This is a genomic window from Azospirillum sp. 11R-A (assembly GCF_049472615.1).
GTDB classification, from domain to species: domain Bacteria; phylum Pseudomonadota; class Alphaproteobacteria; order Azospirillales; family Azospirillaceae; genus Azospirillum; species Azospirillum palustre.
Genome location: NZ_JBCEBL010000005.1, coordinates 1 through 112571, shown reverse-complemented (window position 1 = coordinate 112571; position 112571 = coordinate 1). Strand labels below are relative to the sequence as shown.

At 67.1% G+C, this 112571-nt stretch carries 107 protein-coding genes (1 of these 107 running past the window's edge); 63 read left to right on the top strand and 44 right to left on the bottom strand.

Going from position 1 to position 112571, the window contains the following annotated elements; translation table 11 throughout:
• On the top strand, positions 1-1169 hold the 3' portion of the coding sequence (locus tag VH569_RS09800) for a putative bifunctional diguanylate cyclase/phosphodiesterase (protein WP_423315176.1). Its footprint begins 1003 nt before the window's first position; the window shows 1169 of its 2172 coding nt (coding positions 1004-2172); its start codon lies off the left edge, out of view; the stop codon is at positions 1167-1169.
• A 308-nt stretch (positions 1170-1477) separates the two neighbouring features.
• Here VH569_RS09800 and VH569_RS09795 read toward each other — a convergent pair whose 3' ends face one another.
• The 3 genes from VH569_RS09795 to map are packed head-to-tail and all read right to left on the bottom strand — an operon-like array spanning position 1478 to position 3350.
• The gene (locus VH569_RS09795; protein ID WP_423315175.1) at positions 1478-1930 is read right to left on the bottom strand and encodes a cupin domain-containing protein; all 453 of its coding nucleotides are present in this window, start codon (positions 1928-1930) and stop codon (positions 1478-1480) included.
• Complete coding sequence (locus VH569_RS09790; protein WP_423315174.1) at positions 1927-2544, bottom strand: NUDIX domain-containing protein; 618 nt, start codon at positions 2542-2544, stop codon at positions 1927-1929. The genes VH569_RS09795 and VH569_RS09790 overlap by 4 nt, the downstream gene beginning before the upstream one ends.
• On the bottom strand, positions 2541-3350 hold the full coding sequence (map, locus tag VH569_RS09785) for a type I methionyl aminopeptidase (protein WP_423315173.1): 810 nt from the start codon (positions 3348-3350) through the stop codon (positions 2541-2543). The genes VH569_RS09790 and map overlap by 4 nt, the downstream gene beginning before the upstream one ends.
• Positions 3351-3538: 188 nt before the next feature.
• Here map and radA point away from each other — a divergent pair, with 188 nt between their 5' ends.
• The 4 genes from radA (at position 3539) to VH569_RS09765 (ending at position 8080) form a co-directional block, all read left to right on the top strand.
• Positions 3539-4987, top strand: coding sequence for a DNA repair protein RadA (radA, locus tag VH569_RS09780; RefSeq protein WP_423315172.1), 1449 nt, complete (start codon positions 3539-3541; stop codon positions 4985-4987).
• Positions 4988-5047: 60 nt separating this feature from the next.
• Positions 5048-5737, top strand: a complete 690-nt coding sequence (locus tag VH569_RS09775) for a CvpA family protein (RefSeq protein ID WP_423315171.1) — start codon at positions 5048-5050, stop codon at positions 5735-5737.
• Between the two features lie 108 nt (positions 5738-5845).
• Positions 5846-7294, top strand: coding sequence for an amidophosphoribosyltransferase (purF, locus tag VH569_RS09770; protein WP_423315170.1), 1449 nt, complete (start codon positions 5846-5848; stop codon positions 7292-7294).
• A 78-nt stretch (positions 7295-7372) separates the two neighbouring features.
• Complete coding sequence (locus VH569_RS09765; protein WP_423315169.1) at positions 7373-8080, top strand: SDR family NAD(P)-dependent oxidoreductase; 708 nt, start codon at positions 7373-7375, stop codon at positions 8078-8080.
• A 141-nt stretch (positions 8081-8221) separates the two neighbouring features.
• On the opposite strand, the gene mutS is transcribed toward VH569_RS09765, so the two are convergent.
• Positions 8222-10858, bottom strand: coding sequence for a DNA mismatch repair protein MutS (mutS, locus tag VH569_RS09760; RefSeq protein ID WP_423315340.1), 2637 nt, complete (start codon positions 10856-10858; stop codon positions 8222-8224).
• Positions 10859-11106: 248 nt separating this feature from the next.
• On the opposite strand from mutS, the gene VH569_RS09755 reads away from it, so the two are divergent.
• Positions 11107-11637 carry a hypothetical protein gene (locus VH569_RS09755; protein ID WP_423315168.1) on the top strand — a complete coding sequence of 177 codons (531 nt, stop codon included), beginning with the start codon at positions 11107-11109 and terminating at the stop codon, positions 11635-11637.
• 47 nt (positions 11638-11684) lie between these two features.
• On the opposite strand, the gene VH569_RS09750 is transcribed toward VH569_RS09755, so the two are convergent.
• Positions 11685-12077 carry a hypothetical protein gene (locus VH569_RS09750; protein WP_423315167.1) on the bottom strand — a complete coding sequence of 131 codons (393 nt, stop codon included), beginning with the start codon at positions 12075-12077 and terminating at the stop codon, positions 11685-11687.
• A gap of 133 nt (positions 12078-12210) precedes the next feature.
• Positions 12211-12573, bottom strand: a complete 363-nt coding sequence (locus VH569_RS09745; protein WP_376959008.1) for a hypothetical protein — start codon at positions 12571-12573, stop codon at positions 12211-12213.
• 216 nt (positions 12574-12789) lie between these two features.
• Between VH569_RS09745 and VH569_RS09740 the strand changes: the two genes are divergently transcribed.
• Positions 12790-15633, top strand: a complete 2844-nt coding sequence (locus VH569_RS09740) for a [protein-PII] uridylyltransferase (protein WP_423315166.1) — start codon at positions 12790-12792, stop codon at positions 15631-15633.
• Between the two features lie 67 nt (positions 15634-15700).
• On the opposite strand, the gene ccoG is transcribed toward VH569_RS09740, so the two are convergent.
• Positions 15701-17218 (bottom strand): cytochrome c oxidase accessory protein CcoG, encoded by a 1518-nt coding sequence (gene ccoG, locus VH569_RS09735; protein WP_423315165.1) that lies wholly within the window; start codon positions 17216-17218, stop codon positions 15701-15703.
• A gap of 133 nt (positions 17219-17351) precedes the next feature.
• On the bottom strand, positions 17352-17930 hold the full coding sequence (locus VH569_RS09730; RefSeq protein ID WP_423315164.1) for an HD domain-containing protein: 579 nt from the start codon (positions 17928-17930) through the stop codon (positions 17352-17354).
• Between the two features lie 73 nt (positions 17931-18003).
• On the opposite strand from VH569_RS09730, the gene VH569_RS09725 reads away from it, so the two are divergent.
• The 3 genes from VH569_RS09725 to VH569_RS09715 all read left to right on the top strand — a co-directional run bounded on the left by VH569_RS09725 (position 18004) and on the right by VH569_RS09715 (position 20414).
• A complete protein-coding gene (locus tag VH569_RS09725; protein WP_423315163.1) occupies positions 18004-19194 on the top strand; it encodes a vWA domain-containing protein in 1191 nt (396 codons plus the stop codon).
• A 174-nt stretch (positions 19195-19368) separates the two neighbouring features.
• Complete coding sequence (locus tag VH569_RS09720; protein ID WP_423315162.1) at positions 19369-19950, top strand: hypothetical protein; 582 nt, start codon at positions 19369-19371, stop codon at positions 19948-19950.
• A complete protein-coding gene (locus VH569_RS09715) occupies positions 19947-20414 on the top strand; it encodes a glycine zipper 2TM domain-containing protein (RefSeq protein ID WP_423315161.1) in 468 nt (155 codons plus the stop codon). Before VH569_RS09720 ends, VH569_RS09715 begins: the two co-directional genes overlap by 4 nt.
• A 504-nt stretch (positions 20415-20918) precedes the next feature.
• Here VH569_RS09715 and VH569_RS09710 read toward each other — a convergent pair.
• Positions 20919-21269 carry a hypothetical protein gene (locus VH569_RS09710; protein ID WP_423315160.1) on the bottom strand — a complete coding sequence of 117 codons (351 nt, stop codon included), beginning with the start codon at positions 21267-21269 and terminating at the stop codon, positions 20919-20921.
• 503 nt (positions 21270-21772) lie between these two features.
• Between VH569_RS09710 and VH569_RS09705 the strand changes: the two genes are divergently transcribed.
• Positions 21773-22474 carry a hypothetical protein gene (locus VH569_RS09705; protein ID WP_423315159.1) on the top strand — a complete coding sequence of 234 codons (702 nt, stop codon included), beginning with the start codon at positions 21773-21775 and terminating at the stop codon, positions 22472-22474.
• A gap of 103 nt (positions 22475-22577) precedes the next feature.
• Here VH569_RS09705 and VH569_RS09700 read toward each other — a convergent pair whose 3' ends face one another.
• A complete protein-coding gene (locus VH569_RS09700; protein WP_423315158.1) occupies positions 22578-24833 on the bottom strand; it encodes an SLC26A/SulP transporter family protein in 2256 nt (751 codons plus the stop codon).
• Between the two features lie 303 nt (positions 24834-25136).
• Here VH569_RS09700 and VH569_RS09695 point away from each other — a divergent pair, with 303 nt between their 5' ends.
• From VH569_RS09695 to VH569_RS09675, 5 genes are all read left to right on the top strand, one after another.
• A complete protein-coding gene (locus VH569_RS09695; RefSeq protein ID WP_423315157.1) occupies positions 25137-27242 on the top strand; it encodes a multicopper oxidase family protein in 2106 nt (701 codons plus the stop codon).
• Positions 27243-27383: 141 nt separating this feature from the next.
• Positions 27384-28829 carry an NADP-dependent isocitrate dehydrogenase gene (locus VH569_RS09690; RefSeq protein ID WP_423315156.1) on the top strand — a complete coding sequence of 482 codons (1446 nt, stop codon included), beginning with the start codon at positions 27384-27386 and terminating at the stop codon, positions 28827-28829.
• 42 nt (positions 28830-28871) lie between these two features.
• Complete coding sequence (locus VH569_RS09685) at positions 28872-29423, top strand: RNA polymerase sigma factor (protein ID WP_423315155.1); 552 nt, start codon at positions 28872-28874, stop codon at positions 29421-29423.
• Positions 29423-30223 (top strand): anti-sigma factor family protein, encoded by an 801-nt coding sequence (locus VH569_RS09680; RefSeq protein WP_423315154.1) that lies wholly within the window; start codon positions 29423-29425, stop codon positions 30221-30223. The genes VH569_RS09685 and VH569_RS09680 overlap by 1 nt, the downstream gene beginning before the upstream one ends.
• A gap of 174 nt (positions 30224-30397) precedes the next feature.
• Positions 30398-30766, top strand: coding sequence for a GcrA family cell cycle regulator (locus VH569_RS09675; RefSeq protein ID WP_098740035.1), 369 nt, complete (start codon positions 30398-30400; stop codon positions 30764-30766).
• Positions 30767-30866: 100 nt separating this feature from the next.
• Here VH569_RS09675 and VH569_RS09670 read toward each other — a convergent pair whose 3' ends face one another.
• The 9 genes from VH569_RS09670 to rpsF all read right to left on the bottom strand — a co-directional run bounded on the left by VH569_RS09670 (position 30867) and on the right by rpsF (position 38260).
• Positions 30867-31310: an NfeD family protein gene (locus tag VH569_RS09670; RefSeq protein ID WP_423315153.1), complete on the bottom strand. Its 444-nt coding sequence runs from the start codon at positions 31308-31310 to the stop codon at positions 30867-30869.
• 3 nt (positions 31311-31313) lie between these two features.
• Entirely contained in the window at positions 31314-32270 is a 957-nt protein-coding gene (locus VH569_RS09665) for an SPFH domain-containing protein (RefSeq protein WP_423315152.1), read from the bottom strand.
• A gap of 107 nt (positions 32271-32377) precedes the next feature.
• The gene (locus VH569_RS09660) at positions 32378-32758 is read right to left on the bottom strand and encodes an oxidoreductase (RefSeq protein ID WP_423315151.1); all 381 of its coding nucleotides are present in this window, start codon (positions 32756-32758) and stop codon (positions 32378-32380) included.
• Between the two features lie 147 nt (positions 32759-32905).
• Positions 32906-34129 (bottom strand): NADP-dependent isocitrate dehydrogenase, encoded by a 1224-nt coding sequence (locus VH569_RS09655; RefSeq protein ID WP_423315150.1) that lies wholly within the window; start codon positions 34127-34129, stop codon positions 32906-32908.
• Between the two features lie 325 nt (positions 34130-34454).
• Positions 34455-35723, bottom strand: coding sequence for a class I SAM-dependent methyltransferase (locus tag VH569_RS09650; RefSeq protein ID WP_423315149.1), 1269 nt, complete (start codon positions 35721-35723; stop codon positions 34455-34457).
• 254 nt (positions 35724-35977) lie between these two features.
• Positions 35978-36541, bottom strand: coding sequence for a 50S ribosomal protein L9 (gene rplI / locus VH569_RS09645; RefSeq protein ID WP_423315148.1), 564 nt, complete (start codon positions 36539-36541; stop codon positions 35978-35980).
• A complete protein-coding gene (locus VH569_RS09640) occupies positions 36541-37500 on the bottom strand; it encodes a DUF2232 domain-containing protein (RefSeq protein WP_098740030.1) in 960 nt (319 codons plus the stop codon). Before VH569_RS09640 ends, rplI begins: the two co-directional genes overlap by 1 nt.
• A gap of 49 nt (positions 37501-37549) precedes the next feature.
• The gene (rpsR, locus tag VH569_RS09635; RefSeq protein ID WP_012974291.1) at positions 37550-37819 is read right to left on the bottom strand and encodes a 30S ribosomal protein S18; all 270 of its coding nucleotides are present in this window, start codon (positions 37817-37819) and stop codon (positions 37550-37552) included.
• Positions 37820-38260 (bottom strand): 30S ribosomal protein S6, encoded by a 441-nt coding sequence (rpsF, locus tag VH569_RS09630; RefSeq protein ID WP_109047679.1) that lies wholly within the window; start codon positions 38258-38260, stop codon positions 37820-37822.
• A 426-nt stretch (positions 38261-38686) separates the two neighbouring features.
• Here rpsF and VH569_RS09625 point away from each other — a divergent pair, with 426 nt between their 5' ends.
• From VH569_RS09625 to VH569_RS09595, 7 genes are all read left to right on the top strand, one after another.
• Positions 38687-39673 (top strand): acyltransferase family protein, encoded by a 987-nt coding sequence (locus VH569_RS09625; protein WP_423315147.1) that lies wholly within the window; start codon positions 38687-38689, stop codon positions 39671-39673.
• Positions 39674-39930: 257 nt separating this feature from the next.
• Positions 39931-40872: an ACP S-malonyltransferase gene (gene fabD / locus VH569_RS09620; protein WP_109047681.1), complete on the top strand. Its 942-nt coding sequence runs from the start codon at positions 39931-39933 to the stop codon at positions 40870-40872.
• A gap of 41 nt (positions 40873-40913) precedes the next feature.
• Entirely contained in the window at positions 40914-41651 is a 738-nt protein-coding gene (fabG, locus tag VH569_RS09615) for a 3-oxoacyl-[acyl-carrier-protein] reductase (protein WP_098740026.1), read from the top strand.
• A gap of 188 nt (positions 41652-41839) precedes the next feature.
• Positions 41840-42079, top strand: a complete 240-nt coding sequence (locus VH569_RS09610; protein ID WP_014247969.1) for an acyl carrier protein — start codon at positions 41840-41842, stop codon at positions 42077-42079.
• A 127-nt stretch (positions 42080-42206) separates the two neighbouring features.
• Positions 42207-43469: a beta-ketoacyl-ACP synthase II gene (fabF, locus tag VH569_RS09605; RefSeq protein ID WP_423315146.1), complete on the top strand. Its 1263-nt coding sequence runs from the start codon at positions 42207-42209 to the stop codon at positions 43467-43469.
• A 49-nt stretch (positions 43470-43518) separates the two neighbouring features.
• Entirely contained in the window at positions 43519-44526 is a 1008-nt protein-coding gene (gene mltG / locus VH569_RS09600) for an endolytic transglycosylase MltG (protein ID WP_423315145.1), read from the top strand.
• A 94-nt stretch (positions 44527-44620) separates the two neighbouring features.
• A complete protein-coding gene (locus tag VH569_RS09595; protein WP_423315144.1) occupies positions 44621-44926 on the top strand; it encodes a DUF2934 domain-containing protein in 306 nt (101 codons plus the stop codon).
• A 39-nt stretch (positions 44927-44965) separates the two neighbouring features.
• On the opposite strand, the gene VH569_RS09590 is transcribed toward VH569_RS09595, so the two are convergent.
• Both VH569_RS09590 and VH569_RS09585 read right to left on the bottom strand, forming a co-directional pair.
• Positions 44966-45205, bottom strand: a complete 240-nt coding sequence (locus VH569_RS09590; protein WP_098740022.1) for a hypothetical protein — start codon at positions 45203-45205, stop codon at positions 44966-44968.
• Between the two features lie 244 nt (positions 45206-45449).
• Complete coding sequence (locus VH569_RS09585; protein WP_423315143.1) at positions 45450-47453, bottom strand: methyl-accepting chemotaxis protein; 2004 nt, start codon at positions 47451-47453, stop codon at positions 45450-45452.
• Between the two features lie 215 nt (positions 47454-47668).
• Between VH569_RS09585 and VH569_RS09580 the strand changes: the two genes are divergently transcribed.
• The 7 genes from VH569_RS09580 (at position 47669) to recG (ending at position 58348) form a co-directional block, all read left to right on the top strand.
• Positions 47669-48910, top strand: coding sequence for a methyl-accepting chemotaxis protein (locus tag VH569_RS09580; RefSeq protein WP_423315142.1), 1242 nt, complete (start codon positions 47669-47671; stop codon positions 48908-48910).
• Positions 48907-49833, top strand: coding sequence for a CheR family methyltransferase (locus tag VH569_RS09575; RefSeq protein WP_423315141.1), 927 nt, complete (start codon positions 48907-48909; stop codon positions 49831-49833). The genes VH569_RS09580 and VH569_RS09575 overlap by 4 nt, the downstream gene beginning before the upstream one ends.
• A complete protein-coding gene (locus VH569_RS09570; protein ID WP_423315140.1) occupies positions 49830-51272 on the top strand; it encodes a chemotaxis protein CheW in 1443 nt (480 codons plus the stop codon). Before VH569_RS09575 ends, VH569_RS09570 begins: the two co-directional genes overlap by 4 nt.
• Entirely contained in the window at positions 51269-52348 is a 1080-nt protein-coding gene (gene cheB / locus VH569_RS09565; protein WP_423315139.1) for a chemotaxis-specific protein-glutamate methyltransferase CheB, read from the top strand. The genes VH569_RS09570 and cheB overlap by 4 nt, the downstream gene beginning before the upstream one ends.
• A 56-nt stretch (positions 52349-52404) precedes the next feature.
• Complete coding sequence (locus VH569_RS09560) at positions 52405-52827, top strand: response regulator (protein WP_109049771.1); 423 nt, start codon at positions 52405-52407, stop codon at positions 52825-52827.
• A gap of 52 nt (positions 52828-52879) precedes the next feature.
• Positions 52880-55849 carry an ATP-binding protein gene (locus VH569_RS09555; protein ID WP_423315138.1) on the top strand — a complete coding sequence of 990 codons (2970 nt, stop codon included), beginning with the start codon at positions 52880-52882 and terminating at the stop codon, positions 55847-55849.
• A 417-nt stretch (positions 55850-56266) separates the two neighbouring features.
• Positions 56267-58348, top strand: a complete 2082-nt coding sequence (gene recG / locus VH569_RS09550; protein ID WP_423315137.1) for an ATP-dependent DNA helicase RecG — start codon at positions 56267-56269, stop codon at positions 58346-58348.
• Here recG and VH569_RS09545 read toward each other — a convergent pair.
• Both VH569_RS09545 and VH569_RS09540 read right to left on the bottom strand, forming a co-directional pair.
• The gene (locus tag VH569_RS09545) at positions 58300-59136 is read right to left on the bottom strand and encodes a DUF502 domain-containing protein (protein ID WP_423315136.1); all 837 of its coding nucleotides are present in this window, start codon (positions 59134-59136) and stop codon (positions 58300-58302) included. The genes recG and VH569_RS09545 overlap by 49 nt on opposite strands.
• Before the next feature lie 97 nt (positions 59137-59233).
• The gene (locus tag VH569_RS09540; protein ID WP_376959085.1) at positions 59234-59635 is read right to left on the bottom strand and encodes a hypothetical protein; all 402 of its coding nucleotides are present in this window, start codon (positions 59633-59635) and stop codon (positions 59234-59236) included.
• Between the two features lie 213 nt (positions 59636-59848).
• Here VH569_RS09540 and VH569_RS09535 point away from each other — a divergent pair, with 213 nt between their 5' ends.
• A complete protein-coding gene (locus VH569_RS09535) occupies positions 59849-60583 on the top strand; it encodes a Crp/Fnr family transcriptional regulator (protein ID WP_423315135.1) in 735 nt (244 codons plus the stop codon).
• 127 nt (positions 60584-60710) lie between these two features.
• Here the strand turns inward: VH569_RS09535 and VH569_RS09530 are convergent, their stop codons facing one another.
• Both VH569_RS09530 and VH569_RS09525 read right to left on the bottom strand, forming a co-directional pair.
• Positions 60711-60908, bottom strand: a complete 198-nt coding sequence (locus VH569_RS09530) for a hypothetical protein (RefSeq protein WP_423315134.1) — start codon at positions 60906-60908, stop codon at positions 60711-60713.
• A gap of 43 nt (positions 60909-60951) precedes the next feature.
• Positions 60952-61146 carry a hypothetical protein gene (locus tag VH569_RS09525; protein ID WP_423315133.1) on the bottom strand — a complete coding sequence of 65 codons (195 nt, stop codon included), beginning with the start codon at positions 61144-61146 and terminating at the stop codon, positions 60952-60954.
• A 261-nt stretch (positions 61147-61407) separates the two neighbouring features.
• Between VH569_RS09525 and hisE the strand changes: the two genes are divergently transcribed.
• On the top strand, positions 61408-61857 hold the full coding sequence (hisE, locus tag VH569_RS09520) for a phosphoribosyl-ATP diphosphatase (RefSeq protein WP_423315132.1): 450 nt from the start codon (positions 61408-61410) through the stop codon (positions 61855-61857).
• Here the strand turns inward: hisE and VH569_RS09515 are convergent.
• Positions 61854-63461 carry a sensor histidine kinase gene (locus tag VH569_RS09515; protein WP_423315131.1) on the bottom strand — a complete coding sequence of 536 codons (1608 nt, stop codon included), beginning with the start codon at positions 63459-63461 and terminating at the stop codon, positions 61854-61856. The genes hisE and VH569_RS09515 overlap by 4 nt on opposite strands.
• 589 nt (positions 63462-64050) lie before the next feature.
• Here VH569_RS09515 and VH569_RS09510 point away from each other — a divergent pair.
• The 4 genes from VH569_RS09510 (at position 64051) to VH569_RS09495 (ending at position 67949) form a co-directional block, all read left to right on the top strand.
• Positions 64051-65811 carry a DUF3369 domain-containing protein gene (locus VH569_RS09510; RefSeq protein WP_423315130.1) on the top strand — a complete coding sequence of 587 codons (1761 nt, stop codon included), beginning with the start codon at positions 64051-64053 and terminating at the stop codon, positions 65809-65811.
• A 118-nt stretch (positions 65812-65929) separates the two neighbouring features.
• Positions 65930-66481: a SiaB family protein kinase gene (locus VH569_RS09505; RefSeq protein WP_423315129.1), complete on the top strand. Its 552-nt coding sequence runs from the start codon at positions 65930-65932 to the stop codon at positions 66479-66481.
• Positions 66478-66903, top strand: a complete 426-nt coding sequence (locus VH569_RS09500) for a DUF1987 domain-containing protein (protein WP_423315128.1) — start codon at positions 66478-66480, stop codon at positions 66901-66903. Before VH569_RS09505 ends, VH569_RS09500 begins: the two co-directional genes overlap by 4 nt.
• Positions 66900-67949 carry a sensor histidine kinase gene (locus VH569_RS09495; RefSeq protein ID WP_377809539.1) on the top strand — a complete coding sequence of 350 codons (1050 nt, stop codon included), beginning with the start codon at positions 66900-66902 and terminating at the stop codon, positions 67947-67949. The genes VH569_RS09500 and VH569_RS09495 overlap by 4 nt, the downstream gene beginning before the upstream one ends.
• Before the next feature lie 9 nt (positions 67950-67958).
• Here the strand turns inward: VH569_RS09495 and VH569_RS09490 are convergent, their stop codons facing one another.
• From VH569_RS09490 to ftsH, 4 genes are all read right to left on the bottom strand, one after another.
• The gene (locus VH569_RS09490; protein ID WP_423315127.1) at positions 67959-68720 is read right to left on the bottom strand and encodes a response regulator transcription factor; all 762 of its coding nucleotides are present in this window, start codon (positions 68718-68720) and stop codon (positions 67959-67961) included.
• A gap of 164 nt (positions 68721-68884) precedes the next feature.
• The gene (locus VH569_RS09485; protein WP_423315126.1) at positions 68885-70498 is read right to left on the bottom strand and encodes a SpoIIE family protein phosphatase; all 1614 of its coding nucleotides are present in this window, start codon (positions 70496-70498) and stop codon (positions 68885-68887) included.
• The gene (locus tag VH569_RS09480; protein WP_423315125.1) at positions 70495-71241 is read right to left on the bottom strand and encodes a substrate-binding periplasmic protein; all 747 of its coding nucleotides are present in this window, start codon (positions 71239-71241) and stop codon (positions 70495-70497) included. The genes VH569_RS09485 and VH569_RS09480 overlap by 4 nt, the downstream gene beginning before the upstream one ends.
• A 176-nt stretch (positions 71242-71417) precedes the next feature.
• Positions 71418-73199 carry an ATP-dependent zinc metalloprotease FtsH gene (gene ftsH / locus VH569_RS09475; RefSeq protein WP_423315124.1) on the bottom strand — a complete coding sequence of 594 codons (1782 nt, stop codon included), beginning with the start codon at positions 73197-73199 and terminating at the stop codon, positions 71418-71420.
• Positions 73200-73438: 239 nt separating this feature from the next.
• On the opposite strand from ftsH, the gene VH569_RS09470 reads away from it, so the two are divergent.
• The 4 genes from VH569_RS09470 to VH569_RS09455 all read left to right on the top strand — a co-directional run bounded on the left by VH569_RS09470 (position 73439) and on the right by VH569_RS09455 (position 76720).
• Positions 73439-74263, top strand: coding sequence for an ABC transporter ATP-binding protein (locus VH569_RS09470; RefSeq protein WP_377809534.1), 825 nt, complete (start codon positions 73439-73441; stop codon positions 74261-74263).
• A 7-nt stretch (positions 74264-74270) separates the two neighbouring features.
• Positions 74271-75071, top strand: coding sequence for an ABC transporter permease (locus tag VH569_RS09465; RefSeq protein ID WP_377809533.1), 801 nt, complete (start codon positions 74271-74273; stop codon positions 75069-75071).
• 34 nt (positions 75072-75105) lie between these two features.
• The gene (locus VH569_RS09460) at positions 75106-76134 is read left to right on the top strand and encodes an ABC transporter substrate-binding protein (protein ID WP_423315123.1); all 1029 of its coding nucleotides are present in this window, start codon (positions 75106-75108) and stop codon (positions 76132-76134) included.
• Positions 76135-76285: 151 nt separating this feature from the next.
• Positions 76286-76720: an ArsC/Spx/MgsR family protein gene (locus VH569_RS09455; RefSeq protein ID WP_423315122.1), complete on the top strand. Its 435-nt coding sequence runs from the start codon at positions 76286-76288 to the stop codon at positions 76718-76720.
• Between the two features lie 6 nt (positions 76721-76726).
• On the opposite strand, the gene VH569_RS09450 is transcribed toward VH569_RS09455, so the two are convergent.
• The gene (locus VH569_RS09450; protein WP_423315121.1) at positions 76727-77122 is read right to left on the bottom strand and encodes an acyl-CoA thioesterase; all 396 of its coding nucleotides are present in this window, start codon (positions 77120-77122) and stop codon (positions 76727-76729) included.
• 108 nt (positions 77123-77230) lie between these two features.
• On the opposite strand from VH569_RS09450, the gene parE reads away from it, so the two are divergent.
• Both parE and VH569_RS09440 read left to right on the top strand, forming a co-directional pair.
• Entirely contained in the window at positions 77231-79219 is a 1989-nt protein-coding gene (gene parE, locus VH569_RS09445; protein WP_423315120.1) for a DNA topoisomerase IV subunit B, read from the top strand.
• A gap of 134 nt (positions 79220-79353) precedes the next feature.
• Positions 79354-79908 (top strand): hypothetical protein, encoded by a 555-nt coding sequence (locus VH569_RS09440; RefSeq protein WP_423315119.1) that lies wholly within the window; start codon positions 79354-79356, stop codon positions 79906-79908.
• Positions 79909-79914: 6 nt separating this feature from the next.
• Here the strand turns inward: VH569_RS09440 and VH569_RS09435 are convergent, their stop codons facing one another.
• Together VH569_RS09435 and VH569_RS09430 are read right to left on the bottom strand one after the other, a co-directional pair.
• Positions 79915-80661, bottom strand: coding sequence for an alpha/beta fold hydrolase (locus tag VH569_RS09435; RefSeq protein WP_423315118.1), 747 nt, complete (start codon positions 80659-80661; stop codon positions 79915-79917).
• A 16-nt stretch (positions 80662-80677) separates the two neighbouring features.
• Complete coding sequence (locus VH569_RS09430; protein WP_423315117.1) at positions 80678-81223, bottom strand: hydrolase; 546 nt, start codon at positions 81221-81223, stop codon at positions 80678-80680.
• A gap of 257 nt (positions 81224-81480) precedes the next feature.
• Here VH569_RS09430 and VH569_RS09425 point away from each other — a divergent pair, with 257 nt between their 5' ends.
• Positions 81481-83064, top strand: a complete 1584-nt coding sequence (locus VH569_RS09425) for a DEAD/DEAH box helicase (protein ID WP_423315116.1) — start codon at positions 81481-81483, stop codon at positions 83062-83064.
• Positions 83065-83068: 4 nt separating this feature from the next.
• The gene (locus VH569_RS09420; protein WP_085089209.1) at positions 83069-83311 is read left to right on the top strand and encodes an Lrp/AsnC ligand binding domain-containing protein; all 243 of its coding nucleotides are present in this window, start codon (positions 83069-83071) and stop codon (positions 83309-83311) included.
• An 85-nt stretch (positions 83312-83396) separates the two neighbouring features.
• On the opposite strand, the gene VH569_RS09415 is transcribed toward VH569_RS09420, so the two are convergent.
• The 3 genes from VH569_RS09415 to VH569_RS09405 form a co-directional block, all read right to left on the bottom strand.
• A complete protein-coding gene (locus tag VH569_RS09415) occupies positions 83397-83816 on the bottom strand; it encodes a winged helix-turn-helix domain-containing protein (RefSeq protein WP_376959114.1) in 420 nt (139 codons plus the stop codon).
• A 16-nt stretch (positions 83817-83832) separates the two neighbouring features.
• Entirely contained in the window at positions 83833-84960 is a 1128-nt protein-coding gene (locus VH569_RS09410; protein ID WP_423315115.1) for a PLP-dependent cysteine synthase family protein, read from the bottom strand.
• 92 nt (positions 84961-85052) lie between these two features.
• On the bottom strand, positions 85053-86741 hold the full coding sequence (locus VH569_RS09405; protein ID WP_423315114.1) for a methyl-accepting chemotaxis protein: 1689 nt from the start codon (positions 86739-86741) through the stop codon (positions 85053-85055).
• 233 nt (positions 86742-86974) lie between these two features.
• Here VH569_RS09405 and VH569_RS09400 point away from each other — a divergent pair, with 233 nt between their 5' ends.
• Positions 86975-87706 carry a DUF6065 family protein gene (locus tag VH569_RS09400; RefSeq protein WP_423315113.1) on the top strand — a complete coding sequence of 244 codons (732 nt, stop codon included), beginning with the start codon at positions 86975-86977 and terminating at the stop codon, positions 87704-87706.
• Between the two features lie 15 nt (positions 87707-87721).
• Here the strand turns inward: VH569_RS09400 and gmk are convergent, their stop codons facing one another.
• Both gmk and VH569_RS09390 read right to left on the bottom strand, forming a co-directional pair.
• Entirely contained in the window at positions 87722-88369 is a 648-nt protein-coding gene (gene gmk, locus VH569_RS09395) for a guanylate kinase (RefSeq protein ID WP_391347546.1), read from the bottom strand.
• Between the two features lie 39 nt (positions 88370-88408).
• A complete protein-coding gene (locus VH569_RS09390) occupies positions 88409-89275 on the bottom strand; it encodes a YicC/YloC family endoribonuclease (RefSeq protein ID WP_423315112.1) in 867 nt (288 codons plus the stop codon).
• Positions 89276-89417: 142 nt separating this feature from the next.
• Between VH569_RS09390 and VH569_RS09385 the strand changes: the two genes are divergently transcribed.
• Positions 89418-90179: an SDR family NAD(P)-dependent oxidoreductase gene (locus VH569_RS09385; protein WP_423315111.1), complete on the top strand. Its 762-nt coding sequence runs from the start codon at positions 89418-89420 to the stop codon at positions 90177-90179.
• Positions 90180-90185: 6 nt separating this feature from the next.
• On the opposite strand, the gene VH569_RS09380 is transcribed toward VH569_RS09385, so the two are convergent.
• Positions 90186-91472: a hypothetical protein gene (locus tag VH569_RS09380; RefSeq protein ID WP_423315110.1), complete on the bottom strand. Its 1287-nt coding sequence runs from the start codon at positions 91470-91472 to the stop codon at positions 90186-90188.
• Positions 91473-91771: 299 nt separating this feature from the next.
• Positions 91772-92962, bottom strand: a complete 1191-nt coding sequence (gene rnd, locus VH569_RS09375) for a ribonuclease D (RefSeq protein ID WP_423315109.1) — start codon at positions 92960-92962, stop codon at positions 91772-91774.
• Between the two features lie 357 nt (positions 92963-93319).
• Here rnd and aspS point away from each other — a divergent pair, with 357 nt between their 5' ends.
• Complete coding sequence (gene aspS / locus VH569_RS09370) at positions 93320-95146, top strand: aspartate--tRNA ligase (protein WP_423315108.1); 1827 nt, start codon at positions 93320-93322, stop codon at positions 95144-95146.
• 57 nt (positions 95147-95203) lie between these two features.
• Here aspS and VH569_RS09365 read toward each other — a convergent pair whose 3' ends face one another.
• On the bottom strand, positions 95204-95986 hold the full coding sequence (locus VH569_RS09365) for an EcsC family protein (protein WP_423315107.1): 783 nt from the start codon (positions 95984-95986) through the stop codon (positions 95204-95206).
• A gap of 409 nt (positions 95987-96395) precedes the next feature.
• Between VH569_RS09365 and rpsB the strand changes: the two genes are divergently transcribed.
• From rpsB to gloA, 15 genes are all read left to right on the top strand, one after another.
• The gene (rpsB, locus tag VH569_RS09360) at positions 96396-97178 is read left to right on the top strand and encodes a 30S ribosomal protein S2 (RefSeq protein WP_200190375.1); all 783 of its coding nucleotides are present in this window, start codon (positions 96396-96398) and stop codon (positions 97176-97178) included.
• A gap of 149 nt (positions 97179-97327) precedes the next feature.
• Entirely contained in the window at positions 97328-98260 is a 933-nt protein-coding gene (gene tsf, locus VH569_RS09355; protein WP_098739981.1) for a translation elongation factor Ts, read from the top strand.
• A gap of 66 nt (positions 98261-98326) precedes the next feature.
• Positions 98327-99082: a UMP kinase gene (pyrH, locus tag VH569_RS09350; RefSeq protein ID WP_423315105.1), complete on the top strand. Its 756-nt coding sequence runs from the start codon at positions 98327-98329 to the stop codon at positions 99080-99082.
• Between the two features lie 4 nt (positions 99083-99086).
• The gene (gene frr / locus VH569_RS09345) at positions 99087-99644 is read left to right on the top strand and encodes a ribosome recycling factor (RefSeq protein WP_098739979.1); all 558 of its coding nucleotides are present in this window, start codon (positions 99087-99089) and stop codon (positions 99642-99644) included.
• Between the two features lie 6 nt (positions 99645-99650).
• The gene (locus VH569_RS09340; protein WP_109447365.1) at positions 99651-100391 is read left to right on the top strand and encodes an isoprenyl transferase; all 741 of its coding nucleotides are present in this window, start codon (positions 99651-99653) and stop codon (positions 100389-100391) included.
• A complete protein-coding gene (locus tag VH569_RS09335) occupies positions 100333-101226 on the top strand; it encodes a phosphatidate cytidylyltransferase (protein ID WP_423315104.1) in 894 nt (297 codons plus the stop codon). Before VH569_RS09340 ends, VH569_RS09335 begins: the two co-directional genes overlap by 59 nt.
• The gene (locus VH569_RS09330) at positions 101217-102413 is read left to right on the top strand and encodes a 1-deoxy-D-xylulose-5-phosphate reductoisomerase (RefSeq protein WP_395458013.1); all 1197 of its coding nucleotides are present in this window, start codon (positions 101217-101219) and stop codon (positions 102411-102413) included. The genes VH569_RS09335 and VH569_RS09330 overlap by 10 nt, the downstream gene beginning before the upstream one ends.
• A gap of 36 nt (positions 102414-102449) precedes the next feature.
• Positions 102450-103583 (top strand): RIP metalloprotease RseP, encoded by a 1134-nt coding sequence (gene rseP, locus VH569_RS09325; RefSeq protein WP_423315102.1) that lies wholly within the window; start codon positions 102450-102452, stop codon positions 103581-103583.
• Positions 103584-103610: 27 nt separating this feature from the next.
• Entirely contained in the window at positions 103611-105950 is a 2340-nt protein-coding gene (gene bamA, locus VH569_RS09320; protein ID WP_423315101.1) for an outer membrane protein assembly factor BamA, read from the top strand.
• A gap of 1 nt (position 105951) precedes the next feature.
• The gene (locus VH569_RS09315; RefSeq protein WP_423315099.1) at positions 105952-106596 is read left to right on the top strand and encodes an OmpH family outer membrane protein; all 645 of its coding nucleotides are present in this window, start codon (positions 105952-105954) and stop codon (positions 106594-106596) included.
• A 229-nt stretch (positions 106597-106825) separates the two neighbouring features.
• Entirely contained in the window at positions 106826-107308 is a 483-nt protein-coding gene (gene fabZ / locus VH569_RS09310; RefSeq protein WP_109049992.1) for a 3-hydroxyacyl-ACP dehydratase FabZ, read from the top strand.
• Positions 107305-108099 (top strand): acyl-ACP--UDP-N-acetylglucosamine O-acyltransferase, encoded by a 795-nt coding sequence (gene lpxA / locus VH569_RS09305; protein ID WP_109049991.1) that lies wholly within the window; start codon positions 107305-107307, stop codon positions 108097-108099. Before fabZ ends, lpxA begins: the two co-directional genes overlap by 4 nt.
• A 12-nt stretch (positions 108100-108111) precedes the next feature.
• On the top strand, positions 108112-108969 hold the full coding sequence (locus VH569_RS09300) for an LpxI family protein (RefSeq protein WP_423315098.1): 858 nt from the start codon (positions 108112-108114) through the stop codon (positions 108967-108969).
• Positions 108966-110198 (top strand): lipid-A-disaccharide synthase, encoded by a 1233-nt coding sequence (lpxB, locus tag VH569_RS09295; protein WP_423315097.1) that lies wholly within the window; start codon positions 108966-108968, stop codon positions 110196-110198. Before VH569_RS09300 ends, lpxB begins: the two co-directional genes overlap by 4 nt.
• Positions 110195-110590 carry a lactoylglutathione lyase gene (gene gloA, locus VH569_RS09290; RefSeq protein ID WP_098739969.1) on the top strand — a complete coding sequence of 132 codons (396 nt, stop codon included), beginning with the start codon at positions 110195-110197 and terminating at the stop codon, positions 110588-110590. Before lpxB ends, gloA begins: the two co-directional genes overlap by 4 nt.
• A gap of 12 nt (positions 110591-110602) precedes the next feature.
• On the opposite strand, the gene ftrA is transcribed toward gloA, so the two are convergent.
• Complete coding sequence (gene ftrA / locus VH569_RS09285) at positions 110603-111637, bottom strand: transcriptional regulator FtrA (protein WP_423315096.1); 1035 nt, start codon at positions 111635-111637, stop codon at positions 110603-110605.
• Positions 111638-111737: 100 nt separating this feature from the next.
• Between ftrA and VH569_RS09280 the strand changes: the two genes are divergently transcribed.
• Positions 111738-112136: a rhodanese-like domain-containing protein gene (locus VH569_RS09280; protein ID WP_423315095.1), complete on the top strand. Its 399-nt coding sequence runs from the start codon at positions 111738-111740 to the stop codon at positions 112134-112136.
• A 9-nt stretch (positions 112137-112145) separates the two neighbouring features.
• Here the strand turns inward: VH569_RS09280 and VH569_RS09275 are convergent, their stop codons facing one another.
• Together VH569_RS09275 and VH569_RS09270 are read right to left on the bottom strand one after the other, a co-directional pair.
• Positions 112146-112319, bottom strand: coding sequence for a hypothetical protein (locus VH569_RS09275; RefSeq protein ID WP_158285394.1), 174 nt, complete (start codon positions 112317-112319; stop codon positions 112146-112148).
• 22 nt (positions 112320-112341) lie between these two features.
• On the bottom strand, positions 112342-112571 hold a 230-nt coding region (locus VH569_RS09270), incomplete at its 5' end, for a citrate/2-methylcitrate synthase (protein WP_423315094.1).

Genomic DNA, 112571 nt, shown 5'->3' with positions numbered 1-112571 from the left:
AGTTCAGCGACGTGAACGAAGCCTTCGGCTTCCATGTCGGCGATGCCGCGCTGAAGGCGATGGTCAGCCGGGTGACCGAGGTGCTGCCGCCCAACACCATCATCTGCCGCATCGCCGCCGACGAATTCGCAGCGCTGTCACGGGTGGCCGACGCCGATCAGGCGCGCACGCTGGCCGGGGTGCTGCACGACCGGCTGACCGCCTCGATCTACGCCGACCGCCATTGGGTGCGGCTGCGGCTGTCGGTCGGCGCCGCGGTGCAGGACGAGACGGTCAGCACGCTGGAGGATCTGAACGCCAAGGCCAAGCTCGCCTTGCAGGCGGTGCAGCACAATGGCGGCAACGCCATCTGCTTCTATACGCCGGAAATGGCGGCGGCGGCGACGCGGCGGATGATGCTGACCATGCATCTGACCCACGCGATCGAACGGAACGAGCTGCGCCTCGTCTATCAGCCCATCGTCGACAAGGCCGGCCGGGTCCGCTCGGCGGAGGCGCTGCTGCGTTGGGACCATCACGCGCTGGGGCCGGTCTCGCCTGGGGAGTTCATTCCCGTCGCCGAGGAAAGCGGCCTGATCGTGCCGATCACCGACTGGGTGCTGTCCACCGCCATTGCCCAGATGACGGCCTGGGAGGCGGAGGGCGTGCTGCCCGACCGCGTCTTCCTCAACATCTCCGGCCAGCAGTTCCTGCGCGGCAACCTCACGCTGCGCCTGGAGGAGTTGCTGTGCGAGCATCCGTCGCTGCGCAGCCATCTCGGGCTGGAGATCACCGAACAGGCGGCGGTGCGCGACCTGAAGGTGGCGGTGCGGACGCTGGGCGAGCTGGCCGATCTCGGCATCCAGGCGGCCATCGACGATTTCGGCTCCGGCTATTCCTCGCTCAGCTATGTGCAGCAGCTGCCGGTGGCGAAGCTGAAGATCGACCGCGCCTTCGTCATCGACGTGCCGGAAAATCCGAAGAGCAACGCGCTGGTCCGTGCCGCCGTCGGCATGGCGCACGGTCTTGGCCTGACCACCGTGGCGGAAGGGGTGGAGACGGCGGAGCAGCGCGATTTCCTGGTGTCGGTCGGCTGCGACCTGATGCAGGGCTACCTGTTCGGCCGTCCGATGGCGCCCGAGGCGCTGGCCGACATGGTGCGCATACAGGCCGCGCCAGCCATCGCCTGATCTCCCGGCCCGGCGGCGTACAGCATTCACAAAGCTCAGAATGGCATTGAGGTTTTGGAATAAAAGGAACTTTGCGTCATCCCCGCGAAGGCGGGGATCCAGGAAACTTTGCGATAAAGCGGCTTAAGTGGCTGGATTCCCGCCTTCGCGGGAATGACGGCCGAGTAAAGGCTCTGATTCCAGTTGCTTGAAGGCCAATGAGATCTGTGCATCCGGAAGGCCCAGCGTCAGGGAGAGCGGGGCTGAGCGATCAAGGGCCGAGCGATCTGGGCGTGAGCGATCCGGGCGAGGGGACGGTCTTCCGCCCCTCACCGGCCCTCCACCGGCTCCCATCCCTCCGGCGCCATCTGGAACCCGGCGAACTCGAAGGCCGGCGCCACGGTGCAGCTCACCAGCGACCAGCCGTTCGGCCCCTCGGCCAAGCTCCGCGCCGCCTGCCAGGCTCCCACCGGCACCACCGCCTGCGGCCGCTCGCCTTCGGCGATGTCCAGCCCCAGCCGGCTGCGTTCGACCGCCCCGCCATCCTGATAAATCGACAGTTCCAGCGGCGCCCCGCCGTGCCAGAGCCAGATCTCCACGGCATCCACCGTATGCCAGTGCGACCGCTGCCCGGCCTTCAGCAGGAAATAGATGGCCGTCACCGCCCCGCGCCCGCCATCGCCCGGCGCACGGTAGGTCTCGGCGTAGAAGCCCCCTTCCGGATGAGGCTGCAACCCCAGCAGTTCGATCAGCCGCTCGGCGGTCGGCGCATCGTCCGTCATCGCGTGCTCCGCGCCGCCATGCCCAGCCCCTCGCGCAGCTCCGGCAGCAGCATCGCCCCCAGCATGGCGATCACCGGCAGCACCGCATAGTCGCCCTGGGCCGCCGCGTCGATCAGCTCGCGGGCGCTGTGCAGCTCGATCCGCATGTCTTCCAAATCGCCCTGGTCCGGTTCCGCCACCTTGCGGGCGCCCTTGGCGTGGAACATGTGGCACGTGCTGCCCCTGGAGTTCGCCCCGACGACGAAGCCGCCCAGCGCCGTCCAGTCGTCGGCGGCATAGCCGGTCTCCTCCAGCAGCTCGCGCCTGGCGGCGGTCAGCGGGTCCTCGCCGGGCTCGATGGCGCCGGCGGGGAAGGTCAGGCTGACGCGGCGCGGCCCATGCTTGTAGGTGCGCAGCATCACGACCTTGCCGTCCTCGGTCTCCACATACATCAGGGCGAAGTCGGGCTGGTCGATCTGGTAGAAATTCTCCACCGTCCGCCCGTCCGGCAGCTGGACCGTCTCCGCCCGCACCTTCAGGTACGGGCTGGCGTCCAGCAGCTCGCGGCTGCCGAGCACGTCCCAAGGCTTCTGTTCGCCCTGCTTCTGGTCGCCGTGATTCTGGTCGTCGCTCATGCGGCGCTCCCGTAGGGCGGCTGGGTGTAGCCGGCGGGGGAGAGGGTGAAGATCTCGCAGCCGTCTTCGGTGATGCCGATCTGGTGCTCGAACTGCGCCGACAGCGAGCGGTCGCGGGTGACCGTGGTCCAGCCGTCGGACAGGATCTTAACCTCGGGACGGCCGGCGTTGATCATCGGCTCGACCGTGAAGACCATGCCGGGGCGCAGCTCCACGCCGGTGCCGGGCTTGCCGAAATGATCGACGTGCGGGGCGCCGTGGAAGACCTGGCCGATGCCGTGACCGCCGAAATCGCGCACGACGGAGCAGCGCGCCGCCTCCGCCATCGTCTGGATGGCATGGCCGATGTCGCCCAGATGGTTGCCGGGTCTGGCCTGGGCGATGCCGGCCATCATGCAGCGATAGGTCAGGTCGACCAGCTTGCGCGCCTTCACGCCGATCTTCTCGCCGACGAAATACATGCGGCTGCTGTCGCCGTACCAGCCGTCCAGGATCACGGTGACGTCGACGTTGACGATGTCGCCCTCGATCAGCTTCTTGTCGTCGCTGGGGATGCCGTGGTTGACGACATGGTTCGGCGAGATGCAGCTGCAGGCCGGATAGCCCTGGTAGCCCAGCGTCGCCGGGATGCCGCCGCGGTCGCGCTGGAACTCCTCGATCAGCTTGTCGAGTCGCCCCGTGCTGACGCCCGGCACCACGAAGGGCGCGATGTAGTCCAGCGTCTCGGCCGCCAGCCGGCAGGCCTTGCGCAGCGCCGCGAACTCTTCCGGACCGTGCAGAACGATCCGCCGTCCATCCCTGTCCATCAAACCGTCATCCGTCACGTAAATCCTCTGACCATCTTTCGGCTGCCGCGACCATCCGCAGACAGCGCAACAAGCTATCACGCCACCCGTCTGAAAAAAGCCCCTGCATTCCACCCCTGCAATCGTAGGATTCGGCGGAACGGCTTGCTATATGTGGCGGGCCCTATCCCCATTGGACTACCAGACCTTTGGCGAAGCCCATCACCCGATATGTCTGCCAGGCTTGCGGCGCCTCCTTCCCCAAATGGGCGGGCAAGTGCGACGCCTGCGGCGAATGGAACAGCCTCGTCGAGGAGGCCGCGCCCGACAGCGCGCCCAAGGGGCTGGGCGCCGCCCGCGGCCGCCGCATCGACTTCGTCGGCCTGCACGGCTCCAGCGAGGCGCCGCCGCGGCGGATGACCGGCATCGCCGAGTTCGACCGCGTCTGCGGCGGCGGGCTGGTCCCCGGCTCGGCGATCCTGATCGGCGGCGATCCCGGCATCGGCAAGTCGACCCTGCTGCTCCAGGCGATGGCCCGACTGTCGCAGGACCACCGCTGCGCCTATGTCTCGGGCGAGGAAGCGGTCGATCAGGTCCGGCTGCGCGCCCAGCGGCTGGGCTGCGCCACCGCCCCCGTCGATCTGGCGTCCGCCACCAGCGTGCGCGACATCGTCGCCTCGCTCGACGACGCCAAGGGTCCGGAGGTGATCGTCATCGATTCGATCCAGACCATGTATATGGACAATCTGGACAGCGCCCCCGGCACCGTCGCCCAGGTCCGCGCCAGCGCGCAGGAGCTGATCCGCGTCGCCAAGCGGCGCGGCGTCGTCCTGCTGCTGGTCGGCCACGTCACCAAGGAAGGCATGATCGCCGGTCCCCGCGTGCTGGAGCACATGGTGGACACCGTCCTCTATTTCGAAGGCGAGCGCGGCCACCAGTTCCGCATCCTGCGCGCGGTGAAGAACCGCTTCGGCCCGACCGACGAGATCGGCGTGTTCGAGATGGGCGACGCCGGCCTCGGCGAGGTCGCCAACCCGTCCGCCCTGTTCCTGGCCGAACGCCGCGGCGACGTGTCCGGCGCCGCCGTCTTCGCCGGGATGGAGGGCACCCGCCCCGTGCTGGTCGAGGTGCAGGCGCTGGTCGCCCCGTCGCCGCTCGGCACGCCGCGCCGCGCCGTGGTCGGCTGGGATTCGGCCCGCCTCGCCATGGTGCTGGCGGTGTTGGAGGCGCGCTGCGGCGTGCAGATCGGCGCCAACGACGTCTATCTGAGCGTGGCGGGCGGCCTGCGCATCACCGAACCGGCCGCCGACCTCGCCGTCGCCGCCGCGCTGGTGTCGTCGCTCACCGGGGAGCCGGTGCCGGCCGACACGGTGGTGTTCGGCGAACTCGGCCTGTCGGGCGAGGTCCGCGCCGTGAGCCAGACCGACACGCGGCTGAAGGAGGCGGCGAAGCTCGGCTTCTCCTCCGCCATCTTCCCGGCCCGGCGCGCCGGCAAGAAGGGCAGCCGCGGCGACAACGGCCTCAAGACCGTCGAACTCCAGCAGCTGGGCGAGCTGATGCCGCTGTTCCAGCCGCAGGGCTCCTCCGGCCGGCCGCCGTCGCGCCGTGGCCATGACGACAACGACACGCGCCGCCCGCGCGACGACGAGTACATCTGATCGCAGTTCCGCCGTCACTCGGCACCTCATCAATCGGTACAGGCAATCGGCACAGGGGTCATGGACACTCTTCCCGTCAATCCGGTGGACATCGTCGTCATCGCCGTGCTGCTTCTGGCCGCACTGCTCGCCTTCAGCCGCGGCCTCGTCGCCGAACTGGTGTCGGTCGCCGCCTGGGCCGGTGCGGCGATCGTCACGCTCTATGCGCTGCCCCATGTCCTGCCATATGCGCAGATCTACATCCGCTTCGAGATGCTGGCCTATGCCGCCTCGGCGGTCGGCATCTTCATCGTCGCGCTGATCGTGCTGTCTCTGCTGGGGCGCAGCCTGTCGCGCGGGGTGCAGGCGTCGGCGCTGTCGGCGCTGGACCGCACGCTGGGCTTCGCCTTCGGTCTGGTGAAGGGTGGGATTCTGGTTTCCATCGCCTACCTGTTCTTCCTGTGGCTGGTGCCGAACCAGGCCGAACAGCCGGTCTGGCTCCAGCAGGCGAAGACCCGGCCCTTCCTGGCGATGGGGGCGGAAACGCTCTACGCCTTCGTGCCGGAAAATCTGCGCAAGGAGGGCCTCGGCCAGATGGACATCGCGCGCGACCGTGCGCGTCAGGCGATGGAGGCCAAGCAGGCGCTCGACCGCCTGTCGACGCCGGTGCCCAGCCCCGCGAAGACCGGGGGTGCGCAGGCGCCCGATACCGGTTATAAGGACCGCGATCGCGCCGATCTTGAAAGGCTGATGCAGAACAACGCCCGCTGAGCTTGACCGCTCGGTTTTGGCGCGATTGACGTTTGTGGGACCGTAGTTTTTTCCGTTGCATGTGCTGACGCGCGCCGACGGCGCCTCTTGGACGAAGGACTTCTGGTGATGCTGACGACGCATCCGTTCGACGACGACAAGCTGCGCGAAGAGTGCGGCGTGTTCGGCATCTACGGCAACCCGCAGGCGGGCGCCATCACGGCGCTGGGCCTGCATGCCCTGCAGCACCGCGGGCAGGAGGCGGCGGGCATCGTCAGCTTCGACGGCGGCCGCTTCCACCTCCAGCACACGCTGGGCCTGGTCGGCGACCATTTCAGCTCCGAGGCGATCATCGCCAAGCTGAAGGGCGGCAGCGCCATCGGCCATGTGCGCTATGCCACCACCGGCGACACCTCGATCCGCAACGTCCAGCCGCTCTACGCCGACTTCGAGTTCGGCGGCTTCGCGCTGGCCCACAACGGCAACCTGACCAACGCCCAGGTGCTGCGCCGCCAGCTGGTCCGCCGCGGCTGCCTGTTCCAGTCCTCCACCGACACCGAGGTGATCGTCCATCTGATGGCGACCGCCCGCGGCGGCTCGCCGGTCGACCGGCTGATCGAGGCGGTGCGTCAGGTCGAGGGCGCCTTCTCCCTGGTGGCGCTGACCTCCAAGGAGGTGATCGGCGTGCGTGACGCGCTCGGCGTCCGTCCGCTGGTGCTCGGCCGGCTGGGCGACACCTACATCCTGGCCAGCGAGACCTGCGCCTTCGACATCGTCGGCGCCGACTATGTCCGCGACGTCGAGCCGGGCGAGATGATCGTCATCGACGACAGCGGCCTCCACAGCCTGCGCCCGTTCCAGCCGCAGCAGCGCCGCCTGTGCATCTTCGAATACATCTACTTCGCCCGTCCCGACAGCGTGATGGAGGGCACCTCCGTCTATCAGGCCCGCCAGCGTATCGGCCGTGAACTGGCCCGCGAGGCCGGCGTGCCCGCCGACGTGATCGTGCCGGTGCCGGACAGCGGCGTGCCCGCGGCGCTGGGCTACGCCCAGGAAGCCGGCGTGCCCTTCGACCTCGGCATCATCCGCAACCATTATGTCGGCCGCACCTTCATCGAGCCGACCGACCAGATCCGCCATCTCGGCGTGAAGCTGAAGCACAACGCCAACCGCGCGATGATCGAGGGCAAGCGCGTCGTGCTGGTGGACGATTCGATTGTCCGCGGCACCACGTCGAAGAAGATCGTCGAGATGGTGCGCGCCGCCGGGGCCAAGGAGGTGCACATGCGCATCTCCAGCCCGCCGACCTCGCACCCCTGCTTCTACGGCATCGACACGCCGGAGCAGAGCAAGCTGCTGGCCCACCGCATGACGGTGGAACAGATGCGCGAGTTCATCCAGGCCGACAGCCTCTCCTTCATCTCGCTCGACGGCCTCTACCGCGCCATGGGCGACGAGAAGCGCGATCCGGCCAAGCTCGGCTATTGCGACGCCTGCTTCACCGGCGACTACCCGATCCCGCTGACCGACGCGCTGGACCAGCCGCCGGTCGAGTCGAACGTCCCGGTCCGCGCCTGACGATCATCCCTCTCCCGGCCACGGGGGAGGGATTTTCATATGTAAACGAACAATAATCCCAGGAAACGAGTCGTCCCCATGTCCCGTCTCTCCGGCCGCATCGCCCTCGTCACCGGCGCCTCGCGCGGCATCGGCGCCGCCGTCGCCAAGCGCTTCGCCGCCGAAGGCGCCCATCTGGTTCTGGTCGCCCGTACGGTCGGCGGGCTGGAGGAGACCGACGACGCCATCCAGAAGCTTTCCGGCCAGTCGGCGACCCTGGTGCCGATGGACATGCGCGACTACGACAAGATCGACCAGCTCGGCCATGCGCTCTACCAGCGCTTCGGCAAGCTGGACGTGGTCGTCGGCAATGCCGGCGCGCTGGAGGCTCTCGGCCCGGTCGCCCAGTACGATCCGAAGCTGTGGTCGCGGGTGATGGACCTGAACGTGACGGCGAACTACCGGCTGATCCGCTCGATGGACCCGCTGCTGCGCGCGTCGGGCACCGGCCGCGCCATCTTCGTCACGTCCGCCGCCGCCAAGGCGCCGCATCATTACTGGATGCCCTACGGCGCCAGCAAGGCGGCGCTGGAGATGATCGTGAAGACCTACGCGATGGAGGTCGCCTCCTCCACCGTCCGCGTCAACCTGCTCGACCCCGGCGTGGTGGCGAGCAAGCTGCGCACCCAGGCCTTCCCCGGCGAGGACCCGACCAAGGTCGCCCAGCCCGACGACGTGACCGAGCGCTTCGTCGAACTGGCCGAGGCTGGGTGCGAGCGCCATGGGGAACTTGTTCAGGCGCAGTAACGACTCACCTGCCAAATCCCCCCTCTCCCCCCCGGGGAGAGGGGCGGGGTGAGGGGGATGCACATGCCGGATGTCTTCGGCTGCGCCGAACCCCCTCATCCTAACCTTCTCCCCAGGGGGGAGAAGGGATCCTGAGAGAAATCAGCGCACCATCCCGCGCAGCCGGTACAGCTCCTCCAGCGCCTGACGCGGCGTCAGACTGTCCGGGTCGATCCCCGCCAGCGCCACCTCGACCGCCGACGGCCCAGCCGGTGCCGTCTCGACCTCCGCCACCACCTTCGCCGGCCGTTTCAGCGCCGCGCTGAACAGCGGCAGATCCTCGGCCAGCCGGTGGATCGTCGCGTTCTGGTCGCCCGATTCCAGCAGCTTCAGCACCTCGTCGGCCCGCCCGACCACCGCCGGCGGCAGCCCGGCCAGCTTGGCGACGTGGATGCCATAGCTGCGGTCCGCCGCGCCCGCCGTCACCTCGTGCAGGAACACCACGTCGCCCTGCCATTCCTTGATGCGCATGGTGTGGCAGGACAGCGCCGGCAGTTTCGAGGCCAGCATCGTCAGTTCGTGATAGTGCGTGGCGAACAGCGCCCGGCAGCGGTTCATGTCGTGCAGATGCTCGACGCAGGCCCAGGCGATGGACAGCCCGTCGAAGGTCGCCGTCCCGCGCCCGATCTCGTCCAAAATCACCAGAGCCCGCGCGCCCGACTGGTTCAGGATCGCCGCCGTTTCCACCATCTCCACCATGAAGGTCGAGCGCCCGCGCGCCAGATCGTCGGCGGCGCCGACGCGGCTGTACAGCCGGTCGACCACCCCGATATGGGCCTGTTCCGCCGGGACGAAGCCGCCCATCTGCGCCAGGATCGCGATCAGCGCGTTCTGCCGCAGGAAGGTCGATTTACCGGCCATGTTCGGACCGGTCAGCAGCCACAGCCGGTTGTCCGGCGCCAGATCGCAGTCGTTGGCCACGAACGGCCCGCCATGGGCGGCGTCCAGCACCGCCTCCACCACCGGATGCCGCCCGCCCGCGATCGAGAAGGCGAGGCTGTCGTCCACCAGCGGCCGGCTGTAGCGCCTCTCATCCGCCAGTTCGGCCAGCGAGGTGGCGACGTCCAGCGCCGCCAGCGCATGCGCCGCCTGGGCGATGGCGTCGGCCTTGCCGGCGACCGCCTCGACCAGCCCGGCGAACAGCTCCAGCTCCACCGCCAGCGCCCTGTCGGCGGCCTCCGAAATGCGCCGCTCCAGATCCGACAGCTCCACCGTGCCGAAACGCACGGCGTTCGCCATGGTCTGGCGGTGCATGAACACCTCGCGACCCTTGTCCGACATCAGCTTGTCGGCATGGGCGGCGGTGACCTCGATGTGATAGCCCAGCACATTGTTGTGCTTGACCTTCAGCGACGGCACTCCGGCGATCTCGGCGTATTTCGTCTGCAACCCGGCGATCAGCCGCCGGCTCTCGTCGCGCAGCGTCACCAGCTCATCGAGCGCATAGCTGTAGTCCCGCGCGATGAAGCCGCCGTCGCGCGCCAGCAGCGGCAGCTCCGGCGCCAGCGCCTGGTTCAGCTGGTCGACCAGTTCCGAATGCGCGCCCAGCCGCTTGTCCAGCGCCGCCAGCCCGTCCGGCAGCGGCATGGCCCCGGCCAGCAGTTCCCTGATCAGCCCGGCCTGCCGCAGCCCGTCGCGGATCGCCGCCAGATCGCGAGGGCCCCCCCGGCCCAGCGTCAGCCGCGACAGCGCCCGTTCCAGGTCGGGACAGCTGCGCAACGCCTGCCGCAGCTCGGCCCGCAGCCGCTCACCCGTAAGCGCGAACTCCACCATGTCGAGCCGGCGGCCGATGGCGACGGGGTCGGTCAGCGGCGAGGTCAGATGGGCGCAGAGCAGCCGCGCCCCGGCTCCTGTCACCGTGCGGTCGATGGTGGCGAGCAGGCTGCCGCGCCGTTCCCCGTTCAGCGTCCGCGTCAGCTCCAGATTGCGCGCGGTGGAGGCGTCGATCTCCATCACCGCCCCCGGCCCCAGCCGGCGCGGCGGCGACAGCCGGGGCACGCGCCCCTTCTGCGTCAGCTCGACATAGCCGACGAGCGCACCGGCCGCCGCGACCTCCGCCCGGCTGAAAGTGCCGAAGGCGTCCAGCGTGCCGACGCCATACTGGGTCAGCAGGCGCTGCTTGCCGTTCTCGCTGTCGAAGCGCGGGTTGGGCTGCACGGTCAGCCGCGACTTCCAGTCCGTCCACAGCTCGAACAGCTCCGGCGTCTGGCTCAGCTTCTCCGAGATCAGCACCTCCTGCGGGTCGAGCCGCCCCAACGCGGCTCCCAGCCCGGTGCGCTCGACCGGCTGCACCACCAGTTCGCCGGTCGACATCTCCAGCCAGGCCAGCCCCAGCCCGCCCGCCGTCTCCGCCACCGCCGCCAGCCAGTTGGAGGAGCGGGCGTCGAGCAGGCTGTCCTCGGTCAGGGTGCCGGGGGTGACGATGCGGATGACGCCGCGCTTCACCACCGATTTGCCCCCGCGCTTCTTCGCCTCGGCCGGGTCTTCCATCTGTTCGCAGATGGCGACGCGGAAGCCCTGGCGGATCAGGCGCTGCAGGTAATTCTCATGGCTGTGCACCGGCACGCCGCACATCGGGATGTCTTCGCCCAGATGCTGGCCGCGCTTGGTCAGCGCGATGTCCAGCGCCGCCGCGGCATTGACCGCATCCTCGAAGAACATTTCGTAGAAGTCGCCCATCCGGTAGAACAGCAGGCAATCGGGATGCGCCTGCTTGATCTCCAGATACTGCGCCATCATCGGCGTGGCGTCGGGCGGGATGACGATTTCTGCGATGTCGGACACGGGGATCCACGAAGCCTTGGATGGGTGTTGTTTCGGATGCGCACCCTATCACGGGATATGCAGCCGCGGGATAGGCGGCTTTGCCGAGCCTGGGACAATGGGACGCGCACGAACGACTCGGGTCCATGTCCCTGTTGCGGTTGACGGGCGCGCGCCGTCGGTCGCTACAATAGGGAAAGCTGAAAAATAGGGAGACGGCCATCATGACGCAATCGACCGGGCAGACCGTGCCCGCCGCCACACCTGCCGCCACACCCGGCGAGGTGCGGGAGGTCGTTGCCCTCTTCGCCACCCGCGCCGCGTTCGACCGCGCGGTGGAGGCCCTGCTGGCGGCCGATTTCGACCGCGCCGACCTGTCGGTCCTGGCCAGCCACACCTCGCTGGAGGCCGCCGACCCGAAATACCGGCCGCGCGACGAGGCGCTGACCGGTCTGGTGGGCGAGCTGAAATACGCCTTCCCCCTGACCACCGCCGGCCTGATCGCCATCGTCGGCGGCCCCATCGAGGCGGCGTTGGCGGCGCTGGTCGCGGCCGGCGTCGGCGGCGTGGCGATTAAGGATTATCTGGACGAGCTGACCAGCCATCCCAAGCCCGACGAGTTCACCCGCGCGCTGGAGGCCGGCGGCATCATCCTGTGGGTGCGGGTGGAGACGGCGGAGCGCGAGGCGCAGGCCTCCGCCCTGCTGGATCGTGAAGGCGGCGGCAACGTGCATGTGAGCGTCCGCGACGCCTGACGGAGGGGCGGGCAGGGGGTAAGGCAGGCGGTATAAGGCAGGCTGCGTCAGGCGGTCAGGTTCATCACGGCGCCGCGCTTGGCGTCCTGCCCCGTCAGCTTCCGCTTCAGCTCCTCGGCGATTTCCTTCTCGACCGCCTCCCGCTTGTCCGACGGCATCGACTTCAGGTCGTCCTCGGTCATCTTGTGACGGGCGAGCCAGTCGTCGCGGATCCGCTCGGCCGGCGTCTTCTTCGATTCCTTCAGGAAGGCGTTGACCGCGTCGGTGTCGGTGGTCGGCCCGGCGCTGCTGCCCCAGCCCTTGCGCGCGGCCGCCGTCTGCGACTGGGTGTAGAGGGAGTTCGAATAGCCGCTGTAGCCGTTGACTTGCATCGCGGTGGTCCCGCTGTCGGTTGCGCCGCCGCCGGACAGCATCTGCCGGCAGTGCAGAACGCGATGCAATTTCAACGCCGAACGGAAAGTCTTTCCGTTTCAGGGGTCTGAGGCGTCCGCCGGAGCGGCGGAGCCTGCCGCCAGGCAACTTCTGCCGGCCAGTTCCTGCCGGTTCCGCCCTTTGCGGACCCGGCCCGTCACCTCACGCCGCGGCGGCCTGCCGGCGTTTCGGGGTGGCGACCATCCGCAGCCCGTGCGCCCGGTACTGCGCCTGGACGATGGACGCCCATCCCATGCGGATCAGCGTCAGCTTCACCCCGTCCGACAGGTCGTCGCCGGTGACGAGGTCGGTCACCTGCCACATCAGCGTGTCGTCCACCGAGCGCGGGAACATCGCCGCCACCCGCAGCAGCCGCGCCATCAGCGCCGCCACCGTCTGCCGTCCCAGCCCGCGTTCGGCCAGCGCCAGCGCGTCGTTCAGCGCCGCCAGCTCCCGCCGTCCCTTCAGCGATGTCTCCTTCGCCGATGTCTCCGCCGCGCGTCCCGTGCTCGTCCGGCCGGTCATGGCCCGTCTCCTGCGATACCGTCCATACCGACCAGTCTGGCCCCGCAACCGGGGAGGCGCTGTGACGGCCGTCACAACCGGGGTCACATGCAGGGGCCGGGACCCTGGTTTTCCAGTGCGGGCGTGCTACCTGAAGGCTTTACCGCTATAGTGCGGCCGTTGCGGCCATCCGGATCGCCTGCACGCCGCTTTAGAAGCCGAGGTTTTTCCCGACCGATGCTGTCCCGCTCCAAGGCGCCGCCCCCGCCAGAGTCGCCCGCGCCCGCCATCCCGAACAAGCGCGCCATCATCTCCCGCCGCAAGCTGTCGGGGGAGCTTGAGGATCTGGTCGCCGAACACGGCACCGGCGACAAGCTGCGCCCGGCGCTGATCGCCTGCCTGCGCAAGTCGCTGGCCGAGGGCAGGGCGGAGGTGCGGCGGCGCTTCGACGCCGGCGGCTCGGGCGAGCAGTGCGTGCGGGAGAACTGCTACCTCGCCGACCGGGTGGTCGGCACGCTGGCCGACTTCACCGTCCGCTTCATCTTCCCCACCGCCAACCCGACCTCCGGCGAGGTGTTCGACGTGGTGGCCACCGGCGGCTACGGCCGCGGCGAGCTGGCGCCCTTCTCCGACATCGACCTCTTGTTCCTGCTGCCCTACAAGCGCACGCCGCGGGTGGAGCAGGTGGTCGAATACATGCTCTACATCCTGTGGGATCTGGGGCTGAAGGTCGGCCATGCCGTGCGCAGCATCGACGAGTGCATCCGCCAGTCCAAGGCCGACGTCACCATCCGCACGGCGATTCTCGAATCCCGCTATCTCTGGGGTCCAGGCAAGCTGTTCGCCGAACTGCGCAAGCGCTACGACAAGGAGGTCGTCGCAGGATCCGGTCCCGAATTCGTCGAGGCCAAGCTGGCCGAGCGCGACAACCGCCACCTGAAGATGGGCGACAGCCGCTATGTGCTGGAACCCAACCTGAAGGACGGCAAGGGGGGCCTGCGCGATCTCCAGACCCTGTTCTGGATCGCCAAGTATCTCTACCGCGTCGAGGGAGTGGACGAGCTGGTCGGCAAGCATGTGCTGACGCCGGAGGAGGCGCAGCGCTTCGCCAAGGCGCAGAACTTCCTGTGGACCGCGCGCTGCCACCTGCATTACCTGACCGGCCGGCTGGAAGACCGCCTGACCTTCGACGTCCAGACCAGCATCGGCGCCGCCATGGGCTACACCGACCATGCCGGCACCAAGGGCGTCGAGCGCTTCATGAAGCATTACTTCCTGGTCGCCAAGGATGTCGGCGACCTGACGCGCATCTTCTGCGCGGCGCTGGAAGCGGAATCGAAGCGTCCGCCCAAGTTCAACCTGCTGCGTCTGGCCTCGGTCGCCCGGCGCAAGGATGTGGACGGCTTCATCGTCGACGGCGAGCGGCTGAACGCCCGCAGCGACAAGCAGTTCAAGGAACAGCCGATCGACATGATCCGCCTGTTCCACACCGCGCAGATGAACGACATCGACATCCACCCGGCGGCGCTGCGCTCCATCACCCGGTCGCTGTCGGCCATCGGCCCGAAGCTGCGCAACGACCCCGATGCCAACCGTCTGTTCCTCGACATCCTGACCGGGCCGAAGGATCCGGAGATCACGCTGCGCCGGATGAACGAGGCCGGCGTGATGGCCCGCTTCATCCCCGACTTCGGCCGGGTCGTCGCGCAGATGCAGTATGACATGTACCATGTCTACACGGTGGACGAGCACACGCTGTTCGCGCTCGGCATCCTGCACAAGATCGCGTCGGGCGACCATGCCGACGAGCTGCCGCTGTCGACCGAGGTGATCCACAAGGTGGTGTCGAAGCGGGCGCTCTACGTCGCCGTCCTGCTGCACGACATCGCCAAGGGCCGCGGCGGCGACCATTCGGTGCTGGGCGCCCGCGTCGCCGAGAAGCTCTGCCCGCGCCTCGGCCTGACGGCGGAGGAGACGGAGACGGTGGCGTGGCTGGTGCGCTGGCACCTCGCCATGTCGCACACCGCCTTCAAGCGCGACCTGGAGGACGACAAGACCGTCCGCGACTTCGTGGCGCTGGTCCAGTCGCCGGAGCGCCTGCGCCTGCTGCTGGTGCTGACGGTGGCCGACATCCGCGCGGTGGGCCCGCAGCGCTGGAACAACTGGAAGGCCACGCTTCTCCGCGAACTCTACAACCGTTCCGAAGAGCTGATGTCGGGCGGCATGACGGTGGAGGGCCGCGGCCGGCGCATCCAGGCCGCCCAGGCCGCACTGCGCGCCGAGCTGACCGACTTCGACGAGGCGGCCTTCGAACATCACAAGGGGCTGGGCTATCCCGGCTACTGGCTGGCCTTCGACACCGACACGCTGGCCCATCAGGCCCGCATCGTCCGCGAGGCGGAGCGCGAGCAGCGCCCGCTGACGGTGGAGACCCGCGTCGACCGCGGCCGGGCGGTGACCGAGGTGACGATCTACGCCACCGACCACAGCGGCCTGTTCTCCCGCCTTGCCGGGGCGCTGGCCGCCTGCGGGGCCGACATCGTCGATGCCCGCATCTTCACCATGACCAACGGCATGGCGCTCGACGTCTTCTCGGTGCAGGACGCCGCCGGTGGCGGTGCCTTCGAGAGCGGCGACAAGCTCGCCAAGCTGTCGGTGATGATCGAGAAGGTGCTGTCGGGCCAGTTGAAGCCGCTGAACGACCTGTCGACCCGCCGCACGCCCCATGCCAGCCGCACCCGCGTCTTCCATGTGCCGCCGCGCGTGCTGATCGACAACAACGCCTCCACCACCCACACGGTGATCGAGGTGAACGGCCGCGACCGTCCCGGCCTGCTCTACGACCTGACCCGCGCCTTGTCGAACCTGACCCTGCAGATCAGCTCGGCCAAGGTCTCGACCTTCGGCGAGAAGGCCATCGACGTCTTCTATGTGAAGGACGTCTTCGGCCTGAAGGTGACGCATGACGGCAAGCTGTCCAAGATCAAGGAGCGCCTGCTGAGCGCACTCGACGACCCCACCGGCGACGCCCCGCCCCCGGCGACGGTCAAGCGGACCCGAACCAAGGTGACGGGGGCGTAGAACCTCTCCCTCGGAGCGGTAACCCTCTCCCCCCCGGGGAGAGGGAACGACCCCTGGACAGGGGAGGCTACGGCGCCATGAACACGCTGGCGTGCTTGCCGGCCTCGCCGCTGCCCAGATCCTTGGCGATCACCGCGACATCGGTCGACCCCGACTTCACCGCCGCCGCCGGCACCTTCACGAACACCCGGAAGGTCGCCACCGAGTCCGCCTCCGCGGTCAGCGTCAGGCTGCCGCCGCTGCCGGCCGCCTCATCGCCGGCCACCGACAGATGCGCGTTGCGCAAGCCCTCGAAGCTCACCGCATAGCTGCGGGTGATGTGCGTCTTGTTCAGCACCTTGATGGTGTAGGCGTTCTGCACCGACCCGTCGGACAGCGTCACGAACAGCGGCGCCCGGTCGCGCAGCACGCTGACGTCCAGCGTCGGCCGCAGCATCAGCGCGATGCCCATGGCGCAGAGCACGACCAGCATGATCAGCGAATAGATCACCGTGCGCGGCCGCACCAGCTTCACCCGCTCCGGCTTGCCGTCGATCTTGGCGATCTGGTTCGACTGGGTGTCGAAGCGCACGAGGTCGATCGGCCGGCCGATCTGCCGCATCACGTCGTTGCAGGCATCGACGCACAGGCCGCAGCCGATGCAGGAGATCTGCTGGCCCTCGCGGATGTCGGTGCCGGTCGGGCAGACATGGACGCACTGCTTGCAGTCGATGCAGTCGCCCAACCCCGCCGCCTGCCGGTCCTCCCAGCCCTGCGACTTGCGCAGCGGCGCGCGGCCTTCGCCGCGCCAGTCCTCGTAGGTGACGAGGAAGGTGTCCTCGTCCACCATGGCGGACTGGAAGCTGCGCCACGGGCAGACATAGATGCAGATCTGCTCGCGCGCCCAGCCGGCGAAGAAATACGTCGTGAAGCTGAACAGCGCGATGAAGGTCGCCACCCCGCTGGTGATCTCACCGTGCAGCAGCTCGTTCATCAGCGTCGGCGCGTCGTTGAAGTAGAACACCCAGGCCCCGCCGGTCAGCAGCGAGATGCCGACCCACGCCGCATGCTTGGCGGTCTTGCGCGCCAGCTTGGCCCCGGTCATCGGCGCCTTGTCCAGCCGGATGCGGGTGGTGCGCGGGCCTTCGATCTTGCGCTCCACCCACATGAACAGGTCGGTCCACACCGTCTGCGGGCAGGCATAGCCGCACCAGATGCGCCCGGCCAGCGTGGTGGCGAAGAAGATGCCGAAGGCGCCGAGGATCAAGAGGCCGGTCAGGTAATAGACCTCCTGCGGCCAGATCTCGATCCACAGGAAATAGGCGCGGCGTCCGACCATGTCGATCAGCACCGCCTGGTCCGGGATGCCCGGCCCGCGTTCCCAGCGAAGCCACGGCGTGATGTAGTAGACCGCCAGCAGGACGATCAGCACCGCCCATTTCAGCTGCCGGAAGCGCCCCTTCACGTCGGCGGCATAGACCTTGGGCCGGTCGATGAACCAGTGGCGTCCCGGTTCCTCCTGCGGCCCGGCGTGGGTCTTGGCGGCGTGCTTGCCGGCAGGGTCGGGGCGGCGGGTGAGGGGGGTGTCTTCTTGGCGAAGGGACATGGCATCTTTCCTCGGCCGTCAGCGGCACGGGTGGCGTCAGCGTCGTCCCTTCTCCATAAGACTTCCGTGATGGAGCCGCATTGCGCAATGTCAATCCGGCTCCGGTTTTCTCCGCCGCCGCCTTCAAGCGGTCTCAAACGGTCTGGCCGCGCAGCTCCGCCAGCCCGTCGTGATAGGCGCGGTCGAACAGTGCCTCCAGCCGGGCGTCGGTGCCGCGCAGCCCGGCGACCACCGCATGGGCCCATTCGAAATACTCGACCTTGCGCGACAGCGGCCAGTCGGCGGGCGGGCTGTGCGCCATGGAGCGCAGGTTCGACACCTTGTCGGCCAGCTTGACCAGCTTCGCGCGGGTCGAGGCATGGGGGGCGGCGTCGATCTGGTGCTGCTTGCGCTCGGCCTTCGACATGCGCTTGTCGTCGGTGGTCTCGGCGACGACCTGCACCACCTCGGTACCGAACAGCTGCTCGATCTCCTCATAGCTGGCGTCGGTGTCCTCCAGCGTGTCGTGCAGCAGCGCCGCGATCACCACCACCGGGTCCCTGCCGGCCGTCGCCTCCGCCACCAGCAGGGCCACCTCCGACAGGTGGTTGACGTAAGGCTCGGCGCGCACGCCCTTGCGGCGCTGGTCGATGTGCTTGTGCGCGGCGAAATCCAGCGCGCGGGCGAAATCGAGGAGGGGCGCGCCTGTCGGGGAGGCGGTTGGCAAGGTCATGCTGTTCTCTCGGCTGGGGCATTGCAGTATCCTCCGCTCCTGGGGAAACTCCCGATGCCGAAGGACCGCGCCCATGTTCACGTCATTCTTCTTCGATCTGCGCAAGGCCGGCGTGCCCGTCTCGCTGACGGAGTACCTGACGCTCATGGAGGCCATGAAGCAGGGCACCGCGTCCTTCCGCGTCGAGGATTTCTATTATCTCAGTCGTGCATGCTTGGTTAAGGACGAACGCAACCTCGACCGCTTCGACCGCGTCTTCGGCGCCACCTTCAAGGGCCTGACCGACGAGATGCCGGCCGGCGAGGAGGTTCCCGTCACCGACCTGCCGGAGGAATGGCTGCGCAAGCTGGCCGAACGCTTCCTGACCGACGAGGAGAAGGCGCAGGTCCAGGCGCTCGGCGGCTGGGACAAGTTGATGGAGACGCTGGCCCAGCGTCTGGCCGAGCAGAAGGGCCGGCACCAGGGCGGATCGAAATGGATCGGCACCGCCGGCACCTCACCCTTCGGCGCCTATGGCTACAATCCGGAGGGCGTGCGCATCGGCCAGCACGAGAGCCGCCACCGCCGCGCCGTCAAGGTGTGGGACCGCCGCGAGTTCAGGAACCTGGACGACCGGGTGGAGATCGGCACCCGCAACATCAAGGTGGCGCTACGCCGCCTGCGCAAGTTCGCCCGCAGCGGCGCCGCCAGCGAACTCGACCTGCCCGGCACCATCCGCGCCACCGCCAACAACGCCGGCTGGCTTGACCTGAAGATGGTCCCGGAGCGGCACAACACGATCAAGGTGCTGCTGTTCCTCGACATCGGCGGTTCGATGGACGACCACATCCGCCTCGTCGAGGAGCTGTTCTCCGCCGCCCGCAGCGAGTTCAAGCATCTGGAGCACTTCTACTTCCACAACTGCGTCTATGAGGGCGTCTGGCGCGACAACGCGCGCCGCCACACCGAGCGGCTGTCGACCTGGGACGTGCTGCACACCTATCCCGCCGACTACAAGCTGGTCTTCGTCGGCGACGCCGCCATGAGCCCCTACGAGATCGTCTATCCCGGCGGCAGCGTCGAGCATTGGAACGAGGAGGCGGGCCAAGTGTGGATGCAGCGCCTGCTGTCGGTCTACGCCAAGGCGGTGTGGCTGAACCCGACCGCGCCGCAATACTGGGACTATTCGGAAAGCACCCGCCTGCTCCAGCGCCTGATGGGAGGACGGATGTTCCCACTAACGCTGGAGGGGCTGGACGGCGCTATGCGGGAGTTGGGGAGGTGAGTGCGCACACTGTTCGTTAAGGTGTGTGGGAGGATGAGTATCGATAATTTTGTTACGCGCAAATGTTGGTTAAAAATACCTGAATACGATACGACATTGACAACTTAAAGTAACTTAGAGAATTCTCGAAGGAGGTAGCCTTTTTGGAGAATTAAAGTGATAAGAAAAATCTCTTTGGCGGCATTTCTGGCGTTGACCCTGTCGGCTTGCGGCGCGCAGATGCCACCGCTCAACTTCTCGGTGCCGAATGTCGGCCCGTCCAAGGTCAAGCTCGACGCGGAAGTCAAATCGATCACGGTTGCGATTGCACGCCCGGACGAGGCGACAGGCGAGTTGCCGAATGGGTTGGAAATCGTCCCTCCCATGTGGAAGACGTCCCTTGAGGAAGCGCTGACGAAGATGGCGATCTTCAAGGACGACGCCCCGAAGAAGTTGTCCATTTCGGTCAAGGTGCTCAAGCTCGATATTCCCGGTATTGGTGGCGAGTTCACGACCGAGACCGGTGCGCGTTATGAAGTCATCGACCGTTCCAACGGTTCGATCATTCTCACGACCGACGTGAACAGCAAGGGCACCGTTCCATTCGAGCATGCTTACATCGCCACGGTCCGTCAGCGTGAAAGCGTCAACCGCTCGATCCAGAACAACATCCTGCAGTTCCTGCAGCAGCTTGAAACGACGAAGCTGAATCAGCCGATGATTCCGGCGACCGGCGTGACGGCGCCCGTCCAGGGCAAGGGAGTGCCGACATCGTGACCGGCCGCGGGCTGTTGCTGCTGTCGGTCCTCGGCGCCTGTGCCATGGTGACGGCATGCGCGCCGAACATCTCGCCGGACAGCTATGCGGCGGGTTCGGTCGGGCAGGTCAACCGCACGGTCCGTGGCCTGGTGATCAGCGCCCGCCCGGTTGCCATCGGCGGGACCCAGTCCGGTCTCGGCGCCGGTGCCGGCGCTATCGCCGGTGGGGCCGCCGGTTCCTCGATGGGCAGCGGTCCCCGCGGCAACATCGTCGGAGCGGTGGGGGGTGCGCTGGTCGGCGGCGTGATCGGCGCGATGGCGGAGGATGCCGCCACGCGCCAGGATGGGATGGAGTATGTCGTCCAGACCGACAACGGCGCCCTCCTGACGGTTGTCCAGGGCAACGCCCCTGCGTTCGCCGTCAGTCAGAAGGTTCTGGTCCTGTACGGTTCGCGTTCGAGGATCATTGCCGATCCCACATGACGGTGAAGCCGGCGGAGGCTACACCTCCGCCGGTCTGGTTTTCCCTTCAACTGCGACCATGCCTCATCGCTCTGCCCGCAATGGGCAATGACATGCCGCGCGGCCGGACTTCGTCGGCGACGCCGCCATCGGCCCCTGCGAGATCGTCTATCCCGGCGGCAGCGTCGAGCCTTGGAACGAGGAAGCCGGGCAGGTGTGGATGCAGCGCCTGCTGTCGGTCTGTGCCAGGGCGGCGTCGCTGAACCCGACCCCGCCGCAGAACTGGGACCATTCGGAAAGCACCCGCCTGCTCCAGCCCGATGGAAGGACGGATGGTCCACCTGACGCTTGGCGGGCTCGACGGTGCATGGCCGGGCGCGAGAGGCGGAGCAGGCCTCCGGCACAGTCCAAACACGGGCGATCCGGCCATACCCACCATCCGCTCCCGCTCTGCGGGGAACGTGCGTATGGGGCTTGGCCGGATCGCACTGTCGGCGGAGCTTTGGCCCGCCGACTTTTACCGCATCACTTGCAGCTGCTGGCGACCTGGGCGGTCGGCGTGCAGCCCGGGTTGCCGGCGGTCAGCGCGCCGGTGATGGTGCCGTCCGGGCCGACGTTCAGGGAATAGTTGCAGCCGGTCGCGCCGATCGCCTGGGCCGAGCTGACCAGCGAGCAGGTCTTGCCGGCCACCTGTACCGTCAGGGTGGGGGTGGTCGGGTTGGCGGCCCACGTCATGCTGGCGGACGGATTCTGGACCGGCGAGCCGATGCTGGCATGGGAGGCGATGACCACGGTGTCGGCATGGGCGCCACCGGCCGCAAACATCGCGATGGACAGAACAGTGCCGATCATGCCCGCCTTGAAAGAAGAGCGCATTTCTATACTCCCAAATTCTATGATTGATTTGAATACAAAGCACAAAAGATCGTGTCGTTTTGTGCAAACAAAAATTCGCATTAATCCTCATAACTTTCAACGTCAGAATTGATTCAAAAAGAATCGCGTGATTATCAGGGCAAAAGTTACAAATAGTCAATTTTACAATTGTATTCTATTTCTATGGAACACCATTGCGTGGATTTCTATATTGTTCTCTCATTCATATTCAAATGTATGGCGAGTGTTCTCTCCTGCGATATTTGAAGAGAAATACTCTTCCAAATCGGAGGCGATCCTTCCGTACTGAGTGCTCGCAATCCGTTTCCATCACAGTCGGGACCGATGGCCCAACCGCTGGCTCAGTCGGGTTCAGCCTGTCCCACCGTTGCGGCGTCTCCCATATCCGACGCCAATCGGCAAAATATGTTTTTTTTCCTATAAACTGCACGATACCTGCGCTGAAATAGGAGCGTCCACCCACCCACCCGCGGAGACGCCCCATGCCCGACTGCCTGCCCCCCAACGCCGCCCACCCCACCGACCACTTCCCCCGCTGGGCCGAGGAGCCGCCGGTCCCGCCCGAAGGCTCGCTCGTTCCCGGCTCGCGCTTCCACGAGGAACAGTGGGTGATGGCCGCCGGCATGCTGGCGCGCGGCGCGTCATTCCAGCAGGTCGCCCGCACCCTGGGGTGCAGCCGCACCACGCTGTGGCGGGCCTATTACGGGTCGCAGGCGTTCCGCCATCGCGTCTGGTGGGAGCGGCAGGCGCTGAACCGGGAGTCGGAGCTTCGGCTCGGCTCGCTCCGCGCCCTGGTGACCGAGCAGATCGAGCGGCTGGTCTCCTCCGGCGATCCCTCCACCGTGCGCTGGCTGGCCGAGCGGCTCGGCCTGTTCAAGGACTTCGACGATCCCGCCGCCAGGCAGGCCGCTGCCGCCAACCCGGCCAACCCTGTCACCGCGGCAGCAGACCCCGCTCCGCCCGAGCCTCCGCTGCCCGGTCTCGACGACGACAGCATCCCCGGCGCGATCCGCGAGCACAACCCGCCCGACCCCAAGGTGATCGCCGCTATCATCGCCCGGCCGGAGGCGGAGGGGCCGAAGGGCGTCTATCCCTGGACCGTCAACCCCGACGATCCCTATCCCAACCTCGGCTCGGCCCTGGAGCGCCAGGGCGGGGAAGGGGCGTTCCCCCGCCGCCGCTGAGCGGATGCGACAGTGGAACGCCGCCCGGAAAACGGTTCACGGCGTTTCAGACGTTCCATCCGCCCCACGCCGCAGCGCCGGCACCCCGCCCCAGATCGCCGCGTCAAACCGCCGCCTGTTCGATCAGCCGGTTCGCCAGCGTCACCTTCTGAGCCAGCGTCGTCGCCAGGATGCGGTGCAGGACCAGCGCCAGTTCCGGATCCTCGCGCTCCAGCCGGGCGAGCGTCGCCGCGGTCAGGCGGTGGATGGTGGCGGGGGTTTCCACCACCACGTCGGCGCCGCGGGTCTGGCCCAGCAGCAGGGCGATCTCGCCGACCACCGCCCCGGCGGTCATGGTGCGCAGGCGCAGGCTGCGGCCGTCGGGCAGGACGATCTGCACCTTCACCCGGCCGCGCCCGACGATGAAGATGTCGCTGGCCGCCTCGCCGGCGCGGATCAGCACCTCGTCCGGCTCCAGATGCAGGGTGTCCAGCGCCGCCACCGCATCGGCCAAGCGGGGGTGCGGGCCGGTCATCGCCTCCAGATGGCGCAGCAGCGGCGCGTCCGCTCCGCCACCATCCGCGCCGTTTCCGGCCAGCAGCGCCTCCTCGCAGGATTCCAGCGCATGATCGAGGTCGGGCGCGCGGCGCAGCACCGGGTCGCTGTCGGGGTCGAGGCCGCAGTTGCGGAAGGCGTCCTCCACCGCGTCGGGCAGGGCGCTCAGCACCAGCGTGGCGCCGGCCGCCTCGATCAGGTTGCGGATGCGGCGGAACACCCCGGCGGCGGCCGAATCCATGCCCTTGATGTGGCGGAAGTCGATGATCAGGAAACGCAGCGGCTGCGCGCCCACCTGCCCGCCCGCATCTCCGCCGGCCCGCTCCAGCCGGTCGCGCACCGGCCCGACGATCTGCTCGGCGGTGCCGAAGAACAGATAGCCCTGCAACTGCATCGCCTCGATGGCCGCCCCGGCGCCGGTCAGATGCAGGCTGGCCGCCGGGCTGCGGTCGACCCGGCTGCGCAGCTCCGCCCCGCTGTGCCGGCCGCGGATCACCGGCAGCCGGGAATAGCTGTAGACGAACATCGCCAGCGACACCGCCAGCCCCAGGGCCAGCCCCTCCATGAAGCCGATCCCGGCAATCGCCAGCACCACGGCCAGCACGATCAGCCACTCCGTCCGCGGCAGCCGGCGGCGCGCGTCGATCAGCCACTCCTGCAACAGCTCGACGCCGAGGAACAGGATCAGCCCGGCGGTCAGGAACACCGGCGTCACCGACACCAGCCACCCCGCAACGAACAGCCCGCCCAGGATCACCGCCGCGGTCGCCAGCCCGGCGCCGCGTCCTGTGGCGCCCATCCGCCCGGCCAGCAGGGTCATGCCCAGCCCGACATAGCCGGACGGCCCGCCCAGCGCGCCCGCCAGCAGGTTGGCCGCCCCGGTGCCGCGCAGCTCCGCATCGGCGTCGATGTCGCGCCCCTGCGCCAGTTCGATGCCGCTGACATTCAGCAGAAGGCCCAGCATGCCCAGCACCGCGACGGAGACCATCGCCGGCAGCGCTGCCGCCACCCGGCCCCAATCGGCCAGCGCCAGCACCTCCGTCGGCACCGGCAGGCTGAACCCGCCGCCGCCGGCCACGCCGGGCAGCCAGCCCCAGCCGCGCGCCTCCTCCGCCGTCACCCCCAGCAGGGGCAGCCCGGCATGGAAGGCCAGCGCCGTCGCCAGCAGGACCAGCGGCATGGTGAAGGGGCTGTCGCTGCGCCGCATCGCCAGGACCAGCAGCCCGGCCAGCCCGACCGCCGCCGCCGCGGTGACCGCCACCATCGGCGCCGCCAGCCCGGCGAGGCCGGCACCCAGCCCATGCCGCCCGCTGACCATCGCCAGCGCGCCTTCCACAAGCAGCCAGCCCGACCCGGCGAGGAAGCCGGCAACCACCGGATAGGGAAAGAACCGCACCAGCCGCCCCAGCCGAAGCCGCCCCACCGTCCAGAACAGCAGTCCGGTCACCAGCGTGCTGCCGCCCAGGATGGCGAAGGCGGTGGCGATCCTCACCCCTTCCGGCGCGCCCTCCAGCCCGGCGGCCATGGTCGCGACGGTGGAGGCCAGGATGGCGACGCCGGTCTCCTGCACCAGCGCCACGGAATTCGGCTGCGTGCTGCGCAGGGCGACCAGCAGCGCCAGGATGGCGGCGCTCAGCAGCACCACGCCGACCCCGGCGCCCAGCCCGGCCGCCAGCGGCCCGGTGAACAGCAATGCGGCAATCGCCAGCCCGTTGCCCAGATTGTCGATGCCCGCGATCAGCCCGATCATCGCCGATGCGATCAGGCTCCGGCCGGGATGCGCAGGGTGGCCGGTGGAAGGCTTCCGAATGGGGGCGTCGCTCATGATGTCGCGTTCGGTCCGGCTGATCGGTCGGGTCTTGTGCAAAAGCCTGGGTCACGGCGGCAGACCGCCGTCACGGTTGCAGCAATGAGCGGAATTCCGCGGCTCAGGCAAGCAATAAGCGGTGATGAATTGTGCTGCGCCACCCTGCATTGCGTCGGCCGGTTCTTCCGCTGCGGGGCGACGGACTCCCGACCCGGCCAGGGCCGGGCATGGCGGCATATGATTAAGCGTGTGTTTGCGTTGCAAAGATCAATTATCAAGAATCATATCTCTCGATATAGGACGGTATCGAGGGAGAATTTCATGAAGCATGTATATTTGCTGGGCCTGCTGATGCCCCTGGCGCTGGGCGCCGCAACCGGCGCGCTGGCCGCCACCACTACGAAGGACGCTGCCGAACCGGCCGGCGAGGCCATCGGCAATCCGCCGCTGCTGACCAATTCCGAATCGCCGCGCGTCGGCTCTCTCCTGATGCGCCAGCCGCAGGCGACCGCCCGTCCGCACACCGGGCAGGCACGCAATTACGACCTGTTCGTGTCCTTCACCGACGGCTATATCCGCAACCCCGCCCAGGGCCGTCCCGACGCGGTGCGGCTGCGCAGCTACCGCGGCACCAACGTCGACCCCAACCATCCCTATGTCGCGCCGACCATCGAAGCGACGCCGGGCGACACGGTGCGCATCAAGCTGCACAACGACCTGCCGGCCGACCCGAACTGCACCAGCCAGGCGCCGGCCGACATCAACACCCCGCACTGCTTCAACGGCACCAACCTGCACAGCCACGGCGTCTGGGTCAGCCCGACCGGCAACAGCGACAATGTGCTGATCTCGCTCAATCCGGGCGTCGATTTCGAATATGAGTACAACATCCCGGCCGACCATCCGGCCGGCACCTTCTGGTATCACCCGCACCGCCACGGCTCGACCGCCCTCCAGGTCGGCAGCGGCATGGCCGGCGCGCTGATCATCCGCGGCGACCGTCCGCCGACGCGCGAGGCGAACGGCGATCTCGACACCCTGCTGACCAGCCCCAAGGGCGTGGCGATGACCGACCGGGTCCTGCTGTTCGAGCAGATCCCCTACGCCTGCACCAAGGACGGCAAGCTGAAGACCAACGCCGACGGCTCCATCGACTGGAGCTGCGCGCCGGGCGAGGTGGGCGAGGTCGTGTCCTACGACCAGTTCGGTCCGGGCACCTGGGAGCAGTCCGGGCGCTTCACCACCGTCAACGGCCGCGTCCGTCCGATGTTCGCCAACGCCAGGACCGGCGAGCCGGAACGCTGGCGCCTGATCCATGGCGGCGTCCGCTCCCCCATCACGGTGGAGTTCCGCAAGCTGGACCCGACCGGCTTCTTCCAGAGCGAGAAGACGCTGTCGGCCGCCGGCCAGGACCGCTTCGCCAAGGAACGCTGCGTCGGGCAGCCGGTGCCCTACATCCTGGCGGCCTCCGACGGCCTGACCATGGAGGAAGGGCAGGTGCGCACCAGCGTGCCGATGCAGCCGGGCTACCGCGACGATTTGCTGGTCAACTTCCCCGAACCCGGCATCTACTGCGTCATCAACAAGCCGTCCGCCGCCAACGCCAGCCCGGACCAGACCGCCACCTCCACCGGCGTGCTCGGCTTCGTCCGGGTGAAGGGCGACCGTGTGGTCAAGGATCCGGTGAAGGAGACCATCCGCCGGCTGTCGGTCAACGCGACGAAATACGCGCCGTCGGTCGCCAAGGAGGTCATCGACGGGCTGACCGCCCGCTGCTTCGCCAAGACGATGGTCGATACTCCCTATTGCCCGCGCTTCTCGAAGTTCACCGCCCACCGGCCGATCACCGAGCATGAGGTGATGCACCAGCCCAAGCAGGAGCTGACCTTCTTCATCAACCTGCCGCCGGAAGGGGGCAAGCGCACCAACGCGCTGTTCCAGGTTGCCGACAGCTTCGAGGTGGTGGAGAATCCCGACGGCACCTATGGCCCGAAGGGAGCCGCCGCCTACCGGCCGAACGTGGACAACCGGCCGGTGGTGCTGGGCACTGCCCAGCAGTGGGAGCTGGCCTCCTACTTCGTCAGCCATCCCTTCCACATCCACGTCAACCCGTTCCAGATCGTCTCGGTCATCGGTCCGGACGGCCGCGACGTCAGCGAGCCCGGTTCCGGCGATCCGGACTATGCCGGCATGAAGGGCGTGTGGAAGGACACCATCTGGGTGAAGAGCGACAACAGCAGCGCGCTGACCTCCGCCGAGCCGCCGAAGGGCGTCTATAAGGTGACGGTCCGCACCCGCTACGAGCGCTTCATCGGCGAGTATGTGCTGCACTGCCACATCCTCGACCATGAGGACCAGGGCATGATGCAGAATGTCAGCATCGGCGTGCCCGACGGCCGCGGCGGCCTCGCCGGGGCGCATCACTGACCGGACGCGCGCACTCCCCGCTTCCGCAAAGCCGGGAGCGGGGAGTGCGCCATACCCGATGCTGCGATCCGTCGCTGCCTCCAACCATTGAAAAAGGCCCCTGTTTGCGTCTACGGTCGCGCGTCCCCTTGGAGTGAGTGCATGCGCGATATCACCCCCGTCACGGTCGCACGCGGCGACGGCATCGGCTCGGAGATCATGGATGCCGTGCTTTATGTGATGAATGCGGCCGGCGCGCGGCTGAAGGTGGAAGAGGTTCCGGCAGGCGAGGCCGTCTACAAGCGGGGTCATCCCGGCGGGCTGGATGCCGCCGGCTGGGGATCGATCCGCCGCACGCGGGTCTTCCTCAAGGGGCCGATCACCATGCCCCAGGGATACGGCAACAAGTCGCTGAACGTCGTCGCCCGCACCACGCTGGGCCTGTTCGCTAACGTCCGCCCCTGCGTCTCCTACCACCCCTATGTGCGGACCCGGCACCCGCGCATGGACGTGGTCATCATCCGCGAGAACGAGGAGGACCTCTACGCCGGCATCGAGCATCGCCAGACCGACGACGTGATCCAGTCGGTCAAGCTGATCTCGCGCCCGGGGTCGGAGCGCATCGTCCGCTATGCCTTCGACTTCGCCCGCTCCAACCACCGGCAAAAGGTGACGGCCTTCGTCAAGGACAACGTCATGAAGATGACGGACGGGCTGTTCCTGAAGATCTTCTACGAGATCGCCGCCGACTATCCGGAGATCAAGGCCGACCACATGATCGTCGACATCGGCGCCGCCCGGCTGGCCGACCAGCCGGAGCGCTTCGACGTCATCGTCACCCTGAACCTCTACGGCGACATCGTTTCCGATATCGCCGCCCAGCTGACCGGCTCGGTCGGGCTGGCCGGTTCCGCCAACATCGGCGAGACCTGCGCCATGTTCGAGGCGATCCACGGCTCGGCCCCGATGATCGCCGGGCAGGGCATCGCCAACCCCTCGGGCCTGCTGATGGCCGCCGTGATGATGCTGGTCCATATCGGCCAGGGCGACATCGCCGCACGCATCCACAATGCGTGGCTGAAGACCATCGAGGACGGCATCCACACCGCCGACATCTATGCCCGCGGGCTGGGCCGGGTCCGGGCCGGCACCGCCGCCTTCGCCGAAGCGGTGGTGGAGCGGCTGGGCCAGACCCCGGTCACCATGCCGCCGGTTGGCTATTCCACCGCAAGGCCGGCCTATGACGGCATCAACCGGCTTTCCCCGCGCGTGCGTGCGCTGAAGGAACTGGTCGGGGTGGACATCTTCCTGCATTGGTCCGGCGGCCTGCCCGACGATCTGGCGGAGCTGGTGCTGCCGCTGTCGACCGATGCGCTGAAGCTGACCAGCATCTCCAACCGCTCGCAGCGGGTCTGGCCGGACGGCAATGCCGATGTCTTCTGCACCGACCATTGGCGCTGCCGCTTCCTGTCTCAACACGGTCCGGTGCAGCATGGCGCCATCGTCGAGCTGCTGGGCCGGCTGGCCGCGGCCGGGATCGACTTCACCCAGACCGAGAATCTCAGCAATTTCGACGGCAAGGCCGGCTTCTCGTCGCCGGGCCAGTGATGCGATGGGCGGAGTGGGAATAAAGCGGCAGGGCAGGGCGTCATGACTGACGACGACGCCATCTCCGGACCCGACATGAGCCCGCCCGACATCGACGACCGCGCCATCGCCTCGCATGTGCCGCGGCTCCGGCGCTATGCCACCGCTTTGGTGGGCAACCGGCCGGACGCCGACGATCTGGTGCAGGACTGCGTGGAGAAGGCGCTGGCCAACCGGCATGCGCTGCGGGACCCGTCGAAGCTCGGCGGCTGGCTGATGACGATCCTGCACAACCTGCACATCTCCAGCCAGCGCGGCCGGCGGCGGCGCGGGGCGGAGGTGCCGGTGGAGGAACTGGCCGACGATCTGGCGCTGAGCGCCCCGCCGGCCGACCGCGGGGCGGTGCGCGACTTTGTCCGCGCCTTCGCCCAGCTGACCGACGAACACCGCACCATCCTGCTGCTGACGGGAATGGAGGGGCTGTCCTACCGCGAGGTGGCGGAGGTCTTGGAGTTGCCGATCGGGACGGTGATGTCGCGGTTGGCCAGGGCGCGCGAAAAATTGAGGGTCCTGCTGGACGGTGGAACCCAGCAGGTCGTCAGGAGGATCAAGTGATGAGCGGCTTCAGCAATCCCGTGACCGAAGCCGAACTGCATGCCTGGCTGGATGGCGAATTGCCGGAGGAACGGCAGGCCGCTGTCGAACGCCACCTCGCCGACAATCCCGAGGTCGCCCAGCGCTTCGAACGCTACCGTGCCCAGCGCTCCCTGCTTGGGCAGAGCTTCGGTCCGCTGATCGACCAGCCTCTGCCCGACCGCCTGACCCCACCCTTTACCGCCCGCGACCATTCCGAAAAGCCGCTTCCTGCCCGTGGCCGTGCTGTCTGGTGGGGAACGGCGATTGCCGCCTCCCTTCTGGTGTTCGTCGCCGGCGGCGCCAGCGGCTGGCTGATGCGCGACCGCATCGGCGTGCGGACCGAGCCGCCGACCGCCGCCTTCATCGCCGATGCCGTTGCCGCCCACCGCGTCTTCTCCGTCGAGGTCCGCCATCCGGTCGAGATCGGCGTCGATGAGGAGGCGCATCTGGTCAACTGGCTGTCCAAGCGGCTGGGCAAGAATATGCGTTGCCCAAAAGTCACACGAGGGGGGTACCAGCTGATCGGCGGCCGGCTTTTGGCCGATTCCGCTGGACCTGTTGCAATGTACATGTACGAGGATGCGGCCGGGCGTCGCATCACGTTGTATATCCGCCCCTCTCCCAACACCTCCGGTTCAGCGTTCCGGTTTGCCCAGGATGGCGGCGTCCGCGCTTTGTATTGGCAGGACAATGGGTTGGCGCTGGCCGTCGCCGGAGAGACCGATCGGGATACCCTATCCGGCGTCGCCGAGGAGGTCTATGGCGCGCTGAATTCGTGAGTCTAGCCACGGACTTATCAACAGGAATGTTGCCGCGCCCCCCTATCGTCCGCGGCCGTCATCTGGTAGCTTCCTCACCGGCTGGCACAAAATGTTGCGGCTTATGGAAAACGGCACTAGACCGTGACCTGTTTGCCACAGCATAACCGGACACCGGATCGGGAGTACTCGGGGATGAGTTGGACGGACGAGCGGATTCAACAGCTCAAGGATCTCTGGTCCCAGGGTTTGAGCGCGAGCGAGATCGCCGACATTCTGGGAGACATCACCCGCAACGCGGTCATCGGCAAGGCCCATCGCCTGGGCTTGTCGGGCCGGCCGTCGCCCATCAAGAAGAAGCCGACGCGCGGCGCGACCATCCTGGCTCTGACCGAGCGGATGTGCAAATGGCCGGTCGGCGACCCCAAGCACCAGGATTTCCACTTCTGCGGCAAGACCGCCCTGGCGGGCATGCCCTATTGCGCGGAGCACGCCGCCCTGGCCTATCAGCCGGCGTCGGGCAGCAAGAAGCGTGAGGAAGACCGCAACGTCGGCGCCGCCTGACAGTTCGGCAAGATACCCAACAAAAAAGCCCGCTCTCGGGGGAGAGACGGGCTTTTTTGTTGGGTGATTTGTGGGCCGGCTGTGTGCGCGGGGAGGGGCTCTATCGGACCTCCGCCGCATCGCGCAGCACCAAAACCATCCCCTTATGGCCGGTGACCAGCATCGCCGCCCCAGCCGGCCGATCCGGTCCCTCGACCGACCACAGCGTGTCGCCGACGAACAGCCGGCCCTGACCGTTGACGATCGGCTCGTTCAGTGTCACCGCGCGGCCGACCAACTGACCGGCGCGGTCGTTGATCCGGGCAGCATCGCTTTCCGACGACGCATTGCGGCGGCGCGCATGGACCATCGCGACGGCAACGGCAGCCCCGGCGGCGACGGTGAAGAATCCGGCCTCGTTGACCAGCCCCCAGTCATGCCAGAGCGCGGTGACCAATCCGGTCAGCATCGCCGCCCCGCCGAACCAGATCAGGAACAGGCCGGGGATCACCAGTTCGGCCGCGATCAGCACGGCGCCCAACGCTCCCCAAAGCAGAGGCGACATCCGTCACTCCCCATCCGCAGCGGATGCGGTCGGCGGCACCGACCAGGGATTGCGCTTGGCGGCGGCGGGAGGCTCCGGTGGTCTCGGCGGGGTCGCGTCGCGCAGCAACTCGCCCAGACCCGACAGGGCACCCGCCACGCCGGCCAGTTCCACCGGCAGGATCATCGTCTTCTGGTTGGGAGAGGCGGCGAAGGCCTTCAGCGCCTCCATGTATTTCTGACCGAGGAAGTAACCCAGCGCTTGGTTCGAACCCTGCGCCACCGCTTCCGACACCAGCCGCGTCGCCTTGGCTTCGGCCTCCGCCAGCCGTTCGCGCGCTTCTGCCTCCAGCTTGGCGGCTTCCAGCTTGCCCTGGGCGATGCGGATCTGGCTTTCCTTCTCGGCGTCCGCCTCCAGAATCTGGGCACGGCGAAGGCGTTCGGCCTTCAACTGCCGGCCCATCGCCTGGACGATGTCGTCGGGCGGGGTGATGTCGCGCAACTCGATGCGGGTCACCCGCACACCCCAGGAGGCGGTCGCCTCATCCACCGCACGCAGCAGGTTGGCGTTGATCGCCTCGCGCTGGCTCAGCAATTCGTCGAGGTCCATCGAGCCCATCACCGTCCGGGTGGTGGTCATCGCCAGCGTTTGGATCGCCCGCTGCAGGTCGTTGACCTCGTAGGTCGCCTTCATCGGGTCCAGCACCTGGAAGTACAGCACCCCGTCTGCCGTCACCGCGGCATTGTCCTTGGTGATGACGCTCTGCGACGGCACGTCCACCACCGTCTCGCGCATGTCCACTTTGGCCCGGATCGAGCTGATGACTGGAAAGATCACGTTGAAGCCGGGATGCAGAGTCTCCTGATAGCGACCCAGCCGCTCGACGATGAAGTTGAAGCCCTGGGGGACCGTGCGGACGCTCGTGATCGCCAGAATGACGACCAGCACGAACGCCGCGATGACCAGAATGCCGAGTTCCATCAATCGCCGCTCCTGACATGGACGGGCGCCGTCGCAGACGCCCTCACACTCCATCATGAGCCAATTCGGAGAGGCTGCAAATGCCGCCCCCGTCGCAACAGCGTGCCTCAGTAATCCTGGGTGTCGTGCTTCAACCGCACCAGCTCGCCGTTCAACAGCGACAGCATCAGCTGCACCACCATCTCATGGACGATCACGGTGTGGTGGTTGCCGGTCTCCTGCATCGCCTTGCGCAGCGATTCCCGCACCGCTGGCACGCCGGTGACATCGATCAGCACATCCAGACCATCGCCCAGCTCCGCCAGATCATGGAAGTTGGTGGTGGTCTTCACGCCCCGGTGTTCGGCAAGGCGCATGCCCGGCGCCTCCGGATCGAGATCCGCCACACCCAGCAGTTCGACGAAGGGAGCGGCCAGCAGCTTGCGCAGCAGCGGCGTTCCGGTTTCGCCGGCACCGATGACGGCGACGCGGAACAGATCGTTGGACATCGGGTTCGTTCCTTTTCAAATTCGGACAAGAAAAAAGCGGGGAGCCGAAACTCCCCGCTCGAACCCTAGCCGAGCCGCGGTCCGGTTTGACCCGGACGCGGCGTCGCACCCTCGTGAAGAAAGCGCCGACTGAAGACGACGCCGGCCTTACGACCAGGCGGCCATCTTCTTTTCCAGGTTGTCCGACAGCTTGTCCAGGAACTGCTTCGTGGTCAGCCACGGCTGCTGCGGGCCGATCAGGATGGCGAGATCCTTGGTCATGAAGCCGGACTCGACGGTCTCGACGCAGACGCGCTCCAGCGTCTGGGCGAACTTGATCACGTCCGGGGTGTCGTCGAACTTGCCGCGATAGGCCAGACCCTGGGTCCAGGCATAGATCGAGGCGATCGGGTTGGTCGAGGTTTCCTTGCCCTTCTGGTGCTCGCGGTAGTGGCGGGTCACCGTGCCATGGGCGGCCTCGGCCTCGACGGTCTTGCCGTCCGGCGTGACCAGGACCGAGGTCATCAGGCCCAGCGAGCCGAAGCCCTGCGCAACGACGTCCGACTCGACGTCGCCGTCGTAGTTCTTACAAGCCCACACGAAGCCGCCTTCCCACTTCAGGGCCGAGGCGACCATGTCGTCGATCAGGCGGTGTTCGTAGACCAGGCCCTTGGCCTTGAACTGGTCGGCGTAGGTCTCGTCGAAGATCTTCTGGAAGATGTCCTTGAAGCGGCCGTCATAGGCCTTCAGGATCGTGTTCTTCGTCGACAGGTAGACCGAGTAGCCGCGCTCAAGGCCGTACATCAGGCTGGAGTGGGCGAAGCCCTCGATCGAGTCGTCGAGGTTGTACATGCCCATCGCCACGCCGGCGCTGGGGTAGTCGAACACCTCGTGCTCGATCTTCTGGCTGCCGTCGGCCGCTTCCCACTTGATCGTCATCTTGCCCGGACCGGGGACGACGAAGTCGGTGGCCTTGTACTGGTCGCCGAAGGCGTGACGGCCGATGATGATCGGCTTGGTCCAGCCCGGAACGTAGCGCGGAACGTTTTCGCAGACGATCGGCTCGCGGAAGACGGTGCCGCCCAGGATGTTGCGGATGGTACCGTTCGGCGACTTCCACATCTTCTTGAGGTTGAACTCCTTCACCCGAGCTTCGTCCGGGGTGATGGTCGCGCACTTCACGCCGACGCCATACTGCTTTATGGCGTTCGCGGACTCGACGGTGACCTTGTCGTCGGTCTTGTCGCGGTTCTCGATGCCGAGGTCGTAGTACTTCAGGTCGATGTCGAGGTAGGGCAGGATCAGCTTGTCTTTGATGAACTGCCAGATGATGCGCGTCATCTCGTCGCCGTCGAGTTCGACGACCGGATTGGCTACCTTGATCTTGGTCATGGGTGCGAGATCTCCCCGAACGGGTAAGGGCGTTGTCATTCCTTGGGAGCCGGGCGCGTCGTCCAGCGGGCGCTTGTTGCCGGGGAGCATGCCGCATGGGTGGCTCCCCGGTACCCCGGGCGGAAATCAATCGCGGTTATATAGCATCGCCCCGTGACGGAAAGGAAGGCGCGGCGGTGGCTCAGGCGTCGATGTCGCACGATTCCGCTTGCAACACGGCCCTGCGCCCGGCCATGATGGTCAATTGGTATTACCGGTTGGCCGGATTGTCGCCCTTTGACGACGGAATGCCGCGTTGGGGCCGCAAATCCGGTGCCTGGAACGGTCAGGTCGCCGACTCCGGCGTGCGTGAGGGTCGCCGTTCCACCGGATGGCTGGCCTCCGTGCCGGCAAGGTCACGTTCCGCATTCAGCATGTAGTCGCGGGTCAAGGGCACTGCCCCCAGCGAGCGTGCGACCTGGACCTGGAACACCATGTGCCCCTGCAGCCGGAAGGCCAGTTCGGCACCGGCCAGATAGAATTCCCACATGCGGCAGAACCGCTCGTCGTACAGGGCTTTGGCCTCATCCCAGCGGTCGAGGAAGCGGGCACGCCAGTGACGCAGCGTTTCGGCGTAATGCAGGCGCAACACCTCCAGGTCGGTGGCGAACAGGCCGGACCGCTCGATGACCGGCAGCACCTCCGACAGGGCAGGGGAATAGCCGCCGGGGAAGATGTATTTGCGGATCCAGGGGTTGGTGCTTGCCGGCCCGTCGAGCCGGCCGATGGCGTGGATCAGGGCCACGCCATCGTCGTTCAGCATCTCGCGTACCGCCGCGAAGTAATCGCGGTAATGCGGCACGCCGACATGCTCGAACATGCCGACCGAGACGATGCGGTCGAAGGCCCCCCGGTGGGCGGCGGCGAATTCGCGATAGTCGCGCAGCTCGAAGGCGACCCGGTCGGCCAGCCCCGCCTCCTCCGCCCGCTGGCGGGCGACCGCCAGCTGTTCGGACGACAGGGTGATGCCGGTCACCCGTGCCCCGGTGTGCCGCGCCAGATAGAGCGCCATGCCGCCCCAGCCGCAGCCGATGTCGAGCACCCGCATGCCCGGCACGATCAGAAGCTTGGCCGCGATGTGCCGCTTCTTGGCCTCCTGCGCCTCGTCCAGCGATATCCCCGGCTCCGGGAAATAGGCGCAGGAATACTGCATGTCCCGGTCGAGGAAGAGTTGATAGAACTGGCGTGACAGGTTGTAGTGGTGTTCCACATTCTGCCGTGACCGCTGCATCGGGTTGTATTGCTGCACATGACGCAGCAATGGCGACAGCGATTCCAACGCCCGGCCCAGCGCACCCTGAACCTCGGCGCCGCTCATCAGCATCGCCAGCAGGTCGTAGATGGTGCCGCCCTCAATCGAAAAACGGCCGTCCATATAGGCTTCGCCAAAACGCAGGCGGGGATTGATCAGCAGGTCGCGCTCGACCCTGCGGTCATGGAGGCGAAGGGTCAGATGTGGAGGACCGGATCCGATCCGATGATGCTTTCCATCGGCCGTAACAAGATTGAGGGTTCCGTCGCCCTTGGCGGCGGCAAGCAGGCGAACCAACAGCATGCCGAACTCCTTCCGCGGTGCCGTCCAAGCATCGCGCGCAAGGCGGGGTGCGACAATTCGTCAATCGGTCAGAACTGCTACCCAATTGGGCATTGCCGCCCTATGCGCAGAGTTATGTGCGCCGCCGCTCCGCCGTGCTCTGAATGCGGAAAACCGCCCGGCCCCAGGTGGGGCGGGCGGTTTCCGGACGAGCGGTGCGACGATGCCGCGAGAACCCCGAAGGCGTCTTCGGGGCTGCCACGGCAGAAGGGCTATCAGCCCTCCTCTTCCTCGGTCGCGCTCTCTTCGACGAAGGTCTCTTCCTCGTCGTCGTCGTCGCGCAGGTCGGCGGCGGTGATCATGCCACCGCGCTGGGCCTGCAGTTCGGCCTCTTCAGCCGAACGGGCGACGTTGACCGTGACCGTGATCGACACTTCCGGGTGCAGGACGACGCGCAGCTTGAACAGACCCAGGGTCTTGATCGGGGTGTCGATCTGGACCTGCTTGCGGTCGGTCTTATAGCCGGCGGCGGTCAGCGCGTCGGAGACGTCGCGGGTGGTCACGGAGCCGTACAGGACGCCGGTCTCGGCGGCCTGACGGATCACGACGACCGTCACCTTGTCCATCTTGGTCGCAACCTGCTCGGCGTCCTTGCGGCGCTCCAGGTTCACGGCCTCAAGGTGGGCCTTCTGCTTGTCGAAGACAGCCAGGTTCGCCTTGGTGGCGCGCATGGCCTTCCGCTGCGGCAGCAGATAGTTGCGGGCGAAGCCGGGACGCACATTGACGACCTGGCCCATCTGGCCGAGCTTCTCGACCCGCTCCAGCAGAATAACTTCCATCACTCGTCCTCCTGACCGGGGGCCGCGGGGGAAAACCGGCGGCGCAGCCCGATCCATTGCTCGATCATGCCCAGGCCGACCAAAAGCAGGATCGGCCACCCGAAGAGAAACAGCATCATGTAGAAGCCAACCAGGATCAGCGTTCGCGCCGATTTGCTGCTGGCGAATACATGAACCACCGAAAGCCCGGCGAAGGCGAACGGGATTGCCAGGATCAGGGCCAGATTGACCGCCAGGAACCCGACGGTTCCCGGTACGGCCGATGCCGCAGCGACCGACACCGCGAACAGCGGCGCCAACCAGCCCGGCAGCTCCAGCTCGGCCAGACGCATGGCAGGGCGCCGGTTGCGGCCGAACCGCATCAGCGCCCCCTGCGCCAGCACCGCGTTGACGATCGTCATGACAAGCCATGAGACCGCAACCAGTCCCGGCAGGACGGCCGCCACCCAAAATGCCTCGGGATCCGGGGCCGGCTGGCCCTGCGAGCGGAACGCCGGCTCGACGACTCGGGCCAGGGTCTGCCGCATCAGCCCTTCGAGCCCACCGGGCTCTCCGAGCGTCAGGATCACCGCGGCGAGCAGCGCCGCCACGCCCATCCCGGTCAGGCCCATCAGGACCCGGCCGGGCGGATACCATTCAAGGGATCCATCTTCCCGCGAGCGCGCCAGCAGCGACTGCCGCACCACCAGGATCGCCGGGGCAGCCCCGGTCACCAGGTAGGACAGCGCCACCAGCATGCTGCCGGAGGTGCCCAGCAGCACCGCGGCGGCACCGGCCAGACCGGCCAGCGCCACCACCGGAGCCCCCAGCCACAGTCCCGTCAGGAACAGGGGCAGGGGGGCCAGATAGCCCAGGATCAGCGCACCCATCCCACCGAACGTGACCGACAGGTAGAAGAACGCGCTCGCCAGACCGCCGCCGACGGCGACCACCAGCGGAACGGCCGGACCCAAGGCCATGGAAACCCCTTGAAGAACCTTCACCGAAACAGTTCGGCCGTTGCCGGGCTTACTTCACCACGTAGGGGAGAAGGGCCAGGAAACGGGCGCGCTTGATGGCGCGGGCCAGTTCGCGCTGCTTCTTCGTCGAGACCGCGGTGATGCGGCTCGGGACGATCTTCCCGCGCTCGGAGATGAAGCGGGACAGCAGCTTGACGTCCTTGTAGTCGATCGCCGGAGCGTTCGCGCCCGAGAACGGGCAGGTCTTGCGGCGACGGAAGAACGGGCGGCGAGCGCCGCCGGTGCGGGCCGGAGCGCCCGTGGTCTGCTTGTCGGACATTTACGCGGACTCCCCTTCGGCGGCGGCAACGTTTTCCTGGCGACGCGGCGGACGCGGGCCACGGTCGTCGAAGCGACGCGGACCACGATCGCCACGCTCGCCGCGCTCACCACGCTCGTTGCGGCTCTGCATCATCGCCGACGGGTTGGCGTCGAGCTCGTCGACACGCACGGTCATGAAGCGCAGCACGTCTTCGCTGATGCTCATGTTCCGCTCCATCTCGGCGACGGCGGCGGCCGGCGCGTCGATGTTGAAGAGGGTGTAGTGACCCTTGCGGTTCTTCTTGATCTTGTAGGTGAGGGTCTTCAGACCCCAGTATTCGCTCTTGGCGATCGTGCCGCCGTTGTCGCGAACGATCTGGGCGAACTGCTCAGAGAGCTGCTCGGCCTGGGCGGCCGAAATGTCCTGGCGCGCGATCAGCACGCACTCGTAAAGTGCCATTGCACTCCCCATGGCTGTTCATGGTCCGGCGCTGCGCCCCATCCCTCATGGATCGGATCAGCCGCCCGGGCCTAGCCGTCGGCGGACCGACGGCAAGGAGTTATGAAGCGGCGCAGTATGCACAGGCCGGCGGTGGTGGCAAGTGGAAAACCTCCCCACCTTTTGGAAAATCTATGCCGACCATAGGGTGTTGTCCGGATGAACGGGAGTGCTGCCGGGATGAACACCGCTGCGCTTCCCGGGAATGGGCTGGGTAGGGGTGGGGCAAGGGTGGATATCGCGCGGGATACGGTCCGGCGCATTTGACCGAAGTGCAATACACCGCCCCAGGCGCCATGTTGCGACTGCCGTTCCTGGCGGAGCTATGCGTCGAATCGCCCACGCATGCTCCGCCGGCGGCATGACAGCCCGGTGCCTGGAGTAGCCATGCGCAAGAACATGTTGCCGTACCATGTCGTGGAACTGAGAGGGTTGGCCTGCATCCTGCTGGTCGCCTATCACGTGGTCGGCATTCCCGGATCCGGAATGCAGGTGGCGGAGGGGTCGATCTACCGCTACGCCACCGACAGCTTCGAGCTGATCCGTATGCCGCTCTTCACCTTCATCTCAGGCTTGGTCTATGCCCTGAACCCGGCCCGGAACGACCGGCTGAAGACCTTCTTCGTCAAGAAGCTTCGTCGCCTGGGCTTCCCGTTCCTGGTGGTGTCCGCCATCTTCTATTTCCTGCAGACACATGCGCCGGGCGCGAACGGAAGTTTCGTCCCCGAGTCGATGTGGCGGATTTACGTCTATCCCTATGCCCATTTCTGGTATTTGCAGGCGCTTTTCCTGATCTTCTCCGTCGTGGCGCTGCTCGATGCGCTCCACGCCATGGACAGACCGGGAGGATTCGTGCTGGCAATGGCCGCAGCGGTGGCGGCCTGCCTGACGGTCCATGTCGAATCGAATATCTTCTCGATCAACGAGGCCTGCTTCCTGTTGCCGCACTTCCTGTTCGGGGTGGGCGTCACCCGTTTCCGGGCGATGGTCCCGCGGCAGACGATGCAGGCGGCGGCCGGTGCTGCACTTGCCCTCGGTGTCGCGCTTCATCAGGCATCGCTGTGGGGGTATCTGCCCCATTTCGGCTGGAACAGCAGCGTTGCCCTGCTGTGCGGCATGGGCGGAGCGGTGACCCTGCTGCATACCATGCCGTCGAGCCGGATTTTCCGGACCGTCGGCGCCTCCTCCTATGCGATCTACCTGCATCATGCCCTGTTCGCCGCCGGCACGCGGGTGGTGCTGCACCATGTGGATGCCCCGGACGGCGTGATTTTCTGGGGGGCTCTGCTTTCCGGGCTGATCGGCCCGATGGTGCTGGAGATGCTGGCGCAGTTCCGGCCATGGACCAGGGTGGCGCTGATGGGCAAGGCATGACCGCAGGCCTTTGATTTGCACTGCGGCAAACGGTGCAAGACCCGGTGAGCGGCACCTCTGTGCGAGCCCACGAACAACCCCTTCGGAATGGCGGTTTTTCGTGGGCTTTCTGCATCAATACGTGGCGTTTTATCGCACCATTGTCGCTTTGGTCATCGCGCGTCGCTTGACTTGCTCAAAAGTGAGGGTATGACTGTCGCCCAATCCATGGTGCCGCCGCAGGGGCGGGGCGCATTCATCCAGGGTTTCACCGAAGCATGACCAGGGCGTTCGTCTTTCCGGGGCAGGGCAGCCAGGCCGTCGGCATGGGTCGCGAACTCGCCGAGGCGTTCGAAGTCGCTCGTCACACCTTTGAAGAGGTGGACGACGCGCTGAACCAGCGGCTGTCTCGCCTGATGGTCGAGGGTCCCGAGGCCGATCTGACCCTGACCGAAAATGCCCAGCCCGCCCTGATGGCGGTCAGCGTTGCGGTGATGCGGGTGTTGGCGAGCGAGGGCGGTGTCGATCTGTCCAAGCATGCCACCTTCGTCGCCGGCCATTCGCTGGGCGAGTATTCGGCGCTGTGCGCTGCCGGTGCCTTCTCGCTGGGCGACACCGCGCGCCTGCTGAAGCTGCGCGGGCAGGCGATGCAGAAGGCCGTTCCGGTCGGCAAGGGCGCCATGGCGGCCCTGCTGGGTGCCGATCTGGACCAGGCGCAGTCGATCGCCGCCGACGCGGCCCAAGGCGAAGTGTGCAGCATCGCCAACGACAATTCGGTCGGGCAGGTGGTGATCTCCGGCAGTGCCGATGCCATCGACCGTGCCATCGCGCTGGCGGCGGAACGCGGTCTGAAGCGCTCCGTGCGTCTGCCGGTGTCCGCTCCTTTCCATTGCTCGCTGATGCAGCCGGCCGCCGATGCGATGGCGGAGGCTCTGGCGAACGTCACGATTTCCGCGCCGGTGGTTCCGGTGGTTGCCAACGTCACCGCCTCGGCGGTGTCCGATCCCAATGCCATCCGTCGCCTACTGGTCGAGCAGGTGACCGGCATGGTCCGCTGGCGCGAATGCGTGCTCTATATGAAGGAGCAGGGCGTCGAACGGCTGGTCGAGGTCGGGTCGGGCAAGGTGCTCGCCGGGCTGACCAAGCGCATCGACAAGGATATGGCGGCGGTGTCGGTCGGTACCCCGGCCGATGTCGAGTCGTTCCTGAAAACCCTGTGATTGTATCAGCACTCTGATAAATCAGCGTCATGAGGCCATCCATGTTTGACCTGACCGGCAAGTCGGCCCTCGTCACCGGCGCGTCCGGCGGCATCGGCGCGTCGATCGCCCGTGCTCTGCACGCTCAGGGCGCTGCCGTTGCGCTGTCCGGCACCCGCGTCGCCCCGCTGGAGGCCCTGGCCGCCGAGCTGGGCGAGCGTGCCTTCGTCGTGCCCGGGAACCTGTCGGAGGCCGCCGCCACCGAACAGCTGTTCAAGGACGCCGAGGCGGCGCTGGGCAAGATCGACATTCTCGTCAACAATGCCGGCCTGACCCGCGACCAGATCGCCATGCGCCTGAAGGACGAGGACTGGCAGTCGGTCATCGACGTGAACCTGACGGCCGCCTTCCGCCTGTCGCGGGCCGCCATGCGCGGCATGATGAAGCGCCGCTGGGGCCGCATCATCAACATCACGTCGATCGTCGGCGTCACCGGCAACGCGGGGCAGGCGAACTACGCCGCCTCCAAGGCCGGCCTGATCGGCATGTCGAAATCGCTGGCGGCCGAACTGGGTTCGCGCAGCATCACCGTCAATTGCGTCGCGCCGGGCTTCATCGCCACGGCCATGACCGACGCGCTGAACGAGGAGCAGAAGCAAAAGCTGCTCCCGTCTATCCCGGCCGGCCGCATGGGCCAGTCGGACGAGATCGCCGCTGGGGTCGTGTACCTCGCGAGCGAGGAGGCCGCCTACGTCACCGGCCAGACGCTGCATATCAACGGCGGCATGGCTATGATCTGATGAGGATCGGACGGGGCGGCATCGCCACGTGTGAAGAACGGCGCCAACCAGGCTCGCTCGCGGGTGCTGGTCAAGGCTGCTGAAATGTGTTATCGGACGGGGCTTTTCGCGGCAGGACGGCACGTTCTTCGCGTGTTGCTCCGACCGGATTATCCCGAGCGGTTTCAAGGATTGGAAGGTCTTAAAAGATGAGCGACATCGCCGAGCGCGTGAAGAAGATCGTTGTGGACCACCTGGGTGTCGAGGAGTCGAAGGTGGTGGAGAACGCCTCCTTCATCGACGATCTGGGCGCTGACAGCCTCGACACCGTCGAGCTGGTCATGGCCTTCGAGGAAGAGTTCGGTGTCGAGATCCCGGACGACGCCGCGGAGAAGATCCTGTCGGTGAAGGACGCCATCGACTTCATCAAGGCCAACGCCGCCGCCTGATCGGGCCGCGGGCATTGAGCCCCCGAGGGCCAGGCAAACCGCATTTGCAACACCAGCAGCGCGGGGCCTGGCCGTCGACGACCAGATCGTCGACAGTTTATTCGAGGAAAGGTCAAGGAACAGCCTCATGAGACGTGTCGTCGTCACCGGACTCGGTATGGTCACGCCGCTCGGCGTCGGCCACACGCTGAACTGGGAGCGGCTGATTTCCGCAACGTCGGGAATCCGCGGCATCACGGGGTTCGACGCTTCGGACCTGGCCTCCAAAGTCGCTGGGCAGGTCCCGCGCGGAAACGGTGAGGGCGAGTTCAACGCCGACACCTTCATTCCGCCGAAGGACCAGCGGAAGATGGATGACTTCATCATCTTCGCCATCGCTGCGGCGCATGAAGCAATCAAGGATTCGGGTTGGGTTCCCCAGACCGATGAAGAGCGTGAGCGGACCGGCGTCATGGTCGGTTCGGGCATCGGTGGCCTTCCGGGCATCGCCGACGGCGCCGTCACCCTGCACGAAAAGGGTCCGCGCCGCCTGTCGCCCTTCTTCATCCCGGCCTGCCTGATCAATCTGGCCTCCGGCCATATTTCGATTCAGCACGGCTTCAAGGGCCCCAACCATGCGGTCGTCACCGCCTGCTCGACCGGCGCGCACGCCATCGGCGACGCTGCCCGTCTGATCATGTGGGACGATGCCGACATCATGGTCGCCGGCGGTACGGAGGCGGCGGTCAGCCGTCTTGGCGTCGGCGGCTTCGCCGCCATGCGCGCGCTGTCCACCAGCTTCAACGACACGCCCGATAAGGCGTCGCGCCCCTATGACAAGGACCGTGACGGCTTCGTCATCGGCGAGGGTGCTGGTGTCGTCGTACTGGAGGAACTGGAGCACGCCAAGAAGCGCGGCGCCACCATCTATGCCGAAGTCGTCGGTTACGGCATGTCCGGCGACGCGCACCACATCTCCGCTCCGGCGGAAGACGGCAATGGCGGTTTCCGCGCCATGAAGGCCGCGTTGAAGCGCGCCGGGATGAACCCGTCCGATATCGATTACGTCAACGCCCATGGCACCTCGACGCCGCTCGGCGACGAGATCGAGCTGGGGGCGGTGAAGCGCCTGTTCGGCGACGCCATGGACAATCTGGCAATGTCCTCCACCAAGTCGGCCATCGGCCACCTGCTGGGGGCTGCCGGTGCGGTCGAGGCGATCTACTCGATCAAGGCGATCAACCACGGCATCGTGCCGCCCACGCTGAATCTCGAAAATCCGTCCGAGAGCTGCCTGGGTGTCAATCTGGTGCCGAAGGTGGCGCAGGAGCGCCGCGTGCGCGCCGCGCTGTCGAACTCCTTCGGATTCGGCGGCACCAATGCCTCGCTGGTGTTCAAGGAATTTGCGTAAACGAAGCGCCGCACCCGCGTTGCGGTCTGCAGTCTTCAAGAGGTGAGCGATGGGCTGGGGTCTCCGGATTTTTGCGGGGACGCTGGTCCTCGCTGTCGGTGTGGCGGGCGGAATCGGCGTCTGGGGCTTCCAGCGCTATTCAGCCCCTGGACCGTTGGAGCAATCCGAAACGGTCGTCATCCCGCGCGGCAGCGGGTTGGAGGCCATCGCGATCACGCTGGGCGACTCCGGCGTGATCGGTTCGCCGCTGGTGTTCGCCGCCGCGGCCAAGCTGTCCGGCACCTTCCGTGACTTGAAGGCCGGCGAATACCAGTTCCCCGCGGGAATCAGCATCGAAGGCGTCCTGGAGCAGATGCGCCAGGGCCGCACCGTCGTGCGTCGCTTCACCGTGCCGGAAGGGCTGACCTCCGCCCAGGTGGTCGCACTGCTCGCACGGGAAACCGGATTGACCGGCGATCTGCCCAAGCCGCCGAAGGAAGGCTCCCTTCTGCCGGAGACCTACCACTTCGCCTATGGCGACAGTCGCGCCGCTCTGATCGAGCGGATGCAGACGGCGATGACCCAGGCGCTTGCCGAGGCATGGAAGAACCGCGACCAGAATTTGCCGTTCGAAACGCCGCAGCAGGCGTTGACTCTCGCTTCCATCGTCGAGAAGGAGACCGGCATCGCGGCGGAACGGCCGCGGGTGGCGGGGGTTTTTGTCAACCGGCTGGAAGCCGGCATGAAGCTGCAGTCCGATCCGACGGTGATCTATGCGCTGACCGATGGCAGCGGCGAGTTGGGGCGGGCCCTGACCCGCAACGACTGGAAGTTCGAGTCGCCTTACAACACCTATGTCGCCACCGGCCTGCCGCCGGGGCCCATCGCCAATCCGGGCAAGGCCTCGATCCAGGCGGTGATGAAGCCCGAACGGCACGAGTTCCTGTATTTCGTCGCCGACGGCACCGGCGGCCATGTCTTCGCCAAGTCGCTGGCGGACCACAACCGCAACGTCACCAAATGGCGCGAGGTCCAGCAAGGCCGACAGCCGGAGCATGGCGAAACGTCATCGGAGTGACGGCCGATAACGATCCGCGTGGTTGCGCGTATTTTAGGAATTCGGCAGTCTTTGCATCGCAGCGAAACTGACCACCATTCCTCAGGGAGATGTAATGAGCGTGGATGTCGAACAGCGCATCCGTGATCGCGCCTATGCGATCTGGCTGGAAGAGGGCTGTCCCCATGGCCGCGATGCCGACCATTGGGGCCAGGCTGAACGCGAGGTCCTGGCCGAAGCGGTTGTCGTTCCCGATCATGCGCCGCCCGATCATGCGCGGGTCATCGCCGTGGTGAAGGCTCCGCGCAAGACCACCAATGCCAGGCCGCGTAGTGTGGTAAAGCTCGCCGAAGCGGAAGCCGCGCCTGCCGAGCCCCCGAAGGCGCGCAAGCCGCGGATCCGCAAGGCGGTTACCGCCTGATCTGTCGCGGCCCGACCGGTCGCAGGATGGCGTCCGGGGTCAGGCGGCGTTCGAAGCCTGCGGCAGTTGCAGGTTGGAAATGACCATCACCCCGGCGGTCGTGCCGTAGGACTTGCGGGCGGCGCGCAGAGCGTCCAGCGCCTCCGTAAGGCTTTCCTCGGCGAAGCCCGGAGCCAGCCCGGCCAGTTCCCGCTCCGTCAAATCGATGAAGGCGTCCAGCAGGCGCGCGTGGATGCGGCTGGCCAAGCGGACTTCATCGGCGACCTTCTGTGCGGGCATGGGGAACTCCCTTGGTGTCGTGTGGGTCTAATGTTCAGTAGAGCGTCTTCTCGGGATCGAGCGTTCCCGCAAGCCGATTAGGCGTGGAATAGGGTTAAAAGAACTTTAAATGCTATGTAATCCCGGCTGGGATTAAGAATTACCACTTCAGAGAATGCGACTGGCGGTTCTGTGCGGAAGCATGCAGCACCGGGAACGCTTCCGGGGCTCGCTTGCTGTTCGGAACTTTGGCAAAGGCCAAGCTTCAGCCGGCTTGGAAGCGCGACACCTGACGGCGCGTTTCATCGGCGAGGCGGGAGAGATGCACCATCGTCGCGGCGATCTCCTCCGACGCGGCGGCATTTTTGGAGGCGACGGTGCGCACGCTCTCGACCGACCGCTCGATCTCGCGGACGGAGGCCTGCTGTTCCTCCATGGCGACCGCGACCGACTGGAAAGCGCCGTCGATGCGGTCGACCCGCTCGGCCAGACCGTCCATCCGGCGTCGCGCCTGTTCGGTAACGGCCTTGCCCTCTTCGGCCAGCGCGGCGGCCGCTTCGATGATCTCGGCGATCTGGCGGGCGCTTTCGACGGCGTTGTCGGCGAGTTTGCCGACCTCCTCGGCCACCACCTCGAAGCCCTTGCCCTGCTCGCCGGCGCGGGCGGCCTCGATGGAGGCGTTGACCGACAGAATGTTGGTCTTCACCGCGATCTGGGTGATCGCCTCGGTGATGCGGCCGATGCGGCGGCTGTTGTCGGCGATGGTCTGTGAGACGCGCAGCAGCCGCGCCATGTCCTGCCGTCCACCGTCGGCGAAGTCGGCGGCGTCCTTCACCATGTCGGACGCATCGCGTGTGCTGTCGGTGACATGGACGATGGCGCGGGCCGATTGCCCGACCGCCGTCGCCACCTGATCCAGATCGTCGGTCTGTTCCGATGCGCCGTCCGACACATGGGCGATGGCGGTGCTGGCCTGCCCGGCGGCGACGGCGACCTGGGTCGCCTGCTCACCGATGGTGCGGAAGGCCGTGCCGGTTTCCTGCAGCAGGGCCACCATCTCGCCATAGGCCCCATGGAAGTCCGGAGCCTGCTGCGTCCCGACTGCCTCAAGCGAGTCCACCGGCTTGCCGGACAGCCTGTGCATTTCGCCATGCAGTCCGTGCAGCACCTGGATGACGGTGGCGACGGCACGGCCGATGGAGCCCAGCTCGTCCTGCCGGCCGGTGTTGGGCACCGCCACCGTCAGATCGCCGTCCGACAGGCGCTGGACCGCCGCGGTGGTGGCGGCGATGGGGCCGGTCAGGCTGCGGGCGATCAGGATGGACAGGATCGTGCCGGCGGCCAGCGCGCCGAGCGCGCCGCTCCACAACAGCATGACCGCACGCGACCGTCCGGCCTCGCGCTCGGCCGTCTGGGCCGCCACCAGCTGTGTCACCTGATCGTTGACGATCCTGGCGGCGTCGCGCATGGCGTCCCGCGCGGCGTTGCGCCGGGCGACGATGTCGGCCACCAGCAGGAACTCCGTCTCGACTCCCATGATGGAGGCGGTCAGCTTCTCCGACTCGCGCAGCGCTTCCCCGTCGTTGGCCGCCTTGCGGACATCACCGACGACCGTCAGCAGCCGGTCGATGCTGGCGCTGAGGGAGTTGCGGCCGGAACCGCCATGGTCGATCAGGAACTGCTGTACGTCCAGCAGCGCGCCGCGGGTGTCCTGGATCAGCCGCCCGGCGATGGAGACCAGCAGCGCCGAGGATTCCAGCGCCGTCACCGCCGCACGGTCGCCGGGATCGGCTTTCACCCGCGCCAGCGCGTCGGCATAGCGCGCCGACTGCTCGTGCGTCAGCGTCTGGGCGATCACCAGCAGGGCGGCGGTCTGCTTGCGCAGTTTCGCCAGGCTGGCGAAACGGTCGACCTCCAGCCCGACCACCTCGTCGAAGGACTTGCGGTAGGCTGCCAGCTTCTCCAGCGCCTCGCGCAACGCCTCCGGGGGCACGGCATGATCGGGCAGGGCCAGCAGCGCCTCCGCATCCGTCCTCAACTGGTCGGTCAGCTGCCGCACCCGCCGGCTGGCGGACGGGTCGACGTCCAGCAGGTAGCGCGACTCCTCCTGCCGGGCGCTGTACAGCAGCGTGTCCAGACGGGCGGTCTGGGCGGCGATCTCCACCCGCGAGGCGTAGGTGTTCAGCCCGCTCCAGCCGACGACGGCGACGGCGAGCGTCAGCAGCAGGACGGCGGCGAAGCCCAGGGCGATGCGGGTGGCGATGGACATGCCGGTGGAGGTCCGATCAAGGCCGCCCCGAGAGCGGCGCCGGGTTGAGCGATGGGCGGACGGCGGAAGCCCCGCGTGACCTGCGGCATCCCAGTCCATCTGCCGGATTCACCTTGCTTCGGTTGGGGTGCATCCGGCAAGTCATAAGGGTGGCGTGCGGTCTCCGCGGGATGTCGCGGGATGCCGCTGGTCGTTCGTGAGGAGCCTGTACTGCGATGTCCCTTCCGGCCAGCTTGCGGATCCTTCCCCGTTTCGGACTCGCCGTTCTTCTGCCCGCGGCGGCAGCGCTCGTTCCCCTGCTGCTTCCCCAAGCGTTTCCGGATGCCGCGCAGCAGACCGTCTGGCTCGCCACAGGCGGCGCGCTTGCCCTGGCGCTGCTGATCGACTGTGTCCTGGCGCTCGATCTATCGGACGCGATGACGCGGCTGGAGGCTGCTGCGGACCGCCTCGCCGCCGGAACGCTGGACACCGGGATGCCGGACCCCAGGATGTCGGACGATGCATCCGCGCTGTCTGTCCGCGGCGACGAGGCCGGAGGCATTGCCGCGGCGCTCGCCCGTGTCGCCCGGACCCAGGACAGTCTCCATGCGACCCTCCGCTGCCTGACGCATGAGGCCGGCGGCGACGCACCGGTCGCAACGCCTCTCCCCGGCCGCTATGGCGAGATGGCGGCGCTGGTGGAGGAGGCCCGTGCCTCCTTCCGGAACATCGGCCAGCAGGCCGCCCAGGTCGCCGTCGCCGCTGGGCAGGCCAGCACCGCGGTGTCGCAGGTCGCCGACGGCGCCGCCATCCAGACCGAGGATCTCGACCGGGTGGTGAATGCAGTCGGCCGCTCCGTCCGGGCCATCGCCGACGTCACCGACAGCACCCGCGCCGCTTCCGACATGGTGCGTGTCACCGCCGGATTCGCCGACCGCGGCAAGGCGGAGATGGCGCGGCTGGTGCGTGTTTCCCAGACCATCGGCGACAACAGCCGCCGCATCGGCCGCATCACCGAGGCGATCACCCAGATCGCTGTGAAGACCAACATCCTGTCGGTCAACGCCTCCATCGAGGCCGCCCGCGCCGGCGAGCAGGGCAAGGGCTTCGAGGTGGTGGCCGAGGAGGTCGGCAAGCTCGCCGATAACGCCGTCGAAAGCGCCCGCCAGATCGCGGAGATCGTCGAGGCCGCCGCAGCATTGGCGGAGGATGGGATGGCCGCCACGGCGGAGGTGGTGCAGATGATGGACGGCATCGCCGAGCGGGTCACCCAGATCGACCGCATGGTCCAGTCGGTCGCCGCGGCCATGGCCCACCAGCAGGACCATATCGTCGAGATCGAATCGAACGTCGGCAACATCCGCACCGTCGCCTCCAAGAACGCCGCCGCGTCGGAGGAGATCACCGCGACAATGGTCCACCTGTCCCGGCTGGCCGACGACACCCGGCGGCTGGCCGAACGCTTCCGGGCGCCGTGATCGGCGGCGCCGTTCCTCCTGCGTCCGGATCGGATGGTCCGCTGCACGATCTGGTGCGGCGGCTGCTGGAGGATGTCCGGCGCAAGGCGGGGATCCGCCACGACCGCCCGCTGGAGCGCAAGCTGGTGCGCATCCTGGCGGCGATGCCGCTGGCTGTGCTGGAGGAATGGGTGGCGCAGATCGAAGGGGCGCCGGCCGACAGCCCGGACTGGCTGAGCCTGATCGAGAATCTGACGATCCATGAAACCTATTTCTTCCGCGACCTGCCGCATCACGCCTATCTGCGCGGCCATCTGCTGCCGCGTCTGATCGCCGAACGCGCCGCGACCCGGACCCTGCGGCTGTGGAGCGCCGGCTGCGCCACCGGGGAGGAGGCCTACGGTCTCGCCATCGTGACGCTGGAGGCGCTGGCCGACGCCGGGCACGCACGCCGCACCGCCCAGGGGCTGGAAACCGACTGGACTGTCGAGGTCCTCGGCACGGACCTCAGCCGCATCGCCGTGCGGCAGGCCGCCAACGCCTGCTATGGCGGCGAAGGGCTGGGTCCTTTCCGCGAAATGCCGGCAGATTACGGGAACTGGTTCGTGCCGCTGGGGGCGGAGGCACCGCTGCACCGGCGGGTCCATGGCGATGCCCGGCGGGTGGTGCGCTTCGCCCGCCACAATCTGATGGACGCGGCCCTGCCGGATGGGGTGCCGCCCGGTGGCTTCGATCTCGTGTCCTGCCGCAACGTCATGATCTATTTCGACGACGACAGCCGCGAGCGGGCGCTCTCCCTGCTGACCGCGGCGGTGGCGCCGGGCGGCTGGCTGGTGCTCGGCACCACCGACCGGCTGCCGGACGATTGCTGTCGGGGGCAAACCTTCGAACGCCATCGCGGCGACCGCGCGCTCGCTTACCGGCGGGGAGGGGCGGCGGCATGACGACCTGCGGCTATCTCACCTTCGACATCGCCGGTACGCCCTTCGCCGTCGCCGCGGATCGGGTGGAGGAAGTGGCGGAGCCGACCGGCATCACCCGGCTTCCCTTCGCCCCACCGCAGGTGGAGGGGCTGGCGAATGTCGCCGGCCGCATCCTGCCCGTGCTGGACGTCACCGGCTATCCGTCGCTGCGGCTGGCCTGGGGCGGCGGACGGCGCGGCAGGCTGCTGATCGTGCTGCGCGCCGGGACCGGTGTGCTGGCACTCCGCGCCGGCCGCATCGGCGGTACGCTGACGGCAGATCGGGTAGGGCTGTGCGCGGCGGAGCCGGAGGATGGCGGAACACCGGTGGCCGGCCGGCTGCGCCATGGCGACCGGTCCCTGCGGCTGCTCGACCCCGACCTGATGCAGATGGGGCGCGGCGGGGCACTCGCCATTCCGGGGCTGGCGGATGCCGATGCGCTGTCCGGCGGTGCCGCCGAGCCTCCTGACCCGTCGCGCGAGCGTGCCACCATCCGCCTGCTGATGGTGGAGGTCGCCGGCCAACCCCATGCGCTGGAGATGGCCGATCTGCTGCTGGTCTTCCCCGTCGGCGACCTGCGTCCGCTGCCCCATGCGCCGGCGCTGGTGCGCGGCGTGGCGCGGGTGCAGAAGCGGTCGATCCTGGTCACCGATCCGCTCGGTGCCGGTGTCGGTGTCGGGGATCGGCCCGGCGGCTACGCCGTCGTCCTGCGGACGCGCCGGGGGCCGGTGGGCGTACGGGTGGATGGGGTGCGGGGCGTGGTGCGCGTGCCGCTGGACCGTCTGCGCGCGGGGGAGGCCGGGGCGGCGGCCCGGATCGTGGACTATGATGGACTCTGGCTCGACGTGAGGAGCGTGGCGCGCATGCTTGGCGATCGACTCGACGACATCGGCCGTTTCGTGCCCGAGGGCGGCGATCCCGATGACGATCTGGCGGAAAGCCGCCTGCCGCGCCGTTTCTACCGCCGCTTCCTCACCCTGGTGGTGGAGGCCCGCATCTATGCGCTGGAGTTCGAGAAGGTCCGCCGCGTGGTGGAGGTCTCCGACCGGCTGCGCCTGCCGCAGGGGGCCGAAAGCTTCGACGGGCTGACCGATGTCGACGGCCGCATCCTCCCGGTTCTCGATCTGCGCCGCCTGCTGGCGCGGGCGCCGGTCGGCGCCGCTCCCGCCACGCCCGGCATCGCCATCCTGGTGGAGATCGACGGCGGGACCGTGGCGGTGATCGCCGACGAGATCCAACGCATCCGCAAGATCGACAGCGAGGATGTCGACCCGCTGTCCGACCGCCTGACCGCCGCGGTGATCCGCCTGGACAATGCCCTGATCCCGGTTCTGCGGCCCGAGGGCCTGACCGCCGCCGCGGCTGCCGGCACCCGGGTGCTGCCCATCGGAGACGCCCGGAGCGAGGCCGCAGCGCCATGACCGACCCGCGCATCCGCCTGCTGGTGGTGGACGACAGCAACTTCGTCCGCATCGCGCTCCGCAAGATGCTGGAGCCGGCGCCCGACATCGAGATCGTCGGCGAGGCGCGCAACGGTGCGGAGGCTCTGCGCCTGTCGCGGAAGCTGAAGCCGCATGTCGTGGCGATGGACCTGAACATGCCGGTCATGGACGGGATCGAATCGGTTCAGGCCATCGCCGCGGAAAAGGGACCGCCCTGCATCATGGTTTCCAACGAAACGTCGGAGGGGGCGGCCGCCACCATCCGGGCGCTGGAAACCGGGGCGGTGGATTTCGTCTGCAAGAACAGCTCCTTCATCACCTTCGACATGGCGTCCATCGAACGCCAGCTGACCGAGAAGGTCCGGCATTGGGGCCGCTGGCGCATGGCCCTGACGGGGGAGCGGGCCGCCGATTCCGTTCCGGCTCCCGTAGCCGACCCTGCACCCGAACCGCCTCCGCCTCTCCGCCCATCCGTCCGCGGACACCGCCCCGACCTCGTCGTCGTCGGCGTGTCCACCGGCGGGCCGGTGGCGCTGGCGGAACTGCTGGGCGCGCTTGGGCCGCTGCCCTGTCCGCTGGTGGTGGCGCAGCATATGCCGGCCAGCTTCACCGCCGGTTTCGCCGCGTCGCTCGCCCGTTCGCTCGGCCGGCCGGTGGCGGAGGGGGCCGACGGCGAGACGCTCGACCCCACGGCCGTCACCATCCTGCGCGGCGGCGGCGACTGGACGGTGCGCCGCGGCACTTCCGGCCGCTTCATCCTGCATGCCGCCGACCCGGCCGGCGCCATCTACCACCCCTCGGCCGACCGGCTCTTCCGCAGCGCCGCGGAAGCGGCGGAGTCGCCGGTCGCCGTCGTCCTGACCGGCATGGGCGATGACGGCAGCAGCGGGGCGGCGGCCTTCGCGGAACGCCGCTTTCCCGTTCTGGTCCAGGATCCGGCGACCTGCGCGGTCGACGGCATGCCCAGGGCGGCAATCCGTGCCGGTATCGCCACGGAGGTGTTGCCGGTTACGTCAATCGCCCGCAAGCTGAACGCTCTCTTCACACTCTCCTGACAGTCAGGCAGACCCCGGAAGCCGACAGGCGCTGCAAACATAGGAAGCTTTTACTCATGGCGAAGCCGACGATCCTGCTGGTCGATGACTCGGTGCTGATGCGCACCATCATCGGCGACATCGTGCGCGCCGACGACGAGCTGTCCCTCGTCGGCGCGGCCGAAAACGGCAAGGTGGCTCTGGAGATGGTCAAGAGCCTGAAGCCCGACATCGTCCTGCTCGACATCGAGATGCCGGAGATGTCGGGGCTGGAGGTGATGGAGCATCTGTCGCTGATGTCGCGCGCCAAGGTCATCATCATCTCCTCCGTCGCGCAGGTCGGCTCGCCCGAAGCGAACGAGGCCCGCGCCCTGGGGGCGGTGGAGATCATCGCCAAGCCGTCCGGCACCATGAGTCTCGACCTTGCCCACAAGAAGGGTCACGACATCGTCGCCGCCATCCGCCGCGCCGCCGGCTTGCCCCCGCCCGCGAAGCCCTGAGTCTCCGGTTCGGCGCCTCCTTTCCAGAGCGGTGATCGATGAGCGGTGATCCATGACCAGCGAACTGATCGAGACCCTGTGGCGACAGTTCGGCGTCGAGGCCGGCGAACATTTCGACCTGCTGGAAAAGCTGCTGTCAGCCGGCCCCGGCGATGGGCCGGAGGCGGAGCGGATCGCCGCCCTGTTCCGCTCCTTCCATTCGCTGAAGGGGGCCGCCCGCGCCATGGACCTCTTCGCGATGGAGGCGGTGGCGCACCGGGCGGAAACCATCCTCGGCCGTGTGCGCAGCGGCACGCTGGCGCTGACGGAGGAGGTCGCCGCCCCGCTGCTGGAGGCTCTGGACGCGCTGCGCGGACTTGCCGAGGCCGGCATGCGCGACCGCCGCGACGGGCAGGCGCCGGCCGACCTGCTGGCGCGGCTCGACGCGCTGGGCGGAGAGGGACCGGCCGCCAAGCCCGCCGCCGCCCCGCCGCCGCCCCCGCTGGTACGTCTGCACGAGAACGAGCGGATGCTCGGCCTGTTCGTCGGGTTGCTGCATGACGGGATGGCGACGCTGACACGCGCGCTCGATCTCGACACCCTGGACGCGGAGGGACTCCGCAGCGTCGACGACACCGCCGACCGGCTGGAATTGGCCTGCGAACGGCTGAACTTCCTGCCCTTCGCCGACACGCTGCGCCGGTTCCGCGAGGCGCTGGCCGCCCGTGATGCCGACGCCATCCTGCGCGAGCTTCAGGCCGTCGCCACCGCCAGCGCCCGCATCGGGCGGCTGACCGGTAAGGATGCCGGCGCGGCGATCCTGGCGACCCTGCTGGCCGACCACAACGCCCAGATCCTTGCCCAGGGCGGTGCCCGCGCCGATGCGTTGCTGGCCGATCCGGCGGCGCTGGCCGATGCGTCTGTTGCCGCCGAGCTTGCCGGGCTGCTCGACCGCATGGCGGCGACGCTGGACATCGTCCGGCTGCCGCGCGGTTCCGCCCTGCTGCGGGTCCTGGCCGATGTGATGCGCCGTGCAGCCCCCACTGGCCCAGCCGCCAACCCTGCCGCCAACCACGACGGCTGGCCGGTCCTGCTGGCCGACGCCCGCACCATGCTCGCCGATCTGGCGGCGCGGGCTGCGCGCGATTCGGCCGAGGATCTGGACGCCGACGGGGTGGCCGCGCTGGAACGCCGCCTGCGCGCCTTCGTCGATGCCGTTTCGGCCGAGCGGGAGGCGGGCGAGGCGCGCCGTCCGCTGACCGCCGACGATCTGGCGGCCCTTGGGCTCGATCCCGGCCTGCTGCGCTTCCTGTCGCCCGACAGCACCGCCGATCTGCGCGCCGCCATCGCCGATCCGGAGATGCGGCTCTTTGAGGTCACCGCCTTTCTGGAAACCTCGCCGGAGGTCGCGTCCGGCTTCGTCCAGTGGATGGGCAGCAAGGTGCGCGCCATCACCAACTGGCCGGAGTTCATCGATGGCAAGACGTGGCTGCGTGTGCTGATCGCCTCCCCGCAGGAGCTTCCGGCCCTGGCGGATGCCCTGGCCGGCATCGATCCCGGCGGCGGCTTCCTGCGCATCCGCGCCTGCGCGGCGTCCGATCCGGACGAGGATGGCGGAGAGCCGGTCACACCTGACGTGCCGGTCCCTGCCGACGCGCCGTCCCTGCCTGCGGTGCAGTCCGCCGGTGCGCCGGTGACGGCCGCCGCCCCGCCGCCGCCTGCCGCCCCATCCGCCCGCCCGGCGGTGACCGCCGCGGGGGGCGTGCTGCGCGTGCCCGGCGAGGTGATCGACCGCTTCATGGCCCGCATCGACGGCATGGTCCTGCTGTCCGGCGACCTCAACGCCACCGCCAACGATTTGCGGCTGGAGTCGGCACTTGCCGGCTTGACCGAGCGGTTGGGTGCCGGCGACCCCGACCTGCGTGCCCTGCGCGAGGCGGTCGAGCATCACCGTCGCGACCTGCTCGATCTCGACACCCAGCTCAGCCGCTCCGTCGACCGGCTGCGTGAGGCGGCGCTGGACCTGCGCGTCGTTCCCATCGAATCCCTGTTCAACCAGTTTCCCCGCGTCGTGCGCGAACTGGCGCGGGGGCAGGGCAAGTCGGTCCGCTTCGCCACCGAGGGCGGCGAGGTCCGCATCGACAAGAGCATGGTGGAGATGCTCTACGACCCGCTGATGCACATGGTGCGCAACGCCATCGACCATGGCATCGAGCCTGCCGCCGACCGTGAGGCGGCAGGCAAGCCGGCCCAGGCCACGCTTTCCCTGCGCGCCATCCAGCGCAACAGCCGCGTCGTGGTCGAGATCGTCGACGATGGCCGCGGCATCGCGACGGAGGCGGTACGCGCCAAGGCGGTGCGCCAGGGACTGATCGGTGAGGAGGACAGCCTGCACCTGTCGCCCGATGCGGTGCGGGAGTTCATCTTCGCCCCCGGTTTCTCCACCGCCGACACGGTGACCGAAACGTCCGGCCGCGGCGTCGGCATGGATGTGGTGCGCACCGCCATCACCCGGTTGGGCGGCAGCATCGCCATCCGCACGCGGGAAGGGGCGGGCACCGCCTTCGCCATCGACCTGCCGCTGTCGGCGGCGATCCTGCGCACGCTGCTGGTCCAGGTCGACGATCAGGTGCTGGCGATCCCCGACCGCTTCGTCGAGGAGGTCTGCGGCTTCACCGCCGACGATTTCCACCGCGTCTCCGGCTGCTGGACCGTCATGCGCCGCAAGCGGGTGCTGCCGGTGGTCCGCCTCGCCGATGCGCTGGGATTTCCCGCCGAGGGGGAATGGCCGCCGTCCGGTCCCGGCCAGCGCCTCGTCGTCGTGCTGCGCCAGGGGAGCCGCCGGATCGGGCTGGAGATCGACAAGCTCCTGCGTCGCGGTGATCTGTTCGTCCGCGAAAGCCATCCCGGCCTTGCCGAGGTGCCCGGCGTCGGCGGCGTCTCCCTGCTGAACGACGGCCGCATCGTCATCATCCTGGACGGCGACGAACTCTATCGCCTCGCCGCGCTGGCCCAGCGGCGGGAGGCCGATGCGCCGGCCTGATGCACCCGTTCGGGGCCCGGCCGGTTCATGAAGGGAAATTCATGGTTGAGTCAGGTTGGGGACAGGGCGGACGGGCTAATGTCCTTCTTGTGACGCGGTCGGGCCAGCCCCCCTGAAACACCGGCCCGTCACAGTTGAGCGTCTTCTTATCTGGTGTCTCTTCCCGATGGTTCCCTGCCATCGGACCCGACCGTCCGGTTCTCCCGTTTGCCTCCGGACGGTACCTATCGGCGGAGCGCGTCCAAGCCAATTTCCAGGCCGACGTTGCCCCCCACCATAGGCCCCCTGGCCTTGGGTGCGCTCCGCCGTTCCTTCTTTTTCCCGCCTTTTCCTCGATGCCGTTCAGCAGCCTTGACGCAGGAAGGTCCACCCGGCTTTCTGGTGGCCGTCGAAGGCTTTCCCGGTAGCGACCCGCCCGTGCGTCCCGCCATCCTGTTTCCGCTGTTCAAACCGGTCACGGCACTTCCCGGCCTCGGCCCCCGGCTGGGCAAGCTGGTGGAGAAGCTGGCCGGCGCCCATGTGGTCGATCTGCTGTGGCATCTGCCCTGCGGCGTGGTCGACCGCCGCTTCTCGCCGAAGATCGCTCAGGCGCCGCATGGGCGAATCGCCACCCTGACCGTGCGCATCGACTCGCACGCGCCGCCGGTGAATCCGCGCCATCCCTACAAGATCCGCTGCACCGACGAGACCGGCGTGCTGGAGCTGGTCTATTTCCATATCCGCGGCGATTGGCTGTCGAAGCAGATCCCGGCCGGTACCACCATGGTGATTTCCGGCAAGGTGGAGTGGTTCAACGACACCGCCCAGATCACCCATCCCGACGCCGTCGTTCCGGTCGACGCCAAGGAAGATCTGGAACTGGTCGAGCCGGTCTATCCGATGACCGCCGGCCTGCCGGCCAAGACGCTGCGCAAGGCGGTGCGCGCTGCACTGAACGATGTCCCGCCGCTCGATGAATGGCAGGACCCGGCTTGGCTGTCCCGCCGCCAATGGCCGACCTGGGCCGAGGCGCTGAAGCGTGCCCACACGCCGGAGGACGAGGGCGACCTCGCCGCCACCGCGCCCATCCGCTGCCGCCTCGCCTATGACGAGCTGCTGGCGAACCAGCTGGCTCTGATGCTGGTGCGCGCCAGCCAGCGCCGGCTGGCCGGGCGGGCGACCCAGGGCGACGGCAGCCTGCGCCGCGCCGCGCTGGCGGCCCTGCCCTTCTCCCTGACCGGCTCGCAGGCTGGATCGCTGGAGGAGATCTATGCCGACATGGCTGCCGAACGGCGGATGCTGCGGCTTCTCCAGGGCGATGTCGGCAGCGGCAAAACCGTGGTCGCGCTGATGGCGATGCTGAACGCGGTGGAGACCGGCGCTCAGGCCGCCCTCATGGCGCCCACGGAAATCCTCGCCCGCCAGCATGCCGAAAGTCTGGCGCCGCTGTGCAGGGCGGCCGGTGTCGAGATCGGTCTGCTGACCGGGCGCGACAAGGGCAAGGCGCGCCAGGCGGTGCTCGACCGGCTGGCGTCCGGCGAGCTGCCGCTGCTGGTCGGCACCCATGCCCTGTTCCAGGAGGATGTCGCCTTCAAGGATCTGGCGCTGGCGGTGATCGACGAGCAGCACCGCTTCGGCGTCCACCAGCGCCTGCAACTGTCGGCCAAGGGGCGGGCGGTCGATGTGCTGGTGATGACCGCGACGCCGATCCCGCGCACGCTGACCCTGACCGCCTATGGCGACATGGACGTGTCGCGCCTGACCGAAAAGCCGGCGGGCCGCAAGCCGGTGCAGACCGTCACCATCGCCCTCGACCGGCTGGAGGAGGTCGTCAACGGCATCCAGCGCAAGGTCACGGAGGGCGCACGCGTCTATTGGGTTTGCCCGCTGGTCGACGAATCGGAGCAGAGCGACCTCGCTGCCGCGACCGAGCGCCATGCCTTTCTGCGTGCCACCTTCGGCGACCGCGTCGGGCTGGTCCATGGCAAGATGCGCGGGCCCGACAAGGATGCGGTGATGGCTGCCTTCGCCGAAGGCAGCCTCGACGTGCTGGTCGCCACCACGGTGATCGAGGTCGGCGTGAACGTGCCGGAAGCGACGGTGATGGTGATCGAGCATGCCGAACGCTTCGGCCTCGCCCAGCTTCACCAGCTGCGCGGCCGGGTCGGCCGTGGGGAGAAACCGTCGAGCTGCCTGCTGATGTTCGAGTCGAACCTGACGGAGACGGCGCGGGCGCGGCTGAAGACGCTGCGCGACACCGAGGACGGCTTCGTCATCGCGGAGGAGGATTTGCGCCTTCGCGGTGCCGGCGAGGTTCTGGGCACCCGCCAGTCGGGCCTGCCGGGCTTCCGGATGGCCGACCTCGCGGTGCATGGCGACCTGCTGGCGGTGGCGCGCGACGATGCCCGGCTGGTGGTGGAGCGCGACCCCGACCTCGCCAGCCCGCGCGGGCAGGCGCTGCGGACCCTGCTTTACCTTTTCGAACGGGATGCGGCGGCCAAGACCTTGCGGTCGGGCTGATCGCCGTCGCGATCCTCGTCATCCGGATCGGCCGGCGTTTCCACCAGGGTGGGGCGGCGGTCGGGCGGGACGACGATGCCGCCGGACATCACCAGCTTCAGCCCATCCTCGACGGTCATGTTCAGCACGGTCACGTCGCGCCGCGGCACCATCGCCAGATAGCCGGCGGTGGGGGGCGCACAGGGGATGAAGACGTTGACGATGTCGTCGGCTTCGTCGGCCAGCTTCACCTGCACCTCGGGGTGGGCGCTGCCGGTGATGAAGCCCAGCGACCACACGCCGGGGCGCGGATACTGGATCGCCACCACCTCGCGAAAGGCGTTCGACTTCTTGGCCAGCACCGTCTCGAAGATCTGCTTCACCCCGCCATAGACGGAGCGGACGACCGGCATGCGCCCGACCACCCCTTCGCCCACGCCCAGCACCAGCCGGCCGACATAGCCGGCGGCGAAGGCGCCGATCAGGGTGACGGCGATGATGACCACCAGAACGCCGATGCCGGGGATCGAGAAGGGCAGGTAGTTTTCCGGATTGTAGACGCTGGGGATCAACGGCCGGATATAGCCGTCGATCAGCGAAACGAACCACCAGGCGATATAGACGGTGATGGCGATGGGGGCCGTCACCAGGATGCCGGCCAGGAAATAGGCCCGCAGGCGCCCCATCAACCCGATGCCCTCGCGGCGGTGCCGCGCCGGCTCCCCCGTATGGCCTTTCGCCTGGGGCTTGCCTTGGGCTTTCGGGTCGGCCTTCAACTCGGCCTTCGGTTCAGTCTGATCTCCGCTCACGCCTGCCCATCCGCCCATCGTCCATCCGCGCCATAGTGGGGCAAGCGCGGTCCGCTCTCAACTGCCGCGTAAGGGGAAGCGGGAATTGGGAAAAGCCTCAGCCGACCAGCGAGCTCGCGATCACCGACAGCAGCGTGACGGCGCCGGCGATGGCGGCGCCGTCGACATGGTTGGGGAAGGCGCGCCAGAACTCGTCCTTCGAGACCGGTTCCGGTGCGTCGTATTCGTCCATCGACAGGCCGGCGGCGAGGCTGCCGCAGGTGTGGTCGGCGATGGCGCCCGACAGGTGCGCCATGGCGACGGCGAGATAGCAGAACTTCACGAAATCCAGCAGAAAGCCCAGCGTGCTGTTCGCCTCGCCCAGCGGGCTGGCGGTGAAGCCGGTGGCGGCCACCGTGCTCGCCATGGCGATGGCTGCCGCCAAGGGGATCAGGGCGACCGACAGCAGCCGTTGCCGGTCGATGCGGCGGGCGGTGGGCACGGGGAACAGGATCGGCATGGTCGGCGCTCCGGGCAACGATGGGACTGGCCAATGGGAAATTCGGCGAGGCGTCACCCCCTTCTGCGCGCTCGGCGTTAACGGAGGGTTGACACCGGCCAATAGTCACAGCGCCTTCCACCTTTGCGCAGGTCACGCTATCCTTCGGGGCAACATACAGTCCGGGGCGAAGCCGGAATCTTCCGTGCCAAAGACCGACATGACGAAACCAGAATGACAAAACCCGACAGCCCGGCCGATGGGCTGGCCGAGGCATCCGCCGCCGGCCTGGACCGCATCGAGCTGCTTCGCCCGCTGTCCGCCGACCAGCGCGCCGCGGTGGCGCGCCAATGCCGCTGGCGCCGCTTCGCTCCCGACGAGCAGTTGATCGACCATTGGGCCGACACCCGCGACGTCGCTTTCGTGGTCGAAGGGCGGGTGCGGGTGCTCAGCCATTCGGCCGGTGGACGCGAAATCAGCTTCAACGACATCGAGGCGGGGGAACTGGTGGGGGAGATGTCGGCGCTGGACGGCCGTCCGCGGTCCGCGTCGGTGGTGGCGCTGGGGGAGGGCGCCTTGGTCGCCTTCCTGCCGGCCAAGCCTTTCCAGGCGCTGGTGACCGCCCATCCTGACCTGGCGATGGCGACGATGCTGCGGCTGTGCGACAAGCTGCGCGGCGCCACCGACCGCATCATGGAACTGTCGACGCTGGGCGCCAACAACCGCGTCCATGCCGAACTGCTGCGCCTCGCCAAGCGTGGTTCGCGCCAGGGTGCGTCGGCGATCATCGCGCCGATTCCCGTCCATTCCGACATCGCCGCCCGCGTCAGCACCACGCGTGAAACCGTCGCCCGCGTGCTGAGCGATCTGACCCGCGACGGGATGCTGGAACGCCGTTCCGACGCGCTGGTGGTGCGCGACCTGTCACGGCTGGAAATGCTGGTCGAGGATGTCCGCGGCGGCGCCTGAGCGCGCCGGTAGGGAAGCGTACCCTGAACGAACCCTGAAAAAGAAAAGGCCGCGGCAACCCGTATGGTCGGGCCGTACCGCGGTCGCCTTTCAAACCCTCAAGACTTTTTTTGCTTTTGTTCCGCAATCAGCGGTGCAGAGACCGGACCAGGATCGCCACCGGGGTGGCCATGGCCCATTCGGTCAGGAACGCGGCGATCGGACGCAGCAGGATTGCCGCGGGGGTGGCTTCGAACCAGTCGGCGGCGAAATCGCGGACCGGATGCTGGGACTGGGTGTCGCCATGGATGCCATGATCGCCATGATGAAGGCTGAGGATGCTCATGATCGTCTCCGTCGGCTGGAAATGTCGGAAGGGGTGGCGGGTATCAGCGCTTCAGCAGGCCGAGCAGGTAACCGGCCGGGGTGGCGGCAACCCATTCACGCAGGAAGGCGCCGACCGGACGCAGGACCAGATAGGCCGGGGTGGCTTCGAACCAGGCCACCGGGAATTCGGCGACGGCGTGCAGGGCATCGGTCGAAGTGTGGTGTTCGGTGCCAGGCTGGAAAGTGGTGGTGGTCATTGTCGTCTCCATCGGGCTGTTGAGGAGACTATATACTGGTATACCCAATGCCAAATACGCTGCCTTTGCATTGCTGGATGCTGCAAAAATTACAGCTATACAGAGGTTTCCTTCGGCAAATCGTCTTTATGCAAATCAATCAGTATCGCTAACTATAAAATCATGGTGACGCCATCCGGACTGCTCCCGCCGCGTCCGCCGGATGTTCGGCCGACCAACCAACATCTTGACAGCGCTGCCGGAAAAAACGACTTCAGGGGGATGGTTCAGTATATCGGCCCCGATCCGCTCCGCAGTCTCTACGACGCCGTCCAATCGATGCGGCGCGAACCGTCCGCCATTCCCGAGACCTCCCGCACCGGAAAGCTGCTGGCCCAAGGCCGCGCCCGCATGGCGCGCAAGGTGGGAGAGGAGGCGATCGAGGTGGCAATCGAGGCGATGCGCGGCGACCGCGGCGCGCTGGTGATGGAAGCAGCGGACCTGCTGTACAATCTGGTGGTGCTGCTGGCCGACCTGGATGTCGCCCCCGACGAAATCCTGGCGGAGCTGCGGCGGCGCGAGCTGGCCTACGGCATAGCCGAGAAGCTGCCGAAATCGGACGACCCCATCAACGGTGTCGCCGCCGGCCATGACAAGCCGCTTCCCCCCAAGCCCAATTCCGACAAGCCCAATTCCGACAAACCCAATCAGGCCAAACGCTGCAAGCGTTAGGCGGGGTCCGCCTCCTGCGGGAAGACCAGATCGAACCGCGTGCCCGCGCCCCTGGCGAAATGATATTCGCCGTGGATTTGCCGGGTGAAGGCCCGGATCAGATCCATGCCCATCGACCGCCGTCCGGGCGGGGCGGCATCCCCCGGTTCCGGCGCGCCGGTGCCGTCGTCCTCGATGGTCAGGTGCAGCGATCCGTCTGCCGCCGTCACCGCGATATCGATGGTGCCGGAGCCGCGGCCCGTGAAGGCATGCTTGTAGGCGTTCGACACCACCTCGTTCAGGATCAGGGCGAAGGGCACCACACGGTTCAGGTCGAGGCTGACGGGCTCGACCCGGTGCCTGATGACGATGGTCCGGCCGGGGCGGCTGTGGAAGCTGTTGAGGTGCCCGGCCAGCGCCTCGACGAAATTGTCGAGCCGGACCGCCGATATGCCGGTCGACCGGTAGATCTGCTCGTGGATCAGCCCCATCGTGTTGATGCGGGTCAGGGCTTCGCTGAACGGCGCTTCCAGTTCAGGCGACCGTTGCGCCTGCAACTCCAACAGGCTGAGAATGACCTGCAGGTTGTTCTTCACCCGGTGGTGAATGTCGCGCAGCAGCACTTCCTTGTCGGCAAGCGCCTGATCGAGATGGCGGGTGCGCTCGGCGATGCGGCCCTCCAGCGCCTCGTTGGCGCGGCGCAGCGCCTCCTGCGCATTGACCGCCTGCCGCGACCGGTGCAACGCGATGCCGCCCAGCAGACCCAGCAGGCCGAGTGCCGGGAAGGCCGTCAGCACATAAGGCAGCACCCGGTCGCGCCAGGCCGCCTCGATGGAGGCGACATCGGTGCCATAGACCACGTAGACGGGCAGGTCGGGCACCTTGCGGCGGGCCAGCAACCGCTCGACCCCGTCGGAGGGGGTGACCGCGCGGAAGATGCCGTTCCTGTCGGGGGCGGAGATCAGTTCCGGGAAATGGCCGATGGCGGCGCTGTCCTCCGGCGCGATCATCGGATTGCGGACCAGCACCTCGCCATCCTCGCGCATCAGCAGGATCACATCGTGGGATCCATGCAGGACCGAACGGTAGAAGTCGGTGAAATAGCTGGAAAGCAGCGAGATCTGCGCCACACCCTGGAACCGGTGGTCAGGCAGTTCCATCCGGCGGCTGAGGGTGAAGACGACCTCCGATACGATCTTGCCGTTCAGCCGCGGGCCGATGTGAAGCATCGTGCCGGGATTCAGGTGGGCGCGGAAATACTCGCGGTCTCCCGCGTTCAGCGGCCGCATCGGCCATTCGTAGCTGCTGGCGCGGACCCGCCCGGTCTCGTCGGTGATCCAATAGGACTGGACCTCCGGCGATTGCGCGGCCATGGCCTTCAGCCGCTCGAACAGCAGGGGAGTGTTGTCGATCCGGTCCCAGCCCAGGTCGTCCACCATCCATTCCATGTGCGACAGGGTGGAGGCATGGATGCCCAGCGTTCTCGCCGCATGTTCCTCAAGAACGCGGGCGATGGCGATGCTGCGGTTCTCCGCCTCGGAGATCACCTGACTGCGATACTGGTAGGCCGAGAACACCAGCAGGGCGGCGGTGAGGCCCAGCGACACCGTCAGCAATGCGCCCACAGCCAGGGACGCTGCCTTGCGCGCCCCCCGTTCCGCATCCCGGCTTCCTGCGGCATGTGAGTCCTGTTCGAGGCCAGCAGGGGTCATCGGGGCAAGGTGGTCCTTCCGCAAAGGGGATGGCCGTAAAGGAGATGGCCGTAAAGGAGATGGGCTGGGCGCGAGAATAGCTCAACCGTTGCATCCCGTCATCCGACAACCATGTCGGGTTAAGTATCTATACTATTTCCCCGAATGGTAGTCCTCGTCCTCTCTTCTGTCCAATCCGGCATGATGCCTTGGGACTTCGACCGAGGGAGAATCCCCGCAGCATGGAAAAGGGAATCCTCCATCCCCTCTCCCGGTGGGCAGCCGTCCCGTGATCAGTGTCGCACCCGCTCTGTCCTTTGCACAGCTTCCGTTGTGTGTGGGCGCAATGAACTCTTGCGAAACATTGACGAACCGGCACGGCGCTGTTCGCTCATATGCGACAAATTGAAACGAATGCTGCCAGTTTGTCCGATCGGACTTGGAACCAGCACCGGACGGTGGTTCCATTGTGCTGTGGTGAGGGCGGTCATGCGCAGTGGTATGGGGGCGGCGGATGATGGGGATGGACGGTGGGCTGGACGACGAGCTGCTGTTCGGCCCGGAAGACGGCGCCGTGACCGCGGCAACGCCCCAGCGGCCGTGCGGGCTGCCCTGGCCCGTTCTGGTGGTGGACGACGATCCCCAGGTCCATGCCATGACCGCGGTTCTGCTGCGCGACTTCGATTTCGACGGGCGCCCGTTCGAAGTGGTGAGCGCGCTGTCGGCGGAGGAGGCGAAGGCGGTCCTCGCCCGGCGGCCGGACCTGCCCATCGCCCTGCTCGATGTGGTGATGGAGACGGAGGATGCCGGCCTGAAGCTGGTCCGCCACATCCGGGAGGAGTTGGGCAACCACCGCATGCGCATCATCCTGCGCACAGGCCAGCCGGGGCAGGCGCCGGAACGCGACGTCATCGTCGGCTATGACATCAACGATTACAAAGCCAAGAGCGAGCTGACCGCCCAGCGTCTTTTCACCACCCTGGTCAGCGCGTTGCGCGCCTGGCGCGACATCGTGACGATCGAGCGCAACAGGCAGGGGTTGGAGCGGATCCTCAGCGCATCGGCCCCGCTGTTCGAGATGCGGCCGATGCGCAGCTTCGTCGAACGGCTGGCGGAGCAGATCGCCCGCGTCGTCGATCACGGCGCCGCGCCGGCCGTGCTGGCCTGCCGGCCGGTTGCGCGTGCCGACGGTGGCCTGACCGTCGAAATCGTCGCCGGGCTGGGTCCGTTCGCCGGCAGCATCGGCCTGCCGGTCGGCGAGGTCCTGACCGCCGCCGCTGCCGCGGAGGTGGCAACTGCGCTCGCCACCCAGTCCAACCTCTACCGTGACGACCATTGCGTCCTGGTTTTCCGCACGCGCGAGCATGGCGTGACCATCTTCCGGCTGGAACGGACGGAGCCCTATATCGCCGACGAGCACCGCCTGCTGGAGCTGTTCTGCAACCGTGTCGCCATCGGGTTCGACAATGTCTGCCTGTATGAGGAGCTGATGGCTCTGAACCGCTCGCTGGAGCAGCGGGTGGAGGATCGCACGCTGGAACTGGCCGCCAACCAGAAGGCGCTGATCCTGGCGAAGGAACGGGTGGAACGGGCGCTGGAGCGCGAACTGCTGGCGCGCGACCAGCAGCGCCAGTTCCTGGGCATGGTCAGCCACGAATTCCGCACGCCGCTCGCCATCATCGACAGCGCCGCCCAACTGCTGGCGATGCGGGCCGGGCAGGTGGAGCCGGAGATGCTGGAACGGCTGGCGGTGATCCGCGGCAGCGTGCAGCGACTGACCGGCCTGATCGACTCCCATCTGACCGACGAGCGGCTGCAGAGCAATGCCCTCGTCGTGGAGCGGGCCGAGGTCGACCTTCCGGACCTGCTCCGCACCGTCGTCCAGCCTTTCCGCGTCGCCTACCCCGACCGCGAATTCCGGCTGACGCTGGACCGTTTGCCGCGGCGGGCGGAGATCGATGCCAACCTGATCGGTCTGGTGATCAGCAATCTGGTCAACAACGCTCTCAAATATTCCGGGCCGGGTGGGCCGATCCTCCTCAGCGGCGATACCGACGGCGCCATGGCGGTGATCGAGGTGACGGACCATGGCCGCGGCATTCCAGAGGTGGAGCTTCCGCGCCTGTTCGACCGCTTCTTCCGCGGGGCGGGCGCATCCGGAGTGCCGGGCACCGGCATCGGGCTGCACACCGTCCAGCAGATCGCCCTGCTGCATGGCGGCGCGGTCGCCGTCGACAGCATGCTGGGGAAGGGATCGACCTTCCGGGTCGTGGTGCCGGTATGATGCAACGCGATGTCGCGGCTGCCCCCATGTCGCCTCTCCGAAAGTCTGTGGCCCTTTGTCATAGGAGGTGACATAGTCGGGCGGAACCCTGGTACCGGTGGAACGTCAGGCCACAGCCATGCTCGCCCAGCAATATGCGTCGATTAAGCGCGACCTCGACGACAAGGGGATCGTGTTCTCTTTCAGCGGATATTTGTCGGAGGGGATACTTTACTCCCTGGGTGAGGCTCTGCGCGAGAAGATGGCCTTGGAGGCGGCAGACGGGCCGACCATCCGTCGCGTCTTCTCGGTCTTCGTCGAGCAGATGCAGAACATCATCCGCTATTCGGCGGAGAAGATGTCCGGCACCGCCGGCCGCGCGGTGGAGCTCAGCGCCGGAATGGTCACCATCGGCATGGAGCGCGGCAAGGTCTTCATTGTCTGTGGCAACACCGTGCGCAACAGCGAAGTGCCCCGCCTGAGGGAACGGCTGGACCATCTGAAGAGCCTGGATCGCGACGGCATCAAGACCTACTACCGCGAGCAGCTTCGCGAGGAGCCGGACGACGGCAGCCGCGGCGCCACGCTGGGATTGATCGAGATCGCCCGGCGGGCCAGCGATCCCATCGATTACGATTTCAACGCGATGGACGCCGACCGCAGCTTCTTCTGCCTCAAGGTCAGCATATGAACGTCCGAGCCGAGCAGCATGCGATGGACTGCCTGACCATTCCCGCCACCGGACGGACGCCGGGCGTGTCGTTCGACTTCGCCAACGGCCATTTGCGGATGACCGGCGAATCCTATCCCGACGATGTCGCGGCCTTCTTCGGCCCGGTGTTCGAGGCGCTGCGCGGCTTTCTCGACAATCCCGACGGCGGTCCCATCCGCTTCGACATGGAGCTTCTCTACTTCAATAGTTCCAGTGCCAAGGCTCTGATGAACATATTCCAGATGCTTGAGACGGTGGCCAAGGGCGGGCGGCCGGTGACGCTGACGTGGTGCGTCGAGGAGAATGACGAGTCCATGCGCGAACTGGGCGAGGATTTCGCGGAGGATTTACGGCACGTCGTCTTCCAGATGCGGGAGATGCCCGCCGGCGGCCCGCCATGAGCTTCAATCTCTTCGCCGCGGAGGAGGAGGCCCTCGCCAAGGCCCGCGCTCTGGAGACGAGGCTGGGCGCGCTGGCGCCCGACTGCCTGCCCGAATTCCGCGACCTGATCGCCGCCTTCGAACTCAGCACGCGGGAGCAGCAGCGGCTCGTGCGGGTCAGCGACCGCTTGCAGGCCCAATTGAGCGACGCCATCCATGAGCTGGACCGCCAGCGCAGCGAGGCGGAGGCGGCACTCGATCACCTGCGCGAGGCGCAGGAGGCGATGGTCCAGTCGGAGAAGCTGGCGTCGCTTGGCGCGCTGGTCGCCGGCGTCGCCCATGAGATCAACACGCCGGTCGGCATCGCCGTCTCCTGCGCCTCGCATCTGGCCGACGCCACCCAGGCGATGCGCCGGCGGGCAGACGGCGGGACCTTGGGCAAGGCGGAGTTCGCCCGCTATCTCGCCACGGCGGTCGACACCACCGATCTGATCCTCGGCAATTGCGAAAGGGCGTCGCAGTTGATCGCCGGCTTCAAGCAGGTGGCGGTGGACCGCGCCAGCGCGGTCCGGCGCACCGTCAATCTCGCTTCCTATATCCAGGACACGCTGGTCAGCCTTCAGCCGAAGTTCCGGCCGTCGGGCCATGCGGTGGCGGTCTATTGTCCCGCCGACCTGGAACTGGACAGCTATCCCGGCGTGCTGTCGCAGATTTTGTCGAATCTGGTGATGAATGCGCTGACCCATGCCTTCGCCGACGGGCAGGCTGGGGGGATGGCGATCACGGTGGATTGTCCGGACGCCGACACCGTCCGCATGTGCTTCGCCGACAATGGCCGCGGCATGAGCGAGGAGCACAGCGCCCGGGTGTTCGAGCCCTTCTTCACCACCCGGCGCGGTCGCGGCGGCAGCGGACTTGGGCTCCACATCGTCCACAATCTGGTGGTCGGTGTGCTGATGGGCTCGATCACGGTGTTGAGCGCGCCCGACCTGGGCACCAGTTTCACCCTGCAGTTTCCCCGCCGGACGCCCGACCGCGACCTGCCGGTCGAGGCTCTGACGATGTAGGCACGGGGCTCAGCCCTGGCCCGCCCCAACCACCCGGATCGGAGCGGAGAACACGTAACCGACGCCATGCACCGACTTCAGCGGCGCGGGACCGCCGATGGCGCCCTCCACCTTGTGGCGCAGGCGGCCGACGACGGTGTCGATGGAGCGGTCTTCCGGGTTCCAGCGGCGATTGTACAAAGCCTGGGAGATCTGGTCGCGGGTCGCCGGCTTGCGTGCCTGGGCGGCGAGCAGGCTGGTCAGCTTCATCTCCATGCTGGTCAGGCCGATGCGGATGCCGGCCGGGTTGGTCAGGCTCCATTCCGTCGGGTCCAGCGACCAGCGCGCCTCGTCCGCCCCGTCGCCGGCGGCTTCGCCGGACGCCGCGCCGTTGGCGGACTGGGCGGCCGATTCCGCGGCGCGCTCGCTCAGCCGCCGCAGCAGCGACTTCACCTGCGCTTCCAGTTCGCGAAGCTCGACCGGCTTTACCAGATAGGCATCGGCGCCGATCTCCAGCCCGACGATGCGGTCGACCGTCGAACTGCGGGCGGTGACCATGATGATGCCGGCGCCATGATGGTCGCGCAGCCGGGCCGCAATCTTGAACCCGTCCTCGTCCGGCAGATTCACATCCAGGATGACGATGGCGGCGGTGCGGGTCTGCAGCAGCCGGTCCAATTCCGTCCCGTCGCGTGCGCCGATGGCATCGAATCCGCAGCTCGACAGATACTCCACCATGTCGGACCGCAAGGAATTCTCATCTTCGACCACGACGATCGTCGGACCGGCCATGCCGTGTTCTCCCCATCACCACTCCAGCGGGTGCAACATACCCTGGAATGCCTAAATTTTAAAACAAACTTGAGTGGTAGTCGCTGCTCCCGCTGCGCCTGCGTCACAACCCGTCACAATATATGACATGTCTGTAACAGATTCGCACAATCGGTCCAGGACTTTTACGCCGCCCGGCGGCCGGACCCTGTGCTGGAAATGGCGGCTGCGTCCGTCAGCCGCACGCGGAAACCGAACAGGGTGATGTCGTCACGCTGTTCGCGGCCGCACTGGAACCGGTCGAGCGAGCTTTCCACATCCGTCTTCAGCCGGTCGAGTGGGCCGTGGGCGCCTTGGCTCAGCAGCTCGTGCAGCCTGATCCGGCCGAAGCTGCGTCCGCGCTCCCCGCCATTCTGGTCGACCAGACCGTCGGTGCCCATCAGGAAGGTCTGGCCGGGCCGCAGGGCAATGCTGTGGTTGGTGAAGGGCGACTCGGCGTCAAGCCCGACCGGCTCGCTGCCGGTCGCGCGAAAAGCGCTGGGACGATAGCCCAGGCTGCGGCGGTCGCCTCGCAGTTCCGTCAGGCCGCCATCCAAGCCGCTATCGGCGACGACCAGCAGCGGGATGCGGGCGCCGGCAAAGACCAGTTTGCCCTCGGCCGGCCGGATGTGGCACAGCCCCAGATCGAGGCCGTTGTCGAAACAGTCGGCTCCACCGCGCGCTTCCTCCTCCTGGTGCAGGGCGGCGCGGACCTTGCGGTCGACGGCGGCAAGCACTGCGGCCGGGTCTGCTGCGCCAAGCTGGTCCAGCGCATTGTTGAGGATCGCGCTGGCGGTCATGGTCATGAAGGCGCCGGGGACGCCATGGCCGGTGCAGTCGGCCACAGCGACCACGAATCCGTCCTCGACCTCGCGGCAGACATAGAAGTCGCCGCTGACGACGTCGCGCGGGCGCCACAGAACGAAATGTTCGGTCAAGCCGGTCGACAGCGTGCCGGCAGACGGCAGGATGGCCGACTGGATCAACTGGGCGTAATTGATGCTGTCCATGATGGCGCGGTTGGTGGCAGCCAGCGCCTCCGTCCGGTCGCGAACCCGGCTTTCCAGGGTGCTGGTGTGATCCTGCACCGTCGCCGCCATCCGGTTGAAGCCATCGGCAAGCACACCGATCTCGTCGCTCCGCCCGGCATCCATGCGGGCGCCGTACTCTCCGCGGGCCATGGCGCTGGCCAGCTGCGTCAGGCGGCGCAGCGGGCGCAGCACCATCCGGTTCAGCGTCAGCCCCAGTGCCGCCATCGCCCCCAGCAGCGACAGCAGAAGCAGCCCGGCGACCGGGATCAGCGCATCCAGCGTGGCTTGCCGCACCTCGGCCGTCGAATAGGCGATGCGCAGATGCCCGACCGTCTGCACCCGCCCTTCGCGTCCGTGCAGAAGGATGGGGCGTTCGACGGTGACGATTCCGTCGGCATCCTCGGTTTTTCCGGCGATTTTCCCCACCGCGGTCCGCGCCAGCGGTTGCTCCCGGTCCGTCTCGAAGACGGCGATGGAGCGGATCGCCGGATCGCGGGCGGTCAGCGCCTCGATCATGCGCTGGGCGCTGCGGTTGTCCATTTCCCAGACGAAGCCGCTGAGCGCGTCGGCCTGGGTGGCGGCGACCAGCTCGGCCCGCCGCAGCAGGTCCTGATGGCGCTGTCCCTCGACGATCCGCTCCGACAGCAGCATCGCGATGGTGCCGATGCTTGCCGTCGTCAGCAGGATGGCCCCTGCCACCCGCGCAAGCAGGGAGGATCGCCGGTTCAAGACAATATCCCGCTGCGCCGCCACAGCGCTTCCAGGCGCCCGTCCGCCTCCAGACGGTCGAGCAGCCCATTGAGCCAGCCGGTGGTGAGCGCCGCGCCGCGCCGGATCAGGATGGTGTGCTCGTAAATCTGATCGGTGCGGTCGGAGACCAGGACCTGTTGGGCAAGCTCCGGCTCGCGCTGAAGGAAGCGGGTCAGGAAGGATCGGGTGACGATGGCCAGGTCGGCCCGCCCGGCGACGACGCTGCGGACGTTGCCCTCGTGCGTCACTGTGACGCGGGTGCGATAGCGTTGCTCCAGCCGCTTGGGGTCGGCATCGAAACCGGCGAAGGCATAGTGATAGCCGAGCCGTCCGAGAATCGTCTTCCCGCTCAGGTCGTCGAAATAACGCTGGTCGATTCCCGGTGCCGCCCTGGCGATGAACACCTCCGCATCGCGCAGAAAGGGGCGGGTGGCATCGACCGGGCGGTCCTGCCATCCCCAATTGCGGCATTCGAAGGCGATCATGTCGAACCGCCCCTGTTCCAGATCCTCGTAACGGCGCTGCGGGGCGGTCCTGACCGTCTCGAACCGGAAGTCGCCTTGCGCGCCGTTCAGCAACTCCAGCAGGTCGCGCGTGATGCCGCCGCCGGTTTCGTCGACATAGGGCGGGAACTCATAGGCGCCGACCTGGATGACCGTGGCCGACGCGTGTGCCGGGGCTGGCCGGAGCCCGAGGAGCGGAAGGGTGCAGAGAAGGGGCAAGGCGGTTCCAAGAACCGTCCGGCGGGATATCGGTCCCGACATTGCGCCCCTCTCGTTCTACCTTGAACAGAATAGAATCAGTCTACCCCGGTATGCACCCACGCCGCAATGCAGGACGTTTCCTTATCAAGTCCGGTAAGACAGTCTCTCCGGTGCGGTAACGTCCTCTCAAAGTCTCAAGCCGCCTCCGTGGCCCTTTCCGTCTGGGCATCGGCCAGCGCGGCGATCTCGCCGCCGGTCAGGGTCTCGCGCTCCAGCAGGGCCTGGGCGATGCCGTCCAGGGCGGTGCGGTCGGTGCGCAGCAGCCGGCGGGCATGTTCCATGCCTTCGTCGGTGATGCGCCGGACCTCCTCGTCGATGCGCCAGGCCGTCCGTTCGGACCGGGCTCCCGGCTCCGCCGCCGCATGGGCGACGAAGCCGATCTCCTCGCTCATCCCCCAGGCGGTGACCATGCGCCGCGCCAGATCGGTGGCGGCGCGGAAGTCGGCCTCGGCCCCGGTGGTGACCTGATCGGCGCCGAAGGCGATCTCCTCCGCGGCGCGGCCGGCCATGGCGACGGCGATGTCGGCCATCAGCTTGGCGCGGGAGACCGAGACGCGGTCGCCTTCCGGCAGCCGCACCACCATGCCCAGGGCGCCGCCGCGCGGAATGATGGTGGCCTTGTGGATCGGGTCGGCCTGCGGGCAGCGCAGCGATACCAGCGCGTGGCCGGCCTCATGCACCGCGATCAGCCGCCGCTCGTGCGCCGTCAGGGCGAGGCTGCGGCGCTCGGTGCCCATCAGCACGCGGTCCTTGGCGGCCTCGTAATCGGCCATGGTGACGATGACGCGACCCTGGCGCGCCGCCGACAGCGCCGCCTCGTTGGTCAGGTTGGCGAGTTCAGCGCCGGAGAAGCCCGGCGTGCCGCGTGCCACCGTGCGGGCGCAGACGTCGGGGGCCAGCGTCAGGCGCCCGGCATGGACGCCGAGGATGGCCTCGCGCCCGGCGACGTCGGGCAGGCTGACATGGATATGGCGGTCGAATCGGCCGGGGCGCAGCACGGCGGGGTCCAGCATTTCCGAGCGGTTGGTGGCGGCGATCACCACCACCTCGCCGCCTTCCACGATGCCGTCCATCTCGACCAGCAGCTGGTTCAGCGTCTGCTCGCGTTCCGAATGGCTGGTCGATTCGCCGCGCTTGCCGGCCAGAGCGTCGATCTCGTCGATGAACAGGATGCAGGGGGCGTTGGCGCGGGCGGTCTTGAACAGGCTGCGCACGCGCGCTGCACCCAGACCGACGAACATCTCGACGAAATCCGATCCCGACGCGGCGAAGAAGGGGACGCCGGCCTCGCCCGCCGCCGCCTTGGCCAGCATGGTCTTGCCGGTACCGGGCGGGCCGACCAGCAGGATGCCCTTCGGCACGCGGGCGCCGGCCATGGCGAAGCGGCGCGGGTCCTTCAGGAACTGCACCGTTTCGCGCAGCTCCTCCTTGGCCTCGTCCACGCCGGCCACATCGGCGAAGACGGTCTTGGTGTCCTCCGGCCGCACGCGGGTGGCGCGGCCCATGCCGAAGAACTGCCCGCCGCTCATCAGCAGCCCGCCGATCAGCAGGGCCACCACCACGAAGGGCGCGGCGCGGTCCAGCACGCCAACCGTCTGCGCCATCAATCCGCCGGGACCCTCGTCGAAGGCGATGGCGACCTTGTGGGCGCGCATCTCCTTCAGCAGGTCGTCGGTCACCGGCATGACGACGCGATAGCGGCTGCCGTCCGTACCGACCGCATGGCCGGTGCCGTTGGCAAAGGTGATCGAGCCGAGTTCGCCGCGCCCGGCCTGTTCGATCAGTGCGCTGTAGGTGGCCGGCCGTTCATCCGCCCGCTGGTGGTGATCGTACCAGGCGGCAAAGCCGAGCCACACGGCAAGCAGGGCGGCCAGGACAGCAAGTGCGATCAACGGGCGTTTCGGCAGCGTGGGCATGTCGGCTCCGCAAAGGGAAAAGGACTGGCTTTCGATCTATGCCATTGATGCTGGAGGGTGGGGCATGACGGCAACCGATAAGGCCCCGCGTCCCTTCTTTGACACCGTAAGCGGTGCGTTTCCGGAATGGCTCCTTTCGGATTCTACGGAGATCTCAAGCGGTTGCCGATAGGCTTCTCTTCGGACAGTATGGTCCTCCAACCAAAGTGCACCGCCCGAACGATAAGGACCACACCGACATGGCCGAGGCCGCCGCCGCGGCGCCCGCCCTCCAGCTGGAAGGCGTGACCTGCACATTTCCCTCACCCGACGGCCGGGGGCGTTCCTACACCGCCGTCCAGGGTGCCAGCTTCACCGTTGCCGACGGGGAGTTCGTGTCGATCGTCGGCCCGACCGGCAGCGGCAAGTCGACGATGCTCAACGTCGCCGCCGGCCTGCTGAAGCCCAGCGAGGGCAGGGCGCTCTCCTTCGGGCAGCCGGTGACCGGCATCAATCCGAAGGCCGGCTACATGTTCCAGGCCGAGGCGCTGATGCCCTGGAAGTCGGCGCTCGACAATGTCGCCGCCGGGCTGGAGTTCCGCGGCGTGTCGAAGGCGGAGGCGCGGGACCGCGCGCTGCCCTGGCTGTCGCGCGTCGGGCTGGAGGGGTTCGGCGACCGCTTCCCGCACCAGCTCTCCGGCGGCATGCGCAAGCGGGTGGCCCTGGCCCAGACGCTGATCGTTGATCCGAAGATCATCCTGATGGACGAGCCCTTTTCGGCGCTCGACGTCCAGACCCGCCAGATGATGGAGAACGAGCTGCTCGACCTGTGGGCGGCCGACCGCAAGTCGGTGGTCTTCATCACCCACGATCTGGAGGAGGCCATCGCCATGTCCGACCGGGTGCTGGTGCTGTCGGCCGGGCCGGGGGCGCGGCTGATCGGCGAATACCGCATCGGCCTCGACCGTCCGCGCGACGTGGCGGAAATCCGCATGACCCCGCAGTTCCTCGCCTTGCACCAGGAGATCTGGGCGCAGTTGCGCGACGAGGTGCTGAAGGGCTACGCCCAGACCAAGCTGCGGTGACGACATCATGAGATCCCACGCCAAACGCCTGCCCAGCCGTCCGGTCATCCTGCTGCTCCAGCTGGGCGTCCTGATCGCCTTCTTCCTGATCTGGCACGTCCTGACCGACACCAAGATCCTCAGCCCCTTCTTCTTCGGCACGCCGGGGGCGGTTCTGGCCCGCACCTGGGCCGACTTCGCCTCGGGGGTCATCTGGTACCATCTCGGCATCACGCTGCTGGAGACCGCGCTGGCCTTCATCATCGGCACGGTGGCCGGCATCGCCTTCGGCTTCTGGTTCGCCCGCGCGCCGTTGGTCTCCATCGTCTTCGACCCCTACATCAAGGCGGTCAACGCGCTGCCCCGCGTGGTGCTGGCGCCGATCTTCGCGCTGTGGCTCGGGCTCGGCATCTGGTCGAAGGTGGCGCTGGGGGTGACGCTGGTCTTCTTCATCGTCTTCTTCAACGTCTACCAGGGCGTGAAGGAGGTCAGCCCGGTGGTTCTGGCCAACGCCCGCATGCTGGGCGCCAGTTCCCGCGACCTGTTCCGGCACGTCTATCTGCCCTCGGCCCTGTCCTGGGTCTTCTCCTCGCTGCACACCGCCGTCGGCTTCGCCATGGTCGGCGCGGTGGTGGGCGAGTATCTGGGATCCGCCGCCGGGCTCGGCTACCGCATCCATCAGGCGGAAGGCGTGTTCGACACGGTCGGCGTCTTCTCCGGCATGCTGGTGCTGACGATCTTCGTCGTCCTGATCGATGCCGCCGTCACCATGATCGAGAAGCGGCTTCTGCACTGGCGCCCGCAGGACACCGGCGGCGGGCAGCACTGAAATCCAATAGGAAAATCCAAAAGGGAGGCAACCAATGACGCTCAAATCGCTGATCGCGGCCGCCGCGGTCGCCCTGACCCTGGGAACCTCCGGCTTGGCCGCAGCCCAGGGCAAGCTTGAGAAGACCGACATCAAGATCGCCGTCGGCGGCAAGCCGCTGCTCTATTACCTCCCGCTGACGCTGGCCGAGCGGCTGGGCTACTTCAAGGACGCCGGGCTGAACGTCGAGGTCAGCGACTTCGGCGGCGGCGCCAAGAGCCTTCAGGCGCTGGTCGGCGGCTCCGCCGATGTCGTGACCGGCGCCTACGACCACACCATCCAGATGCAGGCCAAGGGCCAGCCCATCGTCGCGGTGACCCAGCTCGGCCGCTATCCCGGCATCGTCCTGGCATCGGTCAACAAGTCCGGCACCGTCAAGTCGGTGCAGGACCTGAAGGGCAAGAAGGTCGGCGTCACCGCCCCCGGCTCATCGACCAACTTCATGCTGAACCATGTGCTGACCTCGCTCGGCTTGAAGCCGGAGGATGCCTCGGTCATCGGCGTCGGCGGCGGCCCCAGCGCCATCGCGGCGATCAAGCGCGGCGAGATCGACGCCATCGTCAATCTGGACCCGGTGATCAGCCAGGCCCAGGCCGACGGCGACATCACCATCCTGGCCGACACCCGGACCGAGAAGGGCACGATGGACGTCTATGGCGGCCCCTATCCCGCCGCCGTGCTCTACATGAAGCCGGACTTCATCAAGGAGAACCCGAAGACCACCCAGGCGCTGGCCGACGTCTTCGTCCGCACCATGCTGTGGTTGAACAAGGCCAGCACCGACGACGTGCTGAAGGTGCTGCCGGAGGAGTATTTCCTGGGCAACAAGTCGCTCTACGCCCAGGCCTTCGAGCATTCCAAGCCGACCTACTCGCCGGACGGCCGCTTCACCCAGGAGGGTGCCGATGCCGCGCTGAAGGTGCTGAAGGCCTTCGACCCGGCGGTGGCGTCCGCCAGCATCGACCTGTCCAAGACCTACACCAACCAGTATGTCGAGGACGCGCTGAAGCGCCTCCAGAAGTAAGTTCTGCGGTACGTTTCTGAATACCCATAGAAAAAATGTGGGCGCGGCATTCTGTCGCGCCCTTTTTCATGCAGCACCGCCGTTAGACTGGACGAAATCGGTCCTGATTGCCCCCTGGATCAGGACCGCCCATCCAGCAGCGGAGTGTCCCATGGCCGAAGTGATTTTCTACGGACTGGCCGGTTGCCCGGCGAACGCCAGGCAGAAGCAGCAACTGGCCGCCGCCGGCCACCGGCTGGTAGACCGCGACCTCGCCACCGCCGAGCTGACCGCTGCCGAGTTGCGCGCCTTCTTCGGCGACAAAGAGGTCGATGCCTGGTTCAACCGCCGTGCCGCCGCAGTGAAGTCCGGTACCGTGATGCCCGACGCCCTTGACGAGTCTGCCGCGCTGGCGGCGATGCTGACCGACCGCGACCTGATCCGCCGCCCGCTGATCCAGGTCGGCGACCGCCGCGAGGCCGGCTTCGACCCGACGACGCTCCACGCCTGGATCGGCCTGACCTCCGGCGAAAGCTGCGACGACAAGCACGCCCGCGGCCAGTGCGACCACGGCCACCAGCATTTCGTCAAGGCGCCGGCTGCCTGAGGCGCCTTACTCCGGAGGCACTTCGCGCGGCTTGCGGTCCTCGCCGATGGCGACATAGGTGAAGACGCCCTCCGTCACCTTGATCGGGTCGGAGCCGGACCGTTCGCGGCGCACCCAGGTCTCGATGCGGACGCGCAGCGAGGTGCGGCCGACCTTCTCGATCCGGGCGAAGCAGCTGACCTCGTCGCCGACGAAGACCGGCTTGTGGAAGGTCATCGCCTCGATCCCGACGGTGGCGACGCGGCCATGGCTGCGCCGCACCGCCACTGTCCCGCCGGCCAGATCCATCTGTGCCAGCAGCCAGCCGCCGAAGATGTCGCCGTTCGGATTGGTGTCCGCCGGCATCGCAATGGCCCGCAGGGCAGGGCCGTTGTCGAAGTCGTATACGTCCGCTGCGCTCATGCTTCCTCCGGCGTCATAAAAATTTTGCCCACAAAACCATGTGGCGACGCAGTATAAGCGGCCCAGGATGCGCTTGCGCACCCCTGACGAAATTCCTATCATCCCGTCATGAGCGATCTTTTCGAGAACACGGCCCCCAAGGCCGACAGCTATTCCGCCCAGGACATCGAGGTTCTGGAGGGGCTGGAGCCTGTCCGGCGCCGGCCGGGCATGTATATCGGCGGCACCGACGACCGCGCGCTGCACCATCTGGTGGCCGAGGTGTTGGACAACGCCATGGACGAGGCGGTGGCCGGACATGCCAGCCGCATCGACCTGGAGCTGACTGCCGACTACACGGTGATGGTGCGCGACAACGGTCGCGGCATCCCCATCGACGACCACCCAAAATATCCGGGCAAGTCGGCGCTGGAGGTCATCATGACCACGCTGCACTCCGGCGGCAAATTCTCCAACAAGGTCTACCAGACCTCGGGCGGCCTGCACGGCGTCGGCCTGTCGGTGGTGAACGCCCTGTCGGACCGGCTGACCGTCGAGATCGCCCGCGAAAAGCAGCTCTACGTGCAGGAGTACAGCCGCGGCCTGCCGCAGGGGCCGCTGGCCCATCGCGGCAACGTCAACCGGCGCGGCACCACCATCCGCTTCCACGCCGACCCGGAAATTTTCGGCGAGACCGCTCATTTCGAACCGCACCGGCTGTACCGGCTGGCCCGCTCCAAGGCCTATCTCTACCGCGGCGTGGAAATCCGCTGGAGCTGCGATCCGGCCCTGCTGTCGGTTGACGCCACCACGCCCGCGTCGGAAACCCTGCATTTCCCCGGCGGGCTTCAGGATTACCTGAACGCCGCGCTGAAGGACCGCAAGACCCTGACTCGCTTGCCCTTCGCCGGCGCGCTCGATTTCCCCAACGGCCAGGGCCGGGTGGAATGGGCGGTGGCGTGGCCCGACGATGACGAGGGCTTTTCGCACACCTACTGCAACACCGTGCCGACCCCGCAGGGCGGCACGCACGAGGCCGGCCTGCGCACCGCGCTGACCCGCGGCCTGAAGGCCTATGGCGAGCTGACCAACAACAAGCGCGCCGGTCAGGTCACGTCCGACGACGTGATGGGCGACGCCTGCGTCCTGCTGTCCGTCTTCATCCGCGAACCGCATTTCCAAGGCCAGACCAAGGAGAGGCTGGTGACGGCGGAGGCCCAGCGCCTCGTCGAAACCGCGGTGAAGGACCATTTCGACCATTGGCTGTCCGGCGATCCGCAGAGCGCCAACGGTCTGCTGGAACGGCTGATCGAAAAGGCCGAGGAACGGGCGCGCCGCAAGCAGTCCAAGGAAATGACGCGCAAGTCGGCCACCCGCCGCCTGCGCCTGCCCGGCAAGCTGGCCGACTGTTCGCGCAACTCACCCGAGGGCACCGAGCTGTTCCTGGTGGAGGGTGACTCGGCCGGCGGCTCCGCCAAGCAGGCCCGCCAGCGCGAGACCCAGGCGATCCTGCCGCTCCGCGGCAAGATCCTGAACGTCGCCAGCGCGTCGGTCGACAAGATGAAGGCCAACCAGGAGCTGAACGACCTGACCCAAGCGCTCGGCTGCGGCATCGGCAAGGATTTCTCGACCGACAAACTGCGCTACGAGCGGGTCATCATCATGACCGACGCCGATGTCGACGGCGCCCACATTGCCTCGCTGCTGATGACCTTCTTCTACCGTGAGATGCCGGGGCTGATCCAGGAGGGCCACCTCTACCTCGCCCTGCCGCCGCTCTACCGTCTCAGCCACGGCAACAAGCAGGTCTACGCCCGCGACGACGCCCACAAGGACGAGCTGCTGTCGAAGATGTTCAAGGGCAAGAAGCCCGACATCAGCCGCTTCAAGGGTTTGGGCGAGATGATGCCGGCCCAGCTGCGCGACACGACGATGGACCCGTCCAAGCGGTCGCTTCTGCGCGTGGTCGTGCCCAACGCCGCCGATCCGGAGGAAAAGCCGGAATGCGAGCGCACGCGGTCGCTGGTGGAGGATCTGATGGGCAAGCGTCCGGAGCTGCGCTTCAAGTTCATCCAGGACAATGCGAAGTTCGTGAAGGCCGACGACATCGACGTTTAGGCGCTGGAGCTTCTCTCCTGTTTCGACTGTTGAAGGGGAAGCGGGTTGGATCGGCAGGGCATCGGTCGGTCCACTCGCTTCCGGCCACGACGTTCCCCATATGGGGGCCAGCGACCCCAACGGACGATTAGACCATGCGCATGCTTCCGTCGCTTGCCGCCCTCCTGCTGGGCGCTTCCGGTCTCGCCGCCTGCACCAACGAGCGGGTGGTGGCGAGCGAGCCGACATCCGCCTACACGCGCAGCGAGGTCGCCTATGCCGCGAGCGACCGCGACCTTCGGGTGGTCCTGCACGGCAACCCCTTCGGCCTGACGCCCGACCGCTTTGCCGAGAAGGTTCTGCCCCACATGCAGGACCGGGTGTTCGGCGTGAGGACCAACCTCACCACCACGCCCAACGACACGGCGCGGCGCGATTACAAGGTGGTGCTGGCCTTCAACGTATCGGAAAACACGCTGAACTCGGCCCTTTGCACCGAAGGGCCGATCCCGACCGCTCCGCCGGGCGGACCGATCATCGTTCAGGGCGCGTTCTGCCGGTCGGGTGGCGCGCTGACCTCCGCCACCGGATGGCTCGACCGGCCGCAGGGACCGGACGATCCGGATTTCCGCAGCCTGATCAGCGACATGACCTTCTCGCTGTTCCCGAGCCAGCGGTCGGATCTGCTCTGCGGCAGACCGGACTGCTGAAAAAGTTCAGTCCCGCAGCAGCCAGTCACGCATCAGGGCGGTGACCGCCTGCGGTTGTTCCATCGCCGACAGGTGGCCGCACTCCTCGATCACCACCAGCCGCGCGCCGGGAATGGCTTCCGCCATCTCCTCATGCAGGGCCGGCGGAGTCAGGATGTCCTGCCGGCCGCAGACGACCAGCGTCGGGCAGCGGATGGCGGCAAGACCCGGCCGGCTGTCCACCCGGTTGATGATCGCCTCCTGTTCCCGCGCATAGCCGTCGACGCCCACCCGTTCCATCTGCGCCAGGACGGAGCGGACGAAGCCATCGTCGGCCAGCCGCTCTGGATGGATCAGGCGGGGCAGGGCGGCGCGGATGACCTGCCCATAGCGGCCCTGGCGGGCGAGCGCCACCGCCTCCCGCCGGGTCGCGCTTGCCTCCGCCGTGTCGGGGCGGGCGTTGGTGTCGAGCAGGGCGAGCCGCTCCACCCGCTCGGGTGCCCGGCGCAGAATCTCCAGCGCCACATAGCCGCCCATCGACAGGCCGGCGACGGCGAAGCGTTCCGGCGCCTGGGCCAGCACCTTGCCGGCCATCGCCGCGATGCTGTCGCAGTCGGCCAGCTCGACCACCTGCGGATCCGCCACCTCGCCGAGATGCCGGACCTGATGGTCCCACAATGCGGCGTCCAGCGGCATGCCGGGCAACAGGATCAGCGCGGGGCGGCGTCCGGAGTTCGCGGACGTGGAGTTCGGATGTGTGGAGCTCGGGGACATGGGATTTCTCCTGCGCTCACTTCACCAGCGCGCTGACGAGCTTGAAGACGGGGGTGCCGGCGCGCTCCATCCACTCGAACAGCACCATTTCGGTGGTGACGATGGTCACGCCGGCGGCGCGCATCCGCTCCAGCGCCATGGCACGGTTGTCGGGCGTGCGCGACGACACGGCGTCGGCCACCAGATAGACCGCATGACCCTGCTGGTGCAGCCCGAGCGCCGTCTGCATCACGCACACATGGGCTTCCGTCCCGCACAGCACGATCTGCGGGCGCTTCAGCTCCGCCAGCGCGGCGTTGAAGGCCGGCTCGCCGGTGCAGCCGAAGGTGATCTTCTCGATCACCGGGGTTCCGGCCGGCAGGTCGGCGCGCACCGCCTCCACCGTCGGTCCCAGGCCGCGCGGATATTGTTCGGTCAGCAGCACCGGCACCGACAGGGCGGCAGCGCCCTTCAACAGCATTCCGGCATTGCGGACGACGCGGGCGGAGTCGTGGATGGCCGGCAGCAGCCGTTCCTGCACATCCACCACCACCAGCACCGAGTCCTGGGCACGAAGAATCATCAAATGCTCTCGACCGTTCCATTTGAAGCGGGCCCCCCCGTTTCAGGGGGCCGGCAAGCGCCGCGACTCGCGGTGTTGCCGGACGACAGCCTAGCGCAGGGGACCCATTTCGCCAACGCGGCGTATTTTCGCGTCAATTTTCGGTCTGCGAACATCGGATCTATTGACATGTAGCTTTGACTTCCTATTCTTCGGCCTCATCCAGGCATCGGGCGTCGAACGCTCGATTTCCGCACTCCAGAACAGAAACAGGTTGGATGCTTTTTTCGGAACTTGGGCTTGGCCCTGACGTCCTGCGCGCCATCGAGGACAAGGGTTACACCCAACCGACGCCCATTCAGGAACAGGCAATTCCCTGTGTCCTGCAACGCCGCGACGTGCTGGGCTGCGCGCAGACGGGCACCGGCAAAACGGCGAGCTTCACCTTGCCCATGATCGACATCCTGGCGTCGGGCCGTGCCCGCGCGCGGATGCCGCGGTCGCTGATCCTGGAGCCGACGCGCGAGCTGGCCGCCCAGGTGTCGGAGAGCTTCGAGACCTACGGCAAGTACCACAAGCTCAGCATGGCGCTGCTGATCGGCGGCGAGACCTTCACCGAACAGGTGAAGAAGCTCGACCGTGGCGTGGATGTGCTGATCGCGACTCCGGGTCGTCTCATCGACCTGTTCGAGCGCGGCAACATCATGCTGAACGACATCAAGGTCTTCGTCATCGACGAGGCCGACCGCATGCTCGACATGGGCTTCATCCCGGACATCGAGCGCATCGTCAGCAAGCTGCCGAAGAACCGCCAGACCCTGTTCTTCTCGGCGACCATGCCGCCGGAAATCCGCCGTCTGGCCGATGCCTTCCTGACCCAGCCGCTTGAGATATCCGTCGCTCCGCCCGCCTCGCCGGCGGAAACGGTGACCCAGGCCCTGAGCCTCGTGCATGAGATGGACAAGCGCAAGGCGCTGCGCCATCTGCTGCAGACCGAGGACGTCAAGAACGCCTTCATCTTCTGCAACCGCAAGCGCGACATCGCCGTGCTGCAGAAGTCGCTGGAACGCCACGGCTTCAATGTCGGCGCGCTGCATGGCGACATGGTGCAGTCCAAGCGGACCGAGACGCTGGAACGCTTCAAGCAGGGTGAGATCACGCTGCTGGTCTGCTCCGACGTCGCCGCCCGCGGCATCGACGTCCAGGGCCTCAGCCACGTCTTCAATTTCGACGTGCCGCTGACCCCCGACGACTATGTCCACCGGATCGGCCGCACCGGCCGCGCCGGCAAGCAGGGCCGTGCCTTCATGCTGGCGACGCCCGACGACACGAAACTGGTCGGCGCGATCACGCGCCTCATCAAGCGGGAGATCCCCATGATCGCCATCGACGGCCTGGAGACGGCCGAGTTCGGCGAGGAAGACAGCAGCTCCCGCGGGCGTGGCCGCGGCCGTGGCGGCCGTGGCGCCAAGCCTGACTCCCGTTCGGAAGCCCGTCCGCCCCGTGGTGCCCGTGAAGAGCGCGCCCCGCGCGAGGAAGCCGCTCCTCCCCGCGAAGAGCGCGCCGCCCGCGAGGAACGTCCGGTGCGTGAGGAGCGTCCTGTCCGTGAGGAGCGCCCGATGCGTGAAGAGCGTCCTGTCCGTGAGGAGCGTCAGCCCCGCGAATCGCTGGCTGCCGCCGAATCCCGCCGCAACAGCGATCCCCGCCGTGATCGTGACCGTGATCGCCGCCGCCGCCGTGATGACGACGATGACGACGTGCAGGTGATCGGTTTCGGCGACCATATGCCGGCCTTCATGCTGCGCTCGGCCCGTCCGCGTCCGTCCAGCGAAACCTCGACCGATCCGTCGCAGGAGGGCTGAGCCCGTGCAGACCATCTTCGTCATGGTCAAGTGCGATCTCGGTCGCGCCTATGAGGTCGCCGATCAGGCTGTGCAGTTGATCGAACAGGTGTCGGAGGTGCATTCCATCTCCGGCCAGTACGATCTGCTGATGAAGTGCTACCTGAAGCAGGACGACGACATCGGCCGCTTCGTGACGGAGCATGTGCAGACCCTGCCCGGCGTGCGGGACACCTTCACGCTGATTGCGTACAAGGCGTTCGCATAGACGCTGTTCGCACAGCCGGTTCCGGCGTGCAGACATGAAAAGGCCGGGCGAATTGCCCGGCCTTTTTCGTTGTCGTGAGGCCCGGTTACTTCTCCGGTCCGCATCCGGGCCCGACGGCGGGATCGTTCGCGAAGCTCCCGTCATCGACCTGACTGCCCGCGCCGTAATCGGGATTGGTCCCTGCCGCCAGCGCCGCCAGCCGGTGGGCGGTCGCCACATGCGCTTCGCGTTCGACCGCACGGTAATGGTCGATCACCTGCTCGCCGAAGGCGGTCAGCACCGTGCCGCCGCCATGCTTGCCGCCGACGGCGGCGCTCACCACCGGTTCGCTGAAGATGCGGTTCAGGTCGTCCACCAGCAGCCACGCCCGCCGGTAGGACATGCCCAGCGCCCGTCCGGCGGCGGAGATGGAGCCGGTGCCGCGAATCTGCTCCAGCAGCGCGATCTTGCCCGGCCCGATCGAGCCGCCGCTTTCGAAGTCGATGCGGATTCTCATGCGGGTCATGGTGACAGGCTCCCCCTCAGCGCTCGGCCGAGTCCAGACCGTCGCCGCTCCAGGCGCCGGTGCGGAAGAAGGCGTCGATCCGCTCGCACCAGGGATCGATGTCCAGCCCGGCGGACTCCAGCCAGTCGCGGTTGAAGTAGGTCCCCATATAGCGGTCGCCCGGATCGCAGATCAGCGTGGCGACGCTGCCCTGCCGGCCCTCGCGCATCATCCCGGCGATCAGCTCGATGGCGCCCACCAGATTGGTGCCGGTGGAACCGCCGCAGGCGCGGCCCAGCCGGTCGCGCAGCACCCAGACGGCGGCGATGCTGGCGGCGTCGGGCACGCGGATCATCCGGTCGATCACCGTCGGCTGGAAGGACGGTTCCACCGTCGGGCGCCCGATGCCCTCGATGCCCGAACCGCGGCCGACGCTGGCCTTCGGATCGTTGTCGCGGAAGCCGGCGAAGAAGGCGGAATGTTCGGGATCGGCGACGCAAACCCGCGTCGGCAGCCGGCGATAGCGCACATAGCGTCCGAAGGTGGCCGAGGTGCCGCCGGTGCCGGCGCCGCAGACGATCCAGTCCGGCACCGGATGCGGCTCCTGCGCCAGCTGTTCGAAGATCGACTGGGCGATGTTGTTGTTGCCGCGCCAGTCGGTGGCGCGCTCGGCATAGGTGAACTGGTCCATGAAATGGCCGTCGCAGTCGCGGGCCAGCCGCTGCGCCTCGGCGCAGACCTCGGACGCACGCTCCACCATATGGCAACGGCCGCCATAGAACTCGATCTGCGCGATCTTGGCCGGCGAGGTGTTGCGCGGCACCACGGCGACGAAGGGCAGCTCCAGCAGCTGGGCGAAATAGGCTTCCGACACCGCGGTGGAGCCGGACGAGGCTTCGATCACCGTCGTGCCCGCGCGCACCCAGCCATTGCAGATCGCGTAGAGGAACAGCGACCGCGCCAGCCGGTGCTTCAGGCTGCCGGTGGGATGGGTCGACTCGTCCTTCAGGTACAGCGTGATCCCCTGCGCCGCCGGGATCGGCATCCGCAGCAGGTGGGTGTCGGCGGAGCGGTTCACGTCCGCCTCGATCCGGCGCAGAGCCTCGTCGAGCCAGCCCCGGCGGGCGACGGTGGGAGCGGCTGCGGCGGGGGAGGGGATGGTCATGGCGTCATATCCGGCGATTGGCTGCCCCATCCATAGCGCGGAATTTTACCGAATGCATCCGGTAGAACATCCCTCCCCGCCATGGTGGACGGTCAGCCCTGCCGGATGCGGGCGACGAAGGCCGACACCTCGCCCAGCATGCGGTCGGCGCGTTCGCCCACCGTGCGGGCGGCAGCGGCCACCTCGGCGGAGGCCTGGCCGGTGGCCGTCGCGTGGCTGCACACCAGGTTCAGGCTGTCGGACACCGAGCTGACGCCCTGCGCCGCCTCGTTGACGTTCTGGCTGATGTCGCGGGTCGCCGCGCCCTGCTCCTCGATGGCGGCGGAGATGCTGGAGGCGACGTTGTTCACCGTCTCGATGGCGCCGCCGACGCCGCGCATCGCCTCGACGACGGACGAGGTGGCGTCGGTCATGGCGGCGATCTGCGCCTGCACGTCGTCGGTCGCCTTGGCGGTCTGGTTGGCGAGATTCTTCACCTCGCTGGCGACCACGGCGAAGCCCTTGCCGGCCTCGCCGGCACGGGCCGCCTCGATGGTCGCATTCAGCGCCAGCAGGTTGGTCTGCTCGGCGATGGAGCGGATCAGGTCCACCACCTCCACCGTGCGGCGGGCGACGCCGTCCAGTTGCTCGATCAGGGCGTAGGTGCGGCGCACATCCTCGACGGCGCGGGCGGAACCGGTTGTCGACTCGGCGATCTGCTGGGCGATCTCGCGGATGGAGGCGGCCAGTTCCTCGGTGGCGCCCGCCACCGCCTGGACATTGCCGGAGGTGGTCCCGGCGGCGCGGGCGGCGCCATCCATCAGCCGTGTGGTCTGCTCCGCCCCGCAGCTCATCTCGCCCGAGGTGTGGGTCAGCTGTCCGGCCGACTCGGCGACGGAATGGACCAGCGCACCGACCGTGCTCTCGAACTCGTCGGCCAGCCGCCTCATGGTGGCGCGGCGGCCTTCCTCGGCTTCCCGTTCCAGCGCGGCATGGCGGCGGCGCAAATCCTCGGCTTCGATGGCGCTGAGCCGCAGGGTCTCGACCGAGCGGGCCAGGGCCCCAACCTCGTCGGCACGGTCAGCGCCGGCGACCTGGGCGGCCAGATCGCCCTTGGCGATGCGGTCGGTGGCGTGGGCGATGCCGTCCAGCCCCTTGCCGATGCGCGACACCAGACGGAAACCGAACAGCCCGAGCAGCAGGGCCGCCGCCAGCGTCACCACCAGCGTCTTGATCAGCGTGGCACGGAAGGCGGCATCGACATCGTCGATGTAGACGCCAGTGCCGATCATCCAGCCCCACGGCTCATAGATCGCGGCATAGGCCAGCTTCGGCATCGGCTCGGTCCCGCCGGCCTTGGGGAAATTGTAGATCAGGGTTCCGTCGCCGCTGCGGGCCGAATCGATCAGGCCGCGGATCACCAGCACGCCGTTGCTGTCCTTGAAGTCGGCGAGCTTGCGGGTGCCCTCCAGGTCGGGACGCACGCCGTGGAACACGTTGGTGCCGTCGAATTCGTACCCGAACATGTATTCGTTGCCGAAGAAGCGCAGGGCCCGTAGCGCACCCTTGGCAAGGGTCTGCGCCTCCTCCCGGCTGAACTCGCCCTTGGCGGCGCGGGCGTCATAGGACTTCATGATCGACAGCGAGGTCTGGACCACCGCCTGGATGGAGTTGCGGTAGCCCTCCACCATGGTTTCGCGCTTCGATGTCGCGGACCAGATGCCGCCCACCAGAATGGCGACGAGGAACAGCCCCTGAAGGATCAGGAGCTTTGCCTTGATGCTGTGAAGTTTGCCGATCATCGCCCTGTTCCACCCCATGCGCGCGACGCCGCATCCGCCGCCCGACGGCGCGTGACGATACGGTTCGCTAATCAAACGAACTCTAATACAACAAGTCAGTCATACTGGAGTATTGTTCGTCGACGCAATGCCTGACGTCGAGCCAGGAGTAATCCGGATGGTCGCGAAACCGGTTGTGACCATTGGAGCACTAGGGTTACACCGGATAAAGAAGTCTGTCAGGATGCGACGCCATGACGCTGATCGCCTATCCCCTCTCGGGCGCGATGCCCGACATCCGCCCGGCCCGCCCGACCCGCGACTGGATCGACGCCCTGCCAGAGCAGTACGGCTACCGCTGCCTGCCGCTGAACATCGCCAGCATGCACGGGTGGGAGGTCTGCTGCCCGGTGCGGGTCACCGCCGTGTGGGATGGCGGAACGGGGCTGGATGCCATCGCCGTCACGGCCGACGAGCCGCATCCCCTGCTGCCGGCCAGCCATTTCGGCAGCGGCGTCCTGACCTTCCATGTCGCGGCCCTGTTCCGCACGCCGCCGGGCGTCAACCTGATGGTCACCGGCCCGTTGAACCATCCGAAACACGGGATCCTGGGCCTGTCGGGAATCATCGAGACCGACTGGTCGCCTTACCCCTTCACCATGAACTGGAAGTTCACCGCTGCCGGCGTGCCGGTGACCTGGGAAAAGGGCGAACCCTTCGCCCATCTCATGCCGATCCAGCGCGGTCTTGTGGAAAGCCTGACGCCGGAGGTTCGCGACCTGGACAGCGACCCGGAGACCGCGGCGCAGTACCGCGCCTGGGCGACCTCGCGCAGCCAGTTCAACAACGAATTGCGGACTCCGGGCAGCACCGCGGCACAGGAACGCTGGCAGAAGGGCTATTACCGCGGCAAGCAGCCGGACGGCAGCGAAGGCCCGCCCGACCATGAAATCAAGGTACGGGCGAAGCCGTTTCCGAACAAGTAGTTATCGCTCAAACAGTTAGAGCGTATCCTGAATGCTGCGCACGAACTCCGGCAGGCCGATCTGCCGGCGGCGGCGCAGCCGTTCGGCATGCAGGATGGACTCGACCGCGGCGATGCTCTCGGTCACGTCGCTGTTGACGATGACGTAGTCGTATTCCGGCCAGTGGCTGATCTCGTTGGACGCCTTCGCCATCCGGTTGGCGATGACCTCTTCGGAATCCTGGCCGCGGCCGCGCAGGCGGCGCTCCAGCTCGCTGACCGACGGCGGCAGGACGAAGACGCTGACCAGATCGTCGCGGGCGTTCTGCGCCAGCTGCTGCGCGCCCTGCCAGTCGATGGCGAACAGCACGTCGCGGCCGGCGCCCAGCGCGTCCTCCACCGCCACCCGCGGCGTGCCATAGCAGTTGCCGAAGACGCGGGCATGTTCCAGCAGGTCGCCGGTCTCCGCCATGCGGTCGAAGCGCTGCTGATCGATGAAGTAGTAATCCAGCCCTTCGACCTCGCCCGGACGCATCGCGCGGGTGGTCACCGACACCGACATGGTGATGCCGGCATCGCGGTCCAGCAACCCGCGGGCGATGGTGGTCTTGCCGGCCCCCGACGGGGAGGACAGCACCAGCATCAGGCCGCGGCGGTGGATCGGGGAGGTGTTGGTCGCAGCCATGGCGGTCACTCGCAGTTGCCTGTCATTCGAAGAAGGTCGTCATTCGATGTTCTGGACCTGCTCGCGAAGCTGCTCGATGGAGGCTTTCAGCGACAGGCCGATGCGGGTCAGTTCGACATCCGCCGATTTGGAGCAGAGCGTGTTGGCCTCGCGGTTGAACTCCTGGCACAGGAAGTCGAACCGGCGGCCGATGGCGCCGCCCTCCGCCATCATGTCGCGCGCGGCCTGGATGTGGGCGCGCAGGCGGTCCAGCTCCTCGCGCACGTCGGCCTTGCCGATCAGGATCGCCGCCTCCTGGGCCAGCCGCTCCTCCGACAGGGCGGGGAAGGAACCGAGGATCGCCGCGACCTGGGTCCGCAGCTTCTCGCGCAGCGCTTCCGGCTGGGTCGAGGCGCAGGCCGACGCCGCATCCACCAGCCGGGCGATCTCGTCGAGATGGCCGTTCAGCACCTCGGCGATGCGCGCTCCCTCGGCGAGGCGGTTGACCGCCAGCTGGTCGATCAGTTTGGACAGGTCGCCCTTCAACGCCGACTCGACACGCTCGCGCGCCTCGGTTTCATCCTCTTCGACCGGTTCGATGATGCCGCGGACGGCCAGCAGCGAATCCAGCCTCGGCGCGGCGGCCCCGGCCCCCTCGATCTCCCGCGCGATCTCCAGGACCTGGGCCAGAAGCTCGCGGTTGATGCGCAGCTGCGACACCGCCTGGGCGCGGTTGACGGTCAGCGTCAGGTTGACGTTGCCACGGGCCAGCCGCTTCGGCACGTCGGCCCGGGCCGACGCCTCGACGCTGTCGAAGCCGGACGGCAGGCGGCAGCGCAGATCCAGGCTGCGGCCATTGACGCTCTTGGCCTCGAAGGTCCAGGAATAGCCGTCGCCGTGCCCGTCGACGCGTGCGAAACCGGTCATGCTGGCAATGACGGGGCGATGGGCTGACAACGGCGGCCTCACTTGAAAAGCGGTGTCGAATGATGTCGTGCTTATAAACGCGACGTCACCCCACAACAAGCTTCGGCGCCATCGGGCGGCCGACGGGCAGGGCGCACATCCCATGAAACAGCCGTGTTCCATCGTCATCACCGGAGCCTCCAGCGGCATCGGCGAAGCCCTCGCTGTCCTGTACGCCGCCCCCGGATTGGGACTTGCCCTGACCGGCCGCGACTCTGCAAGGCTGGAAGGCGTGGCGCAGCGCTGCCGCGCCGCCGGTGCCCTGGTCGAGACGAAGGCGATCGATGTGGCCGACCGCAAGGCGATGGCGGACTGGTTGGCCCGGGTCGATGCGACCTTGCCGGTCGACCTGCTGATCGCCAATGCCGGCATTTCGGCGGGCACCGGCGATGGCGGCGAGACGGAGGAGCAGGCGCGGCGCATCCTGGCGGTGAACATCGACGGCGTTCTGAACAGCATCCACCCGCTGCTTCCGGCGATGCGGGAGCGGCGGAGCGGACAGATCGCCATCATGGCCTCGCTGGCCGGCTTCCGCGGCCTTCCCAGCGCGCCCGCCTATTGCGCCAGCAAGGCGATGGTCCGGGTCTATGGCGAGGCGCTGCGCGGCGATCTGGCCGGGGAGGGGATCGGTGTCTCGGTCATCTGTCCGGGCTTCGTCAAAAGCCGGATGACGGCGGTGAACCGCTTCCCGATGCCGTTTCTGATGGAGACCGATGCCGCGGCCCGGGTCATCCGCCGCGGGCTGGAGCGCAATCGGGCGCGGATCGCCTTCCCCTGGCCGATGATGGCCGCGGTCTGGCTGCTCGCTCTTCTTCCCCCGGCCTGGACCGACGGTCTGCTTCGGCAGGCCCCGCGCAAGACTTGAACGCGCTCAGTCCACCTTCGCGTGGGCGATGGCCTCGCGAACGCTGACGCCCTTGCGCATGATGTTGTCGACTGCGCGGCCCTGGACCAGATTGATCCCCATCTTGTGGGCATAGACCAGGCTGGTGACGCTGTCGCAGCGGGCCAGGATGAATTTGCAGCGGTCCTGTTCGGCGATGCGGTCGCGGAAATACTTCTCGAACGACGGGTCCATCTCCAGCATGTCGTTCGACCAGAAGATCTTGGCGTAGTCGGCGTTCAGATATTCCAGGTCGAAATTCGTCACCCAGAACGGGTTCAGCCCGTCGACCGCGATCTGGTAGCGGCGGTCCTGGGCGAACTCCACCACCTCGTTGAACAGCGACAGGTTTTCGATCAGGTCGCCCTTCGACACCTCAAGCACCACCTGCCCGCGGAAGTCGATCGGCAGCCGCTCGTCGAACTTCACGAATCCGGTCGAAATGACGGTGGACAGGTTGATGTTGATGCCGATCCGACGGCCCCGCATGAAGCTGAGCCCATGGTTCAGGGCCCGCAGCACCGACTGGTCGAGATTGGCGGTGAAGTAGTTGAACAGCCACTTGTTGGCGGTGATGTCGTAATCCGGGCAGAGCCGCTCCTGAAGAAGCTTGATCGAGATGTAGAGTTCGAAATATTCCATCTCGGCTTCGCCGCTGCCGATGTTGGCGATGCCCTGGTTGAACAGGAAGGGCGACAGGTCGAACATCTGCATGGAGCGTTCGAGCTTGCCGAGTTCTTCCAGCGTGATCGGCGGCTTGGTCTCGGTGACGTGGTTGCCGGTCTCGCTCGCCTGCAATTCCTCGATGAAACGGATGACGTTGATGAAGTTCAACGCCAGTTCCATGATCGAGTAGAGCGAATATTCCTTATAGGGGTTGGGGCCCGTCAGCGTCGTCTTCGACAGGAAGACCTGTTCGACCGTCTGGCAGACGTCGGTCACGCCGGTCAGCTTCAGCCCCTTGTAGAGGATGATGACGTCGCCGTTGGAAATGTTGAAGGACTGCAGATAGGACGCCTTGGTCCCCAGTTCCTGGATGATGGACCGCACCATCATCTGGCTGGAGGGATCGCGGTCCTTCAAAAGCGACAGGTGCATGTGGATGAGACGCATGCCCTGCAGTTCGTTCTTCGCCGACCGCAGCAGATTCAGCAGCTTGTCGTTGTCGAAGTCCGGCTTCTGATCCTTGGCGGCGGCGACGGCGGCCTGCTTCTCCGTGGTGGAAAGCCGGACACGGTCCCGTCCAATGGGTGGTCTGCCGCCAAACTTGCTCATACCTTGCTCACTCCCACAACAAGCGTCACGCCTGCCAACCACCCGGATCTTCGGCCGCTCGTTGTTCGGCAGCCTTTTGTTTTCCATCCGGGCCAGTCTGCCCGGGTGGCGTTGTCGGCAGGCCGCCAGGCCGGGCATGCCTCGGTCGGCATACCCCGGTCCGCTCGATGCTGCGAAGCCGAACCGATCTTAACGGTAACTTTCTTTAAAAAGCCCTTAAGGCTGAAGTCCGGGCGCAGGAGGTACCCGGACCGCAGCAAAAGGCGCCACAGTCATCGAAGCGACGCCATCCGAAAAGGTCAAGTTTCCGGTTCCGGCGGAGCCGACGACGGGCGTGGTTCGCCAGCAGGAACGATGCGGACGCGGCGATCTATGACCGCAAGTCCGATCTTTCCGTGCTTCAGGGCAAGCGCATCATTGCCGAACAGTTCGCGCCGCCATCCCTGCATCGCCGCAATGTCTGCGCCATCGTCGGCCGCCAGAGCCTCGAGATCGGCGGAGGACGCGACCAGCTTCGCCGCGACATTGTTCTCGTCACACTTCATCTTCAGCAGGACGCGCAGAAGCTCGACGATCGGTTGCAGGCCGGGCGGCGGCTCCTCGCGCGGCTCGACGCGGGGCAGGGCGCTGTCCGGCAGGTCCAGCCCGCCCTTCACCGCGGCCAGCACGTCGGCGCCCTGGCGCCCCTCGGCGAAGCCGCGGCCCAGCCCGCGGGTGCGGGCGAGATCATCGACGGTGGTCGGGGCATGGGCGGCGATTTCCAGCAGGGCCTCGTCGCGCAGGATGCGGGACCGCGGCTGGTCGCGGCGCTGGGCCTCGCGCTCGCGCCATGCCGCCAGCTCCTTCAGGATCGCCATGAAGCGCGGCTTGTTGGTGCGCACCTTCAGCCGCAGGTAGGAGCTTTCCGGATCGACCTGATAAGTCGCCGGATCGGTGAGGATCGCCATTTCCTCCTCCAGCCAGTGCGAACGGCCGGAACGGGCGAGGCGGCGCTTCAGCTTCTCGTAGGCGGGGCGCAGGTGGATGACGTCGGACAGGGCGTAGGTCAGCTGCCGCTCGGTCAGCGGGCGGTGCGACCAGTCGGTGAAGCGGCTGGACTTGTCGATGCGTGCGCCGGCCAGCTTGGTCACCAGCGTTTCATAGCCCACGCTTTCGCCGAAGCCGCAGACCATCGCCGCGACCTGGGTGTCGAACAGCGGATGCGGGATCTGGCCGGACAGATGCCAGAAGATCTCCACATCCTGTCGGGCGGCGTGGAACACCTTCAGCACCGACGGGTCGCTCATCAGCGCGAACAGCGGCGCCAAGTCGATGCCCTCGGCCAGCGGGTCGATGGCGACCGCGCCGTTGGGCCCGCCGACCTGGACGAGACACAGTTGCGGCCAATAGGTCTTTTCCCGCAGGAACTCGGTATCGACCGTGATGTATTCGGTCCCTGCCAGCGACTGACAGAAGGCCTGGAGGGCGTCGGTTGTCGTGATGAGCGTCATGGTTGCTTCATACACGACCGAACGGGTGCTTGAAAGTCCGCCGAAGCGCGAAGGCGACGCGTTTCTCGAGGCGGCCGTCCGCGCGGATGGGGGGAGGGGCTCGTCCCGGCCCGATTTTACCGCTCCGCTTATCCCGCAGCCGCCGCAGTGTTAAACTCGGTTTCGACGGCCGGCACAGCGGCGAATGGAACAGTGAACAGGGGCGCGCAGAGTGTTTCATAGCGTTCCAAATGTCGCATTCCGGCCCTGCCGGCTGCACGCTCCGCCCTATCGCGGCTTGACTTTCGCCCGCGTCCGGTGTGGTGTGTCGGACCGCTTTTTCCGCCGGAATCCGCCCTTTTCAAGGTGTTTCGACCCATGCACCCCTACCGCACGCACACCTGCGGCCAGCTTCGTGAAGAGAATGCCGGTGAAACCGTCCGCCTGTCGGGCTGGATGAACCGGAAGCGCGACCATGGACAGCTGCTGTTCATCGACCTGCGCGACCATTACGGCCTGACGCAGTGCGTGGTCGATACCTCCAACCCGGCCTTCGAGGTCGCGAACCGGCTGAAGCTGGAATCGGTCATCACCGTCACCGGCAAGGTGGTGAAGCGCACGGCCGAGACCATCAACGACAAGCTGCCCACCGGCCGCATCGAGATGCAGATCGCCGAGCTGACCGTTGAAGGCGAGGCGGAGCAGATTCCGCTGCAGGTCAACCAGGACACCGATGCCGGCGAGGACGTTCGTCTGCGCTACCGCTTCCTCGACCTGCGCCGCGAGCGCATCCACGAGAACATCATGCTGCGCTCGCGCGTGATCGCCTCGGCGCGCCGCCGCATGATCGACCAGGGCTTCACCGAATTCCAGACGCCGATCCTCACCGCCTCCTCTCCGGAAGGCGCGCGTGACTATCTGGTGCCGAGCCGCAACCATCCCGGCAAGTTCTACGCCCTGCCGCAGGCGCCGCAGCAGTTCAAGCAGCTGCTGATGGTCGCCGGCTTCGACCGCTACTTCCAGATCGCCCCCTGCTTCCGCGACGAGGACGCCCGCGCCGACCGCAGCCCGGGCGAGTTCTACCAGCTCGATTTCGAGATGTCCTTCGTCACCCAGGAAGACGTCTTCGCCGCCATCGAGCCGGTTCTGCACGGCATCTTCGACGAGTTCGGCGGCTTCCGCCGCGACTCGAAGCCGGCCATCGACGGCCTGCCGTTCCGCCGGATCTCCTTCGCCGAGTCGATGCTGAAGTACGGCAACGACAAGCCGGACCTGCGCAACCCGCTGGTCATCACCGACGTGACCGAGGTGTTCAAGCGCGACGACGTCGAATTCCGCGCCTTCAAGCAGACGCTGGAGAAGGGCGGCGTCGTCCGCGCCATCCGCGCCCCGAAGGTCTCCGACCGTCCGCGCAGCTTCTTCGACAAGCTGAACGACTGGGCTCGCGGGCTCGGCGCTCCCGGCCTCGGCTACATCGTCATGGAAGCCGGCGGCGGCAAGGGCCCGATCGCCAAGTTCGTGCCGGAAGCCGCCCAGGCTGCCCTGCGCGAGTTGGCCGGCCTCGAGGACGGCGACGCGATCTTCTTCGTCTGCGACCAGCCCGGCCCGGCGGCCAAGCTGGCCGGCTTCGCCCGCACCCGCATCGGCGAGGAACTGGACCTGATCGAGAAGAACGCCTTCCGCTTCTGCTGGATCGTCGACTTCCCGATGTACGAGCTGGACGAGGAGACCAACAAGGTCATCTTCAGCCACAACCCGTTCTCCATGCCCCAGGGCGGCCTGAAGGCGTTGCAGGAGAAGAACCCGCTGGAGATCAACGCCTACCAGTACGATATCGTCTGCAACGGTGTTGAACTGTCATCGGGCGCGATCCGCAACCATCTGCCCGAAGTGATGTACAAGGCCTTCGACATCGCCGGCTATCCGCCGGAGGAGCTGGAAGCCCGATTCGGCGGCATGCTGAGCGCCTTCAAGCTGGGCGCCCCGCCGCACGGCGGTTCGGCTCCGGGCATCGACCGCATCGTCATGCTGCTGGCCGACGAGCCAAACATCCGCGAGGTCATCGCCTTCCCGCTGAACCAGCGGGCCGAAGACCTGCTGATGCAGGCCCCGGCACCGGTCGACACCGCCCGCCTGCGGGAGCTTCACCTGAAGCTCGACCTGCCGAAGCCCAAGGTGGCCGCTCCGGCGGCGCCGCAGGCTTAAAGCCGGACAGCCAGCAGTTATCGAGAAGGGCCGCGCTTTCGGGCGCGGCCCTTTTTCTTATGGAAGAACGCTTTTCTTTCCGGCGACCTTCTTCGCCCTGGCCGCGCCGACCGCATCGAGGAAGCTCTGCCGGGTCGCTTCCCTGCCGAACTCGGCCTCGATGGGCCTGAGCGTAAACATCACGGCGGCCATCGCCTGATAGAACGACATGTAGGTCAGGTTCAGCCCGGCCCCCGCCACTGCGCCGGCAATCGGCACCGACTGCGCCACGATCTTGGGCGACAGCGTTATCGCGAAGCGGCCGGCGACTTTTGTGATCATCTCGGCCACCCGCGGCGCAGCCATATTGGCGCCGACTCGCGACGCCACGAAGAGAGCGTCGGCCTCGTCGTCATCGTCCAGCGGCCCGCCGAGCGCGAACACCTGAAGACAGGCGACCTGTATCGCCGGGTCCTTCAAATCCGCGCCCTTGGAGCGCGCCACGTCGGCAATCGACCGGAGAATGGCCGTGGTGGTGACGGGCAATTCCGCCAGAATCCCCGGCGCTCCAAAGAAGCCGCCCGCCGCACCGGTTGCAGCCCCCAGCAATCTATAGAGGCCTTTCGACGCTTCCTTGCCCGCCTCGTCATCCATGTTCAGGATCGCAACCTTGAAAGCCCGCTCGAGCGCGGAGCGAAGCGTGTCGTGCAGAGAACCGCGAATACCCTCGGGCAGCAAATCCATCGCACCTTCGACCGTGCTGCCCAGCTTGGCCACGGCGGACATCAGGATCCCCTGGGCCGCCACATACCGTTCTGCGGCGTCATTCACCACGGACAAGGCATTCGAATCCAAAGTCATCTGATTCATCCGTAAAAATGAGAATGACCGAAGCAAGCTACACCATAGGTTTTCAGGCGATCAACGCGCCGGCCGTTCCGGGTGTGTGAAGCCATGAAGTGAACCTTTTGGCCTTCGGCGATCCGATGGAGCTTGGGTGAACGGAAGCAGGCGGGCCTGGCCGTCCGTCGCTGTCATAACGCTGAAAATGAGGGGTGCGGTTCACGGCGACAAAAACACTCGTCATGTCCGCGTGGCTGTTGCCAAAGTGATGCAAGAGAGCTATGTAAGCGCCGTCGTCAAAACCTCACGCGGGCTGGCGGACCCTCGGTTTTATCCCGATGGCCCGATCCGGTGTCTTCAGCCATGGTTTCCATGCGCTGTCGACAATGCCCGCGGCGGAGCAACCGGAAAAAGGGATTTTTTCCACATGACCATGCCCACCTTCACCATGCGCCAGCTGCTGGAAGCCGGTGTCCACTTCGGTCACCACACCCGCCGCTGGAACCCGAAGATGAACCAGTACATCTTCGGCGTGCGCAATGGCGTGCACATCATCGACCTCGAGCAGACCGTCCCGATGCTGCACCGCGCCCTGCAGGCCGTGCGCGACGTCGTCGCCGGCGGTGGCCGCGTCCTGTTCGTCGGCACCAAGCGCCAGGCCCAGGAGCGTATCGCCGAGGCTGCCGCCAAGTGCGGCCAGTACTACGTCAACCACCGCTGGCTCGGCGGCATGCTGACCAACTGGAAGACGATCTCCCAGTCGATCAAGCGCCTGCGCGAGATGGAAGAGCGTCTGGGCGCCGACACCTCGGGCCTGACCAAGCGCGAAATCCTCGAGCTGACCCGCGAGCGCGACAAGCTGGAGCGTGCGCTGGGCGGCATCAAGGAGATGGGCGGCCTGCCGGACGTCATCTTCATCATCGACACCAACAAGGAGTCGATCGCGGTCAAGGAAGCCAACAAGCTGGGCATTCCGGTCATCGCGGTCCTCGACAGCAATTCCGATCCGGACGGCGTGGCCTTCCCGATCCCGGGCAACGACGACGCGCTGCGCGCCATCGAGATGTACTGCGACCTGACGGTCGGCGCCGTGCTTGACGGCCTGCAGGCCGAGATGAGCGCTGCCGGCATCGACGTCGGCGCCGCCGAGGACGCCCCGGCCGAGCAGCTGCCGGAAGAAGAGACCGCCGAGACCGCCGCCCAGGCCTGACCCTGACGGTTGAAGGGCAGCCGGGCCTTATGACCTATGGCCCGGCTGCCTTTTTTATGGGCTGCCTTTTTGATGGGTTGCCACCCGTTTTGACTTTGTGACTCAATCCGATCCGCCTGCCGGATCGCTTGGAAGGAAGAGGGCGCAACATGGCCGAGATTACCGCCTCGCTCGTCAAGGAACTGCGCGAGAAGACCGGCGCGGGCATGATGGACTGCAAGAAGGCGCTGAACGAGACGCAGGGCGACCTCGAGGGCGCCGTCGACTGGCTGCGCAAGAAGGGCCTCGCCGCCGCCGCCAAGAAGTCGGGCCGCGTCGCCGCCGAGGGTCTGGTCGCCGTCGCCACCGCCGGCACCAAGGGTGCCGTCGTCGAGGTGAACGCCGAGACCGACTTCGTCGCCCGCAACGACAAGTTCCAGGGTTTCGCCGCCAAGTGCGCCGAGCTGGCCCTGGTCACCGGTGGCGATGTCGAGGCCCTGAAGGCTGCCGCCTATCCGGGCACCTCGCACACCGCCCAGGACGAGCTGACCAGCCTGATCGCCACCGTCGGCGAGAACATGAACCTGCGCCGCGCCGTCACGCTGTCGGTTTCGGCCGGTGTCGTCGTCAGCTACGTCCACTCGGCCATCGCGCCGGGCCTGGGCAAGATCGGCGTTCTGGTCGCCCTGGAGTCGACCGGCGATGCCGGCAAGCTGGCCGACCTCGGCAAGCAGATCGCCATGCACATCGCCGCCGCCCGTCCGGACGCACTGGACATCGCCGATGTCGACAGCTCGTCGCTGGAGCGTGAGCGCAGCGTGCTGGCCGAGCAGGCCCGCGCTTCGGGCAAGCCGGAGAACATCATCGAGAAGATGGTGGAAGGCCGCGTCCGCAAGTACTACGAGGAAGTCTGCCTGCTGGAGCAGACCTACGTGATCGACGGCGAGACCAAGCTCCGCAAGGTGGTTGAGAACGCCGCCAAGGACATCGGCGCCCCGGTCAAGGTCACGGGCTTCACCCGCTTCGCGCTGGGCGAGGGCATCGAGAAGGCCCAGTCGGACTTCGCCGCGGAAGTCGCCGCCGCCGCCGGCGGTCAGGGCTGAGGCCGGTAAGGTTGAACGCTTAGGTCCGCAAGCCGCATTCTGAAACAGCAAGGGAGCGTTCCCCCCATGGTCGATACCACCGGGACCACCACGCCGGCCGGGAGCGCCCGCTACAAGCGCGTTCTCCTCAAGGTGTCGGGCGAAGCGCTGATGGGTCAGCGCGACTACGGCCTGGACCCGGAGATGGTCAACCGCATCGCCAACGAGGTGAAGGCGGTCATCGGGCTCGGCGTCCAGGTCTGTCTGGTCATCGGCGGGGGGAACATCTTCCGGGGTGTGAAGGGTGCGGCGAGCGGCATGGAGCGTGCCTCGGCCGACTATATCGGTATGCTCGCCACCGTGATGAACGCGCTCTCGATGCAGAGCGCGCTCGAACGGATGGGCGTCAGCACGCGGGTGCAGTCGGCCATCCCCATGTCGACGGTCTGCGAGCCCTACATCCGGCGCCGCGCCGTCCGTCACATGGAAAAAGGCCGGGTGGTGATCTTCGCCGCCGGCACCGGCAATCCCTTCTTCACCACCGACACCGCCGCGGCGCTGCGCGCCTCGGAAATGGGCTGTGACGGTCTGCTGAAGGGGACGCAGGTCGATGGCGTCTATACCGCCGATCCGAAGAAGGATCCGACGGCCGAACGTTACGAACGCCTCACCTACATGGACGTCCTGACCAAGGAACTCCAGGTGATGGACGCTTCGGCGATCGCGCTGTCGCGCGAGAACCACATTCCCATTCTGGTCTTCTCGATCCACACGCCCGGCGCCTTCGCCGAAGTGATGCAGGGCCGTGGCAAGCACACCATCATAACGGAAGAAAGGGAGTAGGCCCGTGGCTGCGCCCGACCTATCGGATCTGAAGCGCCGCATGGAAGGCGCGCTTGACTCGTTTCGCAAGGAACTGGGCGGTCTCCGTACCGGCCGCGCCTCTTCCAATCTGCTGGAACCGGTGATGGTGGAGGCCTATGGCAGCCGCATGCACCTGCGCGAGGTCGCGACGGTCTCCGTTCCGGAGCCTCGCCTGATCTCGGTCCAGGTCTGGGACCGCGGCATGACCAAGGCGGTTGAGAAGGCCATCCGCGACAGCGGTCTGGGCCTGAACCCGCAGGCCGAAGGCCAGGTCATCCGCGTGCCGCTGCCGGACCTGACCCAGGAGCGCCGCGCCGAACTGGCGAAGGTCGCCCACAAGTACGCCGAGCAGTGCCGCGTCGCCATCCGCAACATCCGTCGCGATGGCATGGACGGCCTGAAGAAGGCGGAGAAGGCGAGCGAGATCACCCAGGACGAGCACAAGGTCCAGTCGGACAAGGTGCAGGTTCTGACCGACCAGCACATCAAGCTGGTCGACGACTCGCTTGCGCAAAAAGAAAAGGAAATCATGCAGGTCTGATCCGGAATGCGCGACGCGGACGACAACCGGTCCAACACGGCTCCTGGGCACGTCGCCATCATCATGGATGGCAACGGGCGTTGGGCCAAGGCGCGCGGCCTGCCGCGCACCGCCGGGCACAAGAAGGGCGTGGACGCCGTCCGCCGCACCGTGGAAGCGGCGCGCGAACTTGGCATCGGCACTCTGACGATCTTCAGCTTCTCCTCGGAGAACTGGCGCCGGCCGGAAGAGGAGATCAGCGACCTGATGGGCCTGCTGCGCTTCTATCTGCGCAGCGAGGTGGCCGAACTGCACCGCGGAGGTGTCCGCCTCCGGGTGATCGGCGACCGTACCCGCCTGTCCGAGGACATCAACCGGCTGATCGACAATGCCGAGGCGTTGACCCGCGACAACCGGACCATGACCCTGGTCGTGGCTCTCAGCTATGGTTCGCGCCTGGAGATCGTCCATGCCGCCCGCCGGCTGGCGGAGGAGGTGGCCGCCGGCCGCCTCTCGCCGGAGTCCATCGACGAGGACGCGCTGTCGGCCCGGCTCTACACGTCCGACATTCCCGACCCCGACCTGATCATCCGCACCAGCGGCGAGAAGCGGATCAGCAATTTCCTGCTGTGGCAGGCGGCCTATGCCGAGCTGGTCTTCGTCGATACGCTCTGGCCCGATTTCACCAAGCGCGATCTGGAGGCGGCGATTGAAGAGTTCCACCGACGGGAACGCCGCTTCGGCGCCACCACCGCCGGGTCCCGCTGACAGCGCGGCGCCCGCCGCCGCGGCTCCGGCCAAGCCATCCAGGACGGGCGACCTCAAGGTCCGTGTCCTGTCGGCGCTGGTCATGGCGCCGGTCGTGCTGGGCGCCGTCTGGGCCGGCGGCTGGGTGTTCCATGCCCTGATCGCCTTCGGATCGGTGATTGCCGTTTCCGAATGGACCAGCATCGTTCCCAGTGCCCGCCGGCTTCCCGCACGTCTGATGGCGACCATCGGAATCCTGGTTGCGCTGATGGTGCAGATCGTCGCCGGCCCGGCCGCCGGCTTGGGAGCGGCGGCTGCCTTTGCGGTTTTGACCGCAATCGTCGGCGGCGGCTCCGACCGTGGCCTGCTCGGCTTCGGTGTGCTGTATGTCGCGGTCGGCATGGCCGGCCTGATGTGGCTGCGCGATCTGCCCGACAGCGGGCTCTCCCTGTTCCTCTTCGTCCTCTTTGCCATCTGGGCGACCGATATCGGCGCCTACGCCGCCGGGCGCAGCATCGGCGGCCCGAAGCTGGCGCCGCGCATCAGCCCCAAGAAGACCTGGGCCGGCCTGATCGGCGGCATGGCGGCGTCCGCCCTGTTCGGCTGGCTGGTGGCGCTCGCGTTCGGGGCGGCCCGTCCCGACATCGCTCTGGCGGTCGGTGCCGCCACCGCCGTGGTCGGGCAGGCGGGCGATCTGTTCGAGTCGGCGGTCAAGCGGCGCTACAATGTGAAGGACAGCGGCCAGCTCATCCCCGGGCATGGCGGTATCCTCGACCGCATCGACGGGCTTCTGGCCGCTGCCCCGGTGCTGGCCTTGTTCCACGCGGCCGTTGGATCGGTTCTATCATGGTGGTGAAAGCGGATGCGCCGCGTAGCGTGACGATTCTCGGGTCGACCGGGTCGGTCGGCACGCAGACCGTCGACCTCGTCTCCCGCGATCCGGAGCGCTTCCCGGTGGAGGCGCTGACCGCCAACCGCAACGTCACCCTTCTGGCGCAACAGGCGCGGCAGCTGAATGCCCGCATGGCCGTTGTCGCCGACCCCGCCGCCTATGCCGAGTTGAAGCAGCTTCTGTCCGGCACGGGAATCGAGGTGGCCGCCGGCTCCGAGGCGGTCGCCGCCGCTGCCGAACGGCCAGCCGATTGGGTGATGGCCGCCATCGTCGGCGCCGCCGGACTGGAACCGACACTCGCCGCCATCCGGCGCGGCGCCATCGTTGCCTTCGCCAACAAGGAGGTGCTGGTCTGTGCCGGTGCCCTGATGATGGAGGAGGTGAAGGCGCACGGCGCCACGCTTCTGCCGGTCGACAGCGAGCACTCGGCGATTTACCAGGTCTTCGATTTCGAGCGCACCGACAGCGTTTCCCGCCTGATCCTGACCGCGTCCGGTGGTCCATTCCGCGACAAGGACCGCGCCTTCATGGCGGCGGCGACGCGCGAGCAGGCGGTGGCCCATCCCACCTGGGACATGGGCGCCAAGATCTCGGTCGACAGCGCCACGATGATGAACAAGGGGCTGGAGCTGATCGAGGCCCATTTCCTGTTCGGCGTTCCGGAAGAGCGCATCGACGTGCTGGTCCACCCGCAGTCGGTCATCCATTCCCTGGTGGAATATGTCGACGGCTCGGTGCTGGCACAGCTCGGCACACCCGACATGCGCACGCCCATCGCCTATGCTCTCGGCTGGCCCGCCCGCATCGCCACCCCGGCGGAGCGGCTGGATCTGGTCAAGGCGGCGACGCTGACCTTCGAGGCGCCGGATCCTGTGCGATTCCCGGCACTTCGGCTGGCCCGGGCCGCCTTGCAAAGCGGTGGGGGCGCTCCTACTATACTCAGTGCCGCCAACGAGGTGGCCGTCCAGGCGTTTCTCGACCGCCGGATCGGCTTCCTCGACATCGAACGGATCGTCGAGGAGACGTTGACGGCGTTGCCCCACCGCCCGCTGCGCGATCTCGCCGCCGTGCGGGAGGCCGACGCGGATGCGAGGCGGGATGCCGCCGGCCGTGTTGCGGCCATTGGTGCGACGGCGGTTGGCAGCCGATGATCCGCGTTCGAGGCGCTGGAAGGCGCAAGGGTTGAAATGGACGTTATCGGCGGTTTCTGGACTTCGGTGTTGGCCTTCCTTCTGGTCCTCACCGTGCTCGTCTTCGTGCACGAGCTTGGTCACTATCTGGTCGCGCGGCGCAATGGCGTGCGGATCGAGACCTTCTCCATCGGCTTCGGGCCGGAGATCTTCGGCTTTACCGACCGTGCCGGCACGCGCTGGAAGTTTAGCGCGCTGCCGCTCGGCGGCTACGTCAAGATGTTCGGCGATGCTGATCCGGCCAGCACGCCGGGCGCGCACCTGACCGCGATGTCGGCGGAGGAGCGTGCGGTCTCCTTCCACCACAAGCGGGTGGGGCAGCGCGCGGCCATCGTCGCCGCCGGCCCGATTGCCAATTTCGTCTTTTCCATCGTCGTGCTGGCCCTGCTGTTCATGACCGCCGGCCAGTCCTTCACCCCGCCGGACGTCGGCGGCATCCAGCCCGGAAGTGCCGCGGAGCGCGCCGGCATCCAGCCGGGCGACCTGATCCTGTCGGTCGACGGAACCGGCGTTCAGCGATTCGAGGAAATCCGCCAGATCGTCTCGATCCGTCCCGGCCAGCCGCTGGCGGTCGAGTTGAAGCGGGACGGCCGGGTGATGACCCTGACCGCGACGCCGGATTCGCAGGCCGTCACCGACCGACTCGGCAACGCCCATCAGATCGGTCTGCTCGGGATCAGCCGCGGCAGCGTCGGAATGATGCGCCACGATCCGCTGACCGCCGTCTGGCAGGCGGGACGAGAAGTCGCAGGCATGATCACCGGCACCTTCACCGCGCTGGGCCAGATGGTCCAGGGATCGCGCGGGACGGAGGAACTGGGCGGACCGTTGCGCATCGCCCAGATGTCGGGCGAGGTGGCCCAGTCCGGCTGGTATCCGCTGGTTTGGTTCATGACCTTCCTGTCGGTCAATCTGGGGCTGATCAACCTGTTTCCGGTTCCGATGCTCGATGGCGGACACCTACTTTTTTACGGGATCGAAAAGCTGCTCGGCCGGCCATTGGGAGCGCGAGCGCAAGAATACGGTTTCCGAATTGGATTGGCCTTGGTATTAACGCTCATGGTCTTCGCCACGTGGAACGACCTGGTTCAGTTGCGCGTGGTCGATTTCTTCCGGGGACTGGTTTCCTAAAGCCAGCCCCTTGCCAGGGAGCGTGATTTGCCGGTGTCGAGCAAAGTTCTGGTGGCGGGCCTGCTGGCCAGCTGCGCCATGACGACGGTGTCTGTCGCCCACGCCCAAACCGCATCCTCGCCCGGACGGGCGACGGGTGCCACGGGGTCCATGGTCGCCCAGGTGTTCAGTGGCGGTACGGTGCGCGACATCCGGGTCGAAGGCACCCAGCGAATCGAGCCCTCCACGGTCCGCTCCTATCTGACGATCCAGCCGGGCGACCCGTTCGATCCCGACCGGATCGATCAGTCGTTGAAGTCGCTGTTCAACACCGGCCTGTTCGCCGACGTCGTGCTGAAGCGCGAGGGCGATGCGCTGGTTGTGACGGTGGCCGAAAACCCGATCATCAACCGCATCGCGTTCGAAGGGAACCGGCGCATCGACAAGGAGACGCTGGATAAGGAAATCCAGCTGCGTCCCCGCGTCGTCTACACGCGCACCCGCGTCCAGTCCGACGTCCAGCGCATCCAGGACATCTATCGCCGCCAGGGCCGCTTCGGCGCGACGGTCGAGCCGAAGATCATCCAGCTCGATCAGAACCGCGTCGACCTGGTGTTCGAGATCAATGAGGGCGTGCGCACCGGTGTGCGTGGCATCACCTTCATCGGCAACGAACATTTTTCGGACGGCACCCTGCGTGAGAATGTCCAGACCAAGGAATCGGCCTGGTGGCGCTTCCTGACGTCGGATGACAATTACGATCCCGACCGGCTGAGCTACGACCGCGACCTGCTGCGCCGCTTCTACCTGAAGGAAGGCTATGCCGACTTCCGCGTGGTGTCTGCGGTTGCCGAGCTGACGCCGGACAAGTCGGACTTTTTCATCACCTTCACCATCGAGGAAGGTGAGCGGTACAAATTCGGCAAGGTCGACATCAACACCTCGCTGAAGCAGCTCGATCCGGCCGTTCTGCAGAACAGCGTGCTCACCACCGAGGGCGATTGGTACAACGCCCAGAAGGTGGAAGACACCATCACGAAGCTGACGAACGCCGTCGGCGATCTGCAATACGCCTTCGTCGATGTCCGGCCGCGGATCACGCGCAACCGCGAAACCCACACGATCGACATCACCTACGAGATCAACGAAGGGCCGCGCACCTTCGTCGACCGCATCGACATCTCGGGCAACGTCCGGACGCTCGACAAGGTTATCCGCCGCGAGATGCTGCTGTCCGAAGGCGATCCCTTCAACTCCTCGAAGTTGAAGCGCTCGGAACAGCGCATCAAGGATCTTGGCTTCTTCGAGCGCGTGAACATCACGACCGCCGAGAGCAGCGCGCCCGACCGCACCGTCGTGAATGTAGACGTGGCCGAGCAGTCCACCGGTGAGATCTCCATCGGTGCCGGCTTCTCGACCTCCGACGGTCCGCTGGGTGACTTCTCGATCCGCGAGCGCAACCTGCTCGGCCGCGGTCAGGACCTGCGTCTGGGTGCGACCCTGTCGGGCCGGCGCCAGCTGTACGATATCTCCTTCACGGAGCCGTACTTCATGGACCGCGACCTGTCGGCCGGCGTCGACGTGTTCCGGACCCGCTACAACTACCAGGACGAAAGCTCGTTCAACGAGAAGAACACCGGTTTCGCCCTGCGCCTCGGCTATCCGCTGACCGAGCGTCTGCGCCAGCGCGTCTACTACCAGCTGCAGGACACGCTGATCGAGGAAGTGCCGACGACCGCGTCGAAGTACATCCAGGAGCAGCGCGGCGAACGGCTGACCTCGCTGATCGGCCAGGAACTGACCTACGACGTCCGCAACAGCAAGCTGACGCCGACGGAAGGCTATTTCATCCGCCTGACCAACGACATTGCCGGCCTCGGCGGCTCGGTGCGCTTCCTGCGGAACAAGCTGGCCGGTGGATACTATCTGCCGCTCGGCGATGACCAATGGGTGCTCAGCACGACCGGTGAGATCGGGTATATCCACGGTCTCGGCAAGAAGGTGGATCTGGGCGACCGCTTCTTCATCGGCGGCGATACCCTGCGCGGCTTCAACACCGCCGGTATCGGCCCCCGCGACGTTTCGACCGGCGACGCGCTGGGCGGCACGCGCTATGCCCGTGCCTCGGTGGAGATGAGCTTCCCGTTCGGCCTGCCGGAGGAATTCGGCCTGCTCGGGCATGCCTTCACCGACGTCGGCACCCTCGGCAAGGTCGACATCAAAGATCCGAACGTGAAGGATGACGAGAGCATCCGCGTTTCCATCGGCACGGGTGTGTCGTGGAAATCGCCGTTCGGCCCCATCCGGCTCGACGTCGCGCTGCCGATCCGCAAGGAAGGCTACGACAAGAAAGAGCTCGTCCGCTTCAGCTTCGGAACCAGGTTCTAAGATGCAATCCACGCTGTTCAAGACGCGGCTTCGCGTCGCCCTTCTGTCGGCCGTCACGGCTGCCGGTCTCGTTCTTACCGCAGGTGCTGTTCAGGCCCAGTCGGCGCCCAAGGCCGATGCTGCAAAGGCGGAAGCGCCCAAGACCGACGTGCCGGCGCCGGGTGCGGAGCTGAAGGCTCCGGTCATCGCCGTGATCGACGTGCAGAAGATCATGCAGGAGTCGAGCGCGTCGAAGGGCATCACCAAGTCCTTCGAATCGCTGCGCGACTCCTACCAGAAGGAAATCTCCGCGCTGGAGGACAAGCTCCGCAAGAACGAGGACGAACTGCGCAAGCAGCAGACCGTTCTGTCGCCGGAAGCGCTCGCCACCAAGCGCCGTGACTTCGAAAAGCAGGTCGCCGACGTCCAGAAGACGGTGCAGACCCGCAAGCGCGCCCTGGAGACCAGCCTGAACGAGGCGATGGCTGTCGTGCACAAGACGATGGTCGAAGTGGTCGCGGACATTTCCCGTGAGCGTGGTGCCAACCTCGTTCTGGCCCGCCAGCAGTTCGTTCTGGTCGACACCCAGCTCGATGTCACCGATGTGGTGATGGAGCGGGTGAACAAGAAGCTGCCGCAGGTTGCGCTGAACGCTCCGAAGCAGTGATGAAAATCTGACCGGGGCCGCTGCCATCCCAGGCGGGACGGCGGTGGCCCCGTTCTGTTTCCGGTTTCGGTCCTCTTCCGGGTTCGGCGTTGCGGTCGCCGCGGAAATGGGGCAAGAAGGCGGTGCAAACAGGAAGGCGCCGGTGCTCCCCATCGGGGCGGCGGTGCCCGTTCCCTGAAACGGGGAATACTGAACCCTATCGGTTGGTGGAAAGGCGGGCGGCCGGGCAATGGACGTGACGGCGGACAACAGCGCACAAAGCAACAAGATCGACGACATCGACGTCATGCGGATCATGAAGATGATTCCGCATCGCTACCCGATCCTGATGATCGACCGGGTGATCGATGTGACGCTGGGCGAAGGCGCCACCGGCGTCAAGAACGTCACGATCAACGAGCCCTTCTTCCAGGGGCACTTCCCGTCCCGCCCCGTGATGCCCGGTGTCCTGATCATCGAGGCGATGGCCCAGACCTCCGCCGTTCTGGTGGTGGCCACGCTGGGTCCGGATGCCGAAGGCAAGCTGGTCTATTTCATGACCGTCGACGAGGCGCGTTTCCGCCGTCCCGTCACCCCTGGCGACACCATTCACATCCACGTCACCAAGCAGCGCCAGCGTGCCAACGTGTGGAAGTTCAAAGGCGAGGCCAAGGTCAACGGCGTCCTCGTCGCTGAAGCCGTCTATTCCGCCATGATTCTGGACGAAAAATGACCGTCACCATCCATCCGTCCGCCATCGTCGATCCCGCGGCCAAGCTGGGGGAAGGGGTCGACATCGGCCCCTTCTGCGTCGTCGGTCCCGACGTCACGCTGGGCGATGGCGTTCGGCTGGTGTCTCATGTGGCGGTCGATGGGCGCACCAGCATCGGCGCAGACACCGTCATCTACCCCTTTGCGTCCATCGGCCATCGCCCGCAGGATCTGAAATTCCATGGCGAGCCGTCGGAGCTTGTCATCGGTGCCCGCAACCAGATTCGCGAGCATGTGACGATGAACCCCGGCACCGAGGGCGGCGGCATGCTCACCCGCGTCGGCGACGACGGGCTGTTTATGATGGGCTCGCATGTGGCCCATGACTGCGTCGTCGGCGACCATGTCATCATGGCCAACAACGCCACCCTGGGCGGCCACGTCACGCTGGGCGACTATGTCATCATCGGCGGGTTGTCCGCGGTGCGCCAGTTCGTGCGCATCGGCTCCCATGCCATGATCGGCGGCATGTCGGGCGTCGAGAACGACGTGATTCCCTTCGGTCTCGTGATGGGAGACCGGGCGCGGCTGGCAGGCCTGAACCTTGTGGGGCTGGAGCGTCGCGGCTTCAAGAAGGACGACATCCACGCCCTGCGCGCCGCCTATCGCATGCTGTTCGGTCCGGAGGGCACTTTCGCCGAGCGGGTTGACGGGGTCGGCCGTGACTTCGGCGAGCGGGCGCTGATTTCGGACGTTCTGTCCTTTATCCGCGCCAAGGAAGCCCGGTCTCTCTGCCAGCCGCGCGAGAGCTGAGGCAGCCGGCCGATGGCCGATACTACGCAAAGTGCAGGATTGCCGGCGACTGGACCGAAGCTGGCGATCCTCGCCGGCGGCGGCACGCTGCCCGCCCGCATCGCCGAGGCGGTGCGTGGGCAGGGCCGTGAAGTCTTCATTGTCGCCTTCGACGGTCATACCGATCCGCAAACGGTTGCGGGGCTTCCGCATTTGTGGAGCCGTTTCGGCGCTGCCGGCACGATCCTGCGCCGTCTTCACGAGGAAGGCGTCGGGGAGGTCGTGCTCGCCGGACCCGTCAGGCGGCCGTCCTTCACCGAGCTGATGCCGGATTGGCGCACCGCGCGCTTTCTCGCCCGCGTCGGGACCCGCGCTTTGGGCGATGACGGCCTGCTGCGGGCCGTCGTGCGCGAGGTCGAGGAGGACGGGTTCCGTGTGGTCGGTTTGCACGAGCTGCTGAGGGATCTGCTGACCGTCGCAGGGCCGGTGGGCCGGCTGATGCCGGATGCCGATGCGGAGCGGGACATTGCCCGCGGGGTCGAGGTTGCCCGTGCCCTGGGCGCGCTCGACGTCGGGCAGGGAGCGGTGGTCCAGCAAGGCATCGTCCTGGCGGTCGAGGCGATCGAAGGGACCGACGCGATGCTTGGCCGTTGCGCCGGATTGATCCGGCCGGGCCCTGGCGGCGTGCTGGTCAAGGTGAAGAAGCCCAAGCAGGACCGCCGCATCGACCTGCCGACCATGGGGGTCACCACCGTGGAGCGGGCTGCGGCCTCGGGGCTGCGTGGCATTGCGGTCGAAGCCGGCGGCAGCCTGCTGGTCGACCGTGCCGCGGTGGCCGAAGCGGCAGACCGTCTCGGCCTGTTCGTCGTCGGCATCGAGATCCCGCAATGATTGCCGGCAATATCACTGACGATGCACTGACGCTGTTCCTGATCGCCGGCGAACCTTCCGGCGATGCGCTTGGCGCGCGGCTGATGGCGGCGGCGAAGCGGCTGACCGGCGGAAAGGTTCGCTTCGTCGGTATCGGCGGTGAGCGGATGACGGCGGAGGGGCTGGTCAGCCTCTTCCCGATGGCGGAACTGACGCTGTTCGGTATTTTCGAACTGCTGCCGCATCTGCCGAACCTGATCCGCCGCATCGACCAGACGGTGGCTGAAATCCTGCGCATGCGTCCCGACGCGGTGGTCGGCATCGATTCGCCCGGATTCACGGTGCGCGTTGCGAAAAAGCTGCGTGCGGCCGATCCGGCAATTCCGCTGGTCCATTATGTGGCTCCGACGGTCTGGGCATGGAAGCCCAAGCGTGCGGCGAAGTATGCGGCCATCTACGACCACCTTCTCGCGGTGCTACCGTTCGAGCCACCCTATTTCGAGAAGGAGGGGCTGGCTTGCACCTTCGTCGGCCATTCGGTTGTCGAGGGTCGGGCGGGCAGGGGAGATGGGCCGGGATTCCGTCAACGCCATGGGATTGCCGCGACCGACCGTGTCGTGGCCGTGCTTCCAGGCAGCCGCAAAGGCGAAGTGTCGCGTCTCCTGCCGGATTTCCGCGCGACGCTGGACCTGCTGCGTCCGTCCCATCCCGATCTGGTGGCGGTGGTGCCGACTGTGGCGACGGTGCACGACCGTGTCGCTGCCGCCATTGCCGACTGGCCGGTCCGAACCCTTCTTGTCGAGGGGGACACGGAGAAATATGACGCCTTCGCCGCAGCGGAGGTGGCACTCGCCGCCTCGGGTACCGTGGCGTTGGAGTTGGCACTTGCCCGGTTGCCGACGGTCATCGCCTATCGTCTCAACCCGGTGACGGTCGCGCTCTATCGGCGGCTGATCCGGGTCAAGTATGTGAACCTCGTCAACCTGATGCTCGACCGCATGCTGGTCCCGGAACTGCTGCAACAGGACTGCCGACCCGATAGACTGGCAGCCGAATTGGGGCGCCTGCTGGACAATCCGGAGGCGCGTCAGGTGCAGATCGACGGCGTCGCCGAGGTTGCCCGCTGGCTGGGGCAGGGAGATATCCCACCGAGTGAACGGGCCGCGCGCGCCATTCTGGACGTCGTCGCAGAGCACCGCTCGATCAGGCCCCAAGAGGGCAAACCCCGAACGGGAGAACAGAGACCATGAGCGAATTCCGTCTGTTGCATACGATGCTGCGCGTGCTGGATCTGGAGAAGTCGCTGGACTTCTACACCCGCCTGCTCGGCATGAAGCTGTTGCGCCGGAATGACTTCGAGGGCGGCCGTTTCACCCTCGCCTTCGTCGGCTATGGCGAGGAGTCGGACACTGCCGTTCTGGAACTGACCCACAACTGGGATCAGAAGGAGCCGTACGAGATCGGCACCGCTTATGGCCACATCGCGCTGGGCGTGCCGGACATCTACGGCACCTGCGAGAAGCTGGCGGCCGAAGGCGTGAAGATCCCGCGTCCGCCCGGCCCGATGAAGCACGGCACCACGGTAATCGCCTTCATCGAGGATCCGGACGGCTATAAGGTCGAGCTGATCGAGCGGAAGTGACCGCTCGGCATATTACCGTTTTCGGGAAAGGGCGTGGTCGATGACGGCCGCGCCCTTTTTCGATGCGGCGGGATGATCGACAGGAAGCCGGCGGAAGCGCGTCCGGTAACTCGCCGGACTGAGCCCCAGCCTTTGCCGGAAATGGTGGCGCAGGGTGGCGGCGGAACCGAAGCCGGTCAAGGTTGCCACCTCCTCCACCGGCAGGCTGCTGCATTCCAGCACCTCGCGGGCCCGGGCCAGACGTTCGGTCAGCAGCCAGTCGCCGGGGGTGGTGCCGGTCATCGCCTGAAAACGGCGCAGGAAGGTCCGCAGGCTCATGCCCGCCCGTGACGCCATGCCGGAGAGGCTATGGGTCTCCGCCAGCGTCTCCCGCAGATGGTCGAGCAGGGGGGCCAGGCGCGCCCCCTCGCGGGCTATCGGCACGGGCGTTTCGATGAACTGCGCCTGACCGCCTTCGCGGTGGGGCTGCACCACCAGACGGCGGGCGACGCTGTTCGCTGCCTCAGGGCCGAAATCGCGACGGACCAGATGCAGGCAGAGGTCGATGCCGGCCGCGCTGCCGGCCGAGGTCAGGATGTTTCCTTCATCCACATACAGCACATCGGGCACCACCCGGATGTCGGGATAGAGGTCCGCAAGCGTTGCGGCATATCGCCAGTGCGTTGTCGCCCGGCGGCCGTTCAGCAGACCGGATGCGGCGAGGACGAAGGCCCCGGAGCAGATCGACAGGATGCGGGCGCCCCTGGAGTCCGCCTGTCGAAGGGCGGCAGTCAGGGCGGTGGGAACCGGCTCCATTGCGCCGCGCCATCCGGGAATGACGATGATGTCGGCTTGGTCGAGCAGGTCGAGACCGCCATCCGCTTCGACGCGGATGCCTCCCATCGCCCGCAGCGGGCCGTCGTCGAGTGCCGCAACGGCGAAGCGATACCAATCCGGTCCCAACTCCGGACGGGGCAGGCCGAACACCTCGACGGCGACACCGAACTCGAAGGTGCAGAGACCGTCATAGGCCAGCGCGACCGCCAGGGGGGAAAGGGCATTTGGCATGAACTGCACGATAGCTGGCAATCGCGCCACTTTCCAGCCGAAGCCGCCACAGGGATGATTGGGTCCTCATCATTCACCGGGCGATTGCGAAGAGGACAACATGGCCAGTCACGTCAGCGAAATTCCCGCCGCTCCTTCCGAACAGGCGGAGGCGCACTTTGCCAGGCGCCTGTCCCTGGAGACCGACTGCTGGGATGTTCACGACTCATCGAAGTCCGGTGCGCCGGATTTCGTCCTGCTCGATGTTCGCGGGCCGGCAGCTTATGCGCGTGGCCATGTGCCGGGCGCCTTGAACCTGCCGCATGGCAAGATCACGGAGCGGCGGATGGCCGAGTGGCCGGAGGGAACGCTGTTCGTGGTCTATTGCGCCGGCCCCCATTGCAACGGGGCGGATCGCGCGGCTCTGCGTCTGGCGCGGATCGGGCGGCCGGTCAAACTGATGATCGGCGGTGTGACCGGCTGGATCGACGAAGGCTTCGCGCTGGAAAGCGAGGTCTGAGGGACTGCCTCAGACGAAAACGATCCCGGCGATCAGCGCCAGGATCAGCAGATAGACGATCAACCGGCGGACGCGCCAGCCAAGTGGCGCCCGGTTGTCGTTGGCCGGCGGGCGCAGACGCACCCGCCGGGCCGGAACGATGTACGCAGTCGGGTCCTGGGCGGCTCCGTTGGAGCCGCCCATTCCGATATGGGCTGTGGGCCGGTTAGCCACGCTCGGCCAGCGGCACGAACGGCCGCTTGACGTCGCCGGTGTAGAGCTGACGCGGACGGCCGATCTTCTGCACCGGGTCCTCGATCATCTCCTTCCACTGGCTGATCCAGCCGACGGTGCGGGCCAGCGCGAACAGCACGGTGAACATGCTGGTCGGGAAGCCCATCGCCTTCAGGATGATGCCCGAGTAGAAATCGACGTTCGGATAGAGCTTCTTCTCGA

Excerpts from the sequence above, each read along its gene's own strand:
- hisE (WP_423315132.1), top strand. The coding sequence starts at position 61,408 with ATGGTTCAGTATATCGGCCCCGATCCGCTCCGCAGTCTCTACGACGCC.
- VH569_RS09725 (WP_423315163.1), top strand. The coding sequence starts at position 18,004 with ATGTTCACGTCATTCTTCTTCGATCTGCGCAAGGCCGGCGTGCCCGTC.
- rpsR (WP_012974291.1), bottom strand. The coding sequence starts at position 37,819 with ATGTCCGACAAGCAGACCACGGGCGCTCCGGCCCGCACCGGCGGCGCT.
- VH569_RS09315 (WP_423315099.1), top strand. The coding sequence starts at position 105,952 with ATGCAATCCACGCTGTTCAAGACGCGGCTTCGCGTCGCCCTTCTGTCG.
- VH569_RS09650 (WP_423315149.1), bottom strand. The coding sequence starts at position 35,723 with ATGCTGTTGGTTCGCCTGCTTGCCGCCGCCAAGGGCGACGGAACCCTC.
- gloA (WP_098739969.1), top strand. The coding sequence starts at position 110,195 with ATGAGCGAATTCCGTCTGTTGCATACGATGCTGCGCGTGCTGGATCTG.
- tsf (WP_098739981.1), top strand. The coding sequence starts at position 97,328 with ATGGCCGAGATTACCGCCTCGCTCGTCAAGGAACTGCGCGAGAAGACC.
- VH569_RS09495 (WP_377809539.1), top strand. The coding sequence starts at position 66,900 with ATGAGCTTCAATCTCTTCGCCGCGGAGGAGGAGGCCCTCGCCAAGGCC.
- fabZ (WP_109049992.1), top strand. The coding sequence starts at position 106,826 with ATGGACGTGACGGCGGACAACAGCGCACAAAGCAACAAGATCGACGAC.
- VH569_RS09685 (WP_423315155.1), top strand. The coding sequence starts at position 28,872 with ATGACTGACGACGACGCCATCTCCGGACCCGACATGAGCCCGCCCGAC.
- fabF (WP_423315146.1), top strand. The coding sequence starts at position 42,207 with ATGAGACGTGTCGTCGTCACCGGACTCGGTATGGTCACGCCGCTCGGC.
- ftrA (WP_423315096.1), bottom strand. The coding sequence starts at position 111,637 with ATGCCAAATGCCCTTTCCCCCCTGGCGGTCGCGCTGGCCTATGACGGT.
- VH569_RS09655 (WP_423315150.1), bottom strand. The coding sequence starts at position 34,129 with ATGACCAAGATCAAGGTAGCCAATCCGGTCGTCGAACTCGACGGCGAC.
- VH569_RS09695 (WP_423315157.1), top strand. The coding sequence starts at position 25,137 with ATGAAGCATGTATATTTGCTGGGCCTGCTGATGCCCCTGGCGCTGGGC.
- ccoG (WP_423315165.1), bottom strand. The coding sequence starts at position 17,218 with ATGTCCCTTCGCCAAGAAGACACCCCCCTCACCCGCCGCCCCGACCCT.
- VH569_RS09625 (WP_423315147.1), top strand. The coding sequence starts at position 38,687 with ATGCGCAAGAACATGTTGCCGTACCATGTCGTGGAACTGAGAGGGTTG.
- VH569_RS09430 (WP_423315117.1), bottom strand. The coding sequence starts at position 81,223 with ATGATTCTTCGTGCCCAGGACTCGGTGCTGGTGGTGGTGGATGTGCAG.
- aspS (WP_423315108.1), top strand. The coding sequence starts at position 93,320 with ATGCACCCCTACCGCACGCACACCTGCGGCCAGCTTCGTGAAGAGAAT.
- VH569_RS09665 (WP_423315152.1), bottom strand. The coding sequence starts at position 32,270 with ATGGAACTCGGCATTCTGGTCATCGCGGCGTTCGTGCTGGTCGTCATT.
- VH569_RS09450 (WP_423315121.1), bottom strand. The coding sequence starts at position 77,122 with ATGAGCGCAGCGGACGTATACGACTTCGACAACGGCCCTGCCCTGCGG.
- VH569_RS09585 (WP_423315143.1), bottom strand. The coding sequence starts at position 47,453 with ATGTCCATCGCCACCCGCATCGCCCTGGGCTTCGCCGCCGTCCTGCTG.
- ftsH (WP_423315124.1), bottom strand. The coding sequence starts at position 73,199 with ATGCCCACGCTGCCGAAACGCCCGTTGATCGCACTTGCTGTCCTGGCC.
- VH569_RS09740 (WP_423315166.1), top strand. The coding sequence starts at position 12,790 with ATGCTGTCCCGCTCCAAGGCGCCGCCCCCGCCAGAGTCGCCCGCGCCC.
- VH569_RS09535 (WP_423315135.1), top strand. The coding sequence starts at position 59,849 with ATGACAAAACCCGACAGCCCGGCCGATGGGCTGGCCGAGGCATCCGCC.
- VH569_RS09410 (WP_423315115.1), bottom strand. The coding sequence starts at position 84,960 with ATGACCATCCCCTCCCCCGCCGCAGCCGCTCCCACCGTCGCCCGCCGG.
- VH569_RS09460 (WP_423315123.1), top strand. The coding sequence starts at position 75,106 with ATGACGCTCAAATCGCTGATCGCGGCCGCCGCGGTCGCCCTGACCCTG.
- VH569_RS09365 (WP_423315107.1), bottom strand. The coding sequence starts at position 95,986 with ATGACTTTGGATTCGAATGCCTTGTCCGTGGTGAATGACGCCGCAGAA.
- VH569_RS09790 (WP_423315174.1), bottom strand. The coding sequence starts at position 2,544 with ATGAGCGACGACCAGAATCACGGCGACCAGAAGCAGGGCGAACAGAAG.
- VH569_RS09640 (WP_098740030.1), bottom strand. The coding sequence starts at position 37,500 with ATGGCCTTGGGTCCGGCCGTTCCGCTGGTGGTCGCCGTCGGCGGCGGT.
- VH569_RS09795 (WP_423315175.1), bottom strand. The coding sequence starts at position 1,930 with ATGACGGACGATGCGCCGACCGCCGAGCGGCTGATCGAACTGCTGGGG.
- cheB (WP_423315139.1), top strand. The coding sequence starts at position 51,269 with ATGACCGACCCGCGCATCCGCCTGCTGGTGGTGGACGACAGCAACTTC.
- VH569_RS09465 (WP_377809533.1), top strand. The coding sequence starts at position 74,271 with ATGAGATCCCACGCCAAACGCCTGCCCAGCCGTCCGGTCATCCTGCTG.
- VH569_RS09705 (WP_423315159.1), top strand. The coding sequence starts at position 21,773 with ATGCCCGACTGCCTGCCCCCCAACGCCGCCCACCCCACCGACCACTTC.
- VH569_RS09775 (WP_423315171.1), top strand. The coding sequence starts at position 5,048 with ATGGACACTCTTCCCGTCAATCCGGTGGACATCGTCGTCATCGCCGTG.
- VH569_RS09680 (WP_423315154.1), top strand. The coding sequence starts at position 29,423 with ATGAGCGGCTTCAGCAATCCCGTGACCGAAGCCGAACTGCATGCCTGG.
- VH569_RS09455 (WP_423315122.1), top strand. The coding sequence starts at position 76,286 with ATGGCCGAAGTGATTTTCTACGGACTGGCCGGTTGCCCGGCGAACGCC.
- VH569_RS09530 (WP_423315134.1), bottom strand. The coding sequence starts at position 60,908 with ATGAGCATCCTCAGCCTTCATCATGGCGATCATGGCATCCATGGCGAC.
- VH569_RS09765 (WP_423315169.1), top strand. The coding sequence starts at position 7,373 with ATGTCCCGTCTCTCCGGCCGCATCGCCCTCGTCACCGGCGCCTCGCGC.
- rnd (WP_423315109.1), bottom strand. The coding sequence starts at position 92,962 with ATGACGCTCATCACGACAACCGACGCCCTCCAGGCCTTCTGTCAGTCG.
- rplI (WP_423315148.1), bottom strand. The coding sequence starts at position 36,541 with ATGGAAGTTATTCTGCTGGAGCGGGTCGAGAAGCTCGGCCAGATGGGC.
- VH569_RS09595 (WP_423315144.1), top strand. The coding sequence starts at position 44,621 with ATGAGCGTGGATGTCGAACAGCGCATCCGTGATCGCGCCTATGCGATC.
- rpsF (WP_109047679.1), bottom strand. The coding sequence starts at position 38,260 with ATGGCACTTTACGAGTGCGTGCTGATCGCGCGCCAGGACATTTCGGCC.
- VH569_RS09525 (WP_423315133.1), bottom strand. The coding sequence starts at position 61,146 with ATGACCACCACCACTTTCCAGCCTGGCACCGAACACCACACTTCGACC.
- VH569_RS09755 (WP_423315168.1), top strand. The coding sequence starts at position 11,107 with ATGACGCAATCGACCGGGCAGACCGTGCCCGCCGCCACACCTGCCGCC.
- VH569_RS09500 (WP_423315128.1), top strand. The coding sequence starts at position 66,478 with ATGAACGTCCGAGCCGAGCAGCATGCGATGGACTGCCTGACCATTCCC.
- VH569_RS09435 (WP_423315118.1), bottom strand. The coding sequence starts at position 80,661 with ATGTCCCCGAGCTCCACACATCCGAACTCCACGTCCGCGAACTCCGGA.
- purF (WP_423315170.1), top strand. The coding sequence starts at position 5,846 with ATGCTGACGACGCATCCGTTCGACGACGACAAGCTGCGCGAAGAGTGC.
- map (WP_423315173.1), bottom strand. The coding sequence starts at position 3,350 with ATGGACAGGGATGGACGGCGGATCGTTCTGCACGGTCCGGAAGAGTTC.
- rpsB (WP_200190375.1), top strand. The coding sequence starts at position 96,396 with ATGACCATGCCCACCTTCACCATGCGCCAGCTGCTGGAAGCCGGTGTC.
- VH569_RS09470 (WP_377809534.1), top strand. The coding sequence starts at position 73,439 with ATGGCCGAGGCCGCCGCCGCGGCGCCCGCCCTCCAGCTGGAAGGCGTG.
- VH569_RS09660 (WP_423315151.1), bottom strand. The coding sequence starts at position 32,758 with ATGTCCAACGATCTGTTCCGCGTCGCCGTCATCGGTGCCGGCGAAACC.
- VH569_RS09340 (WP_109447365.1), top strand. The coding sequence starts at position 99,651 with ATGCGCGACGCGGACGACAACCGGTCCAACACGGCTCCTGGGCACGTC.
- mltG (WP_423315145.1), top strand. The coding sequence starts at position 43,519 with ATGGGCTGGGGTCTCCGGATTTTTGCGGGGACGCTGGTCCTCGCTGTC.
- VH569_RS09440 (WP_423315119.1), top strand. The coding sequence starts at position 79,354 with ATGCGCATGCTTCCGTCGCTTGCCGCCCTCCTGCTGGGCGCTTCCGGT.
- fabD (WP_109047681.1), top strand. The coding sequence starts at position 39,931 with ATGACCAGGGCGTTCGTCTTTCCGGGGCAGGGCAGCCAGGCCGTCGGC.
- VH569_RS09730 (WP_423315164.1), bottom strand. The coding sequence starts at position 17,930 with ATGACCTTGCCAACCGCCTCCCCGACAGGCGCGCCCCTCCTCGATTTC.
- VH569_RS09490 (WP_423315127.1), bottom strand. The coding sequence starts at position 68,720 with ATGGCCGGTCCGACGATCGTCGTGGTCGAAGATGAGAATTCCTTGCGG.
- VH569_RS09570 (WP_423315140.1), top strand. The coding sequence starts at position 49,830 with ATGACGACCTGCGGCTATCTCACCTTCGACATCGCCGGTACGCCCTTC.
- VH569_RS09555 (WP_423315138.1), top strand. The coding sequence starts at position 52,880 with ATGACCAGCGAACTGATCGAGACCCTGTGGCGACAGTTCGGCGTCGAG.
- VH569_RS09425 (WP_423315116.1), top strand. The coding sequence starts at position 81,481 with ATGCTTTTTTCGGAACTTGGGCTTGGCCCTGACGTCCTGCGCGCCATC.
- VH569_RS09675 (WP_098740035.1), top strand. The coding sequence starts at position 30,398 with ATGAGTTGGACGGACGAGCGGATTCAACAGCTCAAGGATCTCTGGTCC.
- VH569_RS09560 (WP_109049771.1), top strand. The coding sequence starts at position 52,405 with ATGGCGAAGCCGACGATCCTGCTGGTCGATGACTCGGTGCTGATGCGC.
- lpxB (WP_423315097.1), top strand. The coding sequence starts at position 108,966 with ATGATTGCCGGCAATATCACTGACGATGCACTGACGCTGTTCCTGATC.
- lpxA (WP_109049991.1), top strand. The coding sequence starts at position 107,305 with ATGACCGTCACCATCCATCCGTCCGCCATCGTCGATCCCGCGGCCAAG.
- VH569_RS09710 (WP_423315160.1), bottom strand. The coding sequence starts at position 21,269 with ATGCGCTCTTCTTTCAAGGCGGGCATGATCGGCACTGTTCTGTCCATC.
- VH569_RS09275 (WP_158285394.1), bottom strand. The coding sequence starts at position 112,319 with ATGGGCGGCTCCAACGGAGCCGCCCAGGACCCGACTGCGTACATCGTT.
- pyrH (WP_423315105.1), top strand. The coding sequence starts at position 98,327 with ATGGTCGATACCACCGGGACCACCACGCCGGCCGGGAGCGCCCGCTAC.
- gmk (WP_391347546.1), bottom strand. The coding sequence starts at position 88,369 with ATGGCTGCGACCAACACCTCCCCGATCCACCGCCGCGGCCTGATGCTG.
- VH569_RS09300 (WP_423315098.1), top strand. The coding sequence starts at position 108,112 with ATGGCCGATACTACGCAAAGTGCAGGATTGCCGGCGACTGGACCGAAG.
- VH569_RS09510 (WP_423315130.1), top strand. The coding sequence starts at position 64,051 with ATGGACGGTGGGCTGGACGACGAGCTGCTGTTCGGCCCGGAAGACGGC.
- fabG (WP_098740026.1), top strand. The coding sequence starts at position 40,914 with ATGTTTGACCTGACCGGCAAGTCGGCCCTCGTCACCGGCGCGTCCGGC.
- VH569_RS09540 (WP_376959085.1), bottom strand. The coding sequence starts at position 59,635 with ATGCCGATCCTGTTCCCCGTGCCCACCGCCCGCCGCATCGACCGGCAA.
- VH569_RS09700 (WP_423315158.1), bottom strand. The coding sequence starts at position 24,833 with ATGAGCGACGCCCCCATTCGGAAGCCTTCCACCGGCCACCCTGCGCAT.
- VH569_RS09505 (WP_423315129.1), top strand. The coding sequence starts at position 65,930 with ATGCTCGCCCAGCAATATGCGTCGATTAAGCGCGACCTCGACGACAAG.
- VH569_RS09385 (WP_423315111.1), top strand. The coding sequence starts at position 89,418 with ATGAAACAGCCGTGTTCCATCGTCATCACCGGAGCCTCCAGCGGCATC.
- VH569_RS09400 (WP_423315113.1), top strand. The coding sequence starts at position 86,975 with ATGACGCTGATCGCCTATCCCCTCTCGGGCGCGATGCCCGACATCCGC.
- VH569_RS09390 (WP_423315112.1), bottom strand. The coding sequence starts at position 89,275 with ATGACCGGTTTCGCACGCGTCGACGGGCACGGCGACGGCTATTCCTGG.
- VH569_RS09415 (WP_376959114.1), bottom strand. The coding sequence starts at position 83,816 with ATGACCCGCATGAGAATCCGCATCGACTTCGAAAGCGGCGGCTCGATC.
- VH569_RS09745 (WP_376959008.1), bottom strand. The coding sequence starts at position 12,573 with ATGACCGGCCGGACGAGCACGGGACGCGCGGCGGAGACATCGGCGAAG.
- VH569_RS09590 (WP_098740022.1), bottom strand. The coding sequence starts at position 45,205 with ATGCCCGCACAGAAGGTCGCCGATGAAGTCCGCTTGGCCAGCCGCATC.
- mutS (WP_423315340.1), bottom strand. The coding sequence starts at position 10,858 with ATGATGGCGCAGTATCTGGAGATCAAGCAGGCGCATCCCGATTGCCTG.
- VH569_RS09690 (WP_423315156.1), top strand. The coding sequence starts at position 27,384 with ATGCGCGATATCACCCCCGTCACGGTCGCACGCGGCGACGGCATCGGC.
- VH569_RS09380 (WP_423315110.1), bottom strand. The coding sequence starts at position 91,472 with ATGAGCAAGTTTGGCGGCAGACCACCCATTGGACGGGACCGTGTCCGG.
- VH569_RS09280 (WP_423315095.1), top strand. The coding sequence starts at position 111,738 with ATGGCCAGTCACGTCAGCGAAATTCCCGCCGCTCCTTCCGAACAGGCG.
- VH569_RS09330 (WP_395458013.1), top strand. The coding sequence starts at position 101,217 with ATGGTGGTGAAAGCGGATGCGCCGCGTAGCGTGACGATTCTCGGGTCG.
- VH569_RS09405 (WP_423315114.1), bottom strand. The coding sequence starts at position 86,741 with ATGATCGGCAAACTTCACAGCATCAAGGCAAAGCTCCTGATCCTTCAG.
- VH569_RS09580 (WP_423315142.1), top strand. The coding sequence starts at position 47,669 with ATGTCCCTTCCGGCCAGCTTGCGGATCCTTCCCCGTTTCGGACTCGCC.
- rseP (WP_423315102.1), top strand. The coding sequence starts at position 102,450 with ATGGACGTTATCGGCGGTTTCTGGACTTCGGTGTTGGCCTTCCTTCTG.
- VH569_RS09670 (WP_423315153.1), bottom strand. The coding sequence starts at position 31,310 with ATGTCGCCTCTGCTTTGGGGAGCGTTGGGCGCCGTGCTGATCGCGGCC.
- parE (WP_423315120.1), top strand. The coding sequence starts at position 77,231 with ATGAGCGATCTTTTCGAGAACACGGCCCCCAAGGCCGACAGCTATTCC.
- VH569_RS09610 (WP_014247969.1), top strand. The coding sequence starts at position 41,840 with ATGAGCGACATCGCCGAGCGCGTGAAGAAGATCGTTGTGGACCACCTG.